This window comes from Sanguibacter gelidistatuariae, assembly GCF_900096585.1.
Taxonomy (GTDB): Bacteria; Actinomycetota; Actinomycetes; order Actinomycetales; family Cellulomonadaceae; genus Sanguibacter; species Sanguibacter gelidistatuariae.
On sequence record NZ_FMYH01000002.1, the window covers coordinates 556,122 to 644,560 of the forward strand.

General features: G+C 68.6%; 75 protein-coding genes and 3 pseudogenes (1 of these 78 only partly in view). 37 read left to right on the plus strand and 41 right to left on the minus strand.

What is annotated here, in order from left to right:
• Positions 1-273: the 5' portion of a universal stress protein gene (locus tag BLQ50_RS07315; RefSeq protein WP_093182410.1), read on the minus strand. Its footprint begins 108 nt before the window's first position; the window shows 273 of its 381 coding nt (coding positions 1-273); the start codon lies at positions 271-273; its stop codon lies off the left edge, out of view.
• 128 nt (positions 274-401) lie between these two features.
• Positions 402-1,181 (minus strand): IclR family transcriptional regulator, encoded by a 780-nt coding sequence (locus tag BLQ50_RS07320; RefSeq protein ID WP_093182412.1) that lies wholly within the window; start codon positions 1,179-1,181, stop codon positions 402-404.
• Positions 1,182-1,264: 83 nt separating this feature from the next.
• On the opposite strand from BLQ50_RS07320, the gene eda reads away from it, so the two are divergent.
• From eda to BLQ50_RS07360, 9 genes are all read left to right on the plus strand, one after another.
• Positions 1,265-1,921: a bifunctional 4-hydroxy-2-oxoglutarate aldolase/2-dehydro-3-deoxy-phosphogluconate aldolase gene (eda, locus tag BLQ50_RS07325; RefSeq protein WP_093182652.1), complete on the plus strand. Its 657-nt coding sequence runs from the start codon at positions 1,265-1,267 to the stop codon at positions 1,919-1,921.
• 1 nt (position 1,922) lies between these two features.
• Positions 1,923-3,035 carry a sugar kinase gene (locus tag BLQ50_RS07330; RefSeq protein WP_093182413.1) on the plus strand — a complete coding sequence of 371 codons (1,113 nt, stop codon included), beginning with the start codon at positions 1,923-1,925 and terminating at the stop codon, positions 3,033-3,035.
• Positions 3,036-3,477: 442 nt separating this feature from the next.
• The gene (locus BLQ50_RS18305) at positions 3,478-3,588 is read left to right on the plus strand and encodes a potassium-transporting ATPase subunit F (RefSeq protein ID WP_139185767.1); all 111 of its coding nucleotides are present in this window, start codon (positions 3,478-3,480) and stop codon (positions 3,586-3,588) included.
• An 18-nt stretch (positions 3,589-3,606) separates the two neighbouring features.
• Positions 3,607-5,256: a potassium-transporting ATPase subunit KdpA gene (kdpA, locus tag BLQ50_RS07335; protein WP_093182414.1), complete on the plus strand. Its 1,650-nt coding sequence runs from the start codon at positions 3,607-3,609 to the stop codon at positions 5,254-5,256.
• The gene (kdpB, locus tag BLQ50_RS07340; RefSeq protein ID WP_093182416.1) at positions 5,253-7,391 is read left to right on the plus strand and encodes a potassium-transporting ATPase subunit KdpB; all 2,139 of its coding nucleotides are present in this window, start codon (positions 5,253-5,255) and stop codon (positions 7,389-7,391) included. Before kdpA ends, kdpB begins: the two co-directional genes overlap by 4 nt.
• 1 nt (position 7,392) lies before the next feature.
• Positions 7,393-8,082, plus strand: coding sequence for a potassium-transporting ATPase subunit KdpC (gene kdpC / locus BLQ50_RS07345; protein ID WP_093182417.1), 690 nt, complete (start codon positions 7,393-7,395; stop codon positions 8,080-8,082).
• Between the two features lie 9 nt (positions 8,083-8,091).
• Positions 8,092-10,662 carry a DUF4118 domain-containing protein gene (locus tag BLQ50_RS07350; protein WP_093182654.1) on the plus strand — a complete coding sequence of 857 codons (2,571 nt, stop codon included), beginning with the start codon at positions 8,092-8,094 and terminating at the stop codon, positions 10,660-10,662.
• Positions 10,659-11,384 carry a response regulator gene (locus tag BLQ50_RS07355; protein WP_093182418.1) on the plus strand — a complete coding sequence of 242 codons (726 nt, stop codon included), beginning with the start codon at positions 10,659-10,661 and terminating at the stop codon, positions 11,382-11,384. The genes BLQ50_RS07350 and BLQ50_RS07355 overlap by 4 nt, the downstream gene beginning before the upstream one ends.
• A gap of 148 nt (positions 11,385-11,532) precedes the next feature.
• Complete coding sequence (locus tag BLQ50_RS07360) at positions 11,533-13,398, plus strand: glycerophosphodiester phosphodiesterase (protein ID WP_175559063.1); 1,866 nt, start codon at positions 11,533-11,535, stop codon at positions 13,396-13,398.
• Positions 13,399-13,591: 193 nt separating this feature from the next.
• Here the strand turns inward: BLQ50_RS07360 and BLQ50_RS07365 are convergent, their stop codons facing one another.
• From BLQ50_RS07365 to BLQ50_RS07420, 12 genes are all read right to left on the minus strand, one after another.
• Positions 13,592-16,627 carry a DEAD/DEAH box helicase gene (locus BLQ50_RS07365; RefSeq protein ID WP_093182421.1) on the minus strand — a complete coding sequence of 1,012 codons (3,036 nt, stop codon included), beginning with the start codon at positions 16,625-16,627 and terminating at the stop codon, positions 13,592-13,594.
• Positions 16,618-18,132 carry an EH signature domain-containing protein gene (locus tag BLQ50_RS07370; RefSeq protein WP_093182422.1) on the minus strand — a complete coding sequence of 505 codons (1,515 nt, stop codon included), beginning with the start codon at positions 18,130-18,132 and terminating at the stop codon, positions 16,618-16,620. The genes BLQ50_RS07365 and BLQ50_RS07370 overlap by 10 nt, the downstream gene beginning before the upstream one ends.
• The gene (locus BLQ50_RS07375; protein WP_093182424.1) at positions 18,129-18,944 is read right to left on the minus strand and encodes an OmpA/MotB family protein; all 816 of its coding nucleotides are present in this window, start codon (positions 18,942-18,944) and stop codon (positions 18,129-18,131) included. The genes BLQ50_RS07370 and BLQ50_RS07375 overlap by 4 nt, the downstream gene beginning before the upstream one ends.
• Complete coding sequence (gene zorA / locus BLQ50_RS07380) at positions 18,941-20,698, minus strand: anti-phage ZorAB system protein ZorA (protein ID WP_093182425.1); 1,758 nt, start codon at positions 20,696-20,698, stop codon at positions 18,941-18,943. Before zorA ends, BLQ50_RS07375 begins: the two co-directional genes overlap by 4 nt.
• A gap of 302 nt (positions 20,699-21,000) precedes the next feature.
• Positions 21,001-22,563, minus strand: a complete 1,563-nt coding sequence (locus BLQ50_RS07385; RefSeq protein ID WP_342672054.1) for an alpha/beta hydrolase family protein — start codon at positions 22,561-22,563, stop codon at positions 21,001-21,003.
• Positions 22,564-22,879: 316 nt separating this feature from the next.
• Positions 22,880-26,137: a type I restriction endonuclease subunit R gene (locus BLQ50_RS07390; RefSeq protein WP_093182428.1), complete on the minus strand. Its 3,258-nt coding sequence runs from the start codon at positions 26,135-26,137 to the stop codon at positions 22,880-22,882.
• A gap of 188 nt (positions 26,138-26,325) precedes the next feature.
• Complete coding sequence (locus BLQ50_RS07395; RefSeq protein ID WP_093182430.1) at positions 26,326-27,402, minus strand: ImmA/IrrE family metallo-endopeptidase; 1,077 nt, start codon at positions 27,400-27,402, stop codon at positions 26,326-26,328.
• A 29-nt stretch (positions 27,403-27,431) separates the two neighbouring features.
• Positions 27,432-27,731 carry a type II toxin-antitoxin system RelE/ParE family toxin gene (locus tag BLQ50_RS07400; RefSeq protein WP_093182431.1) on the minus strand — a complete coding sequence of 100 codons (300 nt, stop codon included), beginning with the start codon at positions 27,729-27,731 and terminating at the stop codon, positions 27,432-27,434.
• Positions 27,732-27,843: 112 nt separating this feature from the next.
• Entirely contained in the window at positions 27,844-28,368 is a 525-nt protein-coding gene (locus tag BLQ50_RS07405; RefSeq protein ID WP_139185768.1) for a hypothetical protein, read from the minus strand.
• Between the two features lie 41 nt (positions 28,369-28,409).
• Positions 28,410-29,612: a restriction endonuclease subunit S gene (locus BLQ50_RS07410; RefSeq protein ID WP_093182434.1), complete on the minus strand. Its 1,203-nt coding sequence runs from the start codon at positions 29,610-29,612 to the stop codon at positions 28,410-28,412.
• A complete protein-coding gene (locus BLQ50_RS07415) occupies positions 29,605-31,230 on the minus strand; it encodes a class I SAM-dependent DNA methyltransferase (protein ID WP_093182436.1) in 1,626 nt (541 codons plus the stop codon). Before BLQ50_RS07415 ends, BLQ50_RS07410 begins: the two co-directional genes overlap by 8 nt.
• A gap of 1 nt (position 31,231) precedes the next feature.
• Positions 31,232-33,370 (minus strand): hypothetical protein, encoded by a 2,139-nt coding sequence (locus tag BLQ50_RS07420; RefSeq protein WP_093182437.1) that lies wholly within the window; start codon positions 33,368-33,370, stop codon positions 31,232-31,234.
• A 180-nt stretch (positions 33,371-33,550) separates the two neighbouring features.
• Between BLQ50_RS07420 and BLQ50_RS07425 the strand changes: the two genes are divergently transcribed.
• The 3 genes from BLQ50_RS07425 to BLQ50_RS07435 are packed head-to-tail and all read left to right on the plus strand — an operon-like array spanning position 33,551 to position 35,068.
• Positions 33,551-33,832, plus strand: coding sequence for a DUF3892 domain-containing protein (locus tag BLQ50_RS07425; protein ID WP_093182439.1), 282 nt, complete (start codon positions 33,551-33,553; stop codon positions 33,830-33,832).
• 7 nt (positions 33,833-33,839) lie between these two features.
• On the plus strand, positions 33,840-34,271 hold the full coding sequence (locus BLQ50_RS07430; RefSeq protein WP_139185769.1) for a hypothetical protein: 432 nt from the start codon (positions 33,840-33,842) through the stop codon (positions 34,269-34,271).
• A gap of 50 nt (positions 34,272-34,321) precedes the next feature.
• Positions 34,322-35,068 carry a hypothetical protein gene (locus BLQ50_RS07435; protein ID WP_139185770.1) on the plus strand — a complete coding sequence of 249 codons (747 nt, stop codon included), beginning with the start codon at positions 34,322-34,324 and terminating at the stop codon, positions 35,066-35,068.
• Between the two features lie 186 nt (positions 35,069-35,254).
• On the opposite strand, the gene BLQ50_RS07440 is transcribed toward BLQ50_RS07435, so the two are convergent.
• On the minus strand, positions 35,255-36,289 hold the full coding sequence (locus BLQ50_RS07440; protein WP_245700950.1) for a LacI family DNA-binding transcriptional regulator: 1,035 nt from the start codon (positions 36,287-36,289) through the stop codon (positions 35,255-35,257).
• Positions 36,290-36,569: 280 nt separating this feature from the next.
• Here BLQ50_RS07440 and BLQ50_RS07445 point away from each other — a divergent pair, with 280 nt between their 5' ends.
• The 4 genes from BLQ50_RS07445 to BLQ50_RS07460 are packed head-to-tail and all read left to right on the plus strand — an operon-like array spanning position 36,570 to position 41,699.
• Entirely contained in the window at positions 36,570-37,853 is a 1,284-nt protein-coding gene (locus BLQ50_RS07445; protein WP_093182443.1) for a sugar ABC transporter substrate-binding protein, read from the plus strand.
• Positions 37,854-37,912: 59 nt separating this feature from the next.
• On the plus strand, positions 37,913-38,890 hold the full coding sequence (locus tag BLQ50_RS07450) for a carbohydrate ABC transporter permease (protein WP_093182445.1): 978 nt from the start codon (positions 37,913-37,915) through the stop codon (positions 38,888-38,890).
• Complete coding sequence (locus BLQ50_RS07455; RefSeq protein WP_093182446.1) at positions 38,887-39,702, plus strand: carbohydrate ABC transporter permease; 816 nt, start codon at positions 38,887-38,889, stop codon at positions 39,700-39,702. Before BLQ50_RS07450 ends, BLQ50_RS07455 begins: the two co-directional genes overlap by 4 nt.
• Before the next feature lie 20 nt (positions 39,703-39,722).
• Positions 39,723-41,699, plus strand: a complete 1,977-nt coding sequence (locus BLQ50_RS07460; protein ID WP_093182448.1) for a glycoside hydrolase family 127 protein — start codon at positions 39,723-39,725, stop codon at positions 41,697-41,699.
• Positions 41,700-41,781: 82 nt separating this feature from the next.
• Here the strand turns inward: BLQ50_RS07460 and BLQ50_RS07465 are convergent, their stop codons facing one another.
• From BLQ50_RS07465 to BLQ50_RS07490, 6 genes are all read right to left on the minus strand, one after another.
• Positions 41,782-43,518 (minus strand): alpha/beta hydrolase, encoded by a 1,737-nt coding sequence (locus BLQ50_RS07465; protein ID WP_093182449.1) that lies wholly within the window; start codon positions 43,516-43,518, stop codon positions 41,782-41,784.
• Positions 43,519-43,527: 9 nt separating this feature from the next.
• The gene (gene nhaA, locus BLQ50_RS07470) at positions 43,528-44,823 is read right to left on the minus strand and encodes a Na+/H+ antiporter NhaA (RefSeq protein ID WP_093182451.1); all 1,296 of its coding nucleotides are present in this window, start codon (positions 44,821-44,823) and stop codon (positions 43,528-43,530) included.
• A gap of 81 nt (positions 44,824-44,904) precedes the next feature.
• Complete coding sequence (locus BLQ50_RS07475; RefSeq protein ID WP_093182452.1) at positions 44,905-46,731, minus strand: YhgE/Pip domain-containing protein; 1,827 nt, start codon at positions 46,729-46,731, stop codon at positions 44,905-44,907.
• Positions 46,732-46,989: 258 nt separating this feature from the next.
• Positions 46,990-47,685, minus strand: a complete 696-nt coding sequence (locus BLQ50_RS07480) for a response regulator transcription factor (RefSeq protein WP_093182454.1) — start codon at positions 47,683-47,685, stop codon at positions 46,990-46,992.
• Positions 47,682-49,040 (minus strand): sensor histidine kinase, encoded by a 1,359-nt coding sequence (locus BLQ50_RS07485; RefSeq protein ID WP_093182455.1) that lies wholly within the window; start codon positions 49,038-49,040, stop codon positions 47,682-47,684. The genes BLQ50_RS07480 and BLQ50_RS07485 overlap by 4 nt, the downstream gene beginning before the upstream one ends.
• 57 nt (positions 49,041-49,097) lie before the next feature.
• Entirely contained in the window at positions 49,098-49,688 is a 591-nt protein-coding gene (locus BLQ50_RS07490; protein WP_093182457.1) for a DUF1697 domain-containing protein, read from the minus strand.
• A gap of 145 nt (positions 49,689-49,833) precedes the next feature.
• Here BLQ50_RS07490 and BLQ50_RS07495 point away from each other — a divergent pair, with 145 nt between their 5' ends.
• Both BLQ50_RS07495 and phoH2 read left to right on the plus strand, forming a co-directional pair.
• Entirely contained in the window at positions 49,834-51,444 is a 1,611-nt protein-coding gene (locus tag BLQ50_RS07495; RefSeq protein ID WP_093182458.1) for a DHA2 family efflux MFS transporter permease subunit, read from the plus strand.
• A gap of 148 nt (positions 51,445-51,592) precedes the next feature.
• Positions 51,593-52,912: an RNA 5'-3' helicase PhoH2 gene (phoH2, locus tag BLQ50_RS07500; protein ID WP_093182459.1), complete on the plus strand. Its 1,320-nt coding sequence runs from the start codon at positions 51,593-51,595 to the stop codon at positions 52,910-52,912.
• Position 52,913: 1 nt separating this feature from the next.
• On the opposite strand, the gene BLQ50_RS07505 is transcribed toward phoH2, so the two are convergent.
• Positions 52,914-54,257 (minus strand): FUSC family protein, encoded by a 1,344-nt coding sequence (locus BLQ50_RS07505; RefSeq protein ID WP_139185771.1) that lies wholly within the window; start codon positions 54,255-54,257, stop codon positions 52,914-52,916.
• Between the two features lie 121 nt (positions 54,258-54,378).
• Between BLQ50_RS07505 and BLQ50_RS07510 the strand changes: the two genes are divergently transcribed.
• The gene (locus BLQ50_RS07510; protein WP_217629121.1) at positions 54,379-54,867 is read left to right on the plus strand and encodes a MarR family winged helix-turn-helix transcriptional regulator; all 489 of its coding nucleotides are present in this window, start codon (positions 54,379-54,381) and stop codon (positions 54,865-54,867) included.
• Positions 54,868-54,923: 56 nt separating this feature from the next.
• On the opposite strand, the gene BLQ50_RS07515 is transcribed toward BLQ50_RS07510, so the two are convergent.
• The 5 genes from BLQ50_RS07515 to xseA all read right to left on the minus strand — a co-directional run bounded on the left by BLQ50_RS07515 (position 54,924) and on the right by xseA (position 59,768).
• On the minus strand, positions 54,924-56,345 hold the full coding sequence (locus tag BLQ50_RS07515) for a class II fumarate hydratase (RefSeq protein WP_093182464.1): 1,422 nt from the start codon (positions 56,343-56,345) through the stop codon (positions 54,924-54,926).
• A gap of 114 nt (positions 56,346-56,459) precedes the next feature.
• Positions 56,460-57,110: a carbonic anhydrase gene (locus BLQ50_RS07520; RefSeq protein ID WP_093182465.1), complete on the minus strand. Its 651-nt coding sequence runs from the start codon at positions 57,108-57,110 to the stop codon at positions 56,460-56,462.
• Between the two features lie 109 nt (positions 57,111-57,219).
• Complete coding sequence (locus BLQ50_RS07525) at positions 57,220-58,161, minus strand: carbohydrate kinase family protein (RefSeq protein WP_093182467.1); 942 nt, start codon at positions 58,159-58,161, stop codon at positions 57,220-57,222.
• Between the two features lie 7 nt (positions 58,162-58,168).
• Complete coding sequence (locus BLQ50_RS07530; RefSeq protein WP_093182468.1) at positions 58,169-58,438, minus strand: exodeoxyribonuclease VII small subunit; 270 nt, start codon at positions 58,436-58,438, stop codon at positions 58,169-58,171.
• 31 nt (positions 58,439-58,469) lie between these two features.
• Positions 58,470-59,768 (minus strand): exodeoxyribonuclease VII large subunit, encoded by a 1,299-nt coding sequence (gene xseA, locus BLQ50_RS07535; RefSeq protein ID WP_093182470.1) that lies wholly within the window; start codon positions 59,766-59,768, stop codon positions 58,470-58,472.
• A gap of 165 nt (positions 59,769-59,933) precedes the next feature.
• Between xseA and BLQ50_RS07540 the strand changes: the two genes are divergently transcribed.
• Complete coding sequence (locus tag BLQ50_RS07540) at positions 59,934-60,971, plus strand: 4-hydroxy-3-methylbut-2-enyl diphosphate reductase (protein WP_245700977.1); 1,038 nt, start codon at positions 59,934-59,936, stop codon at positions 60,969-60,971.
• 56 nt (positions 60,972-61,027) lie between these two features.
• Positions 61,028-61,816 carry a DUF4232 domain-containing protein gene (locus tag BLQ50_RS07545; RefSeq protein ID WP_139185772.1) on the plus strand — a complete coding sequence of 263 codons (789 nt, stop codon included), beginning with the start codon at positions 61,028-61,030 and terminating at the stop codon, positions 61,814-61,816.
• Positions 61,817-62,010: 194 nt separating this feature from the next.
• Here the strand turns inward: BLQ50_RS07545 and BLQ50_RS18600 are convergent, their stop codons facing one another.
• Positions 62,011-63,975, minus strand: a complete 1,965-nt coding sequence (locus tag BLQ50_RS18600) for an HNH endonuclease signature motif containing protein (RefSeq protein WP_175559065.1) — start codon at positions 63,973-63,975, stop codon at positions 62,011-62,013.
• A 676-nt stretch (positions 63,976-64,651) separates the two neighbouring features.
• On the opposite strand from BLQ50_RS18600, the gene BLQ50_RS07555 reads away from it, so the two are divergent.
• The gene (locus BLQ50_RS07555; RefSeq protein WP_093182473.1) at positions 64,652-66,196 is read left to right on the plus strand and encodes a hypothetical protein; all 1,545 of its coding nucleotides are present in this window, start codon (positions 64,652-64,654) and stop codon (positions 66,194-66,196) included.
• 97 nt (positions 66,197-66,293) lie between these two features.
• Here BLQ50_RS07555 and cysM read toward each other — a convergent pair whose 3' ends face one another.
• On the minus strand, positions 66,294-67,211 hold the full coding sequence (gene cysM / locus BLQ50_RS07560; protein ID WP_093182475.1) for a cysteine synthase CysM: 918 nt from the start codon (positions 67,209-67,211) through the stop codon (positions 66,294-66,296).
• A 65-nt stretch (positions 67,212-67,276) separates the two neighbouring features.
• Positions 67,277-68,590 (minus strand): DNA recombination protein RmuC, encoded by a 1,314-nt coding sequence (locus BLQ50_RS07565; protein WP_093182477.1) that lies wholly within the window; start codon positions 68,588-68,590, stop codon positions 67,277-67,279.
• Positions 68,591-68,645: 55 nt separating this feature from the next.
• Here BLQ50_RS07565 and BLQ50_RS07570 point away from each other — a divergent pair, with 55 nt between their 5' ends.
• The gene (locus tag BLQ50_RS07570; protein WP_093182660.1) at positions 68,646-69,461 is read left to right on the plus strand and encodes an ABC transporter ATP-binding protein; all 816 of its coding nucleotides are present in this window, start codon (positions 68,646-68,648) and stop codon (positions 69,459-69,461) included.
• Positions 69,443-71,002, plus strand: a complete 1,560-nt coding sequence (locus BLQ50_RS07575) for a hypothetical protein (RefSeq protein WP_093182478.1) — start codon at positions 69,443-69,445, stop codon at positions 71,000-71,002. Before BLQ50_RS07570 ends, BLQ50_RS07575 begins: the two co-directional genes overlap by 19 nt.
• 8 nt (positions 71,003-71,010) lie before the next feature.
• Here the strand turns inward: BLQ50_RS07575 and BLQ50_RS07580 are convergent, their stop codons facing one another.
• Positions 71,011-72,435 carry an MFS transporter gene (locus BLQ50_RS07580; protein ID WP_093182480.1) on the minus strand — a complete coding sequence of 475 codons (1,425 nt, stop codon included), beginning with the start codon at positions 72,433-72,435 and terminating at the stop codon, positions 71,011-71,013.
• Positions 72,436-72,612: 177 nt separating this feature from the next.
• On the opposite strand from BLQ50_RS07580, the gene ychF reads away from it, so the two are divergent.
• Complete coding sequence (gene ychF, locus BLQ50_RS07585; RefSeq protein ID WP_093182481.1) at positions 72,613-73,698, plus strand: redox-regulated ATPase YchF; 1,086 nt, start codon at positions 72,613-72,615, stop codon at positions 73,696-73,698.
• A 153-nt stretch (positions 73,699-73,851) separates the two neighbouring features.
• On the opposite strand, the gene BLQ50_RS07590 is transcribed toward ychF, so the two are convergent.
• From BLQ50_RS07590 to BLQ50_RS19010, 6 genes are all read right to left on the minus strand, one after another.
• Positions 73,852-74,286 (minus strand): hypothetical protein, encoded by a 435-nt coding sequence (locus BLQ50_RS07590; protein ID WP_093182483.1) that lies wholly within the window; start codon positions 74,284-74,286, stop codon positions 73,852-73,854.
• A gap of 173 nt (positions 74,287-74,459) precedes the next feature.
• Positions 74,460-75,227 (minus strand): SCO1664 family protein, encoded by a 768-nt coding sequence (locus BLQ50_RS07595; RefSeq protein ID WP_093182485.1) that lies wholly within the window; start codon positions 75,225-75,227, stop codon positions 74,460-74,462.
• On the minus strand, positions 75,227-75,781 hold the full coding sequence (locus tag BLQ50_RS07600) for a DUF3090 domain-containing protein (protein WP_093182487.1): 555 nt from the start codon (positions 75,779-75,781) through the stop codon (positions 75,227-75,229). The genes BLQ50_RS07595 and BLQ50_RS07600 overlap by 1 nt, the downstream gene beginning before the upstream one ends.
• Before the next feature lie 9 nt (positions 75,782-75,790).
• On the minus strand, positions 75,791-76,498 hold the full coding sequence (locus tag BLQ50_RS07605; RefSeq protein ID WP_093182489.1) for a histidine phosphatase family protein: 708 nt from the start codon (positions 76,496-76,498) through the stop codon (positions 75,791-75,793).
• A 104-nt stretch (positions 76,499-76,602) separates the two neighbouring features.
• Complete coding sequence (locus tag BLQ50_RS07610) at positions 76,603-77,379, minus strand: RCC1 domain-containing protein (protein ID WP_245700954.1); 777 nt, start codon at positions 77,377-77,379, stop codon at positions 76,603-76,605.
• Between the two features lie 409 nt (positions 77,380-77,788).
• Positions 77,789-78,070, minus strand: a complete 282-nt coding sequence (locus BLQ50_RS19010; protein WP_245700956.1) for a winged helix-turn-helix transcriptional regulator — start codon at positions 78,068-78,070, stop codon at positions 77,789-77,791.
• 129 nt (positions 78,071-78,199) lie between these two features.
• Here BLQ50_RS19010 and BLQ50_RS07620 point away from each other — a divergent pair, with 129 nt between their 5' ends.
• The 6 genes and pseudogenes from BLQ50_RS07620 to BLQ50_RS07640 all read left to right on the plus strand — a co-directional run bounded on the left by BLQ50_RS07620 (position 78,200) and on the right by BLQ50_RS07640 (position 79,999).
• Complete coding sequence (locus BLQ50_RS07620) at positions 78,200-78,844, plus strand: dihydrofolate reductase family protein (RefSeq protein ID WP_093182493.1); 645 nt, start codon at positions 78,200-78,202, stop codon at positions 78,842-78,844.
• 2 nt (positions 78,845-78,846) lie between these two features.
• On the plus strand, positions 78,847-79,125 hold the full coding sequence (locus BLQ50_RS19200) for a type II toxin-antitoxin system RelE/ParE family toxin (RefSeq protein WP_217629130.1): 279 nt from the start codon (positions 78,847-78,849) through the stop codon (positions 79,123-79,125).
• Positions 79,100-79,231: pseudogene (locus BLQ50_RS07630) on the plus strand (helix-turn-helix transcriptional regulator); the annotation flags it as partial. The gene BLQ50_RS19200 and the pseudogene BLQ50_RS07630, both read left to right, overlap by 26 nt.
• Positions 79,224-79,313, plus strand: a pseudogene (locus BLQ50_RS19020) (helix-turn-helix domain-containing protein); the annotation flags it as partial. The pseudogenes BLQ50_RS07630 and BLQ50_RS19020, both read left to right, overlap by 8 nt.
• A 36-nt stretch (positions 79,314-79,349) precedes the next feature.
• Positions 79,350-79,664: a nucleotidyltransferase family protein gene (locus BLQ50_RS07635; protein WP_245700979.1), complete on the plus strand. Its 315-nt coding sequence runs from the start codon at positions 79,350-79,352 to the stop codon at positions 79,662-79,664.
• The gene (locus BLQ50_RS07640; RefSeq protein ID WP_093182497.1) at positions 79,661-79,999 is read left to right on the plus strand and encodes a HepT-like ribonuclease domain-containing protein; all 339 of its coding nucleotides are present in this window, start codon (positions 79,661-79,663) and stop codon (positions 79,997-79,999) included. Before BLQ50_RS07635 ends, BLQ50_RS07640 begins: the two co-directional genes overlap by 4 nt.
• Before the next feature lie 80 nt (positions 80,000-80,079).
• Here the strand turns inward: BLQ50_RS07640 and BLQ50_RS07645 are convergent, their stop codons facing one another.
• Entirely contained in the window at positions 80,080-80,664 is a 585-nt protein-coding gene (locus BLQ50_RS07645; protein ID WP_093182499.1) for a DapH/DapD/GlmU-related protein, read from the minus strand.
• A 180-nt stretch (positions 80,665-80,844) separates the two neighbouring features.
• Between BLQ50_RS07645 and BLQ50_RS07650 the strand changes: the two genes are divergently transcribed.
• Positions 80,845-81,288, plus strand: coding sequence for a hypothetical protein (locus tag BLQ50_RS07650; protein ID WP_139185773.1), 444 nt, complete (start codon positions 80,845-80,847; stop codon positions 81,286-81,288).
• Here BLQ50_RS07650 and BLQ50_RS07655 read toward each other — a convergent pair.
• Entirely contained in the window at positions 81,285-81,692 is a 408-nt protein-coding gene (locus BLQ50_RS07655; RefSeq protein ID WP_093182503.1) for a RidA family protein, read from the minus strand. The two genes, BLQ50_RS07650 and BLQ50_RS07655, sit on opposite strands and share 4 nt — an antisense overlap.
• Positions 81,693-81,772: 80 nt before the next feature.
• On the opposite strand from BLQ50_RS07655, the gene BLQ50_RS07660 reads away from it, so the two are divergent.
• The 3 genes from BLQ50_RS07660 (at position 81,773) to BLQ50_RS07670 (ending at position 84,021) form a co-directional block, all read left to right on the plus strand.
• Positions 81,773-82,147, plus strand: a complete 375-nt coding sequence (locus tag BLQ50_RS07660; RefSeq protein WP_093182505.1) for a winged helix-turn-helix transcriptional regulator — start codon at positions 81,773-81,775, stop codon at positions 82,145-82,147.
• Between the two features lie 115 nt (positions 82,148-82,262).
• Positions 82,263-82,679, plus strand: a complete 417-nt coding sequence (locus BLQ50_RS07665) for a DUF2695 domain-containing protein (RefSeq protein ID WP_093182507.1) — start codon at positions 82,263-82,265, stop codon at positions 82,677-82,679.
• 178 nt (positions 82,680-82,857) lie between these two features.
• Positions 82,858-84,021 carry a cytochrome P450 gene (locus BLQ50_RS07670; protein ID WP_093182509.1) on the plus strand — a complete coding sequence of 388 codons (1,164 nt, stop codon included), beginning with the start codon at positions 82,858-82,860 and terminating at the stop codon, positions 84,019-84,021.
• A 366-nt stretch (positions 84,022-84,387) separates the two neighbouring features.
• Here BLQ50_RS07670 and BLQ50_RS18310 read toward each other — a convergent pair whose 3' ends face one another.
• Positions 84,388-85,194, minus strand: coding sequence for a hypothetical protein (locus BLQ50_RS18310; protein ID WP_217629122.1), 807 nt, complete (start codon positions 85,192-85,194; stop codon positions 84,388-84,390).
• A gap of 509 nt (positions 85,195-85,703) precedes the next feature.
• On the opposite strand from BLQ50_RS18310, the pseudogene BLQ50_RS07680 reads away from it, so the two are divergent.
• Positions 85,704-85,904, plus strand: a pseudogene (locus tag BLQ50_RS07680) (DUF933 domain-containing protein); the annotation flags it as partial.
• Positions 85,905-87,015: 1,111 nt separating this feature from the next.
• Positions 87,016-87,246, plus strand: coding sequence for a hypothetical protein (locus BLQ50_RS07690; protein ID WP_139185775.1), 231 nt, complete (start codon positions 87,016-87,018; stop codon positions 87,244-87,246).
• Between the two features lie 856 nt (positions 87,247-88,102).
• Here the strand turns inward: BLQ50_RS07690 and BLQ50_RS07695 are convergent.
• The coding region (locus BLQ50_RS07695) for an IS30 family transposase (protein ID WP_139185776.1) at positions 88,103-88,439 on the minus strand (337 nt) is incomplete at its 5' end.

The window sequence follows — 88,439 nt, forward strand, 5'->3', positions numbered from 1 at the left end:
GATGACGATGGCCTCGGCCTCGGAACGCTCGGCATGGTCGAGGATGGCGTCCGCGACGTCGATCTTGTCGCTGCGGAACGCGATCTCCACGACCGCTCCCGCGTCGGCGGTCTCGACGAGATCGGTGAGGTGCGCGGGGACGGGGGAGGTCTCGGGCTGCGGGGTCAGGACGAGCACCGTGAGGGTCGTGGCGCGGCGTCGGGCCTCCTCGACGGCGGCCCTGAAGGCGGCCTCGCCCTGGGGAGATTCGTTGTAAGCCACGAGAACCGTCATGATGCCCTGCTCCCTGCCTGATCCGGGTGTGTGGGCGATGGCCCGCGCGCTGGTCCATAGCCTAGAGCCAATGTCCGGCATCGGGGGCCTGGAGACGTCGTGCCGTCGGCGTGTCCCTCACCGGCTCGTCACCAGCTCGTGACCAGCGCAGCGGGCAGGGTGACGCCGGGGGGCAGCAGTGCGGGGAGCTCGGACGCGATGATCCGCGTGAGCTCGGTGCGCCGTGGTGGGGTCATGCGGTCCGAGGGAGCGGTGATGCTCACCGCGGCGACCGGGGCGCCGTCGCGCAGCATCGGGACGGCCAGGCAGCTGATGCCGGCCTCGTTCTCCTCGGTCTCGGTCGCGTAGCCGTTCGTCTGGGCCACGGACAGGATTTCGGCTAGCCGGTCGGTGGGCAGGTGCCTGCCGGCGTACCAGGCGAGCGTCGCCGGGTCGATGTGGCGCTGGGAGAGGATCGCGCGCCCCAGCGCTGTGGTCGCGGCCGGCTGGCGCCGACCGACCGCGGACCACACCCGGACCGGGCGGGCCGGCTCGACCTTGTCGAGGTAGAGGATCTCGGCCCCCGAGAGCACCCCGAGGTGGACCAGCTCATCGGCCTGTGCGCACAGCGTGACGAGCGCGTTCTGCAGCAGGCGGGGGAGGTTCTCGTCGGAGAAGAAGGCCAAGGAGAGCGCGGCGGCGGCGGCGCCGAGCACGTAGTTGCCGGTCACTGGGTCCTGGTCGACGAATCCGCGGAAGCGTAGGGCCGCGAGGGTGCGGTGCAGGGAGGTCTTGTTGAGCCCGAGGGATTCCGCGAGCTGGGCGAGCGCCAGGCCGCCAGCCCCGGCCGCGCTGAGCTCCTGGAGCGCGAGCAGTGCTTTGTCCACGCTGCCCATGGGGGAGGCGCCGTCGGTTGCGGAGGTGTCCATCGCGGAAGTCCTTTGCTATGGTGATTTCGTAACCAGCAACGTGCGTTCACTATAACGAAACTCTAGCAGAGATGCAGGCGGTCATGTCAACCGAGAACCAGATCATCGACGCCCTGGCCGAGGCCCGGATCGTCCCCGTCGTCGTCATCGACAACCCCGACCACGCCGTCCCGCTCGGCAAGGCGCTGCTCGACGGCGGGCTCCGAGTCATCGAGGTCACCTACCGCACCGCGGGCGCGCAGGCCGCGCTCACCGCGCTCAAGGAACTTCCCGAGCTCATTGTCGGAGCTGGCACCGTCGTGCGGCCAGACCAGGTCGACTCGGCTGTTGCCGCCGGCGCGCAGTTCCTTGTCTCTCCGGGCCTCAGCGTCGAGGTCGTCCAGCGCGCCCAGGCCGCCGGGATCCCGATCCTGCCGGGCGTGGCCACGCCGTCGGACATCATGACTGCGCTGTCCCTGGGACTGTCAGTGGTGAAGTTCTTCCCCGCGGCGACGCTCGGCGGACCGTCGGCGATCAAGGCCTTCTCGGCGCCCTTCCCGGGGCTGCGGTTCGTCCCGACCGGCGGCATCAGCGCCGCGAGCGTCGGCGACTACCTCGCCGTCCCGGCCGTGCTGGCCGCCGGAGGGTCCTGGATGGTCGACCGCGCCCTCATCGAGGCCGAGGACTGGGCCGAGATCACCCGCCGCACGGCCGAGGCGGTCGCGCTCGCGGCCCCCGCCCCCGCAACGATCGGAGCTTGATATGACCACCTCCCACGCGATCGAGGTCAAGCCGGCCGCCGACTGCGACTTCGACGTCGTCTCCCTCGGCGAGGTCATGCTCCGCCTCGACCCGGGCGAGCGCCGGATCAAGACCGCGCGCACCTTCGACGCATGGGAGGGCGGCGGGGAGTACAACGTCGCCCGCGGCCTGCGGCGCTGCTTCGGCCTGCGCGGCGCGATCGTCACGGCCCTCGCCGACAACGAGATCGGGCGGCTCGTCGAAGACTTCATCCTCACCGGTGGCCTGGACACGAGCTACATCCAGTGGGCCGAGTACGACGGGATCGGGCGCACCGTGCGCAACGGCCTCAACTTCACCGAGCGCGGCTTCGGGGTGCGCGGGGCGGTCGGTGTCTCCGACCGCGGCAATACCGCGATCGCCCAGATGCAGCCCGGCGACGTCGACTGGGACGACCTCTTCGGCCGGCGCGGGGTGCGTTGGCTGCACACCGGCGGGATCTTCGCGGCGCTCTCGGAGTCGGCGGCCGACGTCGCCGAGGCGGCCATGACGTCGGCCCGCAAGCACGGCACGGTCGTGTCCTACGACCTCAACTTCCGCCCCTCGCTGTGGAAGGGGATCGGCGGCTCGGCCCGCGCGCAGGAGGTCAACCAGCGCCTCGCCCGCTACGTCGACGTGATGATCGGCAACGAGGAGGACTTCACCGCGAGCCTCGGCTTCACGATCGAGGGCGTCGACGAGAACCTCACCGACCTCAACACCGGTGCCTTCCGGGCGATGATCGAGACCGCGGCGGCGGCCTACCCGAACTTCCAGGTCATCGCCACGACCATGCGCGGGGTGCACTCGGCCTCTGATAACGACTGGGGCGCGATCGCCTGGAGCCGCACGCAGGGCTTCGCTGAGGCGACCCACCGGGCGAACCTGGAGATCCTCGACCGGGTCGGCGGCGGTGACTCCTTCGCCTCGGGCCTGGCCTACGGCCTCATGGAGATCGGCGACATCGCCTCGGCCGTCGAGTACGGCGCCGCGCATGGCGCGATCGCGATGACCACCCCGGGCGATACGTCGACCGCGAGCCTCGCCGAGGTCGCCAAGCTCGCCGGCGGAGGCAGCGCCCGAGTCCAGCGCTGACCCACCCCCACCCGGTCCGCTGAGTGCGGGCAAATGGCTGCCCGATATCCGTTATGGGCAGCCGTTTCCCCGCACTCAGCGGACTTTTTGCTGGCTTCTTGGGCGCTCGGTACGCTTCGAGCGCGGGTGGATGGGCGGCGGTGGCGTCGGGGGAGAAGGTCGTCTCGTCAGGGATGCGTCAACGCCGTGGTCACCCCCGTCAAGGTCTCGTCAACGCCGCGTCTTCTGAGGTCAGCGACGCGTAGACCTGAAGGTGCGCACCTCAGGTGCGTCGGCACGGCCGAGCGGTCCACCAGGACCCACGGCCGGTGTGCTGCCCGACGTCAGAAGGCATGACAACCATGGCCGACGTGGCCTTCATCCTCCTCACCATCGCGTTCTTCACCGCGATCGCGGTGCTCGCCCGGCATGCCGGCGACTCCGACTCACCCAAGGACCGCTCGTGAGCGCCCCCGACTGGGTGGGCCTGGTCGTGGCAGCCGCGCTGCTCGTCTATCTCTTCGCCGGTCTGATCCGCGCCGGCGGCGCCGGCCGCGCTGGCAAGGGGCGGTGACCCGTGAGCTCACCATGGATGGCCATCGGCCAGATCTCTGTCCTGCTCATCGCCCTCGCGGCGGTGCACCTGCCCCTGGGTGCCTACCTCGCCCGGGTCTACACGAGCCCCAAGCACCTGCGCGTCGAGCGCGCCGGCTACCGTCTCATGCGGGTCGACGCCGACGCCGAGCAGAAGTGGAGCTCCTACCTCTTCTCCCTGCTCGGCTTCTCGATGGCCTCGCTGCTCTTCCTCTACGCCCTCGGCCGGCTCCAGAATCATCTGCCGATGAGCCTCGGCGTGAGCGCCTTCGACCCGGCAGGCGCCTGGAACACCGCAGTCTCCTTCGTGGCCAACACGAACTGGCAGTGGTACTCCGGTGAAGCGGCCGCCGGTCACTTCTACCAGATGGCCGGCCTCGCGGTGCAGAACTTCGTCTCCGCGGCCGTGGGCATCTCCGTGGCGATCGCGCTGATCCGCGGCTTCCAGCGCTCGGGCACAGACGGGCGCCTCGGCAACTTCTGGTCCGACCTCACCCGCACCTGCGTCCGGGTGCTGCTGCCGATGGCCTTCCTCGGCGCGATCGTGCTGCTCGCCACCGGCGTGATCCAGAACTTCGACAGCCACACCGCGGTCCAGACCGTGACCGGTGCGACCCAGAGCGTGCTCGGCGGACCGGTCGCCTCCCAGGAGGTCATCAAGGAGCTCGGCACGAACGGTGGCGGCTTCTTCAACGCGAACTCCGCGCACCCCTTCGAGAACCCCACCCCGATCAGCAACCTCTTCGAGATCTTCCTCATCCTCGTCATCCCGTTCACGCTGCCGCGCACCTTCGGCATCATGGTCGGGGACAAGCGACAGGGCTGGGCGATCCTCTCGGTCATGTCCAGCCTCTGGCTCGCCTCTGTCGCGCTGCTCACCTGGGCCGAGATGTCCGGGCCGGGCGCCGTGGCACGAGCCGCCGGCGGTGCGCTGGAAGGCAAGGAGCTCCGGTTCGGAACCGCAGGGTCGGCGCTGTTCGCGGCCGCGACCACGGGCACCTCGACCGGTGCGGTCAACGCCATGCACGACTCCCTGACCGCCCCCGGAGGCGGGGTTGCGATCTTCGGCATGCTGCTCGGTGAGGTCGCCCCCGGCGGCGTCGGCACGGGTCTGTACGGGCTGCTCATGCTTGCGATCGTCGCGGTCTTCGTCGGCGGCCTCATGGTCGGACGGACCCCGGAGTACCTGGGCAAGAAGATCGGCCGGCAGGAGATCACGCTGGTCGCGCTGTACATCCTCACCATGCCGCTGCTGGTCCTCGTCGGGACGGCGGTCGCCATCGCGACACCGGCCGGACAGGCCGGGATACAGGAGCTCGGTCCGCACGGCCTCTCCGAGGTCCTCTACGCCGTCACCTCGGCGGCCAACAACAACGGCTCGGCCTTCGCTGGGCTGACCGCGGCCACCCCCTTCTACAACACGCTGCTGGGCGTGGCGATGCTCGCCGGTCGCTTTATCCCGATCGCACTGGTGCTCGCCCTCGCGGGCCGCTTCGCCAGCCAGCGCACGACGCCGACCACCGCCGGCACGCTTCCCACGCACCAGCCGCTGTTCGTCGGTCTGGTCGCCGCGGTGACCGTGGTCATCGTCGGCCTCACCTTCATCCCCGTTCTCTCCCTCGGTCCGATTGTGGAGTCCCTGACATGAGCGCACCTACGCTGACCAGCGTCGAGGCATCGCCGAACCCGCACGCGCACTCCGCCCGCACCGCTTCCGCCCTGAGCTGGGCACAGATCCGCGGCGCCATGCCCGACGCGCTGCGCAAGCTCAACCCGAAGGAGATGGTGGCCTCACCGGTCCTGTTCGTCGTCGAGGTCGGCGCCGTCCTGACGACCGGGCTGGCGATCACCGACCCGTCGTTGTTCGCCATCCTCATCACGATCTGGCTGTGGGCGACGGTCCTCTTCGCGACCCTCGCGGAGTCCATCGCCGAGAGCCGCGGCAAGGCGCAGGCATCCAGCCTGCGCGCGACGCAGAAGCAGACGACGGCGCGGAAGGTGATCGCGGCGTCGGGCACCTCGAAGCTCACCTCCGGGTTCACCCGGATGGCGACCGAGGACGTGCCGTCGGCCAGCCTCGCGGTCGGCGACGTCGTGCTCGTCTCGGCCGGGGAGACCATCCCCGGCGACGGCGACGTCGTGGAAGGCGCAGCCTCGGTCGACGAGTCCGCGATCACGGGGGAGTCCGCCCCGGTGATCCGCGAGTCCGGCGGTGACCGCTCCGCGGTGACCGGTGGCACCGTGGTGCTCTCGGACACGATCGCGATCCGGATCACCGCACCGGCCGGGTCGACCTTCGTCGACCGGATGATCGCCCTCGTCGAAGGATCCGAGCGGCAGCGCACCCCCAACGAGATCGCGCTGAACATCCTGCTCACGTCGCTGACGATCATCTTCCTGCTGGCAGTGGTCACCCTGCAGCCCTTCGCGATCTACTCCGGCTCACCGCAGTCGCTGCTCGTCCTGGTGGCGCTGCTCGTCTGCCTCATCCCCACCACGATCGGGGCGCTGCTCTCCGCGATCGGGATCGCCGGCATGGACCGACTCGTCCAGCGCAACGTCCTGGCCATGTCCGGGCGGGCCGTGGAGGCCGCCGGCGACGTCGACGTCCTTCTACTGGATAAGACCGGAACGATCACCTATGGCAATCGCCGGGCCACCGACCTGCTGGTAGCCACCGGGGCGACCATCGAGGAGCTCGCGGGCGCCGCCCGCCTGGCCTCCCTCGCCGACGAGACCCCCGAGGGACGCAGCGTCCTGGTGCTCATCGACGAGAAGTTCTCAGGTCCCGGCGCCGAGCCGCTCGCCGACATCCTCGGCGCCGAGCTTGTGCCCTTCTCCGCGCACACCCGGATGTCCGGGATCGACCTGGCCGGCCCGGACGGCCTGCGCATCCGCAAGGGCGCCGCGAGCACGGTCGCACGCTGGGTGCACTCGACCGGGGGCGTGACCCCCGACCAGATCGAGACCCTGGTCGACGGCGTGTCGATGACCGGGGGCACCCCGCTCGTCGTCGCCCAGCAGTATGGCTCGGGCCCGGCCCGGGTGCTTGGCGTCATCCACCTCAAGGACGTCGTCAAGGAAGGGCTGCGCGAGCGTTTCGACGAGCTGCGCGCCATGGGCATCCGCACGATCATGGTCACCGGCGACAACGCGATCACGGCCCGTGCGATCGCGGCCGAGGCCGGGGTCGACGACGTGCTCGCGGAGGCGACGCCGGAGGACAAGCTGGTGCTCATCCGGCGCGAGCAGGCCGGCGGCCGGCTCGTGGCGATGGCCGGGGACGGCACGAACGACGCCCCCGCCTTGGCCCAGGCCGACGTCGGCGTCGCGATGAACACCGGGACGTCGGCGGCGAAGGAGGCCGGCAACATGGTCGACCTCGACTCCGACCCGACCAAACTCATCGAGATCGTCCGGATCGGCAAGCAGCTGCTCATCACCCGCGGTGCGCTGACCACCTTCTCGATCGCCAACGACATCGCAAAGTACTTCGCGATCCTGCCGGCGATGTTCATGGTGGTCTTCCCCCAGCTGGAGGTGCTCAACATCATGGGCCTGTCCAGCCCGGAGTCGGCGATCCTCTCGGCCGTGATCTTCAACGCCTTGATCATCGTGGTGCTCATCCCACTCTCGCTGCGCGGGGTGCGCTACCGACCGGTCGCCGCGTCCGCGCTGCTGCGCCGCAACCTGCTGATCTACGGGCTCGGCGGCCTGATCGCTCCGTTCATCGGGATCAAGCTCATCGACCTGCTCACCTCACTTCTCCCCGGGATCGGCTGACATGGCTCACGACAACAACTCCTCCGTCCACCCGGCGGGGCAGCGATCCCTCGGGTTGCGCCGCGGGTCGGTCTCCCTCGCCCGGCAGACGCTGGCCGGCTTTCGGGTGCTGCTCGTCCTGACCGTCCTGCTCGGGGTGATCTACCCGGTCGCCGTCTTCGCCGTCGGGCAGGTGGGCCTGCGCTGGCAGGCGAACGGCTCGCTGCTGCTGGCCGACGGCAGCCACGCGGACACCCGCTCGACCGGGGCTGGGACGGACAACGCGGTGGTGGGCTCCGCGCTCATCGGCCAGCAGTTCACCGGTGACGAGTGGTTCCACCCCCGCCCGTCGGCGGCTGGCGACGGCTATGACACCCTCGCATCCGCGGGTTCCAACCTCGGACCGCTCAACCTGGACCTGGTAGCCACGATCGAGGAGCGGCGCGCCGAGGTCTCCGCGGCCGACGGCACCGTGGCGGGCGACGTGCCGCCCGACGCCCTCACCGCCTCCGCCTCCGGCCTGGACCCGCACATCTCCCCGGCCTACGCCGCCCAGCAGGCCGAACGGGTGGCCACGGCGCGCGGCCTCGACCAGGCTGCGGTGACTGCTCTGGTCGCCGAGCACACCGCGGGTCGCGACCTCGGCGTGCTCGGCGAGCCGCGGGTCAACGTGCTCGAGCTGAACCTGGCTCTTGAGAAGATGTCCTCATGATTGATGCAGATGTCTGATCGATCCTCCTCCTCGGAGGACCGACGCCCCGGGCGGCTCACGGTATATCTGGGAGCCGCCCCTGGCGTGGGCAAGACCTTCTCGATGCTCGGGGAGGCGCGACGACGCCGGGAGCGCGGGACCGACGTCGTCATCGGTCTCGTGGAGACGCACTCTCGCGAGGGCACCCAGAGCCAGATCGTCGACCTCGAGATCGTGCCCCGCACGATCGTCATGTACCGGGGCACCGAGCTCGGCGAGATGGACGTCGATGCCGTCCTGGCTCGCGCCCCCGAGGTGGTCCTCGTCGACGAGCTCGCGCACACCAACGCCCCAGGCTCGCACCACGCCAAGCGCTGGCAGGACGTCGAGGACCTCCTGGCCGCCGGGATCGACGTCGTGACCACGGTGAACATCCAGCACCTGGAGTCCCTCAGCGCGGACGTGGAGACGATCACCGGCGTCCGCCAGCGCGAGACCGTGCCGGACCGGGTGGTGCGCAGCGCCGACCAGATCCAGCTCGTCGACCTGTCCCCGGACGCCCTGCGCCGGCGGCTCGCACACGGCAACGTCTACCGAGCCGAGCAGATCGACGCCTCGTTGTCCTCCTACTTCCGGGTCGGGAACCTCACCGCGCTGCGCGAGCTTGCGCTGCTGTGGCTCGCCGACAGCGTCGACGATGCCCTGACCCAGTACCGCAGCGACCACGCGATCGAGGGGACGTGGCCCGCGCGCGAACGCATCGTGGTGGCCGTGACGGGCGGGCCCGAGGGCGAGACGCTCCTGCGCCGCGGAGCCAGGATCGCCCAGCGGGCGGCCGGGTCGGAGCTGCTGGCTGTGCACGTGCTCGCGACCGACGGGCTGCCCAGTGCCCCCGCCTCGGCCATCGCCGCGGACCGCGAGCTCGTCGAGGCGCTCGGCGGCAGCTTCCACTCCGTGGTCGGAGAGGACGTGCCCAGCGCGGTCGTCGACTTCGCCCAGGGGGTCAACGCGACGATGATCGTCGTCGGCGTCTCCCGGAACTCGCGGCTGCGCGAGGCGCTGCTCGGGTCGTCGAGCACCCAGATGGCCCAGCTCGCCGGGACGATCGACGTGCACCTGGTCACCCACGAGCGGGCGCGTGCCGGGTCGCTGCTGCGGGCCCGCTGGTCGGCCTTGTCCCGGCCGCGGCTGCTCGCCGGGTGGCTGCTCGCGATCGTCGTACCGGCGCTGCTCACCTGGGTCTTCTGGATCCAGGGGGACACCCTCTCGCTGTCGACCGAGCTCATGCTCTTCCTCGCCGGGATGGTCGGCGTGGCGATCGTGGGCGGGCTGTGGCCGGCCCTTGTCGCCGCGCTCCTGTCCTTCGTCTGCGTCAACTGGTTCTTCACAGCCCCCACCGGCATGCTCACCGTCGCCGACCCGGAGAACCTCCTCGCGCTGGTCGTCTTCGTGGTTGTGGCCGTCGCGGTCGCCTCGGTCGTCGACCTTGCCGCGCGGCGCACCGTGCAGGCATTTCGTTCGAGGGCTGAAGCCACTACTCTGGCGGCTCTGTCTCGGTCGGTCATGTCGGGGGAGGACACCGCCGAGGCTGTGGTCTCCCGGCTCGCTGAGACGTTCTCTGTGCCCGAGGTCCGGCTCGAGGAGCGCGCCGGACCGGGGGAGGCGTGGACCGTGCTCGCTCAGGCGAGCCGGCCCGGACCGGGCGCAGGCGGCCCGGCGCCCGCCGGGGCCACGACGGTCGTGGCGATCTCCCCGGACCGGCGCCTCGTCGTCGAGCGCGTGCTGCCGGCGAGCGACCAGCAGGTGCTCGAGGCCTTCGCCGCGCAGGCCGGCCTCGTGCTGGAGTACCGGCGGTTGCGGGAGCAGGGCGCCGCTGCGGCCGTGCTCGAGCAGGCGGACGCGACCCGCACCGCGCTGCTCGCCTCCGTCTCGCACGACCTACGGACCCCGCTCGCCTCGATCCGCGCCGCGATCGACGGCCTGAGCGCACCGGATGTCCAGGTCGACGAGGACGACGAGGCGGCCCTGCTCGAGACGATCGCGGAGTCCACCACCCGGCTCGAACGGCTCATCGCCAACCTGCTCGACCTCTCCCGAATCCAGATGGGCAGCGTGCGGCCGATGGTCCGGGCGGTCTCGGTCGACGAGGTGGTGCCCTTCGCCCTCGAGCCCTTCGCGCCCGGGCAGGTCACCATGGACGTGCCCGACAACCTGCCGCTCGTGCTGACCGACCCTGGGCTGCTCGAGCGGGTCGTCGCGAACGTCACCGCGAACGCCGTGCGGTTCTCCCCGTCGGGCACGCCTGTGCGGATCACCGCCTCGGCCCGTCCGGGCGAGGTCGAGCTGCGGGTGGTCGATCGTGGGCCGGGCCTGGACCAGGCGCGCAAGGAGCGGATGTTTGAGCCGTTCCAGCGGCTCGGAGACACGTCACCGGAAGGTCTGGGGCTCGGCCTCGCCGTGGCGCAGGGCCTCGCGAGGGCCGTGGGGGCTACGTTGGGCGTCGACGACACACCTGGGGGAGGGCTGACGATGGTACTGACCGTCCCGACGGCGCCAGCGGCGCCTACCGTGCCCACCATGGCCACCGAGGTACAGGCATGAGCGCGCCGCCAGGCAGCGCGTCCCAGGCTGGCGCCGGCAACAAGGTCCTCGTGGTCGACGACGACGCGGGCCTGGTCCGTGCGCTCGCCATCAACCTGCGCGCGCACGGCTGGTCGGTGACCACCGCCTCCGACGGCGCCCACGCCCTCGACGCCGCGGCCAGCACCCAGCCGGACGTCGTCGTGCTCGACCTCGGCCTGCCGGACATGAGCGGTCTCGAGGTCATCGCGGGCATCCGCGGCTGGAGCCGGGTCCCGATCGTCGTGCTCTCCGCGCGCCAGCTCGGCGACGACAAGGTCGACGCCCTCGACGCGGGCGCTGACGACTACGTGACCAAGCCTTTCGCGATGAACGAGCTGCTCGCGCGGCTGCGCGCGGCCGTGCGCCGGGCGGCTCCGGTCGAGGGCGCCGAGCTCGCCGAGCCGGTCGTCGTCGCCGGTGAGCTGACCATCGACCTTGCCCGACGGCGCGTGCAGCGCGCGGGCGTGGACGTCCGGCTCAGCCCGACCGAGTGGGCGCTGCTCGAGGTGCTCGTGCGCAACCGCGGCCGGATGGTCGGCCGGGTCCAGCTGCTGCGCGAGGTGTGGGGTCCGGCGTATTCCGCCGAGACCCATTACCTGCGCGTCTACACCGCCCAGCTGCGCCGCAAGCTCGAGGCCGACCCGTCCGCCCCGCGCCACATCATCACCCAACCCGGCATGGGCTACCTCTTCGAACCGTAACCCGCTGTGGCTCCCGCCCCTCCCCCCCGTCACCTCCCGCTGAGTGCTGGGTTTTACATGATCTGTTCGGGCTTTTTGCGTGTAAAATCCCCACTCAGCGGTGTGGGGGAGGGGGCGGGCGGCTCAAGGGGGCCGGTACGCTCTGGGCGTGACTGTAACGGCTGACCAGGGCGTGGATCGGCTGGCGGTGCTTGCGACTCTTGCCCGCGCGGCGTCCTCCGTGCGTGGGGCGTTCGGGCTGTACGTCAAGGCCACGCTGCTCCTGCAGGGCGCGGCGTGGGCTGTCGCGATCCCGCTGATCGTCTGGCTCTTCGACACGGCCCTGCGCTGGGCGGGGGTCTCGTCCCTGACACACCTCAACGTCGGTCACGTTCTCACGACCCCGGCGGCCGCTGGCGGACTCGTCGTCCTGGCGTTCGTGGCCTGCGTCGTCGTGCTGGTCCAGCAGGGTGCGTTCCTGCTCATCGGTGACCGCCTGACCCGCGGTGAGCCCGTCGCAGCGCGCGCGATCGCCGCCGACCTCGCGCGCGCGGCGCGCAAGCTGCTCAGCCCGCAGCTCGCGCTCTTCCTCGGCTACTTCTTCGTTCTCGTCCCGGTGGGCGGGATCGGCGCCGCGGCCTTCCTCGTCCAGGGGATCGCCATCCCCAACTTCATCATCACCGAGCTGAAGAAGTTCGACGGCGGCCTCTACGTCTACGCCGCCTTCCTCGCCGCGGTCACCTATCTCTATCTGCGCCTCGCGCTCACCCTCGCGGTCTTCCTCACCACTGACGCCTCCGTCGCCGGGTCGATGGCGGCCAGCTGGCGGATGACCCGCCGCCTGAGCGTCCGGCTGCTCGCGATGTTCGCCGCGGTGGTCGGCGCCGCCGGACTCGTCCTGGCCGCGGTCGTGGCACTCGGCTTGCTCCCCACCCGCGTGGCCGACGCCGTCGCCCCGGGCGCAGCGGCTGTGGTTGCTGGTCTGTCGCTCACCGTGGTCCAGGTCATCGCCTTCTTCGTGGCCGGTGCGGTCGCCGCGCTCGGCACCCAGATCGTCGTCCTGGTCGCGCGCGCCCGCGCGCCGCAGGGTGCTCCGGTCACTGTGCCTGACGTCGCAGTGCCTGACGCCGCAGTGCCCGACGTCGCAGTGCCTGACGCCGCTCGCGCGCCACGTCGCGCGGTGCGGCTCGGCGTCGGCATCGTGGTCGTAGGTGCCCTCGCGGCGGTGAGTGTGCTGAACACTCACGCCATGACAACCCTCTCCGACGAGGCACCGACCCTCGTGATCGCCCACCGCGGCGACGCGTCGGCCGCCGTGGAGAACTCGATCGCCGCCCTTGAGTCGGCCGCCGCGCTGGGCGCCGACTACGTCGAGCTCGACGTGCTGCAGAGCGCCGACGGCGGACTTGTCGTCTTCCACGACCTCACCCTGCGCCGGCTCGCCGGGTCCGACCGCGCTGTGGCGGACATGACGCTCGCGGAGCTGACCGCGACGACCATCACCCAGAACGGCTTCACTGCCACGATCCCGTCGCTGGCCGAGTTCGTCGAGCGGGCCAAGGAGCTGGACATGCCGCTGCTCGTCGAGCTCAAGGCGCACGGCCGGGAGACCGCGTCCTTCGTCGACGACGTCGTCGCGCTGCTGCGCGCGAAGGGCGTCGCCGGCACGTACCTGGTCCAGTCGATCTACCCCGAGCTGGCCGATGCGGTGCGCGCGGCGGCCCCGGAGATCGGCGTCGGCTACGTCGTCCCGTTCAGCCGCGGCGGGCTCGGCGACCCACCGGTCGACTTCGTCGCGATCGAGGAGTTCTCCTACACCGCTCGGGTCCGGGCCGAGGCGCGCGCTGCGGGTATCGATGTGTTCGTCTGGACGGTCAACGACCCCGCCGCCATGCGCCAGTACCTGCGCGCCGGGGCGGATGGAATCGTCATGAGCGCGCCTCGCGAGGCGGTCGCCGAGCGCACGGCCTTCGTCGAACAGACGGGGCTGTCCGGGCGGCTGGAGGACTTGGTGCGGGTGGCGATGGGGAGGTGAGCATCATCTGAGAGGAACTTGCTCGTCGCCGTCCACTACTTCGTCTGGTTCAGATGCCGCGTGTGGACGTTCTCGATGTGGACGGTCCTGCCGAAGACGAAATACCAGATGCGGCGCCACTGCTGAGCTCGCACTGATATTGATCGTGCGTCGTGCCATTGTGAATAGTAGGGCTAGGAACTGCCAGGTTCGGCTACGTGAGCCCGAGTGCCCGCTCGAGCTCGTCTCTCTTCACCTCCTGCGGCACGACGACGGCGTCCTTGAGGGCCACCTTCGTGCGCAGCAGCCTGTCGAGCTTGACGTCGAACGACTCGAGGTCGGGATGGAGCGCCATCGGGTAGTGCACGTGGACCTCACGTTTCTGCCCGATTCGATAGATGCGGTCCGTGGCCTGCGCCTCCTTGGCGGGGTTCCAGTGCCGTTCGAGGTGCACCGCATGATTGGCTCCCACGACCGTAAGTCCGACTCCGGCGGCGAGGGGAGACATGATGATGACGTTGAACCCGTCACGAGCCTCAAACGTGCGGATCTTCCCCATGCGAGTCTCACCGCCTACGCCCGTGGCGGCGGTGTCGCCGTTCACCACGTCGACCCGCAGGTCGTAGCGATCCAGGAGCCAGAGCGCGAGGGCACGCTGAATTTCCTTGGACTTGGCGAAGACGATGACCTTCTCGTTCTTGACGCGAACTGCGTCGAGAATGACCCGGACGGTGACGAGAGTTCGAGCCGATTCGTCGAGACCCTCCGCACCGCTCGGGAGACGGCCTGCGAGCAGGCCGGGATGAAGTGAGACGGCCCCGAGCTCGTGGAGCGTCTTGAGTGCGGCACCCTTCGCGCCGGCGCGGCCGCGGTGTGCGGTGAGCACATCGTCGTAGGCCTGGAACTGAATCGCGGGCATCACCTGTGGGTACTCGTGGATGTGCTTCGCCGGTAGATCCGGAAGGTGGTCCTCTTTCACCCGTCGCAGCATGAAGCTGCCGACCGTTGCGCGCAGAGCGCGGCCCAGACGTTGGTGTTCCTCGGGCGTTGCCTCCTCCATCGGCACGATCCACGCGTCGTGGAAGTTCGCCCACGGGCCAAGAAGACCGGGTTGCGCAGTATCGATCAGGGACCAGAAGTCGCGCAGCGAGTTCTCCACCGGAGTGCCGGTAGCGAGGAGCTTGAAACGCGCCTTGAGGCCCTTGGCCGCGCGGGTCGCGAGGATCTCCGGGTTCTTGGTCGCCTGTGCCTCGTCGAACACGACCACACCCCACTCGACTAGGCCAAGCGACACCTGGTAGCGCCGCAGAGTCTCATACGTCGTCAGTACCAGGACTCCAGGGCGGTCCAGGCGAGCTTCCTCCCATCCCGTTCCGATCCGGAGGGTCGCGTGGATCCGATCCGCACGCACCATCCCGGCGGCGTCGAGGTCGTCCACGCGCGCCGCCGTCTCCCGTGTGGCGCCTCGCAGCCGGTAGTCGGCGAGTCCCGGCCCCTGGAGGACAACGACGTCGTCAAACGGGCCATGAGCGGACCCGAATGTCGAAGCCAGCTCCTGGAGCCAATTCTCCAGCAGCGCGACGGGCATGACGGCCAGCATGGGCAGCGGTACACGACCGTGGGCAAGCTGCGCACGGTGCGCCTCCGCAAGCGCAACGAGGGTCATATAGGTCTTGCCAAGCCCCATGTCATCGGCTAGCAGCGCCCCTTGGATCCGAGTGGGGTCATCCTCGGCGCTCGACAGAGCCGACTGCATCAGGCCCGTCATCCAGTCAGCCCCCACAACTTGGTGAGGGAAAGGTGTGCGACTGAGACGGGCGTAATCGACCGCTTGCTCCGGCGCCGCGCTGGCGGCGCGGGCGCGTAGGGCGTCGGGGGCGTCGACAGCTTCGAGGATGTGCATGCCGACGGTGACCTGTCGGCCTGGGGCTCCGGCGTCATCGCCAGGTATTGCGCTCTCGACGAGAAGTCCTGCGATCCTCGCCCGTGATGCAATGAACGCATCCTCAACACGACTGTGGTCAGTGATGTCCACAATTTGTTCGCGCACCGTGACGACGGTGTCCCCGTGCTCCCATGCCTGGGCGACATTGCTCTCGATGGTCTTCTGCTCGCTCGAGTTCCGAGCAATCTCGGCGAGAGATTCCGGCTCAGATACGTGCCCGAGGGTTGCGAACCAGTCGAGACCGCTTGAAGCAGCTTCGGCGAATGTAAGCGGTGCGATGACGCCGAGCCCAGCGACGCGGACACTGAACCGCACGTCCACGTCGACGAGATCGGGGTCGTAGTATGCGCCGGGGGCGAGGAGGAACTGCGCGACCTCGTCAGCGGGGATTCGTGGTCGGTCGCGCACTTCTTGGATACCCACGAGTTGCTCGGGCTCGAGTAGAACGAGAGCGTCGTCCGCGCGCACCACGGCACCTGTCGAGCGCTCAGCGGCTGGCCCCTCGATACTTGGCTGGAGTGCAGAGAAGCCCTGCCGGCGGTCGAGCTGGTGCCACCGCTTGCCGAGCAGTGCGCGATCGACACCAGGGCCGATGTCAGGCTCGACGGTGAGTGATCCGTCTCCCTGAAGCTCCACGGTGAGGCCGACGCCCCTTGGGACGACAGTCGAGAATCTGTCTAGCGCGCCAAGGGAGAGCTGGAAGTGATCGTCTCGCGCGCTGGCGTCGTCGGAGTCCGTCGCGAGCTGGTGGGCGGCCTGGAGGCGAGCGACGAGGCGGACGTTCTCGGCCTCTGTCCGTGCCTCTCGGCTGAGCGACGCGTGATCGTCGAGTGCCCGCAGTGATCGGAGCAGCGGCAGACTGACTCGGAGCAAGGAGCCGTCGACGAGGATCACGGGCCCGCGCCGGTCGGGGGAGACCGGGTGGGCGCCGACGCGCAGATTGAGGTCGATGCGAAAGTCGAGGGATGCCGTCCACTTGTGTACGGCGGTAGAGAGTTCGCCTGAGAAGCGCGGAGGAAGGCCAAGGAGTTCGGCGTCATCATCCTCGAGGCGAGCAACCTCCTCCGCCGGGACTGCGAAGCCGTCCTCGCAAGCGGTGGCGCGGCCGTCCTCGGCGAGCATGTCGAGGACGAAGAACTGTTCCTGGGCAGTCCGCTGAGCATGACCGTCTCGCACTAGTCCGAGGGTCTCAGTGTCAGCGACGAAGCGAGTCACCTCGCCATACACGATCCGGAATCCCGGCATCGGGGAGAAGGCATCGTCCGGCACCGATGCACGACGGCGGAGACGGTCGATCAGGCCCATGTCCAGTGCCCCTCGTTTGCTCGGCGCCGTCGGAGCTCCGCATAGTCGTTGGCGGTCATCAGACCGCGCTCGTCAACGGTGATCCCGTGGTACACCAGGAAGTCAAGGACCTTGACCAGCCATTCGAAGCCTCGGTGCGCGACGATCAATTGGCTGTTGGTCCCGTAACTCTGGTGATTTCGCGGAATCGACTCACGAAGCTCAACAGCGCTGAAGGTGGTCACATGTCGGTTCGCGAGCTTGTCGACGGCCCCACCCGTGTAGACCTGCAGCTTGAAGCTGTGCGACCCCTCGACTAGCCAGAAGTCGCCGCAGTCGACATAGACAACTGCTGTGTCAGTCTTACTGGCGTCCTGAAGAAGCGCTGCGTCAGGTAGCGAGGATTTCGTTCGGCGTCGCATGTCCTTCCGGATGCTATCGCCGAGGATCAGCCGAACGTCGTTGATGCGGTCCTGCTCGTACAGACCCAACAGCAGTTTCTTCCGGCGCGCGAGCATGCGCAGCATCGCTTCGTCTTCCTTGTCGGTGGCGTAAGACTCCACGCCGTCGAGGAACGCGCGAAGCTCAAGGCCACGCATCCAGTTCACCGCGAGCGCAAGGTTCTCCGGAGGCACTCGGGACCACCAGGTCTTCCATTCCGGGGTCTGCCGGGTTCGGGGGTCGCCGCCGATGTCGAGAGCGGCTTTGAGCCAACCCGGGCTCGGATGCCTAGTGGTCTTCGACGTCAGCGCAGTGAGCACCTGATGCCCGAAGTAGAGTCGATCTTCATCGGTCGACTCGGTTCGCTGCCGGGCAAGGACGTCGGAGGTCACTACTTCCAGGAAGTCATGGTCACCGTTCTCAGCGTCCAAAGACTCGATCAACGTCAGGTAGTAGGCGTCTCGGGCGATACGCCCAAGACGCGAGTCTGCATGAGCCGTCAGGTGGTTGGCTCGGAACCACGACGTGACGTCCTCCCCTGTGGCCAAGAGGCGCTGCGCGAGATGAATCGGACCGCCCAGCTCCAGCAGGAGCGCGTCGTGGCCGCGGATCGTCTCGATGATGTCATTGGCGTGTCTGGAAGGCTGTGCCGCGACTGCACGCCGAACGAGATCACGAACGGCATCGAAGAGCCCGCGGTGCCACATCTCCAAGCGATCGAAGTGAGTGAAGAAGAGAGTGGCGGTCGCGATCGTTGTGAGCCGAGACGGGGCCGCACCAGCAGACAGGGATCGAATCGCCTCCGGCGACACCGTGGAGCGGGCGAGTGAAGCGTCGTCGAGCCAGGCTGCAATGACTGCTCGCCCAAAGCGGCGCTCGGTCAGCCTGCGATCGAGCGCGACGTGGTCTCCAGCGAGAAGAAGCTCACGAGCCTCCGCCACAAGCTGGCCGAAGTTCCGCCCGACGCCTGCCCGAGCGCTCAGTTCAGCGGCGAGGTTGGCTCGCGCGTCCCACGTGTGCCGGATTCGATCGGGCCAAGGTGGGAGTTGGAGAGGCGGAACCGGGACCAGTATGAGTCGGGTCATGGAGACTCGCCCGTGCCCGTGGCGTCACGAATCCCGCTGATCTCCTCTTCGGAGAGCCGATGCTCGGTGAACCGAATGTCGATGCGGCGGTTTGCCGCTCGGTCGCTGTCGCTGCCCTGGACGGCATTCACAGGCCTGGTGTCGGCGTAGCCAGAGACGGAGAAGAGCCGCTCGCCGGAGTGTCCGACGAGGGAGTCCAGGTCGGCCGGCAACTTGTCCTGCCACAGGCGCCACAGGGAGATGGCGCGATTGGCGGAGAGCCCCCAGTTCCCTCCGAACAACCCTTCCATCGGGACGTCGTCGGTGTGACCTTCGACGAACACTGTATCGAGCAACGTGAACCGGTCGTCCTTGAGCAGAGCGTCTGCGATGACCTCGCCGATGATCAGGGCGTTCGCCTCGTGCTGCGGCTGAATCTCGGACGAACCGCTGTCAAATCCTAGGAGGTCGACCGGGACACGCAGGACGGAGGTGGCAGGGTCGACCTCAACGTGAATCCCTCGAGCAGCGAGGGTGTCACGGATCTCCGTCACCATGTCGGCACGGACCTGTTCACCGGTTCCGAGGCTGCTCAGCATGGTGTCGAACCGGTCGCCACGCGCCTGAGCTTCCTCGGCTGCGACCTTCGCCTGATCTGCTTCAGCCCTCGCCTGAGCGAGGGCGTCCTGCTCCTGCGACAACGAGAAGACAAGTGCGACGGCCGCCAGCATGAAGACCGTGAGAAGCGCAGTCATGAAGTCTGAGAAGGAGATCCATACCGTCTCCTCGTTGCTTTCCTCAGGGCGTCTGCGGGCGAGGAGGCGGCGGCTCATACGACAATGCCGGTCACGTCAGCTGCCCCCTGGACGCTCAGTTCGTCAACGGCGTCGGACAACGCCAGCGCCGCATTGAGCATGGTGGACGTGAACCGCTCCGTCTGGTCGTTCCATTCATCCATCCGATTCGACGTCTGCTTGCTGACCTCGTCGGCGTAGGTGGCGAGCCATCCCGCCATCGCCTCGGAATGCTTGCCGAGTCGGTGCTCAAGGTCGGCGAGGAACCGTTCTTGCGAGGTCTGCATGCCTTCGAAGCCGCCACTGAAGGCGCTGGAGGCCACCCGGAGTTGCTCGGCTGCCTCCACCGCCTTGTCCGTGAGCTCACTGACTGAATTCTGCTGCGTGATGAGCGCCCCAGCTGCCGTTCCGGTCTTCTCCGCGAGGTCGTCCATCGTGCCGATCGCATCAGCGAGCATCCGGCCAAGCGCTGTGCTCGTTGCTCCAATCTCCGTGGTCACGCCCGTCAGTCCGGCGACAACGTCGTCCATTCCGTCGGCGGCGGCGCCGACTAGCGACGCCGCGCGGTCAAGGCCCGTGACAACTCTTGGGAGTGACTCGTCGAGAAGGACCATCTGCCGTTCCGTCGCGTCCGTCACTGATCTCAGCTGTGCCGTCGTCGCTTCGTGGAGCCTGCTGAGCTGTTCGGTGGTGGCGGTGCGGAGGTCATCCAGGTGTCTGGCAGCGGCGATCTCCATCACGTTCATCTGCGCGAGGTGTTGGTCAGCCTGACGGGAGAGCTGTTCGCTCATATAGTCGAGCGTGCTTCGCATCGACTCGGATGAGGCCTTCAACTGCTCGGCGAGCGATACCCCGATCTCGCTGAACGATGCGGTGAGCTGCCCGGAGATCTCCTTGAAGACGTCTGCCGACTGGTCCGCGGCCTTGGTCACAAGTTCGGACATGACGGGTGCGAGAGACATCTGGATCGCTTCGCTAACCGCGCGGCTCGTGTTCTCGCCGACCTGTGCGACCGACTCCTGCAGAGCACTTCCGATCTTCTCGTGCAGGACCTGGAGGGCTTCTCGCGACTCGCTGGTGTGCGAGGCGATGTCCGAGAGTGACTGCTCGGGAGAGCGCATCGAGAAGAGTCCGTCGATCCGGCTCTGAAGGCGACGAACGGACTTGACGACGCGGCCCTCCTGCCAGCGCTCGAGGACGTTCGTCACGAGGCTCATGGCAACACCCCACAGAGACGCTGTGAAGCCGAGGGCGGCACCATCGACGAGCGTCTGGATGCCCGACCGGAGCTGGTCCGTGCTGGACCCCAGGTCGAGACCGCGAAGTCCGACGGTGAGCCCGAAAAACGTCCCGAGGAGGCCGATCGTGGTCAGCGCCGTGGGCGCGGCGTGGAGGAATCTGTTGCCGATCAGGCGGGGCGCGAAGTTGTACTCGTTGAAGAACTCCTCGGCGCTGACGGTATTGAACAGTCGCCGATCCTCGGTGACCAACGTCTCGTCAAACTCTCGCCAGGCGTCCTTCACGGGTTCCGAACAGGTCAAGGATTTTGCACTGATCTCGCTTCGATGCTCCCAAAGATTGCCTGGCTCGAGGTCGGCAAAGAGCTGGTTCGCCTCCGCGACGAGGTTCCTGGCGACCTTTGCGTGCCACCACGCGAACCCACTCGCGTAGAGCGCAACAGCCCAGATGATCAGAACCAGCAACGGCGTCACCGCCTCGACGTCGCCGCTCAGAATTTTGTCGAAGCGGGGAAAGATCAGCGTCCAGACGTCGCCGAGTCCATGGTCGGGCATCGTGCCTCTTCTCAGTCCTGCTTCGAAAGTCGCCTTGTGAACGGCGTATGGGAGATGCTAACTGCTGGAGGTCATGACGTTGGTGACACCCCGCTGGGGCGGAGCGTAGGCCAGGGATCCGTGCTTTTCGTGGGGCGAGGTACCCGTTCAGTGCGACTCGCGTTCATCCTCGCGGGTCGTCTACTGGTGCGGCCTCATGAAGCCAGCCAGCGGTCGCCATGTCCCAGCCTGCGGCAACAGCAGTGGCGAACTGTTCGAACTCCGACGCTTCTGCTCAGTCGTGCATGCTCGATGAGATACCCCTATACGAGTACCTGCTGATCGGGAGTATCGGAGAGAACATTTGACGCCAGATTGTTGTCCGTCAGGTACTTCAACGCACGCTCGACGGTGTCGAGCTTTCGCTTGAGTTCTTTGAGCGCGGGCGCCGATTCGTCTGAGAACGCGCCGAGCCGCTCGTGGTGACGGCGGACCTCGATCTCGATCTCAGCCAAGGTGATCCAGACGGTCGGGTCGGGCTCGAGATGCTGCAGCTGGCGCAGGATCGCGGTAGCCATCCACCGCACGACAACCTCTTCGAGGGCTTCCGCTGAGGTTCCAGAGCTGGCAAGACCATAGGTGATGCCGCTGCCACCTGCAGTGACGAGTGCGCCTGCGGAGACCAGGCCCCCGATCATCCCACCGGGTCCAAAGCTCGCCAGCGCACTGGTGATCACTGCGGCTCCGGCGAGGCCGGGCGCAGCTGCTAGGGCCAGGCCTCCGGTCGCGAGGACTATCGCGGCTGCGCCGGCACTGAGAGCACCCACCTTGATCCAGTTCACCCCGCTGCTCCCGTTCAAGGCCTCGTGGGCACGCTCGGCGGCCGTGAAGACGTCGGTTCCGTACTGGCGTCCCAATCCCATCTCGGTGGTGAGGGCCTCCATGGCCTTCTGCCGGATCTTCCGTGAGAGCACGATCTCGAACGGTCGAACGACGTTCGATGCCGCGAGGACCGTCAACAGGTTGGCAGCCTCGTCCTTCGGGATGTGGCTGATCTCGAGTGGCACGGGCACAGTCGACCGTGGATCGGACATGTCGAATGCGAGGTGTGCGACCGCCGCGGGCATCGCCCTGTACTCGCTGACGTTGCGGGCCCTGATCTCGTCGACGGCGTCAGACTGCACCTCTCGAAGTGCTCCGGCGAACTTCTCCCGTTGATCGCCCTGCAGCTCCAACAGCATGAGGTACGCGTATCGCAAGGCCAGGACAGTCAAACGCTCTGTCTCGTCCAAGGGGATGTCGGCGCCCTTGTCGACCACCGCGATCTCGCTGGATCTGGACCCGAATAGTGCGAACCCGACGGCACTAGCCACGGCATCGTTGTTGAGGTACTCCGTCGCGGCATGGGCCGCGCGCAGCACCTTCTTCGTACCAATCTGGAAGTCTGTCATCCACGGGACGACAGATGACACGCCCCGCTGCGCTGCCACAAGGTCGTTTGGGTTCCAGAAGTTCACCCACCATGCCAGGTTCGTCGGTGGCTCTTCCAGTGACTCCCGCACCTTGTCGACGTCGAAGGTTCCGTGCGCCAACGGGCTCCCGATCGTCACCATGCCGGCCACCTCGATCCACACCGGCAGGTAGCGCAGGAGGTCGGCGGCGATCACCGAACCGAGGCTGTGGCCGACGATGATGAGCCGGCCTGACTCCGGCAGCCTGGAGAGAACGCGGTGGAGGACCTGCGCGCGAATCGCCGGCTCTTCCAGGTAGTTCTTGGCCGCCTTGAAACTGGGGAAGAACTCGACGGCTGTGCTGGTAACAGCGTCACTGCCCAACCGGTTCTGGCCACGATCAGAGCGCGGCAGTCTGCGCTCGACGGCGCCCATGCGCTGCTGGAAGGCCCGACGATTCGACCGGGCGGCCTCGAGGGAGAGCTGCTTGGCCGTCACTGCCGGGAGGGGCTGCGGCTCATCGACGCCCTTCAATGCGTGCGCGTACTGGGGCGCGATGACTCGCACGTTCTCCAGATCCGGGTATCCGAGGCGGGTCAGCGCCGCTGAGCAGGTGGCCTGCCATTCCCCGCCGGGGTCGCCCTTTCCCACGCCGTGGAGGAGCAGCAAGATCGGTTCGTTCGACAAGATGTCTCCATTCGTCGTGGCCCTCAGCTGTGAGACACCGCGGTGGTGGGTGATTGGAATAAGTTCAGTAGGTTGTCGCCAAAGCGAACCGCGGCGCGATCGACTCCATCTGCTCCATGACGAGCTTGATCGCCTCGGGCTGCTGGTCCGGCGGGTACCCGTGCCGCACGAGCAGCCGCTTGATCGAGGACCGGAGCTTCGCTTTGACGTCGTCGCGCACGGTCCAGTCGGTGCGGATGTCGGCTCGCATGACCGCCACGAGATCGCGAGCGATATCAGCGAGCACACCCGACCCCTGCTCAGCCACGGCGGACTCGTTGGTCGCGACGGCGTCGTAGAACGCCAGCTGGTCGGAGTCCAACGGCGGAGAGAATGCAGCCCCGCGGTCGGCCTCGACGGCTACCTCCTTGGCCACCTCGATCAGCGCGGCGATCACCTCCGCCGAGGTGAGCTGCTGGTTGGTGTACTTGATCATGAGGTCCTGCAGCCGCTGGGAGAAGGCCCGCTGGCGCACCACGTTGTGGCGGGTGACCGCGCGGGTCTCGGACATGATGAGCTTGCGCAGCGCCTCGATCGCCAGGTGCGGGTTCGCGGCGGCCTGGGTCTTGTTGATGAAATCGGTATTGATGTCGCTCAGGGACGGCTTGGGCATGCCCGCGGCGTCGTAGATGTCGAGGACCTCCCCGGAGACCACGGCGGTGGCCATGAGCTGGTTGAGGGTGCGCTGGACGTCGTCGGGTACGGGCTCCCCGCGCGCCTGGCGCTCCTCGGCGTCGAACTTGGCCATCCAGACGCGGACCTCCTCGAAGAAGCGTGCGTCGTCGGCGAAGGGCTCGAGGGTGGGCGCCCGGCCGCACAGCGCCCAGGCGCGTCCGAGCTGACCCGAGAGCTGGCGGAACCGCGCGGTGAGGGACTCTTCGGCGGGCAGGCCCTGGTTCCCGGGCGTGGCAGGGTCGCGGAGGTAATTGACCGCCGCCGTCACCGCGGAGATGTAGGACCGCGGCCCGGGCCGCGCCAGCCGCGCGCGCCAGGAGGTCGGCTCGAGCATGGTCCGCAGCGACGACACGAGGGTCTGGGCGAGGGCCACAGCCTCCTCGATGTTCCGCCCCTGAGGCTTGGCGCCCGGAGCGGAGGAACCGGACGAGACATATTCCTCAAGCGCCCGCGCCAGGTTGTCCGCGACCGGCGCATACGCCACGAGCAACCCGTCCTGCTTGCCGCGGAAGGTCCGGTTGACCCGGGCCAGGGTCTGCATGAGCAGCGCGCCCTTGATCGGCCGGTCCAGGTACAGGGTGTGCAGCGGCGGGGCGTCGAAGCCGGTGAGCATCATGTCCTTGACGATCACCAGCTCGAGCTCGTCGTTGACGTCCTTGAGCCGGGCCTTGACGAGCGCGTTCTGGGAGTCGCGGCGCACATGGTCGGCCACCGGCGGGGCGTCGCCGGCGGTCCCGGAGTACACGACCTTGATCCGCCCGGCGGTCAGGTCGTCGCTGTGCCAGTCCGGGCGCAGCGCGACGATCGCTGAGTACAGGTTCGCGCAGATCTCCCGGGTGGCGCCGACGATCATCGCCTTGCCGGGCGTCCCCGGGCGCGAGGCCGTCCCGAGCGACTCGAACATCGCCGCGCGCCGGGCCTCCCAGTGCGTGACCAGGTCGGCTGCGAGCTCGGCGATGCGCGCGGGTGCGCCATACACGGCGTTGACGACCGCGACGGTCTGCTGGATCCGGTCCCGCTCGGTGTCGTCGAGCCCCTCGGTCGCCTCGTCGGCCGCCCGGTCGATGTCCTCCTCGGTGAGCCCATCGGCGAGGTGGACCTTGATCAGCCGGCTCTCGAAGTACACCGGCACGGTCGCGCCGTCGTCGACCGCGCGGGAGAGGTCGTAGACGTCGATGTAGTCGCCGAAGACGTCGCGGGTGTTGCGGTCGTCGAAGGAGATCGGCGTCCCGGTGAAGGCGATGAGGGTCGCGTGGGGCAGCGCGGTCTTGAGGTGCCAGGCGTAGCCGTCGAGGTTGTCGTAGTGGCTGCGGTGCGCCTCGTCGACCACGACGACGATGTTGCGGCGGTCGGAGAGCACCGGGTGCGCCGCGCCGGCGTCCCGTTCGGCCTTGCTCAGCCCGAACTTCTGCAGGGTGGTGAAGTAGATCCCGCCGGTCGTGCGCTCGCTGAGCTCGCTGCGCAGCTCTTCGCGGCGCCGGATCTGCTGGGGCGCCTCGGGCAGCAGCAGGGACTGGGCAAAGGTCTCGTAGAGCTGGCCGTCGAGCTCGTTCCGGTCGGTGATCACCACGATCGTGGGGTTGCGCAGCTTGGGGTGGCGGATGACGAGGTTGGCGTAGAGCTCCATCTCCATCGACTTGCCCGAGCCCTGCGTGTGCCACACGACGCCGGCCTTGCCGTTGCTCTCCACGGCCAGCACGGTCTTGGCCACGGCCTTGGACACTGCGAAGTACTGGTGCGGCTTCGCGATCCGCTTGGCCAGCCCGCCGGCGTTCTGGTCGAAGGCGACGTAGCTCATGAGCAGCTGCGTAAACCGCTCCTGGTTGAACAGCCCGTAGAGCGCGTGGTCGAGCGGCGTGCTGGGCACGCCGTAGCCGTCGTCACCTTCCACGTCGCCGCTGCCCGACGCCGTGCCCCCAGTCGGCAGCGGATCCCCACCTTCGGTGATATTCCAGGGGGAGAAGTGGTTGAGCGGGGTGAAGGGCGTCCCGTACTTGGCGGTGATCCCGTCCGAGGCCAGGGTGAGCACCGCGAAGCGGAAGGCGAGCGGGAACTCGCGCAGGTACGTCTGCAGCTGGGCGTGCGCGGAGGCGACGTCGGCGTGCGCGCTGCCGGCGTTCTTCAGCTCGATCACGGCGACCGGCATCCCGTTGAGGTAGAGCACCACGTCGAAGCGGCGCGTGTGCTCGCCCGAGACGATGGTGACCTGGTTGACGGCCAGCCAGTCGTTCTCGTGCGGGGCGGTGCTGACCAGCCGGATCGTGGGCGTCTGCTCGGTGCCGGTGTGGTCGATGTACGTCACGCCGCGGAAGCCGTCGACGAGCGCCGTGTGCATCCGGTAGTTCTCGGCGATCGCGTCCTGGGAGCTGGGGGAGACGATCACGTCGAGCGCCTGGTCGAGGAACTCCCGCGGCACGTCCGGGTTGAGCCGCACGAGCGCCGCCCGCAGCCGCCCCCGGATGAGCAGCTCGTCCCACGACTCCCGCTCCACCGTGCCCGACGCCGTAGCCCCGCCCGGGGCGATCGCCGCACCCAGGGTGGGTGCCCACCCAAGCTCGCCCAGGGTCTCGAGCGCGAGCTGCTCCCAGGCGTCTTCGGTGAGGTTCATGCTGTCTCCATCGGCAGGTTTGGTGGTCCGGTCCAGTGATCCGCGCCGCGCTCTTGTGCGACCACTCTGAAGGGGTTTCGAGTGCCCTCTAGAGTTGCTTAAGAGTTGGATCGGCATCCCGGGCAGGCCTACTTCCCAATCGTCAAGAGCTGCGAAGTTGATCTGCGAAGTGCTGTGAAGTTGATCTGTTAAGTTCCGGGGAGTTCGGCTGCCCGCTCCATGACGATCTTCTGCTTGAGGCTGTGCCCCCAGGCATAGTCGCGGGTTTCTCGCTGTGCTCGGCCGAGCACGATGCTCGCGGCGATCCCGAGCTCTCCTGCGAGCTCCTGCACTGCTGCGATGTCGCGTGTGCGGGGAAGCCGGGAGGCGAACGAGGGTGGGATGAGCAGGTCGGAGGCGAAGGCGTTTGCCTCGTCCTCGGCCTGGGTCGACTCCCCGTTGAGGTAGAGCTCCTTGTCGCCGTGGAGGAGAACGTGCCCCAGTTCGTGGAACAGGGTGAACCAAAGCTGATCGTCGCTCTTCCAGAGCAGGGACAACTGGATGATGGGGCGCCCGTTCAGCCAGCGGGTGGCCCCATGGATGCCAAGACCGGGGACTGCCGGGATGAGGCACAGCACGACGCCGACCTTGCGGAGCTCGACGACCGCATTCTCGATCGCGACGACAGGGTCACCGCTGGTTGAGGCGCGAAGCTGGGGGAGCGCAGCCTCCAGTCCAACCCGGTCGAAGGCAGGCAGGTTGTCAAGGCCGTCGTGGTGGCGTTCGGCCAACGCTAGCCAGATGGCGAGTGCCGGTGCGTGCTCACGTCCGACGGCGGCGCGTCGGTAGGCAACGCTCCCTCGGGCCCATGTTGCATCGAAGGCACTCAGGCTCGCCACACCGAGCACACCGAGCAGCTGCCGCACCGTCTCGGCCCGTTCCTTCACCGACGCAGTGATCGCGCCCCACTTGCGAAGATAGGCCAGTGGAAATGCCGTGGCCTTCTCGTATTGGGCTTCCAGGGCCTTGGTCTCTTGGACGCGGGCAAGGTCGGTGCGGTACCCGCTCTCGTACTGGTTCCAGATGCGCGCGCTCACCCCGGTCACCCGCTCCAAGGCGAGTGCGAGGGTGTGCGACAACGGCGCCTTGCCGCTCAGCAGTTCGCTGACGTGCTTGGGTGTCACGCCGAGCCGGCGGGCAAGTTCGGCGGCGTTGATGCCCGCCTCGTCCATCCACTCGGCGATGAAATCGCCGGTGGTGACGATGTAGTCGGGTGTCGCAGTCATTTTTCCTCCTTCCGGTTCGGCTCGCCGCATCAGCGACGGTGGTAGTCGACGATCTCGACGACGATCACGGCGTGGGCCTCACCCTCGCCGGGGCGGACAACGAGCCGCCAGTTCGCGGTGAGCCGCGCCGACCACTTGCCTGACAGGTCCCCGCTCAGCTCCTCCCAACGCCCCGTGCCGGCTAGCAGGTCTGCCATCTCGGTGGCGTATCGCAACTCGGTGATGCGCAACTTGAGCGCCTTCGCGACCTGCGCCCCGAGCTTGCGCTGCATGTAGCGCTCGTCGGTGCACTTCCGCTCCAGCTCGCGGTCGGCGTAGTCGAGGCGCATGGCTTGATGTTACCTCAATCGTAATACTCGAAATGGCGTGGGGAAAGGGGCGGCGGGGGTGAACTCGACGACACGGTCGGCCTGCCGGGTTTCGGGAGTCCTGCTGAGCGGGCTACTTCGCCGCGACGGTGAAGAGGCCGTCCATGCCGCGGTCGGGGTGGTAGGACCACGAGACCGTGATGTTGTCCCAGGTCTCGGTCTGGCGGCCGTCCTGGGACGTGGTCTGGTCCATGTGAGAGGTCACTGCGGACGGAGTGTCGAGCTCGTCGAGCAGGCAGGCTATGGCGGAGAACTCGACGCCCGAGGAGTCCTCATCGCCCTTGTGGTCAAAGGTCAGGGTGAGGTTCTTGTCGGCGAGGGTGATCCCCGAGGTGTCGGTAAGGTCGCAGGCTGTGACCGCATCGAGCAAGACGGCCTCGTCAGCGCGGGCGCTGGAAGAGTCCTGGAGCGAGGTGATGACGAACATGCCTGCCGCCCCGAAGACCGCGCCGACGACGCCGGTCACCACCGGCAGCAACCAGGCGGGTCGCTGGGTGGGGGCCGCAAGGGGCATGGGAACCGATGCGTCGGGGATGGTGCTTACAGGTGCCGAGTCGGCGTTGGGCGGAGCTGGCGGGACCGGGGGCAGAGCGGACATGCGGGAACTCCTTGGTGGTTGGGTGAGGGTGTGGCGGAAGGTCAGAGAGCGGACTCGACGACCCGCTCGGCGTCGCGGACCCGGAGGGCGCCGGACATGAGGGCAGGGAGGAGAGTGTCGCGGGTTGCGGCGAGGGTGCGGTTTTCAGCAAGCGCTGCTTCCACATGATCGCGAACTGCATCGATGCGCTGACTCATCGCTCGCGCAGCCTGTTCTCCTGGCCAGGGAACCTCAATTGACGACAGGGTTGTCCAACTCGTCCGGGGCATACGCGTCCCCTCGCTGGCGGCGGTGCATCGTTCGACTACTGCGTCTGATGAAAGTGCGGCCAAGACAAAGCCGCTGAGCCGCGTGTCCGATGCTCGGACAGCGAGAATGTCGGTGGAGGAGACGCCGTCGAAAGGTGCCGACGTGACCTTGTGAAAATAGGGCCGGAGCTTTCCGAAGAGCACGTCACCCTTGGCGAACCGTGTCTTGGTGCTTGTCACGCTTGCCGCAGTGCCAGAATCGTCAAGCCACATCTGTCGGCGTGGCACGTGCTCAAGGCCCACGTACGCCACGTTGTCTGTGAGTTCCGACGGGGCCGCTGGGGTCCGCGACCGGGTTGCGAGAGTGGCGACTGTGGTCGTCGCATCCGTCGTTGTGGAAACCTTCCCATACCAAGCGCGCACCAGTTCGTCAGCGGTGCTGGCGAGGGTGGTGTTAGCGGCGATCTTGTCGTCGAGCGCGCCCAGCACCTCCGCGATCGCCCGCTGTTCGCCAATCTCAGGAATGGTCAGGGGGGTGTCGTTCAGGATCGACGTGTTGAGATTCGGCATGGTTGCGCCAACTGCGTGTCGGACGATCCAGGCGCGCACTTCTTCAGTGCCAAGGAGGTACGAGACGAAGCGAGGGTCGGAGTCGCTTTCGGACCCGAAACGAACTCTCAAGCATCCTGTCCCGCAGAGCCACCCCTCGTGTTCGGGGCGGACGAGGGCTCGCTTTTCGACATCGCCGCGTCGCGAATAGATGATATCGCCGACGCTCAGGAGATACTTCGACAGTCTCTGGGCATCGTGCGGTGCGATCCTAGCGATATCGTCCTCGATGATGATGTTGTCGCCGATGTTCTTCGGCATCACACTCGGAATGCCATCAAGAACGTAGTCACTGGCGTGGAGCTGGCTGCCGAACGGTCCGGTCTGGATGCCTCCGCCGCCTTGTGAGCAGATTTCGCCGAGCGTCGTCTCGCGCCACTCACCCATGGACCCGCTCCAGCTGCCCGCGCACGACCTTCTCGAGCCGCGCTGACTCCGCAAACTGCTCCAACAACTGCGCGGACAGCCGCGCGATCTTCTCCTCGACCGGCTCGCCGTCGTCGGCCACCTCCGCCGCGCCGACGTACCGGCCAGGGGTCAGGGCGTAGTCGCTCGCCTTGATCTCCGCGAGCGTCGCGGACTTGCAGAAGCCCGCCACGTCGTCGTACACCAAGCCCGCAGACGCCGCAGACGGGGTGCCGCGCCAGGCGTGGAAGGTGCTGGCAATGCGGGCGATGTCCTCATTGGAGAGCGCGCGCTCGGCGCGGTCGACCATGTGGCCCAGCTCGCGGGCGTCGATGAACAGCACCTGGCCGGTGCGGTCGACCGACCCCTTGGGCCCTGCCGTCTTGTCCTTGGCGAAGAACCACGTGCACACCGGGATTGCCGTGGACCGGAACAGCTGGGTGGGCAGGGCGATCATGCAGGAGACGAGGTCGGCCTCGACGAGCTGGGCGCGGATGTCGCCCTCGCCGCCAGAGTTCGACGACATTGACCCGTTGGCCATGACCACGCCGGCTGAGCCGCCCGGGGCGAGCTTGGAGATGATGTGCTGGATCCAGGCGTAGTTGGCGTTGCCGGCCGGCGGGACGCCGAACTTCCACCGGGGGTCGTTCTCGGCCCGGGCCCAGTCCTTAATGTTGAACGGCGGGTTCGCCAGCACGTAGTCCATCTGGACGTCGGGGTGCAGGTCGCGGGCGAAGGTGTCGCCCCAGATCGTGCCGAGGTTGGCGTTGAGGCCGTGGATGGCGAGGTTCATCTTCGCCATCCGCCACGTGCGCTCGTTGTTCTCCTGGCCAAACACGGAGATCGCCGTGCGGTCCCGGTCGTGGCCCTCGAGGAACTTCTCGGTCTGCACGAACATCCCACCCGAGCCGCAGCACGGGTCGTACACCCGGCCCTGATGCGGCTCGAGCACCTCAACGAGCACCTGCACCACACCGGGGGGAGTGTAGAACTCACCGCCGCGCTTGCCCTCGGCGCTGGCGAACTTCCCGAGGAAGTACTCGTACACCTCGCCGAGCACGTCGCGGGCCCTCGTCGCGCCCTGCCCGGTGAACCGGGCGCTGTTGAACAGGTCCATCAGCTCGCCCAGGCGCCGCTGGTCGACGTTGTCCCTGTTGAACAGTCGCGGCAGCGTCCCGAGCAGCGCGCGGTTGGACCCCATGATGAGGTCCATCGCGTCGTCGATCAGCTCGCCGATGGTCTGGGCGGCTTGGCTGTCCTGGGACGGGCGGCCCTTGGCGTTCTGGGCGAGGTAGTCCCAGCGGGCGGTGATCGGGATCCAGAACACGCCGCTGCCGGTGTACTCGTCCATGTCGTTGACGAAGGTCGCGATCTGCTCCGGGCTCATGCCCTCGGCCGTGAGCTCGGCGGTGATCTGCTCGCGGCGCTCTGTGAAGGCGTCGGAGACGTACTTGAGGAAGACGAGACCGAGGATGACGTCCTTGTACTGCGAGGCGTCCATCGACCCGCGGAGCTTGTCGGCGGCCTTCCAGAGCGTGTCCTTGAGCTCCTTCATGGTCGAGGGGACCACCGCGGCGGAGTCCTTCTTCTTGGGGGGCATCTCAGCTACCTTCTGTCGGGTTCTCGGTGGAGCCATTGGTGAAGCTATCGGTGAAGTTCAGCAGCGCGCGCGCTGCGCCGTCCAGGACGAGCTCTTTCAGCTCGCGGAGCTGGTCGAGCCGGCGCTGGGCCGCCTCGAGCGCGGCGTCGACGGCGCCGGCGGCACGTGCAACCGGCGCGAGCTGGTCGAGGGGCACGATCGGGACCGGGGTGGTCTTCCACGAGCGCTGGGCGGGGTCTCGCCCGTGGGCGTTGATCGCCCGGCACACCAGCTCGGGGACCACGCCCCGCCCACCGCGCCCGGGGTGCCCGGCGTGCACCCGCAGAACCCTAGCCGGAAACCGGACCAGGGAAGCGCCGTCGGGATCCACGATGGCCCGCAGGGTTCCGGCGGCGACATAGATCACGTCCCCCGGCTCGGTGAACTGGGTCCGCGGGTAGGTCGCGGCGAGGGTGAGGTGGTCGATCGCCACCCCCGAGGCCAGATCGAGCGAGGCGTCGACGACCCGGGCGCCACCGCCTGTGGTGAGGTGCTCGGCAGCGATCCGGTGGCCCGGCAGTTGCGTGAGCGCCCCCGAGGCGAGCAGGCCCTCGATTGTCTCGACGGACCCTCGGCGCCCCATTCCGGACGCCATGCCCGACGCCGCGCCGGCGGCGTGCGTCGTCTCGACCGCGAGGGCCGGTGCCACCAGGGACCGGGTGGCCTCGTCGAGGCGGCCGGCCAGGTCGCCGATGCGCAGGGCGAGGTCCGGGCCGGTCTGCGGGGCGGCCGGTCCGGTCGTCCGGGCGAGGGGACGCGGCCTGGCCTCCACGAGGCGTCCCGAGCGTGCACGCACGGAGTGGGCGTCCACCCGACGGGAGAAGCGGAAGGCGTGCGAGCGCACGGTGCCTTCATTGCCGAGCGCGGCCAGGACGTCGTTGACCAGGTCGGTCGTGACGTCGTCGGACAGCGTGCGGTCACGCAGGTCGGCCGTCGTGGTCCACTGACGCTCGCTGGGCACGTCGGGGTGCGCGTCGCCGAGCACCCACAGGGCGAGGTGCTGGCGCGGGCGGCCCGGGAGCCCGCCCGCCGGGAGCGCGACGATCGACCGGATGCGGTCCGAGCGCAAGATCCCAGCCCGTGTGTTGGTGTCGTCGCGGTCGTTCAGGCGATCGACCAGGGCCTCGGCGGGGGCGAGGACGACGGCGCGCTGATCGGGTCCGAGCCCCAGGAGCAGGTTGTCGACCGCTTCCAGGACGGGCCCGGGACCGGTCGACCCGCGCAGGTGAGCCACGACCACGGAACGCGCGAGGAGGCCCGGCTGGGCGTCGCCGGACAGCGGACGGTGGCCGATCCCGTGAGAGTGCAGGCGCCGGACGGTCGCCCGGGCGGCGGGGTCAGTCCGGGCTGCCGGGGTGTAGGCGAGCATGTCGATGTTCTCGGGGAGACGGCTCCGTACGGCCAGCAGGACGTCCCCGTTGCCGGGGGACACATCGATGAAGGACGCCTCGGTGTCGTTGGTCTCGCCGCTGTCGTTGGTGAGCAGCGCGATCGCGAGGTCACCCATGAGCGTCGCGGCTGCAGGGGAGAGCGCCTCGTCGTCGCCGCGGCGGATGCGCTCGGCCCGTTCGAGGGCCTCCAGGGCCGCCACGGGGGAGAAGTGGGCGTCTGCGAAAGCGTCGGCGTGGGCCGTCGCCGCGGCCAGTGCCGTCGTGGTCAGGGCGGTGATGGACTCGACCTCGGAGTAGAGGAAGTGGTCGCCGGGGTCGCGCTCGTCTGCGAGGTCGAGCAGGTCGGGGCCCGTCATCGCGGTCAGGAGCTCCCCGGTCAGCGCCTTGAGGCACAGCAGCGCGCCGAGGTGGGCCGCGCCGCCGGGTGCGGCGAAGGGGCTAGGCAGTTGCGTGAAGGCCGCGGCGTCGGCGCGGACCTGCCGGTTGTTGCCCAGGTCCGTCGCCTCCAGCCAGTCGACAACCTGCTCGGCGTCGAAGCGCGGACGGGAATCGGTCGGGTCGAGAGGGGCGGGGAAGGGCTGGGCGGTGTGCGCCTTGCGCCTGCGCCAGGTGGTGACGACCGGACGCTGGACGCGGGCCAGGCCGGCGACGTCGGACAACGACATTGTGGCGGGGGCGAGCGTCGTGGAGAACGCGGGTGTGCTGGTCACGGCGGGCTCCTCTCGTTGGCCTGTGGGTTGATCGTACGGCAGGTTGCGTCTAGGCGGGTGGTGGGTGTGATAAGGGGGCTTATCGCGCGGTTCCTTGTTCAGCGCGTGGCGAGTCTCTACCTTCGTGACCAGCGAGAAGGCCCACCGTGTGGTCTTCCCATCACAGGCAGGGAGCAACTCATGAGGTACATCCGAGCGGTTCACGTCGACTCACCAGGCACCCGCAACGAGCACATCAGCTCAGTGAAGTACACGTTCTCGACGTCGGGGGCGGTGTTCGCGGCTACCCGTGATGGAGTTGCCGCCGAGATCCGTGCCGGACACATCTACCGGACGCACAACGACCAGACCGGCGCCGAGGCGCCGGTCATCGCCGCTACCAGCATGTCCGGCCGCCCCTACATCACGACGATCGCGGACGGGCGGGAGAGCAACAACCTCCTGGGCCTACCGCGGTTCTGAGGCGGTGATGACCGTCATCCCACATGAGTTTCCCGCGACCCCGGTGGCGCGGCTCAGTCGCCGGCAGCTGCTCATCGCCATCGCCGTCGCGGTGATGGTGGCGGCCGGAGTGCTCTTCGTCGTCAAGCAGGCGATGCGGCCGAGTGCGCTCGAGTACGCCTACGAGGTGTGCAAGTTGTCCAGCTCTTCGGGGGCACGGCTCGCCGACGCGGGCTCCACGCTCATCCTCGACACGCAGGGGGAGGACGACCTCACCGGGATGGACTACCTCGACCTCTACTGCGTGAGCGCAGCCCTCGACATGCCCACCTCGGTCATGACTCAGATCGAGCAGACCCGCGCCATGGACGGCCGTGTCAGTGGCACCTGGGATGGCTTATCCGCTTCGTGGAGCTATCACCCCGATTCCGGCCTCGACCTCATGGTCACGGCTGAGTGACCGTCCGACTACCCCGTCCGCACGTAGACCACCTGAAAGCAGGAATGACCATGACCGACCCCATGCACCAGCCCGGCCCACCGGCACTGCCCGCCCCTTTCTCACAGCCCTTCTCGGCCGCGTCGCCTCTCGCTGTCCCGCCAGCCAAGAAGCCCAAGAAGTCTCGGCCCGTGCTTGTGGGCGCGATCAGCGGCGCCGTCGGCCTCGTCATCGGGATCGGCATCGGCGGGGCCGGCGGGGGAGAGGCCGACTCCGGGAAGGTGACGGCAAGCGCCTCGGCCGCCGCAACGACGTCGGGCACGGAAGAAGTGGCAGAGCAGGATGCCGCGGCCACCGTGGAGCCCACCCCGGAACCAGTCGCGACCACGCCGGCGCCTGCGGAGGGGACCCGCGCCAACCCGTTCGCGATCGGTGAGGCGGTCGGCAACGAGGACTGGTCCGTCGTGCTCTCCGCCCCGCGCGAGGCGGGGGCGGAAGTCTCGGCCGAGAACCAGTTCAACTCTCCGCCCGCCGCGGGCTTCGAGTTCTACATCGTCCCGGTGTCGGCGACCTACACGGGCGCCGAGACCGGCACCGCGTGGCTCGACCTGCAGGTCGCCTTCGTCGGGTCGGACGGCGTCACGTATTCCGACAGCTGCGGCGTGATCCCCGAATCGCTCAACGACGTCGGCGAGCTCTACGCCGGTGGGGTCGCCGCGGGCAACGCGTGCGTCGCGGTGCCCGCGGGCGCCGACGGACTCTGGACCGTCAGCGCGGGCTGGAGCGACCCGGTCTTCTTCACGACCACCCCGGCCTGACCTGCGGGCGTCGCCCGACCCGCTGAGTGCGCCGAAATGGCTGGCCAAACCGGACGCCGGGCAGCCGTTTGACCGCACTCAGCGGAAGTGGAAGGCGGGGATCTCGGCCCGGCAGGGGGCTGGCCGGGATTCCGTGCGCGGTTGCTGCCACCGCTACCGCCACCGCGCCGCACGGCTCGCGGCGTCCTAGCGGCCGTAGGACGTCGACCCGCGGACCACCAGACGGCAGTCGAGGGTCTCGACACCGGGCGTCTCGCGGCCGGCGATCGCCTCGATGAGGCGCTCGGCGGCGCGGCGCCCGAGCGCCTCGAAGTTCATGTCGATGCTGGTCAGTGCCGGACGCGAGCCCTGGACCAGGACCTCCCAGTTGTCGAAGCCGATCACGGCCACGTCGCGGGGGACGTCGACGCCACGGTCGCGCAGGGAGTCGAGCACGCCGCGGGCGATGAGGTCGCTGCCGCAGACGATCGCGTCGATCTGCGGGTCTCGGTCGAGCAGGGTGAGCGCGGCGCTCCGCCCCCAGGACTCCGACCAGCTGCCGTAGAGGACCTCGCCCCCGGCCAGCGGGAGCCCGGCGTCGGCCAGGGCGCGCTGCACGCCGTTGGCGCGCTCGCGCGCCGCCAGGTACTCGACGTCGCCGGAGATGTGGGCGATGCGCCGCCGGCCGGTCGAGATGAGGTGCTGCGCGGCGAGCATGCCGCCGTGGGTGTTGTCGGGCACGACGGACACGTCGGCCGGGTCGAGGGAGGGTGCGTAGGCGTAGACGACTGGAACGGGCAGGCTTCGTCCGATGGACGGGCGTGGGTCGGTCTGCCCGCCGACCACGATCAGGCCGTCGATCCGCCGGGAGAGGAGCGCCTTGAGGTGGTACTGCTCACGGATGGAGTCGCCGCGGGCATCGCACAGGAACACCGACATCTGACCTGCTCCGGCGGCGTCCTCGGCCCCCATGAGGATCGGGATGGAGAAGCGGCCCTCGAGGTCGTGGGTGAGCAGGCCGACGGTTCCCGTCTGCTTGCCGAGGATGGCACGGGCGAGCTGGTTCGGGGTGAACGAGATGCGCTCGGCCGCCTCGACGACGCGCCTGCGCGTGTCGGGGTGGACGTTGTCCTTGCCGTTGAGTGCCTTGGAGGCCGTCGCGACCGAGACGCCTGCGAGCTTGGCGACATCTTTCAGCGTGGCGTTCCTCGGTCGTGTCGTCACATCGTCGTGAACGGTCACCTGGCCACCTTCTCTCGTCGAAAACTATTGATTCATGGCAGAACTGTAGCGCGCTCAGAGTGGCCTTGACCACACTGTGCAGCCGATGCTACCTTCGGAAAACGGTTTCGGAATGTTGCCTTGCGAGGTACGTCCGGCGGTGGACGATCGTGGATGACCGCCCACCTGCACGCAAGAACGCGTGCGGCCTGCAGCACATGCACATCTCATACACGTGCGATCGGGACTCGAAGAAGAGGTTCGCCATGGCTCCCGCTCTCACATCCCCTGAGGAGAACCGTTGAGCATCCAGTCCGCCGGCACCCGCCGGAACACCCCCCTGTCCATGCGACGCCTGACCGCCGCAGCCTCCCTCGCCGTGATCGGCTCCCTCGCGCTCGCAGCCTGCGGGTCGTCCGGTGATGCCGCAGCCGGCTCAGCCGACAAGATCACCGTCTGGCACTACTTCAGTGACGCGAACCAGGTCAAGGTCATGGACGACTACGCCGACATGTTCGAGAAGACCCACGACGGGGTCACGGTCGAGAACGTGTTTGTCCCCTACGACCAGATGAACTCCAAGCTCATCTCCGCAGCCGGCGCCAAGACCGGACCCGACGTCGTCGTCTTCAACGGTGCGGACGCCGGAACCCTCGCCCTCGGCGGTGCGCTCGCCCCGATGGACACCCAGTGGGACGCCTACGCCGACAAGGACCAGTTCCCGGAGTCGGTTGTGCACTCCCTCGACGGCGTCACCTACGCGGTCCAGGGCTACGTCAACCTGCTCGGCCTCTGGTACAACGCGGACATCCTCGCCGAGATCGGTGTTGAGCCGCCCACGACCATCGACGAGCTCGAGTCCGACATGGCCGCCGCGAAGGATGCCGGGTACTCGGGCATCACGCTCTCCGGGCTGCCGCAGTCCCAGGGCGAGTGGCAGGCGTTCCCGTGGCTCTCGACCGAGGGCTTCACCTACGAGGCGCCCGACGCCGCAGCGCTCGAGGCCGGCCTGGCCCGCGCACGTGGATGGGTCGAGGACGGCTACCTGACCCAGGAAGCCGTCACCTGGGACCAGACCGTCCCGTTCCAGAAGTTCGCCGCGGGCGGCGTCGCCTTCGCTCAGAACGGCAACTGGCAGATGGGCACGGCCGCGTCCGACGCCAAGTTCAAGTACGGCGTCGTGCCGCTGCCGCTCGGCGACGACGGTCAGGTCTACCTCGGTGGTGAGGCCGAGGGCATCGGTTCCTTCGCCAAGAACCCCGACCTCGCCTGGGAGTACCTGGAAGGGACCTACTTCTCCGCTGACGGGCAGATCGTCGCCGTCAACAACGTCGGCTCGCTGCCCTCGCGCGCAGACGCCGGCCAGGACCCCGCAGTGACCGACAACGAGCTCCTCAAGCCCTTCGCCGAGACGATCGTCCGCTTCGGGGCGAACTACCCCTCCTCCGTCATCCCTGCAGCGGCGGTCGCCGACGTGCAGCTCACCATGGGCCAGACCTGGAGCGCGGTGCTCGGGGGACAGAAGTCGCCTGCCGACGCAGCCACCTCCGCAGTCGCCACGATCGACGGACTCCTGAAGAAGTAGCCCCGGACCGCACCGTGGGCGCTGGCGCCAGGTCACCTCGAGACAAGAAGGCATATCGAATGACAGATCAACTGGCGTCGGCGCCCTCGCCGACCACCACCAGAAAGCCCGCGAGCGGCGGCGCGGACCGCGCCCCCGCCCGCCCGCGACGGCCCTCCAAGGGTCTCAAGCGGCAGAACCGACTCGTGTTCCTCATCCCCGCGACCGCGTTCCTCCTCGCCTTCAGCGTGTACCCGCTCATCACGCTCGTCCGGATGAGCGTGTCCAAGGTGAACTCCGCGACGCTCAACGGTGACTGGGTCTTCACCGGCCTGGAGAACTTCCGCGTGGGCTTCGCGTCGGGAGAGACCACCCAGGCGCTGTGGCGTACCGGACTGTTCGTCCTCGTGGTCACCGTCGTCGGCATGGTCGGCGGCCTTGCCGCGGCGATCGCGCTGCGCACGACGGGTCGCTGGTCCGGGATCGTGCTGGCCGTCATGGTCTTCGTGTGGGCGCTGCCCCCGGTCGTCAACGGCAGCGTGTGGAAGTTCCTGCTCGGCGACGCCGGGCTGATCAACACGATCGTTCTCAAGACCGGTCTGGTCGACTCGGCCATCCCGTTCCTCTACGACCAGCACTGGGCGCTCGCGTCCGTCGCTTTCGTCAACTCCTGGTCGGTCATCCCCTTCAACGCGCTCGTCTTCCGCGCCGCGCTGATGGGGATCTCCCCGGAGGTCTTCGAGGCCTCCGCGCTCGACGGCGCGAACAAGTGGCAGGAGATCCGCCACATCATGCTCCCCGCAGCGCGCCCGACGACGCTTGTCCTCTTCGTGCTGACAGTGGTCTTCGCCTTCCGCAGCTTCGACCTCATCTACGTCATGACCTACGGCGGTCCAGGCACCGCGACCAACACGCTGCCCTTCCTCGGCTACCTCCAGGCGTTCGTCCGCTACGACTTCGGCCTGGGGTCGGCGACGTCGGTCTTCACCGTCCTGTTCGTCATCGTCCTTGCGGTCGTCTACGCCCGCAGCATCCGCCGTGAGGAGTCAGACTCGTGAAGCAGACCGCCGGACCCGTGACCATCACGATCAAGGTCCTTCTCACCCTCCTGTACGGCATCCCGCTGTTCTGGATCCTCCTGACGTCCTTCAAGAGCTCGGCCGACGTCATGTCGACCCAGTCCTCGATCTTCTTCCGCCCGGTGACCACCGCCTATGTCGAGGCATTCAACGGGGAGCTGTTCACGGCGCTCGGCCAGTCCGTCGCGATCGCCCTCGGCACCACGGCCTTGACCATGCTCATCGCCATCCCCGCCGCCTACGGCCTGGCGCGCACCAGCGGGTACATCACGACCATCGGCCTCGGCCTGCTGATCGTCTTCCAGATGATGCCGCAGACGGCCAACGTCATCCCGCTGTTCCAGCTCTTCGGGAAGTGGAGCATGCTCGACAGCGTGCTCGGCGTCGTCGTCGCCGACACGGCCCTGCTCGCGCCCTTCGCGATCATCCTGCTCCGACCGTTCTTCCGCGGGGTGCCACCCGAGCTGGAGGAGGCCGCGTCGATCGACGGCTCGGGCATGCTGCGCACGTTCTTCTCGATCGTGCTGCCCATCGCCCGCAACGGGATCTTCACCGCCGGGACCCTGGTGCTGCTCATGTCCTGGGGCGAGTTCCTCTACGCGGTCAACTTCTTCCTCTCCCCGGGCAGCTACCCGCTCAGCGCGCTGCTGTCTCAGCAGGTCTCGGCCTTCGGCATCAACTGGCCGGGCCTCATGGCCCTGGCGGTCCTGACGTCCATCCCGGTCCTCATCGTCTTCTCCTCCACCTACAAGCTGCTGCGCGACGGGCTGACCGTCGGCGCGGTCAAGTGACCACTGAACTGGAGCTAGTCATGTCTTCCCCCGAGCGCGCCCGGACCCTGGGTGCCACCACCGAAGCCCCGCTCACCCATCTGCTGCACACCGGCGCGGATCGCGGCCTGCCCGTCGCGCCGGCGTCGGGCCGGCTGCGGCCGCTGGGACTGGGCGAGGTGCAGATCACCGGTGGGTTCTGGGCCGACCTGCAGAAGCTCAACTCCTCCGCGATGATCGAGCACTGCGAGAAGTGGGTCGAGCGGATGGGCTGGACGACGAACTTCGACTCCGTCGTCGCCGGCACCATCGCCGAGTCCCGTCGGGGCCGGGAGTTCTCCGACTCCGACGTCTACAAGCTCATGGAAGCCATGGCGTGGGAGATCGGCCGGACCGGCGACCACGCGATGGACGCCCGGTTCGAGGCCCTCGTCGCCCGGATCGCTCCCGTCCAGGAGGCCGACGGCTACCTGTCGACCAAGTTTGGCCGCCCGGGTCAGCAGCCGCGCTACTCCGACCTGCAGTGGGGCCACGAGCTCTACTGCTACGGGCACCTCATCCAGGCCGGGGTCGCCCGCGGGCGCACCACGGGCGAGGATGAGTTCGTACGGCTTGCCGTGCGGGCCGCAGACCACGTGTGCGAGGCCTTCGGCACTGGTGGCATCGACAACGTCTGCGGCCACCCGGAGATCGAGGTCGCGCTCGTCGAGCTGTCCCGATACACGGGGGACCGCAAGTACCGGGACCAGGCGCAGCTGTTCATCGACCGTCGTGGACACGGCCGGTTGGGGGACATCGAGTTCGGTGCCCAGTACTTCCAGGACGACGCGCCGGTCCGCGACACCGCGATCATGACCGGGCACTCGGTGCGCGCCCTCTACCTGGCCGCCGGGGCAGCCGACCTCGCGGTCGACACCGGTGACGGCGAGCTGCTCGCCGCGATCACCTCACAGACCCTGGCCACGCTAGCCCGCCGTACCTACCTCACCGGTGGGATGGGCGCGCACCACGAGGGGGAGTCCTTCGGGGTCGACTACGAGCTGCCCTCGGACCGCGCATACTCCGAGACGTGCGCGGGGGTCGCCTCCGTCATGCTCAACCAGCGCCTGCTCCTCGCCTCGGGCGAGGCCGCGCACGCCGACGCCGTCGAGCGGACGCTCTTCAACGTCGTGGCGACGTCGCCGTCGCAGGACGGGACGGCCTTCTACTACACGAACACGCTGCACCAGCGCGTGCCCGGGACCATCCCGGACGAGGACGAACCGAGCGCCCGCGCGTCGTCGAGCCTGCGCGCCCCGTTTTTCGAGGTCTCGTGCTGCCCCACCAACGTCGCGCGCACCGTCGCCTCGCTTGGTTCCTACCTCGCATCCGTGGACGACGCCGGTGTGCAGCTGCACCAGTTCGCGTCGGCGCAGATCCTGGCTCCGCTGGGCGACGGCCGGACGGTCGGGCTGAGCGTGGAGACCCGGTACCCCGACGACGGACTGATCCGCGTCACGGTCATCGACGTCCCGTCGGAGGATCAGGGCGCCGAGTGGACGCTCAGCCTGCGGGTGCCGGCCTGGGCCGAGCGCGCGGTGCTCAGGGTCGACGGCGAGGCCACGAGCGTTGCCTCCGGCTATGCCCAGGTGACCCGCGCCTTCGCGGTAGGCGACGTGGTCGAGCTTGAGCTGCCCGTGGTGGCCCGCTGGACCTGGCCCGACGCGCGCGTCGACGCCGTCCGCGGCCAGGTGGCCGTGGAACGCGGCCCGCTCGTGCTGTGCCTGGAGTCCACGGACCTGGGCGCCTCGGTCAACATCGCCTCGGTCGACACGAGCGTGCCCCCGATCGAGCTCGACGGCGCGGTCCTGGTGCAGGTCACCACGACCGAGGCAGCCGACGTGGCGTGGCCCTTCGGCGCAGCCGCCGAGACCGACCCGCTCCAGGTGACCGATCGCGGTCTGATCTCCCTGGTTCCGTATCACTCATGGGCGAACCGCGGGCCGTCGACGATGCGGGTATGGATGCCCGTCGCCTGAGCGGCCCCAGGACAGGGTGGGCCCCGATCGTCACGCTGCACACGTGACGATCGGGGCCCATCTCTTGATCTGCGGCGCCCGCTCAGTCCCCGTGGGCCTGCGGCCCCATGAGCTCGCGCAGCCGCGTCGTCTCCGCCGGCGTCCACGCCTCCGGCGCCCCGAGGGCAGACAACCCGTCGACGTAGGACTGGCGGTAGTCGTGACCGTGGCCCGAGGGCACGTCGGCCGCGACGAACATGTCGAAGGTGACCTGCCAGAACGTCACGATCGGCACCCAGGTCATCTCCATCCTGTCGGGGCCGGGCTCGGAGATCCAGTCGGCCTCGCGCCAGAGCAGGTCCATCGACCACCACATGACAGCGTCCGAGGCGTGCTGGATGTAGACGACGTGCGGCGTCTCCCACGTGCCGGGGACGTCCCAGATGTTGGCGGCGCTGTTCACGTCGGTGCCGAAGCGGACCTGGCGGCCCTCTTCGAAGACCGGGCTGTACTCGAGACTGCCCGGGTCGCGGTTGTCGGTGAAGAAGCGCCAGTTGGGCGTGAAGCTCGGCGTGCCGACAAAGAGTGCACCCTCGGTGCGTGCGCTGATGTCCTGCAGGCCGCTGAAGGCGCCCTGCGCGCCGAAGCTGCCCAGGGAGATGCCGTAGGCCACGAGGAAGGGGCGGGAGTCGGCGGGCTTGGTCGACCACGCCGCGTAGACAGCCTCGTAGAGCGCCTTACCGGCGGCGGGCGGCGTCTCGCGGTCGGAGAGGATGCTGATCCAGCTCGGCAGGAAGGAGTACTGCATGGCGGCGATCGCGGAGTTGCCGCCGTGCATGTACTCGAGCGCCTCCGACATGCCCGGGTCTACCCAGCCGGTGCCCGTCGTCGTGGTGACCACAAGGATCTCCCGGTCCCAGGCGTCGGTCCGGTTGAGCTCGGCGACTACGAGGTCCGCCGCGGCCTTGAGCGACTCGTCGGTGTCGAGGGAGCCGGCGGCGTCGGCGGAGTCGAGCCCCGCGTACACCCGGATGGGCTCCCTGACCTCGGCCGGGGCGATCACGTCGCCACCTGCGACAAAATCGGTGATCTCCTCGACCGTGGGTCCGCCGGAGACGAAGCCGCGGCCCTGGTTGCCCAAGGTGTCCCAGGAGGCGAGGGATTCTGGCGAGCCGGACCGCTCGGCGTTGGTCGGCTGGACCGCGCCGGCCGGGGTGGCCTCGTCGACCTTGGCGTACACCGAGTTGAGTGCGTCGAGCGTGCCGTTGACGAGGCCACCGTTGACGACGACCACCGTCACTGCCGTGACCGCGACCGCCGCGATGAGCTTGGCGACGTGCGGCGGGATCCACCGGCCGAGGAATGCCGCCGCCTTGCGGGTGCACCAGCGCAGCCCGCGACCGATCTGCAGCAGGAGCAGCGCCAGCACGAGGGCGAGGGCGAGCAGCTTGATGTAATGGATCGGTGCGGACTGCTCCATACCGAAGAGCGTGCGCAGCGCACTCTGCCAGTGCGCGCCAAGCACGAGGAACCATGGGACCAGGATGAGGGTCAACCCGGCCAGGCCCCACCACGCCACCCGGGTGACCTTCTCCGACCACGGCGTGGAGAAGCCGAATGTGCGCAGCACCCATCCCAGCAGCGCGCCGATCGCGTAACCACCCAGCGCGGACAGCCCGGTGAGCAGCCCCTGGTAGAGCCACGTACGGGGGATGAGGGACGGCGTCATCGACACGCAGTAGAAGATCAGGGCGACGGTCAGCCCGCTCGGGGAGAAGGTGTGGCCGTAGCGGCGCAGGACCGCGCCGAGGCGAGACATGAGATGACCGATTCGCTCCATGTCGCGACTCTAGTGGCTTGGCCCCTCGTCGTCCCCGATGAACTCTGTGATGTCGTCGGGCAGTCCGTCGTCATTCATGTCGTTGCCGCGGTCCGTGCGCCGCGTGTCGGCGCGCAGGGCCAGCGCCGCGAGAGTCGCCGCGATGACCGACGCCGCCAGCACGGCCGTCTTCGCGGCGTGGCCGTGCATCGAGTCGGCCGGGAAGGACAGCTCGGCGATGAGGAGTGAGACGGTGAAGCCGATGCCCGCGAGCAGGCCGACCGGGAGCAGGTCGCGCAGCCCGATCCCGGGGGCGAGCCGCAGCGGGGTGAGCCGGGTCAGCGCCCACGTGGTGCCGAGCACCCCGACGCACTTCCCGACGACAAGGGCAACCATGATCGCCACGGCCACGCCCTGGCTGAGGACTCCGAGCACGCCGTCATCGACGAGGGACACCCCGGCGGCGAAGAAGGCGAAGACCGGCAGCGCGAGCCCTGATGAGATGGGACTCCAGACATCATTGAAGGCGTGAGTGCGCGGCTCGCGCTCGCCGTGGACCAGCGCGGCGGGGACGAGGAAGCCCATGACGACGCCGGCCACCGTCGCGTGGATCCCCGAGGCGTGCACGAGCGCCCAGATCACCACCGCCAGCGGGAGCAGGACCCAGCCGCGCACCGTGCGCGCGCTGACGAGCAGCCGGAAGACGACGAGCGCGACCACGGCCAGGCCCAACGGCAGCCAGGACACGCTGTCGGTGTAGAAGACGGCGATGACCACGATCGCGAGCAGGTCGTCGACGACGGCGAGGGTCAGCAGGAAGGTGCGGATCGCGGCCGGCAGGCCGCGTCCGAACACGGCGAGGACGGCGAGGGCGAAGGCGATGTCGGTCGCGGTGGGGATGGCCCACCCGCCGGCCGCGGACGTGTCTCCGGTGAGGTGGAGGACCGTGACGAACAACACCGCCGGGACGGCCATACCGCCGACGGCCGCCAGGATCGGGACGCCGGCCTGCCGCGGCTGGCGCAGCGACCCGGCGACGAACTCGTACTTGAGCTCGAGCCCGACGACGAAGAAGAAGATCGCCAGCAGACCGTCCGCGGCCCACTGCGCGAGGGTGAGGTCGAGGTGCAGGGCCGCTGGGCCGATCGTCAGCTGCGACAGGCTCGTGTAGGCCTCGCGCCACGGGGAGTTTGCCCAGACGAGGGCCGCCGCGGCGGCGAGGATCAGGAGCAGGCCACCCGTGGTCTCACGGGTGACCCACGTCCTGAGCCGCTGGCCGACGGTGCTGTCAGCGCTGTTGCTGGTGGTGCCGGGTGGGGTGTTCATGCTTCTCCCGAGGGTCGACGATGAGGACGCCGACCAGGCTTCCCGGCACACCAAGGGTTGATCCTATGGATCTACGGTACGTCAGGCGATCTCGCGCCTGCGCATGCCGACCGCGACGGCCACGATGCCCACGATGAGCCCGAGGATCGCCAGGGCGGCCCCCACGAAGGCGAGTGTGAGGGTGGGGCCGTTCTCGACATCCGTCTGGAGCTGGTTGGTTCCCTCGGAGATCTGACTGGTCCCACCGCCCACGGCCGTGGCGCCCTCGGCGACCGCGTTCGTGCCCTCGGCCAGGGCGGTGGCGCCGTCGGCGAGGGTGGCCGAGCCATTGCTGAGGTCTCCGGCTCCGGTGGCCAGGCTCTGGGCTCCGGTGGCCAGGGCCTGCGATCCGGTGACCAGGGTGCCGGTTCCGGTGCTCAGGGCCGCGGTGCCTTCGGCGAGCGTGCCGGTTCCGGTCGCCAGTGTGGTGGTCCCGGTGGCCAGCAGCTGGGTCCCGGTGGCCAGGGAGGACGCCCCGGTCGAGAGGTCAGAGGTGCCGGTTGCGAGCTTTCCGGCTCCGGTCGCGAGGGAGGCGCCGCCGGTCGAGAGCGTCGTGGCGCCGGTCGCGAGCTGAGACGTTCCCGCCTTGAGCGCCGAGGCGCCCGTTGCGAGGGTGGTTGCGCCCTGCTTGAGGGTGCTCGCCCCCGCCGCGATGAGGGTGGTGCCCTCGGTGAGCTGGGGTCCGGCGACGGCCAGTGCGGCGGTTCCGTCCTTGAGCGTGATGGCTCCGGTGTGCAGGTTTGCGGCGCCGGTGACGAGCGGTTCCATCTTGGTCGCGAGAATCCCTGCGTTCTTGGAGACGCCGGCGATCGTGGCCTGCATGACGAGGAGGCCGTGCTTGAGGCTGGTCTCTGTCGTGCCGGCCGCGGCGTTCTGGATCGCGGTCGCCGATCCGGACAGGTCATCGGCCTTCGTCTTGAGCGTCTCGAGGTCTGCTTCCGAGACCGCAGTGCCCGACGCGAGCGCAGCACGCAGCACCTCGAGGTCCGCTTCAAGGGTGTCGAGCTTGGTCGCGAGGGTGCCCGCATCGGCGCCGATGTCCTTGGTGGCTGCCATGAGCGACGTCGTGCCGTCCGCGGTCACGCTCTGGGAGAGGCCATCCAGGTACGCGCTCAGGCCCACGACGCTGTCCTTCGCGTCCGTGACGCCTTTGGAGACGGTCTCGGCACCGTCTTTGACCAGTCCGGCCCCGGTGTCCAGGGCCGGCAGCTTGCCGGCCAGGATCGCGACGGAGTCGCGGAGCTCGCCGGTCTTGGTCGACAACGTGCCGGCCCCGGTGTCCAGGGAGGCTGCGCCGTCGGACAGCAGGCTGGCACCGGACGACGCCGAGGCGGCCCCGGTGGCCAGGGACTGGGCGCCGGTGGCCAGGGCGGCGGCCCCGTCGGAGAGGCTGCCCGCCCCGGTCGCGACCGAGGCCGCGCCGACCTTCAGCCGTTGTGCGCCGGTCGCGGCGTCGCCCGCGCCGGAGGCGATCTTGGTTGCTCCGTCGTCGAGGTCCTTGGCTCCGGAGTCCAGCGCGCTCGCGCCGGTCTGGAGGGTGAGGGTGCCCTCGGACAGCGTGGCGGCACCGTCGGAGACGGCGGTCGCTCCGTCGGCGACGTCTGAGGCGCCGGTCTTGAGGGTGGCCGCCCCGGCCGAGAGAACTCCGGCGCCGGTAGCCGCACTCCCCGATCCGGTGGCGAGCTCACCCGCGCCGGCCGCGACCTGGGTGGACCCGTCGTTGAGCTTGATCGAGGCGTTGTGCACCTTCGTGTTGAAGATCTGGAGGTAGACGATGAGCCCGATCGCCACGAGGGCGAGCAGGATCATCGACACCCCGGTGAAGAAGGGGAACCGCGGGAGTCGGGGGGCAGTCGTGTGCGAGCTCATCGGAGTCCTGTCTCGCGCCTCGGATTGCGGCGCGCGCGTGGACAGCCAGGCGCAGCGCCTGGCTGGTGGGGACCTGTGGGGCGAGAGAGCTGGGAAGTCGGACCGCCATTGGTCCGCCGCGCCAGCCCTATCTGAAACTCAGAGTATTAGATAACTTCTCAGTAAGCCTAGCAACACCTGGTGGAAGTTGTGAAGTGCGTCACACGGGCGTGTCGTGGAGGCGTTACTGCGGCGTGACCTGCGGTCACGCGGGGCGTGCTACCGCTCGGCCTCGTAGGCGAGCAGCGCGAGCTGGATCCGGTTGGAGAAGTCCAGCTTGGTCAGGGCGCTGGAGATGTGCGACTTCACCGTGCCCATCGACAGGAACAGTGTCTGGGCGATCTCGGTGTTGGTCATCCCGCGCGCGACGGCGTTCGCGACGTCGCGCTCGCGGGCACTGAGCACGGCGAGCTGGGTATGGGCCGCCAGGGCGCGTTCGGAGACTGCGGGCCCCGCATCGGGCTCGGAGACGGCGTGCCTCGTGCCGGTCGGCGCGACATTCGTCGCCTGGTCGATGAGCACCTGCATGACAGCGGGGGAGAGCACCGGCTCGCCGTCGGCCGCGCGACGCACCGCGTCGACGATCTCCTCCGGCGGGGTGTGCTTGAGCAGGTACCCGGAGGCGCCCGCCCGCAGTGCGGCGAGGATCATGTCGTCCCCGCCGAAGGTCGTCAGCACGATGACCTGAGGCCCGCAGGGGCTCGCGGACAACGCCCGGGTCGCGGCGATGCCGTCCATGACGGGCATCCGGATGTCCATGAGCACGACGTCGGGGCTCAGCTCCGTCACGGCGCCGGCCACGAGCGTCCCGTCGGCCACCTCGCCAACCACCTCGATGTCGTGGGCCCCGCCGAGCATGAGTCGCAGGCCGGAGCGGACGAGGGCGTCGTCATCGACGATAAGGGTGCGGATCATGCTCGCCACGGTAGCCGCACGCGGAGCCGGAACGCGCCGCCGCGAATCTCATGCCCAAGGGTCCCGCCTTCGATCGCCACCCGCTCCGCCAGTCCGGCGAGGCCCGCCCCAGCCCCGGGGATATCCGACTCGACCGCGTCGATCGGCACGACGTTCGTGATGACGAGGTCGATCCCCGCGGCGACCTCACCCCGGAGCGTGACGTTGACCAGGGCGGACGGGGCGTGCTTGCGGGCGTTGGTGAGGCCCTCCTGGACCACCCGGTAGACCGTGCGCTGCAGCTGAGGTCGGGTGCCCTCGAGGCCGGGCGCGTCGATCTCCAGATGAATCTGCTGGCCCGCAGCCCGGGCCTCGGCGACGAGCGTGGCCAGGTCGCCGATCGTGGGCTGTGGTGCCGCCGTGCCGACGTGCGGCGACGACCCCGGCTGGGCGAGGGGGGCGTCCTCGACGCCCCCCTCGCTGCGCAGCACCGTGAGCACCTCCCGGAGCTCCTCGAGCGCCTGGTGGGCGTTCTCCCGGATCACCGCCACGGCAAGGTGCACCTCGGAGGCGGTCAGGGCCGAGGCTGTGCCGGCCTCGCCCTGGCGGGTGCGGTACTCGAGGGCGCCGGCATGCACGGAGAGCAGGGAGATCCGGTGGGCGAGGACGTCGTGCATCTCCCGGGCGATGAGCTCGCGCTCGGCGCGGCGGGCGTCCTGGAGCAGGAGTCCGTGCTCGCGTCGCTCCTGGTCGGCGCTCGCCCGCAGGCTCAGCACGAGCTGGCGCCGCGCCCGCACGGCGATGCCCCAGGCGAGGATCGCCAGCAGCATGAGCGTCCCGAAGATGAGGGATCCGAGGAAGCTTGTGGAGTCGTCCGGACGGAGCCGCCCGTAGACGAGGCTTGCGGGGACGTTCAACAGTCCGAGCGGCACCGAGATCGGCCACGGACGATGCACCGCGAGGGTGAAGACGATGACGAGCGCCGCGCCGCTGGACGTGATGGAGAAGGTCCCCGCGAGCACAGCGAGGACGGCGAGGGTGACCGGCAGACGTCGGCGCCACCACAGCGCAAGGCACAGCAGCGCGCCTACGACAGGATCGACGACGTCGAGCAAGATCGAGGAGGAGTGGATGGCCGGGGCCGCCATACCGATCCCGTTGTCGACCTGAGACGTCACCTCGAAGGTCGACGCGGCATTGATGTGCAGGCTGGCCAGCCACAACAAGGCGGCGAAGAGGAAGAAGGCGATGTCGACCGCCCAGTCCCGGGGCGTCCGTCGGAACCGGGGCTGGCCATAGGCCGCGCTGTCGGCGCGCGCGATCTGACCGGGGAGGGCCCACCGGGCGTCGATGAGTGGACCGTCGCTGACCTGCATGCCGCCAGCCTACGGACCCGGCCATGGCCGGCGCGACGGCCGTTCGGCCGAATGTGGTCAGTCGATCGGCTGACCGATGCTCTCCCTGTCGGCGAGCAGCTCGCGAAGCTTGAGCACGGTGTTCCAGTTCCGCGCGGTCCCGTCGCTCCCGACTGCGCGTCGGAGGAAGGCGGGGGTGAGTTTGCTCGTTCCCGCGCCGCCCGGGTAGTGGGCGATTCCGACGCCGCCAGCCCAGACCATCCGTTCCGGAAAGCCCGTGAGATCAATTGCGGCGAGCCGCTCGGGGTCGGGTGGATCGAGATAGAACGTCACGAGGACCTTCGACGGCTCGGTGGCGCTCTCCTGCGGGAAGGGGTTCGCCGCCACGACCGCATCCAGGTCGGCGTGGGTGACGACGACGACGTCCACCTCGAGCCCGAGCCGGGAGCCCAGCTCGTCCCGGACGAGGCGCGCCGCGTCGTCGGCCGTGGAGCAGGCGGCGGCGGGCGTCCCTGGGCGGCCCGCGCCCAGCACGAGATTCCCGCTGTTGAGGAGTGTCGCCGGGGCCTCGAAGCCGGCGTCCGTCCCGATCGCGCGCAGGACCGCGGCCGGGACCGAACGATTCCCACCGACGTTGACGCCCCTGAGCAGCGCTGCATATGCGGTCATGGCAACCACGCTAGCCGTGACCTGTGACACGCAGGCCCGTCGCCGGGCGCCCCGCCGGATGTCGGCGGCGGAATATAGGCTGCTCAACAGTCGTTAGTCACCACGCGCGCACGCGCCACCCTCGGACCTCACGCAAGGATTTGTCATGAGCGCACCCACCGCGGCCGGCGCGCCGGCCGTCGTCGACCTGCACGGAAAGACGCCGTGGAGCGTGCTGCCGGCCCTGCTGCTCGGCTTCTTCATGATCATGGTCGACACGACGATCGTGAACATCGCTGTCCCGACCCTGGTCGAGACCTTCGATGTGGGGCTCTCTGCCGTGGCGTGGGTCACGAGCGCCTACCTGCTCACCTACGCCGTGCTGCTGCTGGTCACGGGGCGGCTGGGGGACCGGTACGGGCCCAAGAACGTCTTCATCATCGGCCTGGTCGTCTTCACCCTGAGCTCCCTGTGGTGCGGGCTCTCGGGCAGCATCGCCATGCTCATCATCGCCCGCGCGGTCCAGGGCGTCGGCGCCGCGCTCATGACGCCCCAGACCATGGCGATCATCACCCGGGTCTTCCCGCCGCACCAGCGCGGCGCGGCCATGGGTGTCTGGGGCTCGGTCGCCGGCATCGCGACCATCACGGGGCCGGTCCTGGGCGGGCTGTTCGTCGAGACGCTCGGGTGGGAGTGGATCTTCTTCGTCAACATCCCGGTCGGGCTCGTCGCGCTGTTCTTCGCCTTCCGGTCGCTGCCGGCGCTGGCCACGAACAAGAAGTCCTTCGACCTCCTCGGAGTTGCGCTGTCGGTCGTCGGCCTGGCCGCGCTCGTCTTCGGTGTCCAGGAAGGGGAGTCCTACGACTGGGGCGAGGTCTGGGGTCCGATCACGGTTCCGATGATCATCGGCTTCGGCGCCCTGGTGATTGCCGGGTTCATCTACTGGCAGCACCGGCTCGGCGCGGACGCGCTGCTGCCGCTGAGCCTCTTCCACCACCGCAACTTCTCCCTGGCGAACGTGTCCGGGATGGCCGTCTCCTTCGCGATGATCGGGATCTTCTTCCCGTTGACCATCTTCCTGCAGACGACCCTGGGCCTCTCGCCCCTGCGCGCCGCGATGATCGCGCTGCCCGGCTCGCTCGTCTCGGGTGTCGTGGCGCCCTTCGCCGGTCGGCTCTCCGACCGGGTGCCGGCGAAGTGGGTCATGGTGACCGGCTTCGCCTCGCTCGCACTGTCCACCCTCTGGCTCCACGCGGTCATGGCCCCGGGGATCTCACCCTGGGTGATCGTCGGACCGATGGTGCTCTTCGGCTTCGGCACGGGGTGCGTCTTCTCCCCGATGGCCAGCCTGGCCACGGCCGGGCTGGACCACACGACGGCCGGGGCGGGCGCCGGCGCGTTCAACACCACCCGCCAGGTGGGCGGCGTGATCGGCTCCGCCGCGATCGTCGCGATGCTCCAGGGGCGCCTCGCGGTCACCCTGCCCGACGCCGCACGCGAGGCCGCAGCCATCCTTCCGCAGGAGTTCCGCGCGGCTTTCATCGACGGCTTCGCCGCCGCCGGAGGGTCGTTCACCGGGGGCGGGAGCGGTGTCACGGCGCCCGAGGGGGTGCCGGCTGACACGGCGCAGAAGATCGCGGAGGCCGGTGCCAGCGCGTTCAACACCGGGTTCGCGACCGCTGCAGGCCAGACCATGCTTCTTGTGGCAGCCGTGCTCGTGGTCGGCATGATCGCCGGGATCGCCATGCGCCGTGACTCCGGTCATGTCTCGGCGTGAGTATCTGGCAGGTGAACGCGAGGTGACATTTTTGCTACATGTTGTGGCTGCCGTGGCGACAGGAACTACATGGGCGTAGTTTCCAGGTGACGGACGACATCAGCGTCGTCCACTCACCTAGGCGCACCCGCGCCGGAGGGAGCCTGTTGTGGCAGCTCGTCGAACCTTTGTGCTGGATACGTCGGTCCTGCTCTCGGACCCGACCGCTCCGCTGCGTTTTGCTGAGCATGACGTCGTCCTCCCGATCGTTGTCATCTCCGAGCTCGAGGCCAAGCGCCACCACGCCGAGCTCGGGTACTTCGCCCGCGGCGCGCTGCGCATGCTCGACGACCTCCGAGTGGTCCACGGTGGCCTGAGCGCGCCGATCCCGGTGGGGGACGCGGGCGGGACGCTGCGGGTCGAGCTCAACCACACCGACCCGCGCGGGCTCCCGGACGGGTTCCGGCTCGGGGACAACGACACCCGCATCCTCGCCGTCGCGGCTAACCTCGCGGCTGAGGGTGCGGACGTCACAGTCGTCTCCAAGGACCTGCCGATGCGGGTCAAGGCCTCCGCCGTGGGACTGTCCGCCGAGGAGTACCGGGCCGAGCTGGCCGTGGACTCCGGGTGGACCGGGATGGGCGATCTCGCCCTCGCGGAGGAGCAGATGGTGGCCCTGTGGGAGAACGAGTCCCTCGAGCTGGCGAGCCTGGACGCGGCGGCCCTCGAGGCCGTCGCCCCGACCCTGTGCCACAAGGGGCTCGTGCTGCACTCCCCGCGTGGGTCTGCCCTGGGCCGCGTGACCGCGGACAAGCACCTGCAGCTCGTCCGCGGCGACCAGGAGGTCTTTGGGCTGCGTGGGCGCTCGGCCGAGCAGCGGGTCGCGATCGACCTGCTCATGGACGACTCGATCGGGATCGTCTCCCTCGGCGGTCGGGCCGGCACCGGAAAGTCGGCGCTGGCGTTGTGCGCCGGGCTCGAGGCGGTCCTGGAGAAGCGCAAGCACCGCAAGATCATGGTCTTCCGACCGCTCTACGCGGTCGGCGGTCAGGAGCTCGGCTACCTGCCGGGTTCCGAGGCGGAGAAGATGAACCCGTGGGCTCAGGCCGTCTTCGACACCCTGGGCGCGGTCGTCAGCCGGGAGGTGATCGAGGAGATCATGGAGCGCGAGATCCTCGAGGTGCTGCCCCTCACGCACATCCGCGGCCGGTCGCTGCACGACGCCTTTGTCATCGTCGACGAGGCGCAGTCCCTCGAGCGCAATGTGCTGCTGACCGTCCTGTCGAGGATCGGGCAGTCCTCACGCGTGGTGCTGACCCACGACGTCGCCCAGCGCGACAACCTGCTCGTGGGCCGTCACGACGGCGTGGCCGCCGTGATCGAGGCGCTCAAGGGCCACCCGCTGTTCGCGCACGTGACGCTCACCCGGTCCGAGCGTTCCCCGGTCGCCGCGCTCGTCACCGAGATGCTCGAGCGCATCGAGGTCTGAGTCACGCCCGCCGTGGTCGCCGCGGCGTCCAGGTGTCGTGCACCAGGATCGTCAGGAGCACGCCGACGAGCGCCCCGAGCGCGGTGGTCAGCCCGCGGTCGAGGGCGAGCTGACCGCCGGAGTGGTCTCCGAAGGACGTCATGAGCAGCGCCATCGGGGTGATCGTGAGCATGGCCAGCGCATACTGCCGGGCCACGATCACCTCCGTGACGACCTGCAGCGCGACGACCACGGCCACGATCCACCAGAAGCTCAGGTCGGCCTCGAGCAGCGGCCAGGCCAAGAGAGCGCCGACCGCGGTCCCGACGGCGCGCTGGATCGCGCGCGGCGTCGTGGTGTGGATGTGACTACCCTGCAGGGTCGAGGCCGCCCCGATCGCCGCCCACGACGGGTGACCCCAGCCGAGCGCGTGAGCGAGGAAGGACGCGGCGATCGCGGCGACGGTGATCCGCAGGGCGGGTACGGTGAGCTCGCCCGTGGCACGGGAGGCTCGGAAGGCCGAGCGGACGGTGCGACGCGCCGGAAGGGCGGCGGAGACCGGCGGCGTGGTCGTGGCCGAACTTGGCACCGGGCGGCTGTTGTTCTCGTGCTCGGCGAGCGCGCGGGCAAGTTCGTGGGCCATCGGTGCGGTCCGCCGGTGGGAGGCGTCGTCGGCCAGGACGTCCCGGGCGAGGGCCACACGCGCTTCGTCGAAGGTCGCCGGTGCCAGGGCGCGACGTACGGCGAGCAGCGCGGGGGCCGAGGGGCGCACGAGGTATCCCGACATGCAGATCAGCCAGGCGAGTGCCGCGCCACCGAAGGCGAAGGCGGTCCGCAGGCCGATGTCGGAGAGCGAGGGGGAGCCGGAGACCGCGGCGCCGGCCGCGAAGATGACCATGATCGGCCCGGGTGGGCCGAATTTCAGTGCGAGGGCGACCAGGCTGGCCACACCGGCCAGCAGCCCCACGACGAGCAAAGACGCATATTCTGACCAGCCCAGATGTGGTCCGATCGAGGCCACGAGGATCGCCAGGGTGATCATCGCCCCGGCGATCGCGAGGACGGCCGCCCTCCGCCGATATGGCTCGTATCGGCCGTAGATCGAGGTCAGGGCGCCGAGAGAGGCGAAGCCGACCATCTCGGGGTGGGGGGAGAGGTGCCCCAGGGTGAGTGCGAGGCAGACGGCGAGCCCGGCGCGCAGGGCGGCGGCGACCGTCGCGTCGGCCGGGTGGATCTTCAGGGCCGCGCGCGTGTGCTCGGGGGACAGGACGGACCGTACGGCGTGATGGCGCGGTCCGCGCCTGGGGCCTGGCGCCGCGGGGTGCGGTCCGTCGGACGGGGTGCTGGCGGCGTCATGAGCAGGCACGGAGAGCGGCACGTCCTTTCAGGGAGGACGGCAGCAGGCCCCGGGGGGTGCCTGCTGCCGATATACTTCACAAGTAGTTTACTCGTGAAATAATTCCGGAGCGACCCAAGGGGAGATGCAGGTGGACTTTGCCGAGCGTGCTGCGAGCGAGTGGGCGCTGCGATACCCCGACCTCGACTCCTCCCACATCCTCGTGGTCGGGCGGATCTTGCGGATCGCGGCCGCGGTGACGGCGGGCAGCGAGGTCGATCTGGCCCCGCACGGGCTCACCCGGGGTGAGTTTGACGTGCTGTGCGCGCTGCGGCGGTCCGGCCGACCGCTGCGTCCGGGGGAGATCACGACGGTGACCGGAGCCTCGCCCGCGGCGATCACCAAGCGCCTCGACCGGCTGGCCCGGGCCGGCCTGGCGGGGCGCGTGCCGTCCGAGCGCGACGGCCGGGTGGTGCACGTCTCCCTCACGAGGGCGGGCGACGACCTCGTCGACGAGATCTTCCCCGCGCACGTGGCGCGCGAGGCGGTTGCGCTGGACGGGCTCGAGGATTCCGAACGCGACCAGCTGGGGGTGCTGCTGGCGCGGGTCCTCGCGCGACTCGACCCGCTGGAGTACTGACGTTGAAGAGCCCGACGCCGCATCGGCGTCGGGCTCTTCAACGCATCAGGAGTGCATCAGGCCTGCGGCGGCCGCGTCATCGCGAGCACGTCGAGGGCGCTGTCCAGCTGCGCCTCGGTGACCTCGCCGCGCTCGACGAAGCCGAGGTCGATGACGGCCTCGCGGACCGTCAGGCCCTTCTTGACCGAGTGCTTGGCCACCTTGGACGCGGCCTCGTAGCCGATGACGCGGTTGAGCGGTGTCACGATGGACGGGGAGGACTCGGCCAGCGCACGGGCCCGCTCGACGTTGGCGGTGATGCCGTCGACCGTCTTGTCCGCGAGCAGGACGCTCGCGTTGGAGAGAAGGCGGATCGACTCGAGCACGCCGAGGGCGATCACCGGGATCTGCACGTTGAGCTCGAAGGAGCCGCTCGCGCCGGCCCAGGCGACGGTCGCGTCGTTGCCGATCACGCGCGCCGCGACCATGAGAACGGCCTCCGGGATGACCGGGTTGACCTTGCCGGGCATGATCGAGGAGCCCGGCTGCAGGTCGGGGATGGCGATCTCGCCGAGGCCCGTGTTGGGGCCCGAGCCCATCCAGCGCAGGTCGTTGCAGATCTTCGTCAGGGAGACCGCCACGCCGCGCAGCGCGCCGGAGAGCTCGACCAGACCGTCCCGGCCGGACTGCGCCTCGAAGTGGTTGCGGGCCTCGGTCAGCGGCAGGCCGGTGTCCTCGACGAGGAGGGCGATGACGCGCTGGGGGAAGCCGGCCGGGGTGTTGATGCCCGTGCCCACGGCGGTCCCGCCGAGGGGGACCTCGGCGGCGCGCGGCAGCGCCGACTCGAGGCGCTCGATACCGTAGCGCACGGCGGCCGCGTAGCCGCCGAACTCCTGGCCGAGGGTGACCGGCGTCGCGTCCATGAGGTGCGTGCGGCCGGACTTCACGACGGTCACGAACTCCGCCGCCTTGGCCTCCAGGCTGATGGCCAGGTGGGCGAGGGCCGGGATGAGGGAGCCGACGACGCCGGCCGTGGCGGCGACGTGGACCGACGTCGGGAACACGTCGTTGGAGGACTGCGAGGCGTTCACGTGGTCGTTGGGGTGCACCTCGCGGCCCAGGGACCTGGTCGCGAGCGTCGCGATGACCTCGTTGGCATTCATGTTCGACGACGTGCCGGAGCCCGTCTGGAACACGTCGAGCGGGAAGTGCTCGTCGTATCCGCCCTGGGCGACGGCGTCGGCCGCGGCGACGATCGCCTCGGCGACGTCGGCCTCGAGCACGCCGAGCTCGGCGTTCGCGCGAGCGGCGGCCTTCTTGACGCGGGCGAGGGCCTCGATGTGGCTGCGCTCGAGCGGCGTGCCGGAGATGGGGAAGTTCTCGACGGCGCGCTGGGTCTGGGCACGGTAGAGCGCGGCCGCGGGGACGCGGACCTCGCCCATCGTGTCGTGCTCGATCCGGAACTCGCCGGTGACATCGGTGTCAGGTGTGGAAGTCATGGGTCCATCGTGCCGCACCGGAGGCCCAGATATTGCCTGCGCGCCCCGTGACCTTGGCCGCAGCGCCCTGTGTGGGCCTGGGTGTGGGGCCGGTGGCCCCACACCTGGCGCACGCTACACGTCGAGCGGGACGTCCCCGATGTCGCCGATGACCTCGACCAGCCGGGCGCTGCCGTCCTCGAGGTCGTACTCCACACCGACGATCGCGCAGCGGCCCTCGGCCACGGCCTTGGCGATGGCAGCGGAGTAGGAGTGCAGCATCGACATCGTGTGGCGCACGTGCTCGCGGCGCAGGACGTCGGTGTCGAGGGAGACGAATCCGCCGCCCTCGGCCGAGGTGAGGCTGACGATTGACGGGATCACCCGGTCGGTGACGGCGCGGATGAAGCCGTTCGGCTGTTCGCCCGTGGTCAGTGCGTGCACGGCTGCGGCGATCGCCCCGCAGTTGTCGTGCCCGAGCACGACGATGAGCTGGGTGTCGAGGATGTCGACGCCGTACTCGATCGACCCGATGACGGTCGTGTCGAGCACGTGCCCGGCGGTGCGGACCACAAACACGTCGCCGAGCCCCTGGTCGAAGATGATCTCGGCGGCGACCCGCGAGTCCGAGCAGCCGAAGACGAGTGCGAAGGGGTTCTGGGACACCTTGAGCTGTTCACGACGGTCGAAGCCCTGCGACGGGTGGGCCATCTCACCGGCGATGAAACGGTTGTTCCCGGCGCGGAGCTCGGCCCAGGCAGCAGCGGGGGAGACGTGGTGGGGCATGATGATCCGTCCTGTCAGTACGGTCGAGACCGCCGGTGGCTGCACACGTGATGCTTGTGAGCATAGGCAGAAGCCGGGCCGGTGATGCGTGGCGTCCAGATTCGCGGCCTCAGCCCAGCTCGGCCAGCCGCGGCGGGTTCGCCCCGGCTCGGGACACGGTGATCGCCGCGACCTGGACGCACTGCTCGAGCACGCCCTGCAGCACGTCGGAATTGATGGCTGCCAGGGCCCGACGCTTCGCAGCGCCGAGCAGGTCGGCGCTCCACAGGCCGTTGATGAGGGCACCCATGAAGGAGTCTCCCGCGCCGACGGTGTCGGCGACGGTGACGGACGGGGCCTTGACCTCGAGGCGGGAGGTCGCGGTGTAGGCGACCGCACCCTCGCCGCCGTAGGTCACCACGACGATCGCCGGACCGGAGCGCTGCCACGTGGTGGCGATGACGGACAGGTCCGCGCCCGGGTACAGCCAGAGCAGGTCTTCGTCACTGACCTTGACGACGTCGGCGGCATGCACGAGCGCCTCGATCAGGGGCCGGGCGTGGGCGGGGGACCCCATGAGGGTCGGCCGTACGTTCGGGTCGTAGGTGATCGTCGCGCGGTGCCGGACGCTCTCCACGATCTTGCGGACCGCGGTGGCCCCGGGTTCGAGAACCGCCGCGATCGATCCCGTGTGCACCACGACCGTGCCCTCGGGCACCACGGCGTTCTTCGTGAGGTTCCACTCCAGGTCGAACTCGTAGGTCGCGGCCCCGTCGGCGCCGAGCCGAGCGGTGGCCAGGGACGTCGAGGCGGCCCCGTCGCTGCCGGAGGCGAGGGCCACGTGGGAGCCGGCCAGCCACTTGCGGATGAGGTCGCCGTAGGCGTCTGACCCGATCCAGGTGAGCAGCTCGGCCCGGCGCTGCAGGCGCCCCAGCGTGAGTGCCACGTTCGCGGGGCTGCCGCCCGGGTGCTCATCGATGCTGCCGTCGGCGCGGTGGACCACGTCGATGAGCGCCTCTCCGATGAGCAGGGCGGTGGCCTCGGGCGGGGTGGGCTGCGTGCGGGGTGCCATGAGAGTCCTACTCGTCGTCGGTGTCGGTAGAGGTCGTTGCGGTGGCGCCGGCCCGAGCGCCGGAGCGGGCGGCGTCGAGCTTCTCGCGCGCGCCGTCGAGCCATTCCTGGCAGCGCGCGGCCAGGGCCTCGCCGCGCTCCCAGAGCGCGAGGCTCGCCTCGAGCGGCTCGCCGCCCGTCTCGAGGCGAGAGACGACCTGCACCAGCTCGTCGCGGGCCTGCTCATAGGTGAGGTCGGCGATGTCGGCGCCGAGGGCGGCCGTGGGGTCGATGGGCATGGGAGTAGTAAACCAACTCTCTCAGTGTTTCTTAGCGGGCGGTCGCGGCGATCTCGCCGCTTGCTAGTCGGATCCGGAGCGCGTCGCCGGTGGTCACGTCGTCGGGCGAGCGCACCACGTCACCGCCGGGACCTTGCACGACGGCGTAGCCACGCTCGAGCGTGGCGGCGGGGGACAGTGCTCGCACCTGGGCGCCGAGCCGGTCGACGGTCGATGCCGCGTTCAGGAGCAGACGGTCGAGCCGGCTCCGCGCGTCGTCGAGCAGAGCCGTGACCTCGCGGTCGCGGGAGTCGATCATCGTCTGCGGGGCCGCGAGCACCGGACGTGAGCGCAGCGAGTCGAGCCCTGCCTGCTCGTGCGTGACGCGCCCTGTGATCGCGCCGCGGATGCGGACCAGCGCCTGGGTGATCCGCGCCCGCTCCTCGCTGACGTCGGGGACGATGCGCCGCGCGGCGTCGGTCGGGGTCGAGGCGCGGTAGTCGGCGACCAGGTCGAGCAGCGGTGAGTCGGTCTCGTGGCCGATCGCGCTGACCAGCGGCGTGCGGCAGGCCGCCGCGGCCCGCACGAGCGCCTCGTTGCTGAACGGCAGCAGGTCCTCGACCGCCCCGCCGCCACGAGCGACGACGATCACCTCGACGTCGGGGTGGGCGTCGAGCTCTGCGATCGCTGCGCTGACCTGCGGCACGGCGGCGACGCCCTGGACCGCGACCTCTCGGATCTCGAAGCGCACCTGGGGCCAGCGCGCGCGGGCGTTGACGACGACGTCGTGCTCGGCCTTCGACTCCCGCCCGCAGATCAGCCCGACCACCCGGGGCAGGAACGGCAGCGGCCGCTTGCGGGACACGTCGAAGAGGCCCTCCGCAGCGAGGAGCCGCTTGAGGTGCTCGATCCGCGCGAGCAGCTCGCCGATCCCGACCGGCTTGAGCTGGTCCGCCTGGAGCTGGAAGGACCCGCGCTTGGCCCAGAACGTCGGCTTTGCATGCACGACGACGTGCGCGCCCTCCTCGAGCGGGGCGCCGACGGCGTCGAGCACCTTGGCGTAGACCGAGACCGGGAGGGACATGTCGGAGTCCGTGTCCCGCAGGGTGAGGAACGCCATACCTGCGCCGGGACGGCGGTTGAGCTGGACGATCTGCCCCTCGACCCACAGGGGCGCCATCCGGTCGATGTAGTCGCTGATCTTCGCCGACAGCAGGCGGACCGGCCACGGGTTCTCCGCCGTCGTGTCGGAGGCCTTGGCTGCGAGCGGCGCGCGCGGCGTCGCGGCGTCTGTCGGCGAGTCGGGGCTCGGGGGTGCTGTCGAAGGTGCCACGGCACTAGCCTGCCTCATGCCACTGACATCTCGGGACGGTGGCCGTGGTGAGCTGGCTTCTGCGCGGCGTCGCCGGGTTCGGTGAGGGTGTCATGAAGCACCCTCGCGGACCCCGGTGTTCGGCGGCTCGTCGCTTAGACTGGCCGTGTGACGCCTACTCTCTCTGCAGCTGAGCAGCCCGCCGTGCCCGACCTGAGTGACAAGACTCCCGAGCAGCCCAAGCGCGTGCTGCTGGCCGCCCCGCGCGGCTACTGCGCCGGCGTCGACCGAGCGGTGATCGCGGTCGAGAAGGCCCTCGATCTGCATGGCGCTCCGGTCTACGTGCGCAAGGAGATCGTGCACAACAAGTACGTGGTGGAGACCCTCAGCGACCGCGGGGCGATCTTCGTCGACGAGACCGACGACGTCCCCGAGGGCAAGCTCGTGGTGTTCTCCGCCCACGGCGTCTCCCCAGCCGTCGTGGCCGCGGCGAAGGCGCGCAACCTGCAGACGATCGACGCCACCTGCCCGCTCGTGACCAAGGTGCACAAGGAAGCCGTGCGGTTCGCCGACGACGACTATGACATCCTGCTCATCGGCCACGCCGGTCACGAGGAGGTCGAGGGCACCGCGGGGGAGGCCCCCGCCCACATCCAGATCGTCAACTCGCCCGACGAGGTGGCTGGCGTCACGGTGCGCGACCCGGACAAGGTCGTGTGGATCTCCCAGACCACGCTGTCGGTCGACGAGACCATGGAGACGGTCCGCCGGTTGCGCGAGCGCTTCCCGACCCTGCAGGACCCGCCCAGCGACGACATCTGCTACGCGACCCAGAACCGTCAGGTCGCGGTCAAGAAGTTCGCTCCCGACTGCGACCTGGTGATCGTCGTCGGGTCGAAGAACTCCTCGAACTCGGTGCGCCTGGTCGAGGTGGCGCTGCACGCCGGGGCCCGCGCGTCGTACCTGATCGACTACGCGAAGGAGATCGACGAGGCATGGCTCGACGGTGTGCGGACCGTCGGGGTCACCTCCGGTGCGTCCGTGCCGGAGATCCTCGTCCAGGACGTGCTGGCCTACCTCGCCGATCGCGGCTACGGCACAGTTGAAGAGGTCCGCACCGCGACCGAAGACCTCATGTTCTCGCTGCCCCAGGAGCTGCGCGCGGACCTGAAGAAGGCCGGCATCGCGGAGCCGCGTCCCAAGCGTGGCCCCCGCGCCGAGCTCGCGGTCGAGGCGCTCTGACCACGCGAGCGCGATGACTGCCCGGTCGCGCTCTGGTGCAGGCTAGCCTCGACGTCGTGCCCTCCCGCAGCATGTCGTCGCCCCCCGCCCGTCCTCGCTCAGGTCGCAGGCTCCGCGCGACGTTTGCCCTGTCCGTCGCGGTCCTCGCCATCGGCGGATGCACGGCGACGGGCACAGCGGCTGGGACAGGCACAGCGACCGGCACGGAGTCAGCGACGCCTCCCACCGCAGTGACCGCCGCGCCGTCGAGCGTGCCCGGGTCGGCCGAGCTGGACCTCGCGCCCGGCTGGGACGAGCAGGGCGACGGCGAGATCCTGCCCGACGCCGACCTCACCCCCGGTGACCTCGCCGGCATGCTGCGCCTGCAGGCGACCGCGACCAGTACCTCGACGTCGTGCCGACCGGACACGGTCGCGCTCTCCCTGACCTTTGCCGATGCCGCCATGGGGCACCGCTACGGCGTCCTCGAGGTCGTGAACACCTCGTCTGTGGCGTGCAGCGTTCAGGGCTATCCGTGGATCGGCGCGCGCGGCGCCTGGGGCTCGTCGTTCCAGCTTGCGGCCGAGCAGCGTGACCCGATCGATCAGGCCGCGACGCAGGACCAGGTGATGCTCGCACCCGGAGCATCGGCGGTGGCGAACGTGGAATGGACGGGTGAGCTCGCCGGCGCCGAGTCGGAGCCGATCTCACTCCTGGTCCTACAGCTCACGTCCGACGGCGAGGCGACCGGTCATCCCGTGTCGGCGGAGTCGGCCGGGATAGGCGTGCCAGACACCGGCATCGACATCGGCATGATGACGACCGTGCGCATCGGTCCACTTCGGGCGGAGAGCGCAGAGGACTGAGGCCCGACGCGCCCTAGGCGCCCGGGCGCGGTCGAAGAGGTCCGCACCGCGACGGAGGTGTTCTTGTTCTGGCGATGCGTGGGCTGCTCCGGGCGGCGATCGTCGACCGAGGCGAGCGGGCCCAGGTGATCTAGTGGTTGGCGCGGTTGGCCGCGTCAAAGGAGATTGGGTGCTGCCGGGGCTGTGAAGCGCGGTCAGGCCGCGGGGTCGCCCGGGACGCTGGTGCCGGACTGGTAGCCGTCAACCTCATAGGTGCCCGGCGTGTGGATGGTCCAGCCGTTGTTGTAGGTCATGGCGATGTTCTCGCCGTCGACGCGGTGGTGATGGTGGCGGCAGAGCAGCGCCCCGTTGGAGGGTGTGGTCTCCCCACCATCAGCCCAGTGGCGGATGGCGTGGTGGATCTCGCAGACGTGGGGTGGCGCGTCACACCCTTCCCAGACGCAGTGCCGGTCGCGGGCGACGATCGCGCGGCGGTGCTCTTTGGTGAAGGTGCGTTTCGTGCGGGAGATGTTGAGGATTTGGGAGTCGGGTCCGAAGATGATCCGGGTGATCTCGGAGTCGCAGGCGATGCGTTTGAGGACCGTGTCGGGGATGGGGCCGGTGCCGTCTTCCCAGGTGGCGTAGCCGGCACGGAGGCGAGTTTCGAGGTCTTGCGGGGACCATCTCGGGGAGCCGGAGCCGGAGCCGGAGCCGGAGCCGGAGCCGGAGCCGGAGCCGGTATCGGGATGAGCCCCGGTGCCAGTCCCGGTGCAGTCCGTCCAGGAGCCGACTGCTCCGGTGCTGCCGCAGGTGTTGTCGTCGTTGTCGGTGGTGGTCTGGTCGTAGAGGCGGGTGAACTCTTCCCAGGTGATGTGCACCGACAGGTGGGGGCGGACGTTGGCGCCTTTGCCGGCGAGTCCGCCGTCCAGGACCAGGTGTGCCATCGCTCGCAGCCCGTCGACCTTGCGCAGGTCGCACAAGTGCAGGCTGTCAGCGGTGTCGTCCTCGGGATCAAGGTCGCCCGCGTGGTCACCTGCTGGTGGAACCCCGACCATCGCCCGCAGCGCGGTGTTGACCAGGTAGGCATCTTCGGTCGTGAGGAACCCGCTGACGTGCGCCCCGCCCAGCGTCGGGGAGATCTGCAGGAACTCCCGCTCGGCCGCGTCCTTGAACGCCTTGTCCTGGGCGATGGGGTCGGCGGCGATCGTGAAGCCTTTGACCAGCCGGTTGAACTCCTTCAGCCGCCACCCCGACCGTTCCAGGAGCCGCTCCTCCCACGTGCACACCGCGACGTCCGCGGACGGGTCGACGGCGACATCGCCGTCCGCCGAGGCGTCGGTGGGGGCCAGGGCATCGGCGGGCATGGTGTCAGCGAGGGCAGCGTCAGTGGACGCGCGGTCAGTGGGTGCGGTGTCGGCCAGTGCCTCGCGCAGTGCCTGCGTCGTGGTGGCCTTCACCATCGTCGCCACGTGCTCACCGGTGATCGTACCGGCCCGGGCCGCGGCGGCGGTGGCCGGCAGGTGCTCGCGCAGCGCCCGCGCGGCACCGACGGTCCGCTTCGCCAACCCGTCCGAGAGCCCTTCGGCCGCAGCCAGCCACGACGGGAACGAGTGCATCGTCTCTGCCGTCCACGACCCCTCGGCCTCGACCCGCCCGATGCACCCCAGGCGCTGCCCCTCCAACCGGCTCAGCGCGACGTGCACCCGGTGGGAGACCTCCGCCGCGACCGACCCCGGCAGGGAGGCCGGGTCCACCGACACGATCGCCGCGACCATCGCCTCCAACCCGTCCAGCTGCGCAAACAACCCCTCCGGCACGCCGCCGCCGGTGCCCGCGGTGCCGACGTCGCGGTCAGCGTCTTCGGCACCGGCCGTCGCCTTCGGTGCTGCGTGCCAGCCGCCGTCCGCAGGTGCTGCCTGCGCACACGGCGCCCCGCTCGCGGCGAGGGCGGCATAGGGAAGCGCATCTGTGGGCGCCTCTGTGAGGACCTCGTCCACCACGGTCGCTCCGGAGGTCGGGGCGTCCCAGACGAGCCGCTCGTGCGCGGCGCCCTTCGACCCAAGGTCCTCGGTGCCGGTCGGCCACCCCGTGCGGACGAGGTCCTCGAACGCCGCCTCGAAGCAGTCCGCGACCGCCGACCTCGGTGAACTCACCGGACCGGGCGCCACATCAGCCCACACGCCGGGAGTGAATTCAATGCGAACAACGACAGGCGCAGCACCACGAGGGAGTGAATTCATCGCCACCACGGCGCACCTCCAGCTACTGTCAATACTGCCCGATTGCCTATCTGCCAATTCTACCGATAGAACGGCCGTTCGGCAAGGCATTGCGAGATTTAGATGCGGGTGCTTGCGTCCCATGAATTGAGACCTTCAACTCCTGTTGGCGGTGAATCCAGTGCTCGGGATACCCGGCGCGTGTGGCCGTGCCGCGCGGTGCTGCCTACGCGTCTCATGGGATGCTGCGTCGTCGGGAAAGTGTCAACGTGTCGGTCGGAGGTGAGAACATCAGTCAGGCGGTAGCGGTGAATGGGCAATGGTCTAGAATTGCATTCCTTCGGCCCCGGCATCGGGATGCCGTCATGCCTATAGCGGCATCTGTCGATCGATATTCTCGGCTGGCAGACTCTGTCGACAGACGTCGCAGCAACCGTCCTTGTGACGGGCACTGTGACGCGCAGGGGACTGTCAGGGGTCGCCGGCCGGTCCCAACTTCTCGACGAGGGTGTGTCGACGCCTTGACACCAAGGGTTAGTGTCGTCGCGAATGTGCCTCCCGAGATGCAGACGTTGCAGCACGCATGCAGTGGATCACATCGCTCGACGGGACCTGATGACGCTGACGAAGGATGACCATGCTCGACGCTGACACCGTGACCCGCATTTCTCATCCAGGTGATGTGTTTGTGTTCCCCGTCGAACGGATCGGCCGGTACGGGGCGTGCCACGTCGTCGCGGTCGACGAGGAGAACCAGCTCGCGACGGTCGCCGTGCTCGCGTGGACCGGCACGCAGGTGCCGAGGGTCTCCGAGGTCGCCGGTGCGCCGCGAATGATCAAGGACTTCTACTTCTGGACCCCGCGAGAGGTGCTCTCGAACGTGCCGCTCGCGGTGCCTGAGCCGCTCATTCACATCGGGAGCCTCCCAGTGACCGGTGAGACCAAGTCGCAGTCGTACGGGTCCTGGGACGTCGGCCGCGACGTCGTGGGCCAGCACCGCTGGGATGCGAAGCCGCATGCTGTGACAGCCGCCTTCACGGCCGCGCTCACCCGCGACGAGACGATCCGCACACTGGGGCTCGTCTACGGCAGGGGCGGCGAGCAGTACGAGGCGAAGGTGGCGTCGGCGCGCAGCTTCAGCGACGACGCGGGCTACCGCATCCTCGAAGACTTCCGGTTGGAGGCGCTGCGCTCCTGGCCATTGCTCCATCAGCTCACCCTCCACTCCTGGCGGGACGACCTCGTGCCGTTCCTGGAATCGTCGGAGCTGGTGCACGATCTCACCCTCGACGGGCACGACCAACGGGAGCTTGATCTCTCCCGGACTCACCTCGGGCAGCTGTCCGTCGACGTCACAGGCCTGGAACGTCTTGTCGTGCCCAGCACTCTGGAGACGCTGATCCTTCGGGCCCACGTGCCAGGTGCACAGCCGTCGCTCGCGGTCGTCGCCGAGGACGGCGGCCGCTGGATCACGGTCAGGCTCACCAAGACCGTGCTGCCGGTTCGCGGGCTGGAGCGTGCTCGTGGCCTGAGCGTCCACCGGATCGGTGCGCTCGACCTGGAGGACGTCGTCGAGTATTTCCCGGAGGTCACCTGGCTGCACCTGTTCGGCTGTCCCGGGACGCTCGACCATCTTCCAGCGCTGACGAAGCTGGCGCGGCTTGAGACGCTGTGGCTGTGCGACCTGTTCGGCTACCCGGTCGAGGACGTCCCGAGTCCTCACGAGCTCCCCGCCCTTGTCAGTCTTGATCTCGATAGCATTCCAGCCGACGTCGCCGCCTACGTCCGTGGTGCGTACAAGAAAACACCTCGGGTGGTGCTGACAGTGCGCAAACCGCGCAAGCCAGAGTGGTTGGCCGAGAATATCGACTACCCGCTCCGTCACTGGGACGGGCAGGAGGAAATCCCTGCCATAGTCGCGAAGAAGGCGCGCACCGCATTCGTCGTCGCCCTGCGTCAGGTGCGTGACACAGATGCAGCGGCGCCGGAATTCACCACCTGTGTGACCGCGGCGGTCGAGGAATTCGTCGGAGTCGTCGCGATGCTGAATCGCAAGCACCACTTTCTCTATACCCTCGAGCGTGACGACGTGATCGACGCGGTAAACGTCCTCACGGCGGGCCTGCCGGCGCAGGCGAGACGCGCGCTCGAGCCGTTCGTGGAGGAAGCGCTGGACGACTGAGCGGGTTACTCAAGAGCAGCGTCGCTCAAGAGCAGCGTTACTCAATAGCGGCGTCACCCAGAGTGGGGACCCGGAACCGTGCCCAGCGCCCCCGCCCTCAGGCCGGAAAGACCCCAGTCGACAGATACCGGTCCCCGCGGTCGCACACGATGAACGCCACCGTCGCGCCAGCAACCTCGCTCGCCACCTCCAGAGCCACCGCGGCGGCCCCGCCGGACGAGATCCCCGCGAAGATCCCTTCCTGGCGGGCCAGCTCGCGGGCGGCCTCCTCAGCCCGGGCCTGGCTGACGTATCGGAGCTCGTCGATGTTTGTCGGGTCGTAGATCGCCGGCAGGTACTCCTGCGGCCACTTGCGGATACCGGGGATGCGCGAGCCCTCCTCGGGCTGCACCCCGATGACCTGGATCCCGGGGTTCTGTTCCTTGAGGTACCGCGCGGTCCCGGTGATGGTTCCGGTCGTGCCCATCGAGCTCACGAAGTGGGTGATCCGCCCGGCGGTGGCCGTCCAGAGCTCGGGTCCGGTCGACCGGTAGTGGGCCAGCGGGTTGTCCGTGTTCGCGAACTGGTTGAGGACCCGGCCCTCGCCGGCCTTCTCCATGGAGTCGGCCAGGTCGCGGGAGTGCTCCATCCCCTGCGCGTGCGGGGTCAGGATGAGGTCGGCGCCGTAGGCCTTCATGGTCTGGGCGCGCTCGACGGAGAGGTCGTCCGGCATGACGAGGATCATCCGGTAGCCCTTGATCGCCGCGGCCATCGCGAGGGCGATGCCGGTGTTCCCGCTCGTGGCCTCGATGAGTGTGTCGCCGGGGGCGATCTCGCCGCGTTCCTCGGCGCGCTCGATCATGAGCAGCGCCGGCCGGTCCTTGACCGACCCCGCGGGGTTGTTGCCTTCGAGCTTGGCCAGGACCGTGGTGCCGTGGCCGGCGCCCGAGGCCATCCGCTGGAGCCTGACCAGCGGGGTGTTCCCGATCGTGTCCGCCACGGTGAGGTAGGTCGGTTCGGTTGCTTCGGCGGACATGGGACTCCCGTGGGTGCGTGGCCGGGCTGCCGTGGCAGCGCTGCGAGGGATGATGCTTGGTCAGGCTACCGGGCGCCCGGTACGTCCACCGCCTCCCCGAGCACCTCCAGCTCGTCAGCCTCGTCGTCCGCCGACCAGCTCACCACGCTCAGTTGGGGCACGACCGCGGCAGGCCGGACGAGCTCCCCGGAGACCACGTCGAGCTCGTTGAACCTCCGTGCGCTGACCAGCACGCGGCTCTCGAAGGACGCCACCGCCTTGTTGTATGCCCCGGCCGTGGACGAGATGCGGGAGCCGAGCTCGGAGAGGTGCTTGCTGAGCACGCCCAGGCGCTGATGCAGCTCCTTGCCCACTTCGAGCACCTTCTGGGCGTTCTCGGCGAGGGCCTCCTGCCGCCAGGCGTAGGACACGGTGCGCAGCAGCGCCATGAGTGTCATCGGGGTGACGATGACGACGTCCCGCCCGAAGGCGTATTCCAGCAGTGACGGGTCCTCTTCGACCGCTGCGGAGAGCAATGGCTCGGCGGGGATGAACATGACGACGAACTCCGGTGTCGGGCTGAACTGGTCCCAGTACCGCTTCCCGGCGAGGTCGTCGATGTGCTTGCGGACGTGGCGGGCGTGGTCGGAGAGCCGCCGGGCTCGCACCGCCGGGTCCGTGGCCTGCTGGGCGTCGAGGTAGCCGAGGAAGGCGACCTTCGCGTCGACGACGATGTTCTTACCTCCGGCCAGGTGGACCACCATGTCGGGACGCAGCGCGCCGTCGTCGGTCGTGACGTGGCTCTGCTCGACGAAGTCGACGCGGTTGAGCATCCCGGCGACCTCGACCACCCGGCGCAGCTGCATCTCGCCCCACGCACCGCGGATGTCGGAGGTGCGCAGCGCGGTCACGAGCGAGCTGGTCTGCTGGCGCAGCAGCTCGGAGGCGTCACGCATGCCGCGCACCTGCTCACCGAGCGCCGCGGCGCTCGCGATCCGCGACTCCTCGGCCGCGAACATCTGCTGGCGGACGTCGGTCAGCGTCCGCGCGAGCGGGTCGACGAGCGCCTGGACCGCCTGGGTCCGCGAGGCCATGTCGGCCTGACCGGCGACCTGCGTCGAGCGCAGCCGCTGCTCGGCCAGTCCGAGGAACTGCTCGTTGTTCGAGGCGAGCGCCTCGGCCGCGAGGGCGCGGAACTGGTCGGAGAGGCGATCCTGGTCGTGCTGCATGGTGAGGATGCGTTCACCCGTGCCGCGCCGCTCGGCGGAGAGCTCCGCCTCGGCACGTGTCTGCGCCAGCTGCGCGGCGTGGGTGCGCTGTGCGCCCCGCACGACCCCGAGCAGATATCCCACAACAACACCGACCACGCCGACCACAACACACCAGATGACTGTTCCCATGGGGGACACCCTGCCTCACCCCACTGACAAAGCGTTCTGGCACTACGTTGGGCTCATGACCAGCGCTTCTGACCACGAGCCGCCAGCAGAGCCGCCAGCGGGGCTGGCCCCCACCACCCCGCCCGCCGTCTCCATCCGCGGCCTCTACAAGCATTTCGGGGAGAAGATCGCGGTCGCCGGGATATCCCTCGACGTCCCGGCCGGTTCGTTCTACGGCATCGTCGGCCCCAACGGAGCCGGCAAGACGACGATGCTGTCGATGGCGACCGGCCTGCTGCGCCCCGACGGTGGGACCGTCGCGATCAACGGCCTCGACCTGTGGACCAATCTCTTCGAGGTCAAGCGCACCCTGGGGATCCTGCCCGACGGCATGGCCACCTTCGATCGGCTGACCGGCACGCAGTTCGTCACCTACGCCGGCCTGCTGCGTGGCATGGACCGCGCCACGGTCACCGCCCGGACCGCGGACCTGCTCGCGGCCCTCGACCTTCGCGAGTCCGCCGACAAGCTCATCGTCGACTACTCCGCGGGCATGACCAAGAAGGTCACCCTCGCGGCCGCGCTCATCCACGCCCCGCGGGTCCTTGTGCTCGACGAACCCTTTGAGTCGGTCGATCCGGTATCGGCCGCCCACATCCGCGAGATCCTCACCGAGTACGTCCGCACGGGCGGGACGGTCATCGTGTCCTCCCACGTCATGGACCTCGTGCAGCGCATGTGCGACCACGTCGCGGTCGTGGCGGGCGGGCAGATCTTGGCCGCGGGCACGGTCGACGACGTGCGCGCCGGACGTTCCCTGGAGGACCGGTTCGTCGAGCTCGTCGGTCGTAGCCACACCGCGGAGGGCCTCGCGTGGTTGCGCACCTCGTAAGGCTCAAGCTCGTCCTGCTCGGCAATGCGCTCAAGCGCAGCGTCTGGCAGATCCTCGGCCTGGTCTTCTCGCTGCTCTACGCATCGACCGTGGGCATTGCGCTGTTCGCCGGCCTGGCCTACCTGAGCCGCCGAGACATCGACATGGCCGCCACGGTCGTCGTCTTCGCCGGTGGCCTGCTGGTGCTCGCGTGGTGGTTCCTGCCGCTCGTGGCCTTCGGCGTCGACTCGACCCTTGACCCGCAGCGCTTTGCGCTCTTCGCCATCCGACGCCGCGACCTGCTCTGGGGGCTGGGCATCGCCGGTCTCGTCGGGGTCCCCGGCCTGCTCACCGTGCTGGTCACGCTCGGCACGCTGCTCGTCTGGCGGGAGTCGCCCGCTGCGATGCTTGCCGCGCTGGTCTGCTGGGTGGTCGCGGTGGCGACCTGCGTCGTCGGCTCCCGGGCGACGACGACGGCGCTCGCCCCGTTGCGCTCCTCGCGCCGGTTTCGAGAGGTCACCGGGGTCCTGGTCTTCCTGCCGCTGCTGGTCATCGCGCCGCTCGCTGCGTGGGCCTCGGGCGAGATCGACGCGGACCGGGTCACGCTCCACCAGGTGGCCGACGTCGTGTCCTGGTTGCCCTTCGGCGCGGTGTGGGGGGTGCCGGCCGCGGTCGCTGCGGGGGACCTGGGGGTCGCGGCCGCCAAGCTGGCGATCGCCGTGGCCACCCTCGTGGTGCTCGTCGCGCTCTGGGGCTGGGCTCTCGACCGGATGCTGACCAGCCCGGCCCGACGCGACGGACACGGCGCCCGGCCGAGGGGCCTGGGTGTCTTCGGCTTCCTACCGGCCACCCCGACGTGGGCTGTGGTGGCTCGCTGCCTCGTCTACTGGGTCCGTGACCCGCGCTACGTCGGCTCCCTCGCGGTTGTGCCGCTGCTGCCCTTCCTCGTCCACTTCATCGACCCGGGAACGGGTATCGCGATGCTCGCGCTCGCTCCGGTGACGGCGTTCATGCTGGGCTGGATCATCTCCGCAGATGTTGCCTACGACCACACAGCGTTCTGGCTGCACGTGGTGACCGGGGTATCGGGGCGGGCGGACCGGCTCGGCCGGGTGATCGCGGCGGGTCTGGTCGGCGTGCCGGTCACGGCCGTCTTCACGGTCGGGGCAGCGTGGTTCACCGGGCGGTGGGACGACCTCCCGGCGGTGGTCGGGGCAAGCTTCGGGGTGCTGCTGACCGCGTTGGGCCTCTCGAGTGTGGTCTCCGCACGCTTCGTCTATCCCGTGCCGAAGCCCGGGGACGGGCCGTTCAGCACGCCGCAGGGATCGGCCGTGGCGAACCTGACCATCCAGACGGGGGGCTGGCTCGTGCTCGGCCTGCTCGTGCTCCCCGAGATCGCCGTCGCCGCGGTCGCGACCGGCAATCCGGCCCTGGGCTGGGCCGCCTGCGTCACGGGCCTCGCGCTGGGGAGCGCCGTCCTCGTCGTCGGCGTGCGCCTGGGCGGACGGGTCTACGACGTCCGCTCGGCCGAGCTCATGCAGCAGGTCATCGCGATCGGCTGAGCAACGAGTCAGACGCCCTTCTCGGCGATCCGCCCGCTGATGGCGACCGCCGTCAGGGCGAGCACCGCGGTCAGCACGAAGCCGCCGAGATACCCGGTGGTGCCGTGCGCCGTGACCAGCCAGGTGGTGGCCGTCCCCACGATCGCCAGGACGAACGCGCTGGTCAGTGCGTCCGCCACCTGGAGCGCGGACGTGTTGGTGCCTTGGGCGCGGACGGGGGAGAGGTCGAAGACGAGGAGGGCGAGGGTGGGGTAGACCATCCCGATGCCGAGCCCAGCCAGCGCCCAACCGCCGATCGCCGTGTACGGGGACACCGCCGGGACCACGAGCAGAGACACCACGACGATCCCCGCGGCGATCAGCGTGGTCCCCGCTCGCAGGAACGTGACATTCGTCCAGTGCAGGCGGCTGCGCAGGATCGCCCCGAGCGACCAGGTCACGGCCCCGGCTGTGAGGATGATGCCCGAGCGCGCCGGGGAGAACCCGCGGTCGTGCTGGAGGATCAGCGGCAAGAACACCTCGGCGGCAAAGAACGCCGCGGCGACCAGCCCGCGCAGCGCGATGACGGTCGGCAGCCCGCGCGCGGCCCGCAGCGTCCCGCGCGGCAGCAGCCGGGGACCGCTCACCAGGACCGTCGCGGCCCCGGCGCCGATCATGGCGTACCCGCCCAGGGCGTGGTTCTGGGAGCCGAGCGACATGAGCGCGATCCCGGCGCTCGCAGCCCCGGCCCACCACAGCCGGCCGGAGCCGGCTGCGCCCTGGTCGCCCGCGTCGTCGGGCAGGACGAGCGTCTGCGCACTGGTGCTGCGCACCGCGGAGGCGAGCAGCGCGGTGGCCGGGACGGCGAGGATCGCCACGGACAGGAACACCCACCGCCAGCCGGCATGCTCGACGACGAACCCTGCCACGAGCGGTCCCACGAGCGAGGGGATGACCCACGCCGCGGAGAACATCGCGAGCACCCGGGCGCGCGCGTTCCCGTCGAAGGTGCGGGCGACGACCACGTAGAGCGCGACGATATATGCCCCGGAGCCCAGCCCCTGCAGCGCCCGACCGACGATGAGCACGCCCATCGACGGCGCGAGGCCGGCGAGCAGCAACCCCGCCACGAACACCCCGACGCCGCCGAGCAACGCCGGTCCGGCGCCGCCGCGGTCGGTCGACCGCCCGGCCAGGACCATGCCCATGACCGACGTCGCCAGGGTGATCGCGAAGGCCGTCGCGAAGAGCGAGAGTCCGTCGAGGGCCTCGGCGATCACCGGCATGGCGGTCGACACCGCGAGAGCCTCGAAGGCGCCGAGGGAGACCAGGGCGATCATCCCGACGAGGATCGGGGTGGAGCCGAGCGGTTCGCGTGCGGGGCGCCGGGTCGCAGTGGGAGCCTGCGCGGTGGGGGTCGGCTGCGCGGCGTCGGACGTGCGTGCGGTGGTCATGTGGTCCTCGGTCTGTGGGTCCGCCGGGGTGCTGGCGGTGCGCGCATCTCGGGCCAGAGCATGGGACCACGAAGGTTGTCGGCGCGGGTGCGCGGACCACGATGGAGACAGCCGGACCAGCCTAGATCATGCGCGCGGGACCCCCTAGGACCCGGCTTCCCCGTAGACTCTCTTTCCGTGGCTCTTACTATTGGTATCGCTGGACTGCCCAACGTCGGCAAGTCGACCCTTTTCAATGCACTCACCCGCGCGCAGGTTCTCGCGGCGAACTATCCGTTCGCCACGATCGAGCCCAACGTCGGCGTCGTTCCGCTGCCCGACCCGCGGCTCGCCAAGCTCGCCGAGGTCTTCGGCTCCGAGCGCCTCCTGCCCGCGACGGTGTCCTTCGTCGACATCGCCGGGATCGTGCGCGGAGCGAGCGAGGGGGAGGGGCTGGGCAACAAGTTCCTCGCCAACATCCGTGAGGCCGAGGCGATCTGCCAGGTGACGCGCGCCTTCGCCGACCCCGACGTGGTCCACGTCGACGGCAAGGTCTCGCCCCGGGACGACATCGAGACGGTCAACACCGAGCTCATCCTTGCGGACCTGCAGACGTTGGAGAAGACGATCCCGCGCCTGGAGAAGGACGTGAAGATCAAGCGGGGCGACCCGGCCCTGCTCGCCGCCGCCCAGGGCGCCCAGACACTACTCGAGGCCGGCACCACGCTGTTCTCCGGCGCCGCTGCGGCCAAGCTCGACCTGACCCAGCTCGCCACGCTGCAGCTCATGACGGCCAAGCCGTTCATCTACGTCTTCAACACGGACGACGCGGGACTGGCCGACGAGGCATTCCAGGCCGAGCTGCGCGCCTTCGTCGCCCCCGCCCCCGCGATCTTCCTCGACGCCAAGTTCGAGTCCGAGCTCATCGAGCTCGAGCCCGAGGAGGCTGCCGAGATGCTCGCCGACTCCGGTCAGGACGAGCCTGGCCTCAACCAGCTCGCCCGCGTCGGCTTCGAGGCCCTCGGGCTGCAGACCTACCTCACGGCCGGTCCCAAGGAAGCGCGCGCCTGGACCATCCACAAGGGCTGGACGGCCCCGCAGGCCGCCGGCGTGATCCACACCGACTTCGAGCGCGGCTTCATCAAGGCCGAGGTCATCTCCTTCGACGACCTCGTCGAGGCCGGCTCGGTCGCCGCCGCCCGCTCGGCGGGCAAGGCCCGCATCGAGGGCAAGGACTACGTCATGCACGACGGGGACGTGGTGGAGTTCCGGTTTAACGTGTAGGTGGGTGTCGCCACCAGCCCACCGGCACCTGCACTGCCCTGACCGCTCAGCCCCACCGGGCCGGGCCGTCGCGCCCAAAATCACAAAAGTGCTGCGCTCACCGAAACAATGACGTCCGGATCAACTTGCTGGAACCGAACGGTGGATCAGGGCTCAGCCCGCGGCCTTGCGGATATGCCCGGCGATCGTCTTCTCGGTATCCGGGGTCAGGGCCAGCAGCGCGAACGAGGTCACCCACAGGTCACCGTCGTCGAGCTTCGCCGACTCCTCGAAGCCGAGGGTCGCGTAGCGGGTGGTGAACTTCGAGGCTGGCTTGAAGAACACCACGATCTTCCCGTCGTCATCGGCGTACGAGGGGAAGCCGTACCAGGTCTTCGGGACGAGGTGCGGCGCGACCTGGGTGACGATGCGGTCGATGCCCTCGGCAAGCTCGCGATCGTGGTCGGGGAGCGCGGCGATCGCCTCGCGGATGGCCTTCTCGCCGGCTGCGCGGGTCTTCCCGGCCTTCTCCTGCGCGCGTAGCTCGGCGGCGCGCTGCTTGACGGCGTCCCGCTCCTCTTGTGACAGACCTGCAGTCTTCTCAGCCATGTCGGCGCCGTTCTTCGTAGGCGGTGGTCTCACTGGCGACCACGCTATGACTGCCGACGGTCGTCCTGATCGGCGCTGGTGTCAACCGGGGCGCCGCTGAGCGCCTGGACCACCCACACGGGGTTGGACGGCGCAGACGTGGTGGACCCGGCGGTTCCCGTACCGGCGACCTGTCAGAACAGCGGCCAGGGAACAGCCGGCATCTCACCGGAGGGAGCCGGGAACCGCTCTGCCGAGCGCAACGTGGAGCAGCGAGCGGCGAGCGAGGCGATCTCTCGGGCACTGAGCAGGTCCGCGAGGTCGCGTCCGAGGTCGCCCTGCAGTCCTACGCTGACTCGGTCGATGCCGGCGAGCTCGTCGGCGGTCAGAGCGTCTCCCCGCCATCCCCACAGCACCGTGCGCAGCTTGTGGTCACGGTGGAAGGTCAGCCCGTGGTCCACGCCGTGCCGGTGGCCGTCCGGCATGGCAAGGATGTGGTCGCCCTTGCGGTCGGCATTGTTGACGACGACGTCGAACACGGCCATGCGCCTGAGTGCCGGGGAGTCTTCGTGAACGAGGGTGACCAGCCGTCCGCTCTCGTCCAGTCCCTCGAGAACGTGCTTCCAGCCAGTGCTCGGCACCTGCTCCGTCGCGATCAGGTCGACGGCGCTGTGGTCGGGGTCTTGCTCCTGCCAGAGCTGGACCATTCCTTCGCCGAGAGGACCGTCGCGCAGCCAGGTGTGCGGTACAACGCCCCAACCGAGGGTCTGGGAGACCAGGTACGCGGCCACCTCCCGGTGCGCCAGGCTGCCGTCGGGAAAGTCCCACAGCGGACTCTCGCCGGCCATCGGCTTGTAGACGACGGTCGCGTTGCCGATGGTGCCGAGGAACGTGGCGTTGGACGCCGTCCTGATGCGGCCTGTGATCGTCAGCTCGGTGGTCACCAGGTCTGTTGCCGACATCAGTCCTCGGGAGGGGTGCAGATATGCCCGTCGGCGTCGATGGGGTACCCGCAGAGCGGGCACGCCGGGCGCCCGGCGCCCACGATCTCACGGGTGCGCTTGGCGAATGCACGAGCGGTGCCCACCGGCATGCGCACCAGAAGCATGTCGGTCTCGTGAGTGCCGTCCTCGTCAGGCACCTCGATGATGTCATCAGCATCGACGTCCGTGATGGGGTAGGCCTCGATGACGACCTGGGCCGTCGTCGGGTCCCAGCCGAGACTCATGGCGCCGGTGCGGAAGCGCTCCTCGACGGCCTCGAGCTGGTCGTTGTCGACGAGCTCCGGGGGAGTGCCCGTGGGGACGCTAAAGGGGTTGCCCTCGACGGTGATGAGCTGGTCGAGGATCTCATCGATCTTCTCCGCGAGCAGGGCCGACTGCTGCTTCTCGAGGGCGATGCTCACCACCTGCGTCCCTGAGCGCACCTGGAGGTAGAACGTGCGAGCCCCGGGAAGGCCGATGGTGCCGACGACGGCCCGATCAGGCCAGTCAAATTCGTGAACACGTGGAGGCATATCAGTACTCTAGGCGCCGGTGCTTGACGGCGTCTTGTGCCCTGCGCCGCCACCCACCGGTGCATCGCCGGATCGGATGCCGTTCGACAACCACGAGAGATCGCCCGCCTCCGTATTGGTCGCGTGGACGCTCGGCCGGCCAGCGCCGTAGCGCACGATCGATACGGATGCGGGGCCTACGCTGATGCGCTGGAACAGGTCGAGGTGCATTCCGAGCGCGTCGGCGAGTATCGACTTGACGATGTCGCCGTGGCTGACCGCAACCCACACGGCCTCGGGCCCGTGCTCGGCTTCGAATGCTGCATCGTGGCGGCGAATCGCTGCCACCGACCGAGCCTGCATGGCGGCCATGGATTCACCGCCGGGAAAGACGACGGCAGATGGGTGCGACTGCACCAGCGGCCACAGATCCTCGGTCGCGAGGTCGGAGAGCCTGCGGCCCTGCCACTGGCCGTAGTCGCACTCGGTGAGATCGGGATCGACCAGCGCGTATGGCGTGCCTGCCTGGCGATCAAGGATGTACTGGGTGGTCTGCTGGCAACGCTCAAGAGGGCTCGACACCACCCCGACCAGGGGAACGGCCGCAAGCCGGTCTCCGGTGAGAGCCGCTTGGTCGCGCCCGATCTGGTCCAGGCCGACGCCGACGGCCCGACCGGCCAGCAGCCCGGAGGTGTTTGCTGTGGTGCGGCCGTGCCGCACGAGAAGAACTGTCGCCATCCAGCCAGCCTAACCACCCGGGGCGACGTTGCTGCGAACACACAGAGGCGCGCCTCTCGGACCGCAAGTCGCGTTCCAGTTTGACGTCTGGTCGCGCGCTTGGTTCATCCTCGATGTAGCCGCCAAGTGCTCACGTCGCACTGCTTGTCGTCGTTGTTTCCCGCAGCCACGATGGTTCCGTCCAAGAGGAGCCCGAGTGTATGTGTTGACCCAGCAGCGATCGCGGTGACACCGGTCCACGCTTGCACGTCACACTGCCCGAAGCGATTGTCGCCGACAGCGCACACCCTTCCATCTTCGCGAAGCGCAACGGTGTGATAGCTGCCCGCCGCGACCGCTGTGGCGCAACTCCACTGAGCGACGTCGCATTGGCTCCAGCCGTTCTCGCCGGTGGCAACGACAGTGCCGCCATCTCGTAACCCGACAGTATGCATGTAGCCGGCGGAGACGCCGACCAGGTTCCGCCACCCGCCGATGCTGGCTTGCCCGCGCTGGTTGTTGCCGGTTGCGAGGGCTCTGCCGTCGCTCCGGACAGCGACAGAGTGCCAGTCTCCACAAGCGATCGAAACGACTTCTCTCCATGTATTGACATCGCATTGACCCTCTGCGGTGCGCCCGACGGCCACCGTGCTTCCGTCTGTCCGGAGTCCGAGAGTTGTTCTCCACCCTGCGGCGACAGCGGCGATCTCGCTCCAATCGGAGACGTTGGTTTGCCCGTCGCGGTCCCATCCGGTAGCGATGACGGTTCCGTCGGCTCGAAGCCCGATGGTGTGAGAGCGACCAGTGTTGCGTGCGGAGTGCACGTTCGCGGCCGCGACGGCGACGAGACCTGACCAGGCCAGTACGTCACACTCGCCGGCACGGTCGTTGCCGGCGGCCACGGCCGTCCCATCGTCGCGGCACGCTACAGAGTGTCGTCGGCCGGCTGCTAAGACGGTGGCCATCAGGTCTCCCCATTCTTGTTCCGGCTTCTCGTGCTATGTCTGCTTCTGCCGAAAGCAGGTGCTCGTCGGGCCCGCGAAACGTGACGAGACCGCCTTTTCGTCTAAATCGATACGTGGACTCCACATCGATCGCAAGTGAGTAAGGTTGGTCTGTACCGGAACGCGGTCGAATTTCGCTTCAACGTGTGATCGCGTTCCGGTTCAACCTCGAACGCCTGCTGTAGACGGTCAGACGCCGAGGGGCGCTCGCGGTCAAGGCGCGGAATGCCGAGGTGAAGCTCCCGGAGTTCGTTGATGAGGTCGTCGACGAGCTCCGGAGATTCGGCCAGGATGCGGGCCCGAACGGTCAACTCTGGTGAGGTCGGGCGATGGCGCATGCCCCAAGCGCCACCATCACGGGAACGGTCTGAATCCCCGCCTCGGTGAGCGAGTATGTCGCCCGCTGCCCCCGCGTCGCGCCGTCACGAGTGAGCAGCCCCTCCTCGACCAGGTTCCGGAGGCGGCTGGCGAGGATGTCCGATGCGATGCCTTCGTCGTTGCTGGTCAAGAGCTCGCGGAAATGTCGGCGAGCGCCGAAGATGATGTCACGCAGCACGATGAGAGTCCACGCATCGCCGAGGACTTCCACCGCCGCGTTGATCGCGCACTCTGATCGCGGCTGTTCTCTGGCAACCTGACCTCCAAAGTGCTTGCAGATAGAAACCACTCTACGTTGGGCTGCAAGTGGTTTCAGATTGCAATCACTCAGGGAGTTGCCATGTTTCGCACGCGAGTCCACAACCTGCTCGTCTCTTCGGATGGATATGCCGCAGGCGATCACGTGACGCTCGAGCAGCCGATCGGTGAAGCCGAGGCGCTCTTCAGCAAGTTCGACGGACGCGTCATCCATGGCATCCATGGCATCGACGACCCGGTGACCGTGGATCGGGCCATGTTCAGCATGTGGGGCCAGGGCGTCGGGGCGGAGATCATGGGCCGCCGCAAATTCGGTCCGCAGACGGGCGAATGGCCCGACGACGGATGGGAGGGATGGTGGGGAGACGCGCCGCCCTTCCGCACTCCGGTGTTCATCCTGACCCACTATCCTCGTGAGACACTCGAGTTCGCTAATGGCACCAGCTTCCACTTCGTGGATGCGTCGCCCGAGAAAGCGCTTCGCCTGGCACAGGATGCTGCCGGTGGGTTGGACGTTCGGATCGGCGGCGGGCCGTCGACCGTGAGCGAGTTCCTCCGAGCTGATCTCATCGATTTCCTGCATGTGGCGATCGTTCCGATCGTGCTCGGCTCCGGCGTTCGGATCTGGGATCACCTGGCTGGCTTGGAAGACCGGTTCAGCGTCGAATCCATCAGCACGTCCAGCGGACTGACGCATCAACTGTGGAACAGGAAACGCGATGAGTGAAAATGCTGGGACCGCATGTGGAGGAGCGAGCGGACTCGGGTCGGTTGATTCGTCACCTGCCCGTCGCAGCTCCTCAAGCCCTGCCACATCGCGCGGGCCCCGACCCGCGGAGCGAGTACGTCGATGTGGAGGATCTCCGGATCCCGCCGGGGAACCGCTTGGAGCGGTTGGTCGGTGACCGCCGTGGGCAGCGCAGCATCCGTGTGAACGCGCAGTGGCGTCTCTGCTTCGTCTGGAGAGAGGGAGGTGCGGAAGATGTCGAACTCGTCGACTACCACTGAGGCGGACCTGATCGAGCCGATCCATCCCGGGGAGATCCTGATGGAGGATTTCATCGAGGGGTTCGAGATCACGCAGAACAAGCTCGCGGTCGCCATTGGTGAACCCAGTTCGAGCGCTTCGTGAGGCTTCCGGCCTGAGCCAGGCAGAGCTTGCCCGACGGTCCGGGGTTGCTCAGCCGAATGTCGCCGCCTATGAGGCTGGGCGGCGCAGCGTCTCGGCCGAGATGCTTGAGCGCCTGTGGACGGCCGCGCGGCCACTGCCTCATGATGCGCTCGCTGCGCACCGTGCCGATCTTGTGAGCCTTGCGGGACAGCATGGCTTCGGTAGTGTCCGTGTCTTCGGCTCGGCGGCTCGCGGTACAGACAGTCCTGGCAGCGATCTGGACATCTTGGTCACCCGATCGCCCGGCACCGGGTTGCTCACGGTCGCGGCGTTCGCTGCTGACGCGAGCGAGTTGCTCGGTGTCGAGGTCAATGTGGTGACTGACGGCGGTTTGCGTGCCGATCATGAGATCTTGGCGACGGCTGTCGCGGTATGACCAAGCGGGATGATGCGGCACTGACGGAGATCGTCCGACTGTGTGGCGTCGGCGCGAATCTCGTGGCACGCGGCGACGAGTGGTACCTCGGGGACCCTGACAACGTTCCGGGCCTTGCGGCAGAGTCGCTGATCATCAAGATCAGCGAGAATGTGGCTCGTCTGAGCGACGCCACGACCGACCGGCATCCCGAAGTGCCATGGTCATTGATCAAGCGGATGCGGGACCGGCTGGCGCATCACTACGAGGGCACCGACTACGGGGCGGTCTGGGACACGATGATCGTCGACCTGCCGGCGATCAGCAGATACATCCAGTCGCTCTCGGCAGAGTGAGCGAACTCGGCTGAGCCGCGTTGTCTTGGGTGCGCACCATGGTGTGCCCACGGAGGTCACACTCTGGCCTCGTGCAGGAACTACCCCTCCGGGACCGTGCTCACCTGCTTGGCTGGCACGCCAACGACCACAGCCCTCGCAGGCACGTCCTTGGTGACGACCGCCCCCGCGCCCACGACGGCCCCATCGCCGATCGTCACGCCTGGTAAGACAGTCACGTTGGCCCCCAACCAGACTCCCCGCCCGATCACTACGCGAGCCGGGTGCATATCGGCTCGTCGACTCGGCGCCATGTCGTGGTTCAACGTCGTGATGACGGCGTTGTGGCCGATGAGGGATCCATCGCCGATCGCGATGCCGCCCTGGTCCTGGAACCGGCAGCCGCTGTTGACGAACACGTTCTCACCGAAACGAATGTTCTTGCCGAAGTCGGCGCTGAAAGGTGGGAAGAGCTGGAAGGACTCAGGGACCTCGCGCCCGGTCAGCTCGCTCATCAGGACCCGTACCTCGACGGGGGAGTGGTAGCGACCGTTGAGGTCGGCGGTGATGCGCAGCGACTCCTGGCTCGTGGCGTGCATAGCCGCGTGGTGCGGTGAACCGCCGGGAATCGTCTCTCCGGCGTTCAGTGCAGTCAGGAGGTCGTCGAGTCCTTGAATTTCGGCCATCTGCCCAGGATATCGTTCGTCGCCTTGCGCCGGAGGGCCCGTGGCCTTGGTCAGTCCTGGTCGCGTCCGGATGAGTGCTTCCGGGGGATGGCATGGGCTGCGTCCTCTTATCGGCTGCTACGGTCGGCCGGTATGAGGATAATTCGACCAGCGGCCCTCATTGCTGCGCTGCTCGTGAGCATGACTGTCACGGGGTGCTCCGCGTCCGACGTCTGTACCGCCGTGGGGTGGAACAACGTCGTCAGCATCGATATCGATGGCACGGCGGGTGACGTCGCGGCCATCGAGCTGTGCGAAGACAGCGTGTGTGCGGTGGTGGCTCCCGTTCAGCAGGCTGTTGAAGCTCCAACAGTTGTCGCGACGCTGATGCCAGAAGACCTGGCTACCTTGGCGCCTACTTCCGCAGCAACCGACTTGCCCTTCTTCGTTGCGCATGTCGACGAACGGACCTGGTACGTCTCGACGGACATGACGACCCCAGATGCGCTGACGGTGCGAGCGCTGTCTCCGGCAGGGGACGTCCTCGTCGCCGAAGAGGTTGCGCTCGATTGGCGGCGGGTGGGTGGCAGCGCGCAGTGCGGGGGACCGAGCGAGGCCGGGCCCATCACCCTCGACATCCCCTAGTCGAGGATCGCCGTAGCCTCGACCTCGACGAGGACGTCGGGCACGAACAGGCAGGCCACCCCGATGAGCGACGCCGGCGGCATGGGCGCGGGGATGGCGAGGTCCGCGGCCACGCGCCCGATGCCCGCCATGACCTCATCCATCTTGTCGGGCGTCCAGTCGGTCACGTAGAAGGTCAGGCGCAGCACGTCGTCGAAGGTGGCACCCGCGCCCGCCAGGCCGAGTGCGGTGTTGCGTAGTGCCTGCGCCACCTGGGAGGCGAGGTCCCCTGCGACGAGCTGCCCCTCGCTGTCGGTGCCGACCTGGCCGGCTACGTGCACGTGACGGGTGCCGGTGCCGACCGCGACGTGGTGGTAGGGGACGGGCTGGGCCATCGTCGTGGGGCTCAACAGGTGGACGGTCATGGTGTCTCCTCAGGTGGGAATCATTCTGGTATCCCCTTTATACTTAGTCGCCTCAGGGAACTTCAACGAGACCAGGTATCGTGCCGGACACCGCGCATCCCACCGATGACCGCCTCGAGATCGGGGCGCAGCACCGCGAGATCCTTGACCAGGTGCTCGACAAGTGGTCCCTGCAGGTGCTCGAGGAGCTGTGCGAGCGCCCGCTGCGATTCAATGCGATCCGCCGAGCAGTGCCTGCCGTCACGCAGAAATCCCTCACCGCGACGCTGCGGCGACTGGAGCGCAACGGCGTCGTCGAGCGGGTGATCGTGCGGCCGCGACCGGTCGTGGTCGAGTACCGCATCACGTTGCTCGGCAAGTCGTTGCGCGAGCCGATCGACGCATTGCTGCGCTGGACCGGCGCGAATATGGTGGCGGTCGAGCGGGCACGGGAGCGATTCGACGACGAGATCTGAGCCTTGAGTCACCGCATGGAATGAGCGCCTGCGCACGCACACCGTCGCACCTCGGTATCCACAGGGATCAACACCCTGAACGACGCGATGTCAGCGGCCCGTGCCACGGTGGAGCATGGACATAAACCCAATCACCGAAGAAGCTGAGAACATCGTTTTCGACGCTGTCTTGGCGCTCGTCACTCCCCGGGTGGGTGAGTGCCTCGCCTGCTTTGTCGCTCGTCAGGTCGACCAGTTCGGGTGCGACTCGACCCATCGATTCTTCCTGCTCTACCGCGATCAACGGGCACCCCGCGCCTCGGCGCTGCTCGATCGACTGTCGGCGATGGGGGCTTACTGCGACTGCGAGATGTTTCTGAATGCCTATGAACTCGCCGAGCGCTTCTGGAAGCCGGGCGCCTGGCTTCCGGGTGCGGACGGTGGTGAGGAGTGGTGGGACCCCGAGCCACCCGAGAAAGCCCCTCCGTGCGAGGGCGTCCGGCGGGGATCGACCAAACCCTGCACCATCTGGGAGCGCATCGCGCGCGGATGACCTGACCGGTCACGCGTCGTCGGGCAGGCAGGGGTGCGAGCGCGTCGAGTCCTAGTCGGAGGTCCTATCTGAGCGTCGATCTGCCATGGTGTAGTGCACACGGGGGCATACCGGAGTGCTCACCTGCGGGACGTGGTGGCGTTCCGATTGCGCATCGATCCCTGAGGGGGAGTCCGTCATGACCGAGACCGAGACCGAGACCGATACTGAGACCGTCTGGAACATGCGTTCGCCGCAGGTTCAGGCCGATCAGCTTGCCTCCTACGACGCTATGCGGGCACGGTGCCCGGTGGCCCACGGATCCGATGGTTCCTGGACGGTATTCGGGCACGCCGACACAGTGGCGATCCTTGAGGACCCGGACACGTTCTCCAACGAGGTCTCCAGCCACCTCGCGGTCCCGAACGGCTTCGACGCGCCCGCCCACGCCGCTTACCGGGACGTGATCGACCGCTACTTCACGGCGGAGCGGCTCGCCGTCTTCGAGCCGGTGTGTCGAGCCATCTGCGCCGACCTTGTCGCGGGCCTCGCCCACGACAGAGACATCGAGGTCATGGCGACCCTCGGAGACCCCGTCGCGACCGACCTGCAGTGCGCCTTCATGGGGTGGCCGCTTGCGATGCGGGAACCGCTCGAGGGATGGGTCCGCAAGAACCACGCCGCCAGCAGGTCGGGTGATCGCAACCGCATGGCCGAGGTGGCCGAGGAGTTCGACTCCTTCATCCGCGCGGAGCTCGATGCTCGCCGCGCCGACCCCGGCAAGACCGACGATCCGACGACGCGGTTGCTCGCCGAGACCGTCGACGGCCGCGCGCTCACCGATGAGGAGATCGTCTCCATCATCCGCAACTGGACCGTCGGGGAGCTCGGCACCATCTCGGCTGCCGTCGGGATCATCCTGCACTTCCTGGCCACCCACCCGGAGGAGCAGCGCCGGATCCGCGCTGGTGAGTGGGACCTGGACGCGGTCACCGACGAGCTGCAACGACTCGGCGCCCCGCTCGTCGCGAACCGGCGACGCACGACGACCCCGGTGACGATCGGTGGGCAGGAGATCCCGGCCGAGGAGAAGATCGTCGTCCTGTGGGCCTCGGCCAATCGGGACGAAGCCGTCTTCCCCGACCCCGACGCCTTCAACCCGACCGCCAACCGGCCGCATAATCTCGTCTACGGCCGTGGCGTCCACTACTGCCCGGGTGCGGGCCTGGCCAGGTTGGAGCTGCGCGTCCTTCTGGAGGAGCTGTTCGCGGCTACGACGGGGATCGAGGCTGGAACGGTGGCACCGGTCCTGGCGCACTTCCCCGCAGGCGGGTATCAAGAAGTCAGCGTCCGGCTGCGGTAGGACCTGGTCTCGACCCGCGGCTCTCAGCTGGAACGTCGTGATGGGGCACCAGTCAGACGGGCCCGCAACCGCGCTGCCTGCGACGGTGCCTGTGCAACGCCTCCCGGGTCTCCTCTGGCTCCAGTTCGGGAGCCGAGCGCGGAATCGGCGGAAGATAAGCGGCAGACCCGCTGGAAGTCACCACTTTCACGGTACCGACCGTGATCGCTTTTTGGACTCTGGCGGCGGTGCCGACGGCGAACGGTGAAGCGCGCACTGTCCAAGACCTTGCTGAGCGGATAGAGCCGTGAGTGCACGGTTCACACAACTCAGTCCGATTGGCTGCCGTCGAGATGGTCGCCGACTCCGGCCACGGCGGGCCGTGTCTCAATCAGCTCGCCTGCGTCGGAAGACAGTTCTCCACCACGCGAAGAAGTCTCGCCTGGGTGCCGCAGGCAGCCAGGGCCAGAACTCGTCGAAGCTCGCCGGGCGACTTCCGTCGAGGAAGGCCCTCGCCTCGCGTCGTGCGATCGCCTCGAGCCGGACGACGTCGAGGCCCGCATACTCCCAGTCGTTGTAGAGATCGTCGAGGTCCACGAAGGCTTGGCAGTCCGGATCGCCGTCGTGGTCGATCTCGCAATGCGCCCAGAACGACAGCTCCCGGAGCGTCAGGCGACCGTCGAGGAAGCGTCGGAGGCGCGCGACGAGCCCGGCGCGATCGGCGCTCACACGCAGCAGGTCATCGACGCCGAGCTCACCGAGCGTCGACGTCAGGATCGGGCCGACAACCGCCTGCGGTTCGCGCGGCGAGGTACCGGCAAGGACCCGAAGGCTGGGGGAATCGAATCCCCTAACCAGAAGGTCGGTTGCCGCGTCGACCAGCTCAGCGGTCCCCTCTTTTGGATCGGTGCGCCAGATGCCGATCGGCTCGGCCAGAACCGACCTGATGACATGGTGCCCTGTCCCTGTCCCCGACGTTGCAGTGAAGTTCCATGGTGCGCCGGCGATAGGAGCGGGGTTGTCGATCAGGTACAGCTGCCCGAGCACGAAGAGCAGCATCAACGCGACTCGGTAGTGTGCCCCATCACCTTCGCGTCCCTCGATGTGCACCCGGCCCCGGGCAGAATCAAGAGCCTGTTGGAGCGCGGTGGGATCGAGGACGGTTGACCGGGGCGAACGGACGACCTCGTCCACGACGGCCAGGATCAGTCTTCCGTGTGGATGGGCGCTCAGTTTGGCTGACTGCGAGCGTCGCCGCCACGCGGTCAGCGTCTGGGTCGCGCCTTCGCGCTCGTCGCCATGCCAGCGCATGGGCACCCGGGCAGTCGCGTTTTCAAGTCGAGGGAACCGGAGCCCCGATGCCTTCTGCCGACGTCGGGCCTCAGCGTACGTTGCAGCGTTCTCCAAGTACGTTGCCCTCTCGGCCTCAAGGAGATCGATGGCAGGAAGCAGGAACTCATTGCTGCGCCACGGGATCCCCAGCTGCTTCTCCAAGAACGACCACGTGGCGGTGAAACCGATCGGCTGGGAGCGTTGGATGCAGGAGCCGAGCGCATGGAGACGATGGGCGTGCGGCAGTCTCACGTCGCGCACGCGCCGTGCCTCACGTCCGAACCCCATGGAGAGAATGTACGCGGTCAGAGCCTTGACGGGACGTGTGAGAGCCACTCAGGATACAGATCGCGGAGCGTGTCCCGGTCGGTGGCGGGACGGCCCCGCGGGCCGCCGGCGTGATCCACACCGACTTCGAGCGCAGCTCCATCAAGGCCGGGGTCATCTCCTTCGACGACCTCGTCGAGGCCGGCTCGGTCGCCGCCGCCCGCTCGGCGGGCAAGGCCCGCATCGAGGGCAAGGACTACGTCATGTACGACGGGGACGTGGTGGAATTTCGCTTTAATGTGTAGTCGAGTTCCGGTTCAACCACTTGAGATGACGGCGGCCAGCGACCTACTGAACCCGTTGCTGGCCAAGCTTTCGGCCATTCGTGCGGGCAAGTTGCCACAGGCGTGTGCGGCGCTTCTTCTTGGAAGGTGGCGCAGCGTCGTTGCCAGGCGCATCGTCAGCGAGCCGTTGCCTGAATGAGGGCCGGCGCGGCGCTGCTCGTGGTTTGGTGGAAGTGCTCTTCCTCGGCCTCGTGTCTCTCTCGATCCTCGGGCGTGAAGTGCATGGTGCCGCGGAAGGCCCGGTGGTCCACGTCGATTAGGGGGAGGCCGCAGTCGGGGCGCGCATCTCCTTTCACCCGCCTGATCGGTCAGGCTTCTGGCTGGAACCACCAGTCCGCCGGTGGCACTGGAACTCCCGCAGGCGGACTTGCGGTCGGTCAGCGTTGTCGGACCCTGAAGGTAGATTCAGGACGTGAACTTCCCGAATCCAAACCAGCACACAGGCCCAATGGCGGGCCATGTGAGAAAGGGGCGCGTCTACAAGTCCCCGCTGGCTGCTACAGGTGTGTTGAGCATCGCGAACTGGCTCAAGGATGACCTTCCGGATCTCATTTGGCCCGCCCTCGTCCTCGCCGAGCTGGGCAACGACAGCGTCCGGCAGTGCGTGACGTGGCAGGAGGGTGTGCAGGAGAGCATCCGAGATCGTCGTGGAGGAGGCCAATCGCCGTGGCCTTCTTTCTGAAGGTGTCCTATTCACGGGACGGTCGTCATGCTAATCTGACGCCAGATCAGCGTTGATCGGCAGCGCTGCATGCTGTCAAGCAGGGGGAATGAAATGAGAGTTTCCAGGAGTCTCGGCTTGCTGGGCGTCTTGGTTGCCGCTGTGCTCGTGACCGGAGCCAGCTTGGGTCAGGCCAGTTCCGCCACCCCGGCAGCGGGAGCATCAGCGAGTGCCGTTCTGCCGCCGTTGGCGGAGCCGATAGACATGAATGCGGAGGCTCTGGCCGTGGGATGTACGCACATGACTGACTGGTACCTGTGATGTCGGTGCCCGAGCGGCTACACCGTACATATCTCATGGACTGCTGTGAAGGCTACTTCGCGACTGTGGTACGGCAAGACGTTCAATCACATGGCAACGGTCCGAGGCGGGATCGGCGACGCGGTGTGGGGCGCGAGCCCGCGGGAGTACACAGGACTGGGGGCGAAGACCTTCACTGTCTACACGAACGGTCCGGTGTACTACGCGCCTGGTGGTGGCGCTCAGACGGACGACGTTGAGAACATGAGCGCGAAGTGGCTCAATGTCTCCCGGATTGCTTCCGCGGAGCAACCCTCGCTGCTGATGGCGGCGATTTCGTGACTCGGTCGTCCCGCGGTGACGCCTCTACCCGGCGAAAGTTCGCTGGGTATAAATGGATCCTGATGGGGGCGCTGGCAATACCAGTGCTTGCCGGATGTGCGTCAGGAGGTACCGGTGAAACTGGCCAGGCAAGCGCTGCGCCTCCTACTCCGTCCGCACCTTCAACTCCACAGATGGGCCCCCTGGTCACGTTGATCGGATCAGGCGACGAGTTCACCGTCACCACGCCACCAGCAACAGCAGAAGGATGGGAGTTAATCGCTAAGGGTCGAGGATGCACCCTTAAATGGTCTCGGTACGATCCGACTAGTGACATAACGAACGTGAAGGAAGGTTCAGAGGCGGCTCTTCTTTCCATTCCTGGGGTCGACTCGACTGCTCCGCTGAGCAATGGGCTGGTCGCGCTTGACGGCGACCCGAAGGTCGAGGTCGAAGCAGGCATGAACGTGGCTGTCGTCGAATGGTCCAGCGGCGAGGGAAGTGCCATTGGTGCAGCGCGCGCCAGCTTGGTCCCCGAGTTCGATGGAGGGCAAGTATCGCAGGGAGTGCTGCTTTTGCTTGAGTGCGGAGGGGGTGACGCTTCGGCAGTGTGGAATGACCTGCTTCCGTCAATCCGCATAGGTTTGTGGGTGGGGGGACCGGAGCGCCTCGGCGAGTGGCCGCAGGGGTAGCCCTTGGTGTCAAGGCGTCGAGACAACGTTGTCGTTGAGGAGCTCGTCGAACATCTAAGCGTCGAGGTGCACGACAGTGACATAGTCGTGTTGCGATACGCACCAACGGGCGTCGGGGTTGGAACCGCGTACCTGGGGTTCACCCCCAGAATCTATTTCGAAAACCCGGATGCTTCCCCTTGGTGTCAAGGCGTGGAGACAACGTTGTCGTTGAGGAGCTTGTCGAACATCTCTCGCGGTGTGTAGAAACCGAGGGCGGCTCGGGGCCGGTCGTTGAGCTCGTTGGCGATGGCGTCGAGGTAGGGCTGGTGGCTCGTGATGATGGTGCCCTTGGGCAGGTACTCCCGGATGAGCCCGTTCGTGTTCTCGTTGCTGCCGCGCTCCCAGGGTGACCTGGGGTGGGCGAAGTAGACCGGCATGGTCGTGGCCAGCGTCAACGCCGCGTGCTGGGCCATCTCTGAGCCTTGGTCCCAGGTCAACGAGGTGCGCATCATCGCTGGCAGTGAGTTCGCGTGCTCGATG

Coding starts and splice junctions, on each gene's coding strand:
- BLQ50_RS07320 (WP_093182412.1), bottom strand. CDS start 1,181: ATGGACACCTCCGCAACCGACGGCGCCTCCCCCATGGGCAGCGTGGAC.
- eda (WP_093182652.1), top strand. CDS start 1,265: ATGTCAACCGAGAACCAGATCATCGACGCCCTGGCCGAGGCCCGGATC.
- BLQ50_RS07330 (WP_093182413.1), top strand. CDS start 1,923: ATGACCACCTCCCACGCGATCGAGGTCAAGCCGGCCGCCGACTGCGAC.
- kdpA (WP_093182414.1), top strand. CDS start 3,607: ATGGCCATCGGCCAGATCTCTGTCCTGCTCATCGCCCTCGCGGCGGTG.
- kdpB (WP_093182416.1), top strand. CDS start 5,253: ATGAGCGCACCTACGCTGACCAGCGTCGAGGCATCGCCGAACCCGCAC.
- kdpC (WP_093182417.1), top strand. CDS start 7,393: ATGGCTCACGACAACAACTCCTCCGTCCACCCGGCGGGGCAGCGATCC.
- BLQ50_RS07350 (WP_093182654.1), top strand. CDS start 8,092: ATGTCTGATCGATCCTCCTCCTCGGAGGACCGACGCCCCGGGCGGCTC.
- BLQ50_RS07355 (WP_093182418.1), top strand. CDS start 10,659: ATGAGCGCGCCGCCAGGCAGCGCGTCCCAGGCTGGCGCCGGCAACAAG.
- BLQ50_RS07365 (WP_093182421.1), bottom strand. CDS start 16,627: ATGGGCCTGATCGACCGTCTCCGCCGTCGTGCATCGGTGCCGGACGAT.
- BLQ50_RS07370 (WP_093182422.1), bottom strand. CDS start 18,132: ATGACCCGACTCATACTGGTCCCGGTTCCGCCTCTCCAACTCCCACCT.
- BLQ50_RS07375 (WP_093182424.1), bottom strand. CDS start 18,944: ATGAGCCGCCGCCTCCTCGCCCGCAGACGCCCTGAGGAAAGCAACGAG.
- zorA (WP_093182425.1), bottom strand. CDS start 20,698: ATGCCCGACCATGGACTCGGCGACGTCTGGACGCTGATCTTTCCCCGC.
- BLQ50_RS07385 (WP_342672054.1), bottom strand. CDS start 22,563: ATGGGCGCCGTCGAGCGCAGACTGCCGCGCTCTGATCGTGGCCAGAAC.
- BLQ50_RS07390 (WP_093182428.1), bottom strand. CDS start 26,137: ATGAACCTCACCGAAGACGCCTGGGAGCAGCTCGCGCTCGAGACCCTG.
- BLQ50_RS07395 (WP_093182430.1), bottom strand. CDS start 27,402: ATGACTGCGACACCCGACTACATCGTCACCACCGGCGATTTCATCGCC.
- BLQ50_RS07400 (WP_093182431.1), bottom strand. CDS start 27,731: ATGCGCCTCGACTACGCCGACCGCGAGCTGGAGCGGAAGTGCACCGAC.
- BLQ50_RS07405 (WP_139185768.1), bottom strand. CDS start 28,368: ATGTCCGCTCTGCCCCCGGTCCCGCCAGCTCCGCCCAACGCCGACTCG.
- BLQ50_RS07410 (WP_093182434.1), bottom strand. CDS start 29,612: ATGGGTGAGTGGCGCGAGACGACGCTCGGCGAAATCTGCTCACAAGGC.
- BLQ50_RS07415 (WP_093182436.1), bottom strand. CDS start 31,230: ATGCCCCCCAAGAAGAAGGACTCCGCCGCGGTGGTCCCCTCGACCATG.
- BLQ50_RS07425 (WP_093182439.1), top strand. CDS start 33,551: ATGAGGTACATCCGAGCGGTTCACGTCGACTCACCAGGCACCCGCAAC.
- BLQ50_RS07430 (WP_139185769.1), top strand. CDS start 33,840: ATGACCGTCATCCCACATGAGTTTCCCGCGACCCCGGTGGCGCGGCTC.
- BLQ50_RS07435 (WP_139185770.1), top strand. CDS start 34,322: ATGACCGACCCCATGCACCAGCCCGGCCCACCGGCACTGCCCGCCCCT.
- BLQ50_RS07450 (WP_093182445.1), top strand. CDS start 37,913: ATGACAGATCAACTGGCGTCGGCGCCCTCGCCGACCACCACCAGAAAG.
- BLQ50_RS07460 (WP_093182448.1), top strand. CDS start 39,723: ATGTCTTCCCCCGAGCGCGCCCGGACCCTGGGTGCCACCACCGAAGCC.
- BLQ50_RS07465 (WP_093182449.1), bottom strand. CDS start 43,518: ATGGAGCGAATCGGTCATCTCATGTCTCGCCTCGGCGCGGTCCTGCGC.
- nhaA (WP_093182451.1), bottom strand. CDS start 44,823: ATGAACACCCCACCCGGCACCACCAGCAACAGCGCTGACAGCACCGTC.
- BLQ50_RS07475 (WP_093182452.1), bottom strand. CDS start 46,731: ATGAGCTCGCACACGACTGCCCCCCGACTCCCGCGGTTCCCCTTCTTC.
- BLQ50_RS07480 (WP_093182454.1), bottom strand. CDS start 47,685: ATGATCCGCACCCTTATCGTCGATGACGACGCCCTCGTCCGCTCCGGC.
- BLQ50_RS07485 (WP_093182455.1), bottom strand. CDS start 49,040: ATGCAGGTCAGCGACGGTCCACTCATCGACGCCCGGTGGGCCCTCCCC.
- BLQ50_RS07490 (WP_093182457.1), bottom strand. CDS start 49,688: ATGACCGCATATGCAGCGCTGCTCAGGGGCGTCAACGTCGGTGGGAAT.
- BLQ50_RS07495 (WP_093182458.1), top strand. CDS start 49,834: ATGAGCGCACCCACCGCGGCCGGCGCGCCGGCCGTCGTCGACCTGCAC.
- BLQ50_RS07515 (WP_093182464.1), bottom strand. CDS start 56,345: ATGACTTCCACACCTGACACCGATGTCACCGGCGAGTTCCGGATCGAG.
- BLQ50_RS07520 (WP_093182465.1), bottom strand. CDS start 57,110: ATGCCCCACCACGTCTCCCCCGCTGCTGCCTGGGCCGAGCTCCGCGCC.
- BLQ50_RS07525 (WP_093182467.1), bottom strand. CDS start 58,161: ATGGCACCCCGCACGCAGCCCACCCCGCCCGAGGCCACCGCCCTGCTC.
- BLQ50_RS07530 (WP_093182468.1), bottom strand. CDS start 58,438: ATGCCCATCGACCCCACGGCCGCCCTCGGCGCCGACATCGCCGACCTC.
- xseA (WP_093182470.1), bottom strand. CDS start 59,768: ATGAGGCAGGCTAGTGCCGTGGCACCTTCGACAGCACCCCCGAGCCCC.
- BLQ50_RS07555 (WP_093182473.1), top strand. CDS start 64,652: ATGCTCGACGCTGACACCGTGACCCGCATTTCTCATCCAGGTGATGTG.
- cysM (WP_093182475.1), bottom strand. CDS start 67,211: ATGTCCGCCGAAGCAACCGAACCGACCTACCTCACCGTGGCGGACACG.
- BLQ50_RS07565 (WP_093182477.1), bottom strand. CDS start 68,590: ATGGGAACAGTCATCTGGTGTGTTGTGGTCGGCGTGGTCGGTGTTGTT.
- BLQ50_RS07570 (WP_093182660.1), top strand. CDS start 68,646: ATGACCAGCGCTTCTGACCACGAGCCGCCAGCAGAGCCGCCAGCGGGG.
- BLQ50_RS07580 (WP_093182480.1), bottom strand. CDS start 72,435: ATGACCACCGCACGCACGTCCGACGCCGCGCAGCCGACCCCCACCGCG.
- BLQ50_RS07590 (WP_093182483.1), bottom strand. CDS start 74,286: ATGGCTGAGAAGACTGCAGGTCTGTCACAAGAGGAGCGGGACGCCGTC.
- BLQ50_RS07595 (WP_093182485.1), bottom strand. CDS start 75,227: ATGTCGGCAACAGACCTGGTGACCACCGAGCTGACGATCACAGGCCGC.
- BLQ50_RS07600 (WP_093182487.1), bottom strand. CDS start 75,781: ATGCCTCCACGTGTTCACGAATTTGACTGGCCTGATCGGGCCGTCGTC.
- BLQ50_RS07605 (WP_093182489.1), bottom strand. CDS start 76,498: ATGGCGACAGTTCTTCTCGTGCGGCACGGCCGCACCACAGCAAACACC.
- BLQ50_RS07620 (WP_093182493.1), top strand. CDS start 78,200: ATGTTTCGCACGCGAGTCCACAACCTGCTCGTCTCTTCGGATGGATAT.
- BLQ50_RS19200 (WP_217629130.1), top strand. CDS start 78,847: ATGCTGGGACCGCATGTGGAGGAGCGAGCGGACTCGGGTCGGTTGATT.
- BLQ50_RS07635 (WP_245700979.1), top strand. CDS start 79,350: ATGCTTGAGCGCCTGTGGACGGCCGCGCGGCCACTGCCTCATGATGCG.
- BLQ50_RS07640 (WP_093182497.1), top strand. CDS start 79,661: ATGACCAAGCGGGATGATGCGGCACTGACGGAGATCGTCCGACTGTGT.
- BLQ50_RS07645 (WP_093182499.1), bottom strand. CDS start 80,664: ATGGCCGAAATTCAAGGACTCGACGACCTCCTGACTGCACTGAACGCC.
- BLQ50_RS07650 (WP_139185773.1), top strand. CDS start 80,845: ATGACTGTCACGGGGTGCTCCGCGTCCGACGTCTGTACCGCCGTGGGG.
- BLQ50_RS07655 (WP_093182503.1), bottom strand. CDS start 81,692: ATGACCGTCCACCTGTTGAGCCCCACGACGATGGCCCAGCCCGTCCCC.
- BLQ50_RS07665 (WP_093182507.1), top strand. CDS start 82,263: ATGGACATAAACCCAATCACCGAAGAAGCTGAGAACATCGTTTTCGAC.
- BLQ50_RS07670 (WP_093182509.1), top strand. CDS start 82,858: ATGACCGAGACCGAGACCGAGACCGATACTGAGACCGTCTGGAACATG.
- BLQ50_RS07690 (WP_139185775.1), top strand. CDS start 87,016: ATGGCAACGGTCCGAGGCGGGATCGGCGACGCGGTGTGGGGCGCGAGC.